The organism is Acinetobacter sp. ACNIH2 (assembly GCF_002934965.1).
GTDB lineage: Bacteria > Pseudomonadota > Gammaproteobacteria > Pseudomonadales > Moraxellaceae > Acinetobacter > Acinetobacter tandoii.
Map to the genome: position 1 here is coordinate 1,610,402 of NZ_CP026412.1, position 115,343 is coordinate 1,725,744.

Annotated in this window: 95 protein-coding genes, 4 tRNA genes, 2 pseudogenes and 1 other annotated feature (2 of these 102 running past the window's edge); of the genes and pseudogenes, 60 read left to right on the forward strand and 41 right to left on the reverse strand. The window is 40.7% G+C overall.

Features of this window, described 5'->3' with window-relative positions; genetic code table 11:
• A protein-coding gene (locus C3F34_RS07525) for a hypothetical protein (protein ID WP_104441340.1) crosses the window boundary here: on the forward strand, positions 1-50 show its 3' end. 286 nt of this gene lie to the left of the window's left edge; 50 of the gene's 336 nt are visible here — the last part of the coding sequence; the start codon falls outside the window, past its left edge; the stop codon is at positions 48-50.
• A gap of 151 nt (positions 51-201) precedes the next feature.
• Here C3F34_RS07525 and sfnG read toward each other — a convergent pair whose 3' ends face one another.
• Positions 202-1,299 (reverse strand): dimethylsulfone monooxygenase SfnG, encoded by a 1,098-nt coding sequence (gene sfnG / locus C3F34_RS07530; protein ID WP_104441341.1) that lies wholly within the window; start codon positions 1,297-1,299, stop codon positions 202-204.
• Between the two features lie 26 nt (positions 1,300-1,325).
• The gene (gene msuE, locus C3F34_RS07535; protein ID WP_016168814.1) at positions 1,326-2,060 is read right to left on the reverse strand and encodes an FMN reductase; all 735 of its coding nucleotides are present in this window, start codon (positions 2,058-2,060) and stop codon (positions 1,326-1,328) included.
• A 369-nt stretch (positions 2,061-2,429) separates the two neighbouring features.
• On the opposite strand from msuE, the gene C3F34_RS07540 reads away from it, so the two are divergent.
• Entirely contained in the window at positions 2,430-3,080 is a 651-nt protein-coding gene (locus tag C3F34_RS07540) for a response regulator (RefSeq protein ID WP_016168813.1), read from the forward strand.
• A gap of 64 nt (positions 3,081-3,144) precedes the next feature.
• Here the strand turns inward: C3F34_RS07540 and C3F34_RS07545 are convergent, their stop codons facing one another.
• Together C3F34_RS07545 and C3F34_RS07550 are read right to left on the reverse strand one after the other, a co-directional pair.
• Positions 3,145-3,912, reverse strand: a complete 768-nt coding sequence (locus tag C3F34_RS07545; RefSeq protein ID WP_104441342.1) for a hypothetical protein — start codon at positions 3,910-3,912, stop codon at positions 3,145-3,147.
• A 436-nt stretch (positions 3,913-4,348) separates the two neighbouring features.
• A complete protein-coding gene (locus C3F34_RS07550) occupies positions 4,349-7,840 on the reverse strand; it encodes a PAS domain-containing hybrid sensor histidine kinase/response regulator (protein WP_104441343.1) in 3,492 nt (1,163 codons plus the stop codon).
• A 184-nt stretch (positions 7,841-8,024) separates the two neighbouring features.
• Here C3F34_RS07550 and C3F34_RS07555 point away from each other — a divergent pair, with 184 nt between their 5' ends.
• The 4 genes from C3F34_RS07555 (at position 8,025) to C3F34_RS07570 (ending at position 13,098) form a co-directional block, all read left to right on the forward strand.
• On the forward strand, positions 8,025-8,357 hold the full coding sequence (locus tag C3F34_RS07555) for a DUF485 domain-containing protein (RefSeq protein WP_104441344.1): 333 nt from the start codon (positions 8,025-8,027) through the stop codon (positions 8,355-8,357).
• Entirely contained in the window at positions 8,357-10,072 is a 1,716-nt protein-coding gene (locus C3F34_RS07560; RefSeq protein ID WP_104441345.1) for a cation acetate symporter, read from the forward strand. The genes C3F34_RS07555 and C3F34_RS07560 overlap by 1 nt, the downstream gene beginning before the upstream one ends.
• Positions 10,073-10,272: 200 nt before the next feature.
• Positions 10,273-10,956: an ion channel gene (locus tag C3F34_RS07565; protein ID WP_104441346.1), complete on the forward strand. Its 684-nt coding sequence runs from the start codon at positions 10,273-10,275 to the stop codon at positions 10,954-10,956.
• Between the two features lie 168 nt (positions 10,957-11,124).
• Positions 11,125-13,098 carry a BCCT family transporter gene (locus C3F34_RS07570; RefSeq protein WP_104441347.1) on the forward strand — a complete coding sequence of 658 codons (1,974 nt, stop codon included), beginning with the start codon at positions 11,125-11,127 and terminating at the stop codon, positions 13,096-13,098.
• A 51-nt stretch (positions 13,099-13,149) separates the two neighbouring features.
• Here the strand turns inward: C3F34_RS07570 and omp33-36 are convergent, their stop codons facing one another.
• Positions 13,150-14,028 carry a porin Omp33-36 gene (gene omp33-36 / locus C3F34_RS07575; RefSeq protein WP_044738904.1) on the reverse strand — a complete coding sequence of 293 codons (879 nt, stop codon included), beginning with the start codon at positions 14,026-14,028 and terminating at the stop codon, positions 13,150-13,152.
• Positions 14,029-15,089: 1,061 nt separating this feature from the next.
• On the opposite strand from omp33-36, the gene C3F34_RS07585 reads away from it, so the two are divergent.
• The 4 genes from C3F34_RS07585 (at position 15,090) to C3F34_RS07600 (ending at position 19,024) form a co-directional block, all read left to right on the forward strand.
• Entirely contained in the window at positions 15,090-15,929 is an 840-nt protein-coding gene (locus C3F34_RS07585; protein ID WP_104442312.1) for a carbapenem-hydrolyzing class D beta-lactamase OXA-1036, read from the forward strand.
• A 202-nt stretch (positions 15,930-16,131) separates the two neighbouring features.
• Positions 16,132-17,088 (forward strand): hypothetical protein, encoded by a 957-nt coding sequence (locus tag C3F34_RS07590; RefSeq protein ID WP_104441349.1) that lies wholly within the window; start codon positions 16,132-16,134, stop codon positions 17,086-17,088.
• Positions 17,089-17,126: 38 nt separating this feature from the next.
• A protein-coding gene (locus C3F34_RS07595) for an IS4 family transposase (RefSeq protein ID WP_104442269.1) occupies positions 17,127-18,217 on the forward strand; the annotation gives its coding sequence in 2 pieces (ribosomal slippage) (positions 17,127-17,667 and positions 17,667-18,217; 1,092 coding nt in all).
• Between the two features lie 3 nt (positions 18,218-18,220).
• Positions 18,221-19,024 carry a GGDEF domain-containing protein gene (locus C3F34_RS07600; RefSeq protein ID WP_158654339.1) on the forward strand — a complete coding sequence of 268 codons (804 nt, stop codon included), beginning with the start codon at positions 18,221-18,223 and terminating at the stop codon, positions 19,022-19,024.
• 34 nt (positions 19,025-19,058) lie between these two features.
• Here the strand turns inward: C3F34_RS07600 and C3F34_RS07605 are convergent, their stop codons facing one another.
• Both C3F34_RS07605 and C3F34_RS07610 read right to left on the reverse strand, forming a co-directional pair.
• Complete coding sequence (locus C3F34_RS07605; protein WP_158654340.1) at positions 19,059-19,853, reverse strand: toxin-antitoxin system YwqK family antitoxin; 795 nt, start codon at positions 19,851-19,853, stop codon at positions 19,059-19,061.
• Positions 19,854-20,201: 348 nt separating this feature from the next.
• Positions 20,202-20,657 (reverse strand): HNH endonuclease signature motif containing protein, encoded by a 456-nt coding sequence (locus tag C3F34_RS07610; protein WP_228155345.1) that lies wholly within the window; start codon positions 20,655-20,657, stop codon positions 20,202-20,204.
• A 56-nt stretch (positions 20,658-20,713) separates the two neighbouring features.
• On the opposite strand from C3F34_RS07610, the gene C3F34_RS07615 reads away from it, so the two are divergent.
• A protein-coding gene (locus C3F34_RS07615) for an IS4 family transposase (protein WP_104442269.1) occupies positions 20,714-21,804 on the forward strand; the annotation gives its coding sequence in 2 pieces (ribosomal slippage) (positions 20,714-21,254 and positions 21,254-21,804; 1,092 coding nt in all).
• Positions 21,805-22,134: 330 nt separating this feature from the next.
• Here C3F34_RS07615 and C3F34_RS07625 read toward each other — a convergent pair.
• The 3 genes from C3F34_RS07625 to uvrA all read right to left on the reverse strand — a co-directional run bounded on the left by C3F34_RS07625 (position 22,135) and on the right by uvrA (position 26,703).
• Positions 22,135-22,797: an IS1595 family transposase gene (locus tag C3F34_RS07625; protein ID WP_104440784.1), complete on the reverse strand. Its 663-nt coding sequence runs from the start codon at positions 22,795-22,797 to the stop codon at positions 22,135-22,137.
• Positions 22,798-22,828: 31 nt separating this feature from the next.
• Positions 22,829-23,707, reverse strand: a complete 879-nt coding sequence (locus tag C3F34_RS07630; RefSeq protein ID WP_228155346.1) for a DUF262 domain-containing protein — start codon at positions 23,705-23,707, stop codon at positions 22,829-22,831.
• A gap of 164 nt (positions 23,708-23,871) precedes the next feature.
• A complete protein-coding gene (uvrA, locus tag C3F34_RS07635; RefSeq protein WP_016168800.1) occupies positions 23,872-26,703 on the reverse strand; it encodes an excinuclease ABC subunit UvrA in 2,832 nt (943 codons plus the stop codon).
• Between the two features lie 244 nt (positions 26,704-26,947).
• Between uvrA and C3F34_RS07640 the strand changes: the two genes are divergently transcribed.
• From C3F34_RS07640 to C3F34_RS07655, 4 genes are all read left to right on the forward strand, one after another.
• Positions 26,948-27,550 carry a TetR/AcrR family transcriptional regulator gene (locus C3F34_RS07640; RefSeq protein ID WP_104441352.1) on the forward strand — a complete coding sequence of 201 codons (603 nt, stop codon included), beginning with the start codon at positions 26,948-26,950 and terminating at the stop codon, positions 27,548-27,550.
• A gap of 3 nt (positions 27,551-27,553) precedes the next feature.
• The gene (locus tag C3F34_RS07645; RefSeq protein ID WP_104441353.1) at positions 27,554-28,531 is read left to right on the forward strand and encodes a zinc-binding dehydrogenase; all 978 of its coding nucleotides are present in this window, start codon (positions 27,554-27,556) and stop codon (positions 28,529-28,531) included.
• Positions 28,532-28,600: 69 nt separating this feature from the next.
• The gene (locus C3F34_RS07650; protein ID WP_104441354.1) at positions 28,601-28,954 is read left to right on the forward strand and encodes a DUF1304 domain-containing protein; all 354 of its coding nucleotides are present in this window, start codon (positions 28,601-28,603) and stop codon (positions 28,952-28,954) included.
• A 380-nt stretch (positions 28,955-29,334) separates the two neighbouring features.
• A complete protein-coding gene (locus C3F34_RS07655; RefSeq protein ID WP_104441355.1) occupies positions 29,335-29,676 on the forward strand; it encodes a GlpM family protein in 342 nt (113 codons plus the stop codon).
• A gap of 42 nt (positions 29,677-29,718) precedes the next feature.
• On the opposite strand, the gene C3F34_RS07660 is transcribed toward C3F34_RS07655, so the two are convergent.
• From C3F34_RS07660 to tenA, 3 genes are all read right to left on the reverse strand, one after another.
• The gene (locus tag C3F34_RS07660) at positions 29,719-30,525 is read right to left on the reverse strand and encodes an SDR family NAD(P)-dependent oxidoreductase (RefSeq protein WP_104441356.1); all 807 of its coding nucleotides are present in this window, start codon (positions 30,523-30,525) and stop codon (positions 29,719-29,721) included.
• 93 nt (positions 30,526-30,618) lie between these two features.
• Positions 30,619-30,990: a MerR family transcriptional regulator gene (locus C3F34_RS07665; protein WP_104441357.1), complete on the reverse strand. Its 372-nt coding sequence runs from the start codon at positions 30,988-30,990 to the stop codon at positions 30,619-30,621.
• Positions 30,991-31,061: 71 nt separating this feature from the next.
• Positions 31,062-31,736, reverse strand: a complete 675-nt coding sequence (gene tenA / locus C3F34_RS07670; RefSeq protein WP_104441358.1) for a thiaminase II — start codon at positions 31,734-31,736, stop codon at positions 31,062-31,064.
• Positions 31,737-31,947: 211 nt separating this feature from the next.
• Here tenA and C3F34_RS07675 point away from each other — a divergent pair, with 211 nt between their 5' ends.
• The 4 genes from C3F34_RS07675 (at position 31,948) to C3F34_RS07690 (ending at position 37,165) form a co-directional block, all read left to right on the forward strand.
• Complete coding sequence (locus C3F34_RS07675) at positions 31,948-33,033, forward strand: DUF475 domain-containing protein (RefSeq protein WP_016168791.1); 1,086 nt, start codon at positions 31,948-31,950, stop codon at positions 33,031-33,033.
• A 150-nt stretch (positions 33,034-33,183) separates the two neighbouring features.
• Entirely contained in the window at positions 33,184-34,548 is a 1,365-nt protein-coding gene (locus C3F34_RS07680) for an MFS transporter (protein WP_104441359.1), read from the forward strand.
• Between the two features lie 51 nt (positions 34,549-34,599).
• On the forward strand, positions 34,600-35,199 hold the full coding sequence (gene ssb, locus C3F34_RS07685) for a single-stranded DNA-binding protein (RefSeq protein WP_104441360.1): 600 nt from the start codon (positions 34,600-34,602) through the stop codon (positions 35,197-35,199).
• Between the two features lie 526 nt (positions 35,200-35,725).
• Positions 35,726-37,165: an amino acid permease gene (locus C3F34_RS07690; protein ID WP_044738917.1), complete on the forward strand. Its 1,440-nt coding sequence runs from the start codon at positions 35,726-35,728 to the stop codon at positions 37,163-37,165.
• 72 nt (positions 37,166-37,237) lie between these two features.
• Here the strand turns inward: C3F34_RS07690 and C3F34_RS07695 are convergent, their stop codons facing one another.
• Positions 37,238-38,737, reverse strand: coding sequence for a PLP-dependent aminotransferase family protein (locus C3F34_RS07695; RefSeq protein ID WP_213064798.1), 1,500 nt, complete (start codon positions 38,735-38,737; stop codon positions 37,238-37,240).
• A 156-nt stretch (positions 38,738-38,893) separates the two neighbouring features.
• On the opposite strand from C3F34_RS07695, the gene gabT reads away from it, so the two are divergent.
• The 3 genes from gabT to ahpC all read left to right on the forward strand — a co-directional run bounded on the left by gabT (position 38,894) and on the right by ahpC (position 42,428).
• Positions 38,894-40,192 (forward strand): 4-aminobutyrate--2-oxoglutarate transaminase, encoded by a 1,299-nt coding sequence (gene gabT / locus C3F34_RS07700; protein WP_016168786.1) that lies wholly within the window; start codon positions 38,894-38,896, stop codon positions 40,190-40,192.
• Positions 40,189-41,646 (forward strand): NAD-dependent succinate-semialdehyde dehydrogenase, encoded by a 1,458-nt coding sequence (locus C3F34_RS07705; RefSeq protein ID WP_044738919.1) that lies wholly within the window; start codon positions 40,189-40,191, stop codon positions 41,644-41,646. The genes gabT and C3F34_RS07705 overlap by 4 nt, the downstream gene beginning before the upstream one ends.
• A 218-nt stretch (positions 41,647-41,864) precedes the next feature.
• The gene (gene ahpC / locus C3F34_RS07710; protein WP_044738920.1) at positions 41,865-42,428 is read left to right on the forward strand and encodes an alkyl hydroperoxide reductase subunit C; all 564 of its coding nucleotides are present in this window, start codon (positions 41,865-41,867) and stop codon (positions 42,426-42,428) included.
• Positions 42,429-42,519: 91 nt separating this feature from the next.
• Here ahpC and C3F34_RS07715 read toward each other — a convergent pair whose 3' ends face one another.
• The gene (locus C3F34_RS07715; protein ID WP_044738921.1) at positions 42,520-43,476 is read right to left on the reverse strand and encodes a LysR substrate-binding domain-containing protein; all 957 of its coding nucleotides are present in this window, start codon (positions 43,474-43,476) and stop codon (positions 42,520-42,522) included.
• Between the two features lie 74 nt (positions 43,477-43,550).
• Entirely contained in the window at positions 43,551-44,177 is a 627-nt protein-coding gene (gene ycaC, locus C3F34_RS07720) for an isochorismate family cysteine hydrolase YcaC (RefSeq protein ID WP_044738922.1), read from the reverse strand.
• A gap of 307 nt (positions 44,178-44,484) precedes the next feature.
• Between ycaC and C3F34_RS07725 the strand changes: the two genes are divergently transcribed.
• From C3F34_RS07725 to C3F34_RS07735, 3 genes are all read left to right on the forward strand, one after another.
• Positions 44,485-45,369 carry a pirin family protein gene (locus tag C3F34_RS07725; RefSeq protein WP_044738923.1) on the forward strand — a complete coding sequence of 295 codons (885 nt, stop codon included), beginning with the start codon at positions 44,485-44,487 and terminating at the stop codon, positions 45,367-45,369.
• 433 nt (positions 45,370-45,802) lie between these two features.
• A complete protein-coding gene (locus C3F34_RS07730) occupies positions 45,803-47,101 on the forward strand; it encodes an FAD-dependent oxidoreductase (protein WP_016168781.1) in 1,299 nt (432 codons plus the stop codon).
• A 4-nt stretch (positions 47,102-47,105) separates the two neighbouring features.
• On the forward strand, positions 47,106-47,945 hold the full coding sequence (locus tag C3F34_RS07735; protein ID WP_044738924.1) for an SAM-dependent methyltransferase: 840 nt from the start codon (positions 47,106-47,108) through the stop codon (positions 47,943-47,945).
• 56 nt (positions 47,946-48,001) lie between these two features.
• Here the strand turns inward: C3F34_RS07735 and C3F34_RS07740 are convergent.
• The 3 genes from C3F34_RS07740 to C3F34_RS07750 form a co-directional block, all read right to left on the reverse strand.
• A tRNA-Thr gene (locus C3F34_RS07740) sits at positions 48,002-48,077 on the reverse strand.
• A gap of 126 nt (positions 48,078-48,203) precedes the next feature.
• Positions 48,204-48,530, reverse strand: a complete 327-nt coding sequence (locus C3F34_RS07745) for a gamma-glutamylcyclotransferase family protein (RefSeq protein ID WP_044739134.1) — start codon at positions 48,528-48,530, stop codon at positions 48,204-48,206.
• Between the two features lie 33 nt (positions 48,531-48,563).
• Positions 48,564-49,808, reverse strand: a complete 1,245-nt coding sequence (locus C3F34_RS07750; protein ID WP_044739133.1) for an MFS transporter — start codon at positions 49,806-49,808, stop codon at positions 48,564-48,566.
• A 121-nt stretch (positions 49,809-49,929) separates the two neighbouring features.
• Between C3F34_RS07750 and C3F34_RS07755 the strand changes: the two genes are divergently transcribed.
• Both C3F34_RS07755 and C3F34_RS07760 read left to right on the forward strand, forming a co-directional pair.
• Complete coding sequence (locus C3F34_RS07755; RefSeq protein ID WP_044739138.1) at positions 49,930-50,850, forward strand: LysR family transcriptional regulator; 921 nt, start codon at positions 49,930-49,932, stop codon at positions 50,848-50,850.
• Positions 50,851-51,010: 160 nt separating this feature from the next.
• Positions 51,011-51,475: a surface-adhesin E family protein gene (locus C3F34_RS07760; RefSeq protein WP_016168776.1), complete on the forward strand. Its 465-nt coding sequence runs from the start codon at positions 51,011-51,013 to the stop codon at positions 51,473-51,475.
• Between the two features lie 23 nt (positions 51,476-51,498).
• On the opposite strand, the gene C3F34_RS07765 is transcribed toward C3F34_RS07760, so the two are convergent.
• The gene (locus C3F34_RS07765) at positions 51,499-52,380 is read right to left on the reverse strand and encodes a LysR family transcriptional regulator (protein WP_104441361.1); all 882 of its coding nucleotides are present in this window, start codon (positions 52,378-52,380) and stop codon (positions 51,499-51,501) included.
• A gap of 168 nt (positions 52,381-52,548) precedes the next feature.
• Between C3F34_RS07765 and C3F34_RS07770 the strand changes: the two genes are divergently transcribed.
• The 6 genes from C3F34_RS07770 (at position 52,549) to C3F34_RS07795 (ending at position 59,928) form a co-directional block, all read left to right on the forward strand.
• Positions 52,549-54,066, forward strand: a complete 1,518-nt coding sequence (locus C3F34_RS07770) for a CoA-acylating methylmalonate-semialdehyde dehydrogenase (protein ID WP_044739131.1) — start codon at positions 52,549-52,551, stop codon at positions 54,064-54,066.
• An 11-nt stretch (positions 54,067-54,077) separates the two neighbouring features.
• Positions 54,078-54,968 (forward strand): 3-hydroxyisobutyrate dehydrogenase, encoded by an 891-nt coding sequence (gene mmsB / locus C3F34_RS07775; RefSeq protein WP_044739130.1) that lies wholly within the window; start codon positions 54,078-54,080, stop codon positions 54,966-54,968.
• A gap of 85 nt (positions 54,969-55,053) precedes the next feature.
• Positions 55,054-56,715, forward strand: a complete 1,662-nt coding sequence (locus C3F34_RS07780) for an AMP-binding protein (RefSeq protein ID WP_044739129.1) — start codon at positions 55,054-55,056, stop codon at positions 56,713-56,715.
• 93 nt (positions 56,716-56,808) lie between these two features.
• Positions 56,809-57,960: an acyl-CoA dehydrogenase family protein gene (locus C3F34_RS07785; protein WP_104442315.1), complete on the forward strand. Its 1,152-nt coding sequence runs from the start codon at positions 56,809-56,811 to the stop codon at positions 57,958-57,960.
• A 90-nt stretch (positions 57,961-58,050) separates the two neighbouring features.
• The gene (locus tag C3F34_RS07790; protein WP_016168770.1) at positions 58,051-58,854 is read left to right on the forward strand and encodes an enoyl-CoA hydratase; all 804 of its coding nucleotides are present in this window, start codon (positions 58,051-58,053) and stop codon (positions 58,852-58,854) included.
• A gap of 9 nt (positions 58,855-58,863) precedes the next feature.
• Positions 58,864-59,928, forward strand: coding sequence for an enoyl-CoA hydratase/isomerase family protein (locus C3F34_RS07795; RefSeq protein WP_171284995.1), 1,065 nt, complete (start codon positions 58,864-58,866; stop codon positions 59,926-59,928).
• 112 nt (positions 59,929-60,040) lie between these two features.
• Here C3F34_RS07795 and C3F34_RS07800 read toward each other — a convergent pair.
• Positions 60,041-61,115: pseudogene (locus tag C3F34_RS07800) on the reverse strand (IS3 family transposase).
• 317 nt (positions 61,116-61,432) lie between these two features.
• Here C3F34_RS07800 and C3F34_RS07805 point away from each other — a divergent pair.
• The 4 genes and pseudogenes from C3F34_RS07805 (at position 61,433) to C3F34_RS07820 (ending at position 65,581) form a co-directional block, all read left to right on the forward strand.
• A complete protein-coding gene (locus C3F34_RS07805) occupies positions 61,433-61,894 on the forward strand; it encodes a class I SAM-dependent methyltransferase (RefSeq protein WP_104441363.1) in 462 nt (153 codons plus the stop codon).
• Positions 61,882-62,334, forward strand: a pseudogene (locus tag C3F34_RS07810) (HNH endonuclease); the annotation flags it as partial. The gene C3F34_RS07805 and the pseudogene C3F34_RS07810, both read left to right, overlap by 13 nt.
• Positions 62,335-62,429: 95 nt before the next feature.
• A complete protein-coding gene (locus C3F34_RS07815) occupies positions 62,430-65,267 on the forward strand; it encodes an SNF2-related protein (protein ID WP_104441364.1) in 2,838 nt (945 codons plus the stop codon).
• A gap of 41 nt (positions 65,268-65,308) precedes the next feature.
• On the forward strand, positions 65,309-65,581 hold the full coding sequence (locus tag C3F34_RS07820) for a hypothetical protein (protein ID WP_104441365.1): 273 nt from the start codon (positions 65,309-65,311) through the stop codon (positions 65,579-65,581).
• A 58-nt stretch (positions 65,582-65,639) separates the two neighbouring features.
• On the opposite strand, the gene C3F34_RS07825 is transcribed toward C3F34_RS07820, so the two are convergent.
• From C3F34_RS07825 to C3F34_RS07835, 3 genes are all read right to left on the reverse strand, one after another.
• Positions 65,640-66,647, reverse strand: coding sequence for an AAA family ATPase (locus C3F34_RS07825; protein WP_228155347.1), 1,008 nt, complete (start codon positions 66,645-66,647; stop codon positions 65,640-65,642).
• 3 nt (positions 66,648-66,650) lie between these two features.
• Positions 66,651-67,741, reverse strand: a protein-coding gene (locus tag C3F34_RS07830; RefSeq protein ID WP_104442269.1) for an IS4 family transposase whose coding sequence is annotated in 2 segments (ribosomal slippage) — positions 66,651-67,201 and positions 67,201-67,741 — 1,092 coding nt in all. Because the reading frame shifts where the segments join, the coding sequence is not laid out codon by codon here.
• A gap of 38 nt (positions 67,742-67,779) precedes the next feature.
• Complete coding sequence (locus C3F34_RS07835; protein WP_228155348.1) at positions 67,780-68,958, reverse strand: nuclease-related domain-containing protein; 1,179 nt, start codon at positions 68,956-68,958, stop codon at positions 67,780-67,782.
• Positions 68,959-69,149: 191 nt separating this feature from the next.
• Here C3F34_RS07835 and C3F34_RS07840 point away from each other — a divergent pair, with 191 nt between their 5' ends.
• The 5 genes from C3F34_RS07840 to C3F34_RS07860 all read left to right on the forward strand — a co-directional run bounded on the left by C3F34_RS07840 (position 69,150) and on the right by C3F34_RS07860 (position 79,013).
• Positions 69,150-72,314, forward strand: a complete 3,165-nt coding sequence (locus tag C3F34_RS07840; RefSeq protein ID WP_104441366.1) for a site-specific DNA-methyltransferase — start codon at positions 69,150-69,152, stop codon at positions 72,312-72,314.
• A 6-nt stretch (positions 72,315-72,320) separates the two neighbouring features.
• Positions 72,321-75,344, forward strand: a complete 3,024-nt coding sequence (locus C3F34_RS07845) for a DEAD/DEAH box helicase family protein (protein ID WP_228155350.1) — start codon at positions 72,321-72,323, stop codon at positions 75,342-75,344.
• A 47-nt stretch (positions 75,345-75,391) separates the two neighbouring features.
• Positions 75,392-76,611 (forward strand): IS3 family transposase gene (locus C3F34_RS07850; RefSeq protein ID WP_104441367.1). Its coding sequence is split into 2 segments (ribosomal slippage): positions 75,392-75,668 and positions 75,668-76,611, totalling 1,221 coding nucleotides; the frame shifts between segments, so codons are not numbered across the junction.
• Positions 75,667-75,783: a sequence feature (AL1L pseudoknot), on the forward strand. Its footprint overlaps the gene before it by 117 nt.
• Positions 76,612-76,656: 45 nt before the next feature.
• Positions 76,657-76,860 carry a hypothetical protein gene (locus tag C3F34_RS20560; protein ID WP_228155351.1) on the forward strand — a complete coding sequence of 68 codons (204 nt, stop codon included), beginning with the start codon at positions 76,657-76,659 and terminating at the stop codon, positions 76,858-76,860.
• 263 nt (positions 76,861-77,123) lie between these two features.
• The gene (locus C3F34_RS07860) at positions 77,124-79,013 is read left to right on the forward strand and encodes a DUF262 domain-containing protein (protein ID WP_104441368.1); all 1,890 of its coding nucleotides are present in this window, start codon (positions 77,124-77,126) and stop codon (positions 79,011-79,013) included.
• A gap of 737 nt (positions 79,014-79,750) precedes the next feature.
• On the opposite strand, the gene C3F34_RS07870 is transcribed toward C3F34_RS07860, so the two are convergent.
• Positions 79,751-80,947, reverse strand: coding sequence for a tyrosine-type recombinase/integrase (locus tag C3F34_RS07870; protein ID WP_104442316.1), 1,197 nt, complete (start codon positions 80,945-80,947; stop codon positions 79,751-79,753).
• A 180-nt stretch (positions 80,948-81,127) separates the two neighbouring features.
• Positions 81,128-81,218 (reverse strand) — tRNA-Ser (locus C3F34_RS07875).
• 121 nt (positions 81,219-81,339) lie between these two features.
• Here C3F34_RS07875 and C3F34_RS07880 point away from each other — a divergent pair.
• On the forward strand, positions 81,340-83,217 hold the full coding sequence (locus C3F34_RS07880) for a potassium transporter Kup (RefSeq protein ID WP_104441370.1): 1,878 nt from the start codon (positions 81,340-81,342) through the stop codon (positions 83,215-83,217).
• A gap of 94 nt (positions 83,218-83,311) precedes the next feature.
• Here C3F34_RS07880 and C3F34_RS07885 read toward each other — a convergent pair whose 3' ends face one another.
• The gene (locus C3F34_RS07885) at positions 83,312-83,773 is read right to left on the reverse strand and encodes a hypothetical protein (RefSeq protein WP_052662061.1); all 462 of its coding nucleotides are present in this window, start codon (positions 83,771-83,773) and stop codon (positions 83,312-83,314) included.
• Positions 83,774-84,023: 250 nt separating this feature from the next.
• On the opposite strand from C3F34_RS07885, the gene C3F34_RS07890 reads away from it, so the two are divergent.
• Together C3F34_RS07890 and C3F34_RS07895 are read left to right on the forward strand one after the other, a co-directional pair.
• The gene (locus C3F34_RS07890) at positions 84,024-85,100 is read left to right on the forward strand and encodes a DNA/RNA non-specific endonuclease (RefSeq protein WP_044739135.1); all 1,077 of its coding nucleotides are present in this window, start codon (positions 84,024-84,026) and stop codon (positions 85,098-85,100) included.
• Positions 85,101-85,141: 41 nt separating this feature from the next.
• Complete coding sequence (locus tag C3F34_RS07895) at positions 85,142-85,387, forward strand: hypothetical protein (protein WP_044739124.1); 246 nt, start codon at positions 85,142-85,144, stop codon at positions 85,385-85,387.
• Between the two features lie 52 nt (positions 85,388-85,439).
• On the opposite strand, the gene aqpZ is transcribed toward C3F34_RS07895, so the two are convergent.
• Both aqpZ and C3F34_RS07905 read right to left on the reverse strand, forming a co-directional pair.
• The gene (aqpZ, locus tag C3F34_RS07900; protein WP_044739123.1) at positions 85,440-86,135 is read right to left on the reverse strand and encodes an aquaporin Z; all 696 of its coding nucleotides are present in this window, start codon (positions 86,133-86,135) and stop codon (positions 85,440-85,442) included.
• Between the two features lie 126 nt (positions 86,136-86,261).
• Complete coding sequence (locus C3F34_RS07905; protein ID WP_044739122.1) at positions 86,262-87,269, reverse strand: AraC family transcriptional regulator; 1,008 nt, start codon at positions 87,267-87,269, stop codon at positions 86,262-86,264.
• Between the two features lie 104 nt (positions 87,270-87,373).
• Here C3F34_RS07905 and C3F34_RS07910 point away from each other — a divergent pair, with 104 nt between their 5' ends.
• The gene (locus C3F34_RS07910; RefSeq protein WP_044739121.1) at positions 87,374-88,048 is read left to right on the forward strand and encodes a sterol desaturase family protein; all 675 of its coding nucleotides are present in this window, start codon (positions 87,374-87,376) and stop codon (positions 88,046-88,048) included.
• Between the two features lie 153 nt (positions 88,049-88,201).
• Here C3F34_RS07910 and hisF read toward each other — a convergent pair whose 3' ends face one another.
• Entirely contained in the window at positions 88,202-88,960 is a 759-nt protein-coding gene (gene hisF / locus C3F34_RS07915; protein WP_016168753.1) for an imidazole glycerol phosphate synthase subunit HisF, read from the reverse strand.
• Between the two features lie 113 nt (positions 88,961-89,073).
• Between hisF and C3F34_RS07920 the strand changes: the two genes are divergently transcribed.
• Genes C3F34_RS07920 through C3F34_RS07930 form a run of 3 tightly spaced genes read left to right on the forward strand, consistent with a single transcriptional unit; the run spans position 89,074 to position 91,071 of the window.
• Positions 89,074-90,024, forward strand: coding sequence for a homoserine kinase (locus C3F34_RS07920; protein WP_044739120.1), 951 nt, complete (start codon positions 89,074-89,076; stop codon positions 90,022-90,024).
• Between the two features lie 14 nt (positions 90,025-90,038).
• Entirely contained in the window at positions 90,039-90,653 is a 615-nt protein-coding gene (locus tag C3F34_RS07925; protein ID WP_044739119.1) for a DUF1294 domain-containing protein, read from the forward strand.
• Between the two features lie 31 nt (positions 90,654-90,684).
• Positions 90,685-91,071 carry a DUF4870 family protein gene (locus C3F34_RS07930; protein WP_044739118.1) on the forward strand — a complete coding sequence of 129 codons (387 nt, stop codon included), beginning with the start codon at positions 90,685-90,687 and terminating at the stop codon, positions 91,069-91,071.
• Between the two features lie 402 nt (positions 91,072-91,473).
• On the opposite strand, the gene C3F34_RS07935 is transcribed toward C3F34_RS07930, so the two are convergent.
• Positions 91,474-91,833 carry a helix-turn-helix domain-containing protein gene (locus C3F34_RS07935; protein WP_044739117.1) on the reverse strand — a complete coding sequence of 120 codons (360 nt, stop codon included), beginning with the start codon at positions 91,831-91,833 and terminating at the stop codon, positions 91,474-91,476.
• A 97-nt stretch (positions 91,834-91,930) separates the two neighbouring features.
• On the opposite strand from C3F34_RS07935, the gene C3F34_RS07940 reads away from it, so the two are divergent.
• Both C3F34_RS07940 and C3F34_RS07945 read left to right on the forward strand, forming a co-directional pair.
• Positions 91,931-93,262, forward strand: a complete 1,332-nt coding sequence (locus C3F34_RS07940) for an APC family permease (protein WP_104441371.1) — start codon at positions 91,931-91,933, stop codon at positions 93,260-93,262.
• A gap of 39 nt (positions 93,263-93,301) precedes the next feature.
• Positions 93,302-94,714, forward strand: coding sequence for an NAD(P)/FAD-dependent oxidoreductase (locus C3F34_RS07945; RefSeq protein WP_044739115.1), 1,413 nt, complete (start codon positions 93,302-93,304; stop codon positions 94,712-94,714).
• Between the two features lie 60 nt (positions 94,715-94,774).
• Here C3F34_RS07945 and C3F34_RS07950 read toward each other — a convergent pair whose 3' ends face one another.
• On the reverse strand, positions 94,775-95,674 hold the full coding sequence (locus C3F34_RS07950) for a DMT family transporter (RefSeq protein ID WP_104441372.1): 900 nt from the start codon (positions 95,672-95,674) through the stop codon (positions 94,775-94,777).
• Between the two features lie 97 nt (positions 95,675-95,771).
• Here C3F34_RS07950 and C3F34_RS07955 point away from each other — a divergent pair, with 97 nt between their 5' ends.
• Complete coding sequence (locus tag C3F34_RS07955; RefSeq protein WP_104441373.1) at positions 95,772-96,320, forward strand: helix-turn-helix domain-containing protein; 549 nt, start codon at positions 95,772-95,774, stop codon at positions 96,318-96,320.
• Positions 96,321-96,392: 72 nt separating this feature from the next.
• Here C3F34_RS07955 and hisA read toward each other — a convergent pair whose 3' ends face one another.
• The 4 genes from hisA to hisB all read right to left on the reverse strand — a co-directional run bounded on the left by hisA (position 96,393) and on the right by hisB (position 99,156).
• On the reverse strand, positions 96,393-97,124 hold the full coding sequence (gene hisA / locus C3F34_RS07960) for a 1-(5-phosphoribosyl)-5-[(5-phosphoribosylamino)methylideneamino]imidazole-4-carboxamide isomerase (RefSeq protein WP_016168744.1): 732 nt from the start codon (positions 97,122-97,124) through the stop codon (positions 96,393-96,395).
• 85 nt (positions 97,125-97,209) lie between these two features.
• Positions 97,210-97,842 (reverse strand): 3'-5' exonuclease, encoded by a 633-nt coding sequence (locus tag C3F34_RS07965; RefSeq protein ID WP_016168743.1) that lies wholly within the window; start codon positions 97,840-97,842, stop codon positions 97,210-97,212.
• 103 nt (positions 97,843-97,945) lie between these two features.
• Complete coding sequence (hisH, locus tag C3F34_RS07970) at positions 97,946-98,563, reverse strand: imidazole glycerol phosphate synthase subunit HisH (protein WP_016168742.1); 618 nt, start codon at positions 98,561-98,563, stop codon at positions 97,946-97,948.
• Entirely contained in the window at positions 98,563-99,156 is a 594-nt protein-coding gene (gene hisB, locus C3F34_RS07975) for an imidazoleglycerol-phosphate dehydratase HisB (protein WP_016168741.1), read from the reverse strand. Before hisB ends, hisH begins: the two co-directional genes overlap by 1 nt.
• A gap of 96 nt (positions 99,157-99,252) precedes the next feature.
• Between hisB and C3F34_RS07980 the strand changes: the two genes are divergently transcribed.
• The 5 genes from C3F34_RS07980 (at position 99,253) to C3F34_RS08000 (ending at position 101,611) form a co-directional block, all read left to right on the forward strand.
• Positions 99,253-99,636 carry a GNAT family N-acetyltransferase gene (locus C3F34_RS07980; RefSeq protein ID WP_016168740.1) on the forward strand — a complete coding sequence of 128 codons (384 nt, stop codon included), beginning with the start codon at positions 99,253-99,255 and terminating at the stop codon, positions 99,634-99,636.
• Positions 99,637-99,856: 220 nt separating this feature from the next.
• Positions 99,857-99,932, forward strand: a tRNA-Phe gene (locus C3F34_RS07985).
• A gap of 138 nt (positions 99,933-100,070) precedes the next feature.
• Positions 100,071-100,146, forward strand: a tRNA-Phe gene (locus tag C3F34_RS07990).
• 111 nt (positions 100,147-100,257) lie between these two features.
• A complete protein-coding gene (locus C3F34_RS07995; RefSeq protein ID WP_104441374.1) occupies positions 100,258-101,010 on the forward strand; it encodes a class I SAM-dependent methyltransferase in 753 nt (250 codons plus the stop codon).
• Positions 101,011-101,095: 85 nt separating this feature from the next.
• Positions 101,096-101,611 (forward strand): hypothetical protein, encoded by a 516-nt coding sequence (locus C3F34_RS08000; RefSeq protein WP_104441375.1) that lies wholly within the window; start codon positions 101,096-101,098, stop codon positions 101,609-101,611.
• 73 nt (positions 101,612-101,684) lie between these two features.
• On the opposite strand, the gene C3F34_RS08005 is transcribed toward C3F34_RS08000, so the two are convergent.
• The 3 genes from C3F34_RS08005 to ompR all read right to left on the reverse strand — a co-directional run bounded on the left by C3F34_RS08005 (position 101,685) and on the right by ompR (position 106,130).
• Entirely contained in the window at positions 101,685-103,202 is a 1,518-nt protein-coding gene (locus tag C3F34_RS08005) for an acetyl-CoA hydrolase/transferase family protein (RefSeq protein WP_104441376.1), read from the reverse strand.
• 432 nt (positions 103,203-103,634) lie between these two features.
• Positions 103,635-105,095 carry an ATP-binding protein gene (locus C3F34_RS08010; RefSeq protein WP_044737341.1) on the reverse strand — a complete coding sequence of 487 codons (1,461 nt, stop codon included), beginning with the start codon at positions 105,093-105,095 and terminating at the stop codon, positions 103,635-103,637.
• A 270-nt stretch (positions 105,096-105,365) separates the two neighbouring features.
• A complete protein-coding gene (ompR, locus tag C3F34_RS08015; protein ID WP_016168735.1) occupies positions 105,366-106,130 on the reverse strand; it encodes a two-component system response regulator OmpR in 765 nt (254 codons plus the stop codon).
• Positions 106,131-106,467: 337 nt separating this feature from the next.
• On the opposite strand from ompR, the gene C3F34_RS08020 reads away from it, so the two are divergent.
• Together C3F34_RS08020 and C3F34_RS08025 are read left to right on the forward strand one after the other, a co-directional pair.
• A complete protein-coding gene (locus C3F34_RS08020; protein WP_104441377.1) occupies positions 106,468-108,834 on the forward strand; it encodes a Tex family protein in 2,367 nt (788 codons plus the stop codon).
• Between the two features lie 280 nt (positions 108,835-109,114).
• Positions 109,115-111,304, forward strand: a complete 2,190-nt coding sequence (locus tag C3F34_RS08025; protein ID WP_104441378.1) for a SulP family inorganic anion transporter — start codon at positions 109,115-109,117, stop codon at positions 111,302-111,304.
• Between the two features lie 111 nt (positions 111,305-111,415).
• On the opposite strand, the gene C3F34_RS08030 is transcribed toward C3F34_RS08025, so the two are convergent.
• Both C3F34_RS08030 and C3F34_RS08035 read right to left on the reverse strand, forming a co-directional pair.
• Complete coding sequence (locus tag C3F34_RS08030) at positions 111,416-112,303, reverse strand: SDR family NAD(P)-dependent oxidoreductase (protein ID WP_104441379.1); 888 nt, start codon at positions 112,301-112,303, stop codon at positions 111,416-111,418.
• Positions 112,304-112,587: 284 nt separating this feature from the next.
• A complete protein-coding gene (locus tag C3F34_RS08035; RefSeq protein WP_044737337.1) occupies positions 112,588-113,865 on the reverse strand; it encodes an O-acetylhomoserine aminocarboxypropyltransferase/cysteine synthase family protein in 1,278 nt (425 codons plus the stop codon).
• Positions 113,866-114,158: 293 nt separating this feature from the next.
• On the opposite strand from C3F34_RS08035, the gene ettA reads away from it, so the two are divergent.
• On the forward strand, positions 114,159-115,343 hold the 5' portion of the coding sequence (gene ettA, locus C3F34_RS08040) for an energy-dependent translational throttle protein EttA (RefSeq protein ID WP_044737336.1). Its footprint extends 477 nt past the window's final position; the window shows 1,185 of its 1,662 coding nt (coding positions 1-1,185); the start codon lies at positions 114,159-114,161; its stop codon lies beyond the right edge, outside the window.

Sequence of the window (115,343 nt, forward strand, 5' to 3'; positions counted from 1 at the left end):
GTTTGAATCAGGTAACTGCAGAATATATGCAAAGTTCTAGAGTATTCTAAGACCGAGTATTCAAACGGATATCACGGTGATTTAAATCTTATTTTATCCAAAAAAAATCCCCTAAGCCGAGCCTTAGGGGAAATTTGGTGTTGCCATATTATTGTTATTATAGGTACATGAAATCAGTCTGCTTAAATTGTAATGCAACAATTAAGCAGACTTTGCTTGTACACGATGTTGTGCTTCAAGTTCACGGACCAAAGGCAACACCTTTGCGCCGAAGTATTCGACTTCTTCAATAAAATGTAAGAAGCCAGATAAAACCAGATCTACCCCCACTTGTTTTAACTCAATAATTCGCTGGGCAATCTGTTCAGGTGTACCAATCAGATTGGTTTTAAATCCATCGTTATATTGAACTAAGTCTTCAAAAGTCGATTTTGCCCAGTTGCCTTCGCCTTCTATCGTTGCGGCGCCTGCTTCACGTGTGGCGTCACCAAAGGCATTAACGGCTGAAATATTGGCCTTGGCAATAATTTCCTGTAATACCGCTTGAGCCTCTTCTTCTGTATCACGGGCAATAATGAAGGCATTTACCTCAATTTTGACCTGATGACCATTTAGTTTGGCTTTCTCGCGAATATCATCAATTTGTTTTTTCAGTTCTTCGACGGTATTGCCATTAGTGAAATACCAGTCCGAAACGCGGGCAGCCATATCACGTGCGGCACGAGAGCTTCCACCCTGAAAGATTTCAATATGAGGTTGCTGCACAGGCTTTGGTTTTAAAGTGTAGTCATTAAATTGGTAATAACGGCCTTGAAAACTAAAATGATCCTGTGTCCAAATTCCTTTGAGGCTCCGAATGAATTCTTCTGAACGCGCATAACGTTGATCATGTTCGGGCCATTCTTCCCCAATGGCATCGAATTCACCTTTAAACCATCCACTGACCACATTAATCGCAATGCGTCCTTGCGATAAGTGATCAATGGTGGCTAATTGTTTCGCAGCTAAAACAGGTTTCCAGGGACCAGGCAAAATCGCAGCAATAACTTTGAGTTTTTCTGTTTTAGCCAAGAGACCATGGCTAAAACTCACCGACTCATGTTGATTTTCTGCACCATAACCAGCGGTAAAGCGAATTTGAGTCAGTGCATACGCAAAGCCATTTTGCTCAGCCGTTTGCGCCAAACGGACATTGTACTCATAACTCCAGTCAGTACGCTGTTCAATGTCACTAACGACCAAGCCACCACTGACATTGGGCACCCAATAAGCAAAAAGAACGTCATTATGTTGTGTCATGCGGAGACCCTCAAAAGGTTTAATTTTTATGCAACATGGCTTTGTAGCGGTTTTTTTGCATGGAGCCGAGACTCAGCCGCATCTAAACTTGGTACTGCGGCAGAAGGTAAAACTTCGGCCTGTTCAATTTGCGTATTAATGCCCAAAGTTTGATTAGCATGTTGGGATTTTTCTTTGATGACATCGGCACGTTGTCCTTTGGCTGGCGCCCATTCCAAAATTGGTAAGGCACGTGCAACAGCCAGAGTAATACGGTCACGCAACAGTTCACTGTGAATGGTGTATTCTGGAGTGAAATCACGGTCTGTGGCATACACGCCAATTGGAAGCGTTTGTGCTTGGAAAAAGCTAAACAGCGGACGTAGTTGGTGTTCCAATACCAAGGCATGACGGTCACTTCCGCCTGATGCAGCCAGTAATACAGGGACATCCACTAATGCGGTTTGCTCGACAAAGTCAAAGAAATGTTTGAAAAGTCCTGTAAATGAAGCACGATAAACAGGAGTCCCCACAATCAATGCATCGGCTGCTTCTACTGCCGCTAAATCATCTTGGATACGTTGTGGTAACTGATGGCGATAAATAGCGCCCCCTAATAAATGTCCAATTTCGCTGAACTTAATAAAATGTACATTGATTGGTGTGGCTTCACCCAGTTCATTCAGAATTTCTTGAACCAAAGCTTCGGTTTTAGAAGGTGTATTTAAACCACCTGAAACAGCGACAATATTGAGGGGTTTCGGTTGATGAGAAGATGACATAGTAAATAACCTAAAAGCAGTCTTAGAATGTTTACTATTTATCAACAGGAGCAAAGGCGCTGTAAAATAAGGAAAAACAGATTCATTATCTGATTTTAAGATATATCTAAAAAGGGTGAGATTTGTCGCAACAATCCTGATTAATTATTTGAATTTTCAATTTATATTGCAAATGAATAAGGATTTTTAACCTGAGAATTAGATTTATAGTAAATTCAGATTTGTTTTTCGACTTTTTTGAAAAACTTTATACGGGTGATTTCCCTATTTTTTGTAGTTATTTAAAAAATAGTTAATATTTGCATATCCTTAAGGGCACATGTATGGTTAGAATAAGAATTACTGTGCACTAGATCTCTTACGCTGCTTATGAATATTTTAATCGTTGATGATCATCCGTTGTTTCGTCATGCTTTGATTCAAGCCGTTCGCTATAGCTTACCTCAAGCCCAAATTAATGAGACTGCCGCAGTAAATGAATTTTATGAACGTTTAGAAAAAGGTCCTGAACCTGATTTGGTCTTATTAGACTTAAATTTACCTGGTGCTTCAGGTTTTTCTGCATTGGTTCATGTTCGTGCACAATACCCATCGCTGCCAATTATTGTGGTTTCTGCGCATGAGGAAGTGTCAATTATCCAGCGTGCCATTGCGCATGGTGCTATGGGCTATATTCCGAAGTCAGCACATCCGAGTCACATTGGTGAGGCGATTCGCCAAGTCCTAGAAGGTGAAATTTGGTTACCACCAAATTTGCCAACCAATACGAGTTTTGACCCTCGTGCAGCAGATGAAACTGAATTGGCAGAGCGTATTCAATCGCTTACGCCACAACAGTTCCGCGTGTTAATGATGGTTGCGGAAGGTTTGCTCAACAAGCAGATTGCCTATGAACTAGATGTATCAGAAGCTACGATTAAAGCGCACGTGACTGCCATTTTCCGTAAATTAGGCGTGCAGAATCGTACTCAGGCGGTCTTGGCCATTAATGCGCTGAATATTGATGAAAAGAAAATGTAATGCTGTGAAGTACAAAAAATAAAGACCTTTTAGAGGTCTTTATTTTTATCTGTATAAAATGATTTTAAGCTAAAAAGTCTTGTTTGTGCATGGTATTGTCACAATAAAGTGGGTTGAGTGCACATTCCAATTCATCAATTTGTTCTTGGTTAATATAACCTTTCGATTTTAAATATTCCGCGACGCGATCATCGCGTAGACTCAAAAATGCAGCGTCATAGACGCCCAAATCTACAAACAATGCAGCAGTTTCCAAACTGTTGAAGCGGTCGAGATAGATTTGATTGTCATACATTAAAAAGATGTGATCATATGGATCATTTACATCGACCATCAGCCAATTTGCTAATTCCATTGGTGGCGTTTTAATAAACAGTAGATCGGACAGTTCATCGAATTGACTGGTGTCTAATTGGTCTAAATTGGTTTTGACTTTACCTAACCATGCTTTGAATACTAGTACAGCACCTCCGCGAAGTAACATACTCCAAATTTGGTGACGAACAGCAGGATTTAAATTACGTGTCTCGGTCTGAAGTAACTGCAACAGTTTTTCTTCCTGTTGAGTTAGTTTTTCAAAGAGTCCTAGCCCTTGTGGTTTATATTCGGCAGGGGTAAACACATCAAAATTGAGTTCATCAAAAACTTGTAGCGCAAGTGGGACGGCATTTTGATAGAGGGTATTTAGTGCTTCAACATGAGTGGGGGTAATTTTACTTTGTTCAAAAACATGATTCCAATCAATATCGGGCAATAGTGCATTTACACCATAAAGTCGATGAAACTGTTGTGCTTGATGTAAATCATGTGGAACCATTTCAGAAATATTCATTGAGGTCTCCTGAAAGCTTGTGCAATGTGGGCGAGCATTGACAATTGAACTATTGGTCTTGTGAATTTTTTGCTCGAGGGATGTCCTCATTTATGGAATTTCTGCCTTGGAAAATGTATAAGACTAAAGTCGTATATGGTGGGAAATAAGTAATAAATATCAATAAAATGATGAAGTTGAAATTTTGTAACTAAGTGTACAACTGTGCATTAATGTAACCTGAATGAATCTGCCATAGCCAAAAAAATAAAATGCGAGAACGACTCCCTAATTTTTTATAATTTTATAATTTTCATTGAGTTAATTTTATATATGAGAGCAGCATATGAAGTCAGTTAAAAGTTTTTGTCCTTACTTAAGGTCATATTTGGCATTTTAAAGCAAAATGGTGTATCCAGAATGCTCTAAATACACCATCCTGTAAGTATTAAGACGCTTAGTCGCTGGAAATTTTTAGCCCAGATAACCATGATCGTAGAGATGCAGGTTTTAAAGGTTTTCTTAACAAGACAATATTGAGTTCTTTTAAGGTCTGTGGCAACTCTGGATCAGAGTCTGCTGTAATGAGTGCGACAGGTACTTTTTCCTGACGATTTTGTAAAATAAAGTCCAACCCCATTTTATCGTCATTTAAATGTTGGTCGACCAACCAGACTTGAATGTTTTCTTGTTGAATCAGGGCAAAAGCTTGTTCGGGTTCAGTGGCTTTAAACACTTGATAGCCCCATTTGGTCAGTAAGGTACTCATACCTTCCAAAATGGTTTCATCATTATCCAAACATAGAATCTTATAGGCTTTGGTTTTTAATGGCACCGCTTGTATAGGAGTTGCAATGACCTTAGGTGCTGCGACCACAGGCACTTCAATCATGAAGCAAGAACCTTTGCCCAGCTCGGAATAGACATGTACTGGATAATCTAATAATCCCGTCATGCGTTGTACAATAGCCAAACCGAGTCCCAGACCTTGTTCACCCCAAGGGGAGGTATGTCCGCAACGCTCAAACTCTTGAAACAGCTTAATTCGTTGTTCTTCGGCAATGCCTGGCCCTGTGTCCCAAACCCCAATCCGAATATGCTGTGGACGTTCTGAATCGCGCAGTACACCCACAATGACACGTCCTTTGGCGGTATAGCGTAGTGCATTACTGACAAAGTTCTGAATAATACGGCGAATCCATTGCGGGTCAGTATCAATCCAGAACTGAGCATCATGTACATGTAGTTGAATACCGCGTTGTGCTGCAATCGACTTAAACTGTAATTCTAAGTCGCTCAACAAGTCATGTAGTGGGTAGGCTTGACGTTTCGGTTGAATCGTACCGCCTTCTAAGCGGGCAATATCCAATAATGCCGACAACATACTTTCTGCTCCATGCAAAGCTCGGTCCAGTTGTTGTAAGGTTTTACGGTCTTCTTCAGATTGAACACTTTGTTCCAACGCCGTACTGAACAAGCGTGCAGCATGCATTGGCTGTAACAGGTCGTGACTGGCTGCGGCAATAAATCGGCTTTTCGACATATTGGCTTTATCGGCCTGCTCCCGTGCCAACTGTTGTTCTGTCAAAGCATCGGCAAGCTGTTGGGTACGATCTTGCACCCGTGCCTCTAACATCGCTTCATTTTCTCGGAATGCAGTAATGTCGGCGAAGGTCGTCACAAATCCCCCGCCTTCAATCGGATTGCCACGCATTTGAATGACACGACCATCTTTACGAATTCGTTCAAACTCGTGTGCACTGCCGACTTTCATCCAGTGAATACGTTTACGCACATGTTCTTCCACCGACCCTGGTCCACATTCGCCACGCTCTGCGTTATAGCGAATTAAATCGGCAATTGGACAACCGACATAAGCCAGATCTTTAGGATAATCAAATAATTTAAGATATTGATTATTCCATGCCACTAAGCACATGTTTTCATCCACCACACTCACACCTTGGGTCATGTGGTCGATCATGGTCATAATCAGGTTTTGATTAAAACGTTGCCATTGAGAGGCTTGGTCTAAGATGTTCGCCACTTGCCCTAAAGCTAAGCCATTATTGACCATTGCAGTCGTCAATAAGGTACGTGCAGATGCTGCACCAATGGTGCCAGCCAAATACTGTTCCGTAAAGCGCCACCACATGCCATTGGCGCTGCTGTTGGCATTTAAAACGACATTGTTTTGTTGACAGAATTGTTCAAATGCTCGGGTTGCAGGCCCATCTCCAGTAATGCGTTTAGCTAAGGTAATTAAGTCTGCAACTTTTAAGCGTGCGACATCATGATGTAAATAGTTGATTTCAGAAGATGTATTTTGAGCAGGTAGTGGTTTGGTTTCATAATAAAAGAAACTTTCTGCTTGAATTTGTTCTGCAATACTTGGTCTGAAAATACGAGAAATCCATATATATAACAGAATGTTAAGACCCAAAGCCCAAATGACGCCATGGGTTAAGGGCGCAAAAGATTCAAAACCCAGTAGGGCTTCAGGGCGTAACCAGCTTAGACCGAATGGGCCATGGAGTAAGAACTGCATGGTGAAGGTGGTATAATCTTCAGGGAAGCTGCGTAATATGGTGGGCAGCAGTAGGGTGTAAGCCCACATCATAAAACCAACAATTAAGCCTGCATAAACGCCTTGTTTACTCCCACCACGCCAATACAAACCTCCAATTAAGGCTGGGGCAAATTGTGCTACCGCACTAAAAGCCAATAAACCAAATACAGAGAGCTGATCAATATCGTTGAAGAAATGAAAGAATAAAAAGCCCAACAGCATGACCGCTAAGATACAGACCCGACGGGTAAATTTCAGCACCAAAGGCATGCGTTTATCATGTCGAGAAAGAAAATTGAAGCGCCATAGAGCTGGCATGATCAGGTCATTACTGAGCATGATAGACAAGGCAACTGAAGATACTAACAACATGCCTGTTGAGGCAGAAAATCCACCCAAAAATGCCAAGATAGTGAGCCAATCCTGCTGATAACTAATTGGCAGTGAGAGTACTGCAACATCGGGAATTGCTAAATACTCAGGTGCAGCATGTAATGCCCAACTGGCAATCGGAATAATTGCCAGTGTGGTGAGAATAAGATAAATGGCAAACCAGCGACGCGCGCCACGAATATGTTTTTCATCCCGTAGTTCGACCACAGCAACATGGAATTGGCGGGGTAAACAGATGATGGCTAAGGCGGCTAATAGCGTTTGAATCCAGAAGGTTTCGGGTACGCCAAAGAGTTGGACATCTTTGAAGGTTTTGCCGACATCATGTGAAATTTGCCCAAGGTTTTCAGGTTCAGCAAAAACGAAGAAAATGGCCACGCACAGCAAGGCGAATAATTTGACGAAAGATTCAAACGCTACAGCCAGCATTAATCCACCATGCTGCTCGGTATTGGCGATTTGTCGCGTTCCGAAAATCATGGCCAAAATAGCCAGAATGCCCGTCAGAAAAAGCACACTATTGGTGGTGCTTTCCAGCCCTGTGTTTTGCTGCAAAATAACGGTTGCACTCAAAGCAATCGCACGGAGTTGCAGCGCGAGATAAGGAATAATAGCAATTACTGCTAAAATGGTGACCAGTGAAGCCAAAGGTCCACTTTTACCATAGCGTGCTGCCATAAAGTCAGCAATTGAAGAAATCGCATGGTGTTGACGCACACGACCAAGTCTACGCCAAATGTCATAACCCAGCGCAACAAACAGTAAAGGGCCTAAATAAATTGGCAGGAAGATAATGCCTTCACGAACTGCGGCACCTGTTGCACCGTAAAATGTCCATGAAGAACAATACACTCCTAAAGTTAAGCTAAACAACAGCATCCGGCCACGTGTGCTTAGACGAGTTGCATGTTTCTCCCCATAGAAAGCGCAAATAAAAAGTAATACGATATAAAGTGCGAGAACACCAATAATAAGCCAACTGTTCATAGTGCTGAATTGTCCCGAGTTACGGGCTTATCATAGCCTATTCAAGTTCGTGTCAGTTTGATTTGCTTAAAATTTAACGACCAAAGTCTAAATTACAAGAACCCTACAACATTGTTAAGTTTGTATACGAAATAATTCAAATTAAAAATGCGTCTATGGCTGGACGCTTCACAGGAGCAAGATTATGGATGAGGTTCAGGTAAACCAAATTCTGCAAAATCCCAAATTTAAGGAAATGGTCAGTCGCAAAAGTAAACTCAGCTGGACACTGACGGTCATTATGTTGGTTGTGTACGTTGGTTTTATGCTGTTGGTCGGCTATAACAAAGAGTTTTTAATGACTTCCTTTAGTGGTGGTGTTACCACGATTGGTATGCCATTGGGTCTAAGCATTATTGTATTATCTTTTGTTTTATGTGGTGTGTATTCGTATATCGCGAATAACAAACTTGATGCATTAAATGAAGAAGCAATGCGTGAAGTCGAAGCAATTGCGCATGAGAAAGGACAGCACTAATGAAATGGAATTCATTGAAAGCACTTACAGTTGCTGCAACAACCCTAATGGCTTCAGGTGTCGCACTAGCAAGTCCAGACTTAGGTGCAGCAGAACAGCAAGCAACTAACTGGCATGCCATCATCATGTTTGCCATTTTTGTCGGCTTTACCTTGTTTATTACCAAATGGGCGGCAAAACAAACCACCAACACTGCAGACTTCTATACAGCAGGTGGCGGAATTTCAGGTTTCCAAAATGGTTTAGCGATTGCGGGTGACTATATGTCCGCGGCGTCATTCTTGGGTATTTCTGCAATGGTTTTCAGCTCAGGTTTTGACGGCTTGCTGTATTCATTGGGTTTCATGGTGGGTTGGCCAGTTGTATTGTTCTTGGTGGCTGAACGTCTACGTAATTTAGGTAAGTTCAACTTATCTGACGTGGTGTCATTCCGTTTGGCGGAAAAACCAGTACGTACACTTGCAGCAATCAGTTCATTAGTTGTGGTTGCATTCTATCTGATCGCTCAGATGGTGGGTGCAGGTCAGTTGATCAAACTTTTATTTGGTTTGAACTACAACATTGCTGTAGTGATTGTTGGTCTTCTGATGATGGCTTACGTAATCTTCGGTGGAATGTTGGCAACGACTTGGGTACAGATTATTAAAGCGGTAATGCTTTTATCTGGCGCTTCATTTATGGCATTCATGGTCATGAAAGGCGTAGGTTTTAGCTTCGCTGAAATGTTCTCTCAATCGATTGATGTTTTTGCAAAAGTACATGAAATTACTGTAGCTGAAGCAGGTAACATCATGGGCCCTGGTAAACTTGCAGCGAATCCAATTGATGCGATTTCTTTAGGTCTTGCATTGATGTTCGGTACAGCAGGTCTTCCACACATCTTAATGCGTTTCTTTACCGTTAAAGATGCAAAAGAAGCACGTAAATCAGTAGTTGTGGCAACAGGTTTCATTGGTTATTTCTATCTTTTAACTTTCATCATCGGCTTTGGTGCGATCCTTTATGTATCGAACAACCCACAGTTCCTTGATGTTGCGAAAATGGCAATGACTGGCAAGCTTGAGCTTGTTGGTGGTAACAACATGGCTGCGGTTCACTTGTCTGATGCATTGGGCGGTGACTTGTTCATGGGCTTCATTTCAGCAGTAGCATTTGCAACGATTCTTGCAGTAGTTGCAGGTTTGACATTGTCTGGTGCTTCAGCAATTTCTCATGACTTGTATGCAAACGTATTCAAGAAAGGTCAAACGACTCCTGAATCTGAACTTCGCATGTCTAAAATTGCAACTTTAGGTTTAGCTATTTTTGCCATGATTTTGGGTATTTTGTTCGAAAAACAAAACGTTGCCTTCATGGTTGGTTTAGCATTCTCTGTAGCTGCATGTGCGAACTTCCCAGTGCTTGTATTATCAATGTTCTGGAAAGGCTTAACGACACGTGGTGCAGTAATTGGCGGTTTGGTGGGTCTAATCACTGCGGTGGTACTCATTGTCTTAGCGAAAGCAGTTTGGGTAGATACTTTGGGTATTTCTGATACGCCAATCAACCCATTCAATGGTCCTGCAATCTTTGCTATGCCATTGGCGTTCTTCTGCTGCTGGTTGTTCTCTGTGACAGATAATTCTGCACGTGCCCAAGCAGAACGTAAAGCATTTGACGCACAGTATGTACGTTCGATGACAGGTGTTGGTATTTCAGGCGCATCTGATCACTAATTCTGAATCAAACAATAAAAAAGCCCCGTCAGGGGTTTTTTTATTGTGTACTAAAAGTTGTCAAATAATGAATACCGAATACCTGCTAGACCTAGCCCACTAAATACGCTAAAACAGAATAAGCAAAATAAAAGATTTCTCAAAAATAAGTACAAACAAATGTTTGAAGTGTCCCCATCAATTGAATAAGGCAGGCAGGTATGCAAGTGATGATCGACTTCTGGAAAGGATTTCGTTTATTGCCATCGGCATGGTTATTGTTGGTTCAATTCTGTATGTTGTGGCTGTCGATCATGGGATACCGTGGGTTGTCATATCGGGCATTTATGTGGTGTCTGGGGGTATTGGCTTTACTGATTATTGCCAAAGTGATTCGACAAACGCCCGTTTATACTTTTCTGGGCTTAAGTTTTGTTGGAGGGGCTTTTATTTTTTCCCTTCTGATTTTATTGGGCTTTGACACCATCACGATACAGGTGATTGCACACAGTTTTGAGAGTTTGGCTTATTTTCTGGCAGCCTATGGTTTGGTACGCTATATGTTTGCAGACCGTTATTTAACCAAAGATGAAATGTTTGCAGCAGGTGCTGTGTTTACCCTAATGGCTTGGGGATTTGCATTTTTATATAACATTTGTCAACTTCTGATTCCCCATAGTTTCCAAAGTCCAATTTCGGGTCTGCAATCTTGGTTGAACCTGTTATTTTTAAGTTTTAGTTTACAGTCGGCGACAGGACTGTCTGATATTATGCCCATGACGCCCGCCGCACGTATTTTAGCGATGTTGCAAATGTTTTGTGGTGTCATGTATTTAGCCTTAATTGTCTCCAGACTGATTGCACTACAATATATTCGGCATGACCCACGACATAATAATGAATAATGCAACGCGATAAATCGTTACAGGAATTGAACTGCCTCAACAGACAGAATTTATTATCATTATCAAGAATCGTTAAAATTTAACATATTCATTTCTTAATAAGATCCGCGAAATTAACCGAATTGGTTTTATCTTTTTTACATCTATAAAAATCTTCTGGGGGAAATTATGCCTTCCATCAAGACGTCTCCGTTTGCCAATGTCAAACGGAATGTATTTTTAAGTACTGTTGCGATTATCGTGCTATTTCTGGCACTCATTTTATTCGATCCAAGCGGTTTTGAACGCTTAACCAAGCATTTAAATCAATGGATTATTGATTCTTTTAGCTGGTTTTATGTTTTAGCCGTTGCTTTTTTTCTTATTTTATTGATTTTCATTGCCATATCGGACATGGGTAAAATTAAACTGGGGCCTGAGCATAGCAGCCCCGAATACAGTAAAGGCTCTTGGTTTGCCATGCTGTTTACCGCTGGTATGGGGATTGGGCTGATGTTTTTTGGCGTGGCTGAACCCGTCATGCATTATGTCAGCCCACCGACTGGAGAAGGGGAAACGTTAGCCTCGGCACAGCAAGCGATGCGGATTACTTTTTTCCATTGGGGTTTACATGCATGGGCTATTTATGCACTGGTGGGATTATCACTGGCTTACTTTTCCTTTCGACATAATTTGCCGCTAAAAGTCCGTTCAGCATTGTATCCATTGGTTGGCAAAAAAATATATGGTCCTGTAGGGGACGCGGTTGATACTTTTGCCACTTTGGGCACGATTTTCGGGGTAGCCACCACACTCGGTTTTGGGGTCACGCAAATTAACTCTGGCTTGAATTACTTATTCGGTATTCAGCAAAGTGTGGCTATTCAAGTGGGGCTGATTGTCTTTGTCAGCTTTTTAGCATCCTTATCGGTCGGTTTTGGGCTAGATAAAGGGATTAAGCGACTGTCTGAGTTGAATTTGATTCTCGCTTTAGTTTTGCTTTTATTCGTTTTTTTCGCCAGTTCCTCAATTTATATCCTACAAACCACGATTCAAAATGCTGGGCAATATGTATCTAACCTGTTTAGCATGACGTTTAATTTATATGCCTATCAACCCAATGGCTGGATTGGCGGGTGGACCATTATGTACTGGGCATGGTGGATTTCATGGTCGCCATTTGTCGGAATGTTTATTGCCCGGGTCTCTCGTGGACGCAGTATCCGAGAGTTCATTGTTGGTGTGTTGTTTATTCCGACAGGTTTTACTCTAATCTGGATGGGTTTTATGGGGAATGCGGCGCTGTTCAGTATTCTTCATGATGGGCAAACCTCCTTAATTGCAGCAGTACAGCGTGATTCATCTGTAGCATTGTTTGAGTTTTTGACCCATCTTCCTTTTGTCCAAATTTCGAGTCTGATTGCCACGGTATTGGTAGTACTGTTCTTTGTCACTTCCGCTGACTCGGGCTCTCTCGTGATTGATTATTTAACTGCAGAAAGTGAGAACTCACCTTTATGGCAGCGATTATTTTGGACAGTTTTAATTGCATTGCTTTCGATTATTCTCTTGATGGCGGGTGGCCTAGCGGCATTGCAATCGGCCACAATTATGAGTGCTTTGCCGTTTACCTTGATTATGCTATTGATGAGTTGGGGCTTAATCAAAGCGCTCAATTTAGATTTGACCAAAATGCAAGCACTGCAAGAAGCACGGATTACCCCACGAGCCATTCAAAATCCACGCAGTTGGCAGCAGCGTTTGGGGTTGATTATGCATTATCCACATACCCAACAAGAAGTTGAACAGTTTATACAACAAGATGTGCAACATGCTTTTCTACAAGTACAAAAGGAATTTCAGCGCCGTCAACTTGAAGTGACCATTCGACCCGTCGAACAGGGATTTCAACTGCGTGTTGATCATCACAACGAAATCAATTTTATTTATCAGGTGGTTTCACGTGAAACTCAACCGCCGAGTTTTATGGCAGATACACGAGAGCAAGATCAGCCGTTTTATCAAGCCGAAGTTTTCTTGCGGGAAGGTGGTCAAAATTATGATGTGATGGACTGGACCTTGGAAGATTTACTGCAAGATATTATTGATCAGTATGAACGTCATTTACATTTCTTGAGTTTGGTGCGTAGCCCGAATGCATAAGCATAAAAAAGGACGCATGTAGCGTCCTTTTTTGATTCCGTGTCTAATCAATTAGAAACGGAATTTAGCATTTAAGCCAACAGTTTGCGTATCAAGATCAACATCTTTTGCATTCGCATTAACATAGCTTGCACCTACAGCAACTGCTGGAGTGATGAAGTAGTTTACGTTTGCGCCCCAAGCAGAGTCAGGTGTGTTGTCAAAGCTTGATTTTACATAAGAAGCACCAACGCTAAGTTTTGGTGTTACATATAAATCAGTTTTGAATTGGTAAGCTGTGTCATCACCATAAACGATGCCAGACTCGAAACCTACAGCCATGTTTGTGCCGTCAATGTTACCTACATATTTAGTACGTGCAGTGATTGCATCTTGGTCATCACCAATAGTTGCAGTTTCACCTACAGCACTAACTACACCTTTGCTCATTACATTAAATGCATCTAAAGCAAATTGGTCAGCAACGCTGGTATAACCTACAGCAACCAAGAAATTCGGAGCAGCTAAAGCACCAAGTTCTAATGCATAACGGTCGCCTTGATCGTCAGAAGCATTGTTGTTTTTGCTGTCTAGAATTGTATGGCTGTAAGACGCGCTTGCATATACAGGTACAAATTTAGTTGGTACATAAGCTTCAGCTTTAGCGCCATAGTTGTGAGCAGTAACATCAAAACCGTTCGAACCTAATTCAGCATAGTTATATGCCAAAGAAACATTAGACGCTTGGTTTAAGAAAGCTGCTTCAGCTAAAGGACCTTTAGAAGAATCTACATCTTTAAAGTAGTAAGTACCTTGCACACCGCCAGTAAAGTCTTTGTCGTTTGCTGCAGATGCATCGATGTACTCAGACTGACCTTGTACTTCGAATTGGTATGCTTGAGCACCGGTCATGGCTAATAATAAAGCAGTGGCTAAACCGAGTTTTTTCATGAGTGTTACCAGTTTGTTAGAATGGATTAAACAAGTGGCATTGTATTGTAACAATTTATTTAGTCAATTAAGTGTATGTTACAGAGTGCAGTGGATTTTAATCTAAAAAGAAAATGTATAGAAATTAGACAAATGGAAAAAAATGTGTCAACCTTTAAAAAAAGACAAGGATAACAATTGAATAAGTGCATTCTTTCCTAAATTTTCGGTACAATAACAGTGTGGAATTAGATGGCTCTTTGATTGTAAAAAAGAATAATTTGTTAATATGTGATTGCCAAAAACAATGATAAATTTCATTAAATTGAAGCAAAATTTTGTAATTCATTTCAAATATTCGCTCAAAATTTAATTAAATATTACTATAAATGTAACAATTGGACTTTTTATAAGCTATTTTCTTTTATTAGTGTGACATGGTTCTCTTTATCTGTATTAAATGTGTTTTTATATAAAACAAAGGAATTTAATCGGCTTTACTTCTGAACAAAAGAGAGACATAATAATTGAGTAATCAGATCATGTTTCATAGAAATAGTGTGATACCTGCCTGATTCTCCACAAAAAGTTTTTAGTTTATCGCCCAACTTTCCCCAAGGTTGGGCTTTTTTTTCTTTTAAAAACATGATTTGTAATTTGAAAATATCAACATTCAGAGAAGGATTAAGGTATTGCATGAGCCATAGATTGAGTGATTACAAGTCAGTCAAATGATCTAATTACATTTTAACTAGGGTAATGAGTGTGAATATGATAGTTCAAGCCAGTATTTTGAATTATTTTCGCACCAAAATGATGCAGTTATTCTTTTGATTTGCGTGAATTTAATGTTGAGATTTAATTGCATAAGCAAAAAAAATCCCAGTTTAAATAAATAAACTGGGATTTTTTTGCCAAAAAACAGGGAAATTTAAAAATATCTGCTGAGGATGAAATTAAAAACGCCCTAATGTTGTGCATTATGCACCATAATGGATCAAAAGTAAACAAATTCAATGGAATTTATTCCGTTTGGTCAAAATCTGGCTATGATAGGTTTAAAAGTGATAGGACAAGTCAGGATGTGGATGCTAAAAGCGATATCTTGTTCAGTTTTAAGCTGGATGCTGTTAAGTGCATGCAGTCAGCAACCTCTTAAGGACCAAATGCAGCAGCCATTGATGATGCAACAACCACGGTTAGCTGAGTTGAATCATATGTTTCAAGCAGTGGGCAGTGCGGTAGTTTTTGTTACTTATGATGGGGAAAAATTGCAGCGTTTTGGCAATGATTTGCAAAGAGCTGAAACTGCCTATATACCTGCTTCAACTTTTAAAATGTTAAATGCTTTAATTGGTTTACAGCAGCGTAAAACCACGACCACTGAAGTATTTTTATGGGATGGAAAAGCACGCGCAATGAAAAGTTGGGAACGGGATATGACTTTGGCTGAGGCGATGCAAGTCTCAGCAGTTCCCATCTATCAAACCTTGGCTCGACGCATTGGTCTGCCGTTGATGCAAAAAGAGCTTCATCGAGTTGGTTATGGAAATGCTCAGATTGGTACACAGGTTGATCGCTTTTGGTTAGATGGACCCTTAAAAATTACACCGCAACAAGAAGCTGAATTTGCTTACAGACTTGCGACCCAGACCTTACCTTTTGATGCACATGTGCAACAAGAGGTGAAACAAATGCTTTATGTGGAGCGTCGTGGTGTTGCTAAGTTGTATGCTAAGTCAGGATGGGGAGCCGATGTAAAACCTCAGGTGGGTTGGTATGTGGGATGGGTGGAACAGCCCAATGGCAAAATTTTGGCCTTTGCTTTAAATATGCAGATACAGAATGAGCAGCAATTGGCAATGCGTAAACAGCTCACCCTAGATGCTTTAGATAAACTTAGTATCTTTCCTTATTTATAAAAATAAAAGACATACAATAGACGAGGTAATGAGATGAAAGCAGCCTAAGTTTGTTTACGAGTGCTTAATTGTTTATGTTAAATTTAAATACCTCAACACGAAGTCAAACTAACAAATTAAAATATCATTTTCAGAGTTGCATCTTTTATAAAGGTTGTGGTTTAACTATAAAGACGCAACGTAGAGAAATTTAATCATATTCATGGCAAGATTACGTGCAGAAAATATAAGTCAGCGATTATTGGGTGCAATGTTGGTCATTGTACTTTCGTTACTGTTTATTTCCGTACCCCTTATTTTTAAAAGCCACCAAAATTACCAGCATGCACAGCTTTCCTTAACAGAGATTCAGAGTCTCCGTGCAGTTGCCGAATTATCCAATAAAATTTCACGTGAACGTGCACCCAGCAACAAAGTCATGTCGAGTACCCCTGAAGAGTATGCACAAAACCGACAAGAATTAGTTGAATATCGTCGAGGTGTGGATCAGCATATTCAGAGTACTATTTTACGTCTGAAAGAAACGGGATTTAGTACTGAAGCGATTGAAATTGTGACGCAATTACAACCACAGTTACAACAAGGGCGTGAGGCGGTAGATTCGTATGCGGCTTTGCCCCGTTCACAACGCAATATGGAACAATTGGATGCCGCCATTTTACAGATGTTCTCGGCATGGGATGCAAGTCATAATGTATTGAAAAATATGGTAATTCACTCACAAAACCTTGATGAGCATACCTCGAATTATTATACCCTGATTTTAATTTTAGCGGATTTACGTGATCAAGCGGGGCGTGTGGCTTCGAATGTGATTGCCCCAGTAACGTTTAAACAGAAAATGCCAGATACCAATTTGGCACGTTCTTTACAAACCCAGCATCAGGCACATTATTTATGGGATTTGGTGAATACCGTCTTGCCTGAACAAGATAAAACTGCTGAATTCATGCAATTACATGACAAAGTCAGAACGGACTTTCTTGAACAGGGGATTAGTACGGTACAACATTTGATACAAGACAGCCTTTCGAGTCGACCTTATGGACTGTCGGGGACCGAGTTAACCAAGAAAATCGTCGATAAATTCAGTTCTGTTGTGAATTTGCAAACCTATATTTTAGATCTTTGTACACGACAAAAAAAGACAACTCATTGAAATAATGGCATAATACTTGTTTTCTGACGACGAATATGATGACACATTTCAATGAGTTACATCTCATCTTAAACAAATATCTAAAGTGGAACAAGTCACGTGTAAAATGTTTTACACTGATTATGCTGGCATTAATTGTAAAACAGACATGTAATCTTTCTTCTGCATCTAAAGCCTTACCCATCACGTGCTTACCACAATCATTTTATCGACGTATACAACGCTTCTTTGCAGATCAGTATTTCGATTATCGTCAAATTTCTCAGTTAATTTTCAATATATTTTCATTCGATAAAGTCCAATTAACTTTGGATAGAACCAACTGGAAATGGGGAAAACGAGATATCAATATCTTGATGTTAGCCATCGTCTATCGTGGAATAGCGATACCTATTGTTTGGACATTGCTCAATAAACGTGGAAATTCAGATACAAAAGAGCGTATTGCTTTGATTCAACGCTTTATCTCCATTTTTGGTAAAGATCGTATTGTGAATGTGTTCGCAGACAGAGAATTTATCGGTGAGAAATGGTTTACATGGTTAATTGAAAATGACATTAACTTCTGTATACGTGTTAAAAAAACTTTATTGTGACCAATCACTTAGCCAAGAATCATAAAATTAGTGATTTATTTCGTCATCTTCAAGTTGGTCAAACAGAATGTCGTAAACGACGTATTTGGGTTGGTCGAGTGAAACTGTATATTAGTGCGCTACGATTAGAAGATGGAGAACTTTTACTTGTTGTTTCTCCTATGTTTAATGCTTCTGCTATTGGTGATTATGCATTACGCTGGGAAATCGAAACCTTATTTAGTTGTCTCAAAGGACGTGGATTCAATCTTGAAAATACTCGTTTAACAGACCCTAGACGAGTCAAGAAATTGATAGCAGTGCTAGCGATCGGTTTCTGTTGGTGCTATTTAACAGGTGAATGGCAACATGATCGAAAAAAAGCGATAAAACTAAAGAAGCATGGACGACTTTCAGTAAGTTTATTTCGCTACGGTTTGGACTATGTTCAGATGGCTATTCTACGTTTGATTGGTTTTGGAAAAAAAGAAGAATTTAAGAAAGTGCTAGCAATTTTAAGAAAGAAAAAGCCTGATAGGACAAGGGCCCTATGAAATTTGTCGTGTACAGAGATTTTAGATTATAGTTTGCAAGTGGCAGAACGAGAGAAATTACAGGCGCAACGTCAATTTTTTCTGACCCTTTTTGTGACCACTGTTTCCTTGTTTGCTGCCTTATTCACCATGATCTACGCGCGCCGTAGGGTTTTTGAACCGTTAATTCAAGCGCGAGAAACGATTTTAAATTTGTCCCAAGGCTCAAAGCTTGAGACAGCTGAAACATTACAGCATGGTTCAGGGGTAGACTCACTGTTTACCGCAATACGTAAATTAGAAAGTATGTTGCAACAACGAGATGCTTTAGAGTTTCAATTAAAAAATATTGCCAATTCTGATGCTTTAACTGGCGTAGCGAATCGTTTGGCTTTAGAGAGTTATATTCGGCACTTAGAAAATCAGCCCAAAAAACTCGAAAAGTTGGGTTTGATAGTGATTGACATTGATGATTTTAAACAAGTGAATGATCAGTATGGGCATATGATTGGCGACAAAGTGATTCAGATGGTGGCCAATATTTTAAAAGCCCATGTGCGTAGTACGGATTTAATTGTGCGTTATGGTGGCGATGAATTTTTGGTCTTGCTTGAGCAAATGAACGATGTTGAAGCGCTGAGCATTGCCGATCAGATTCGTCGTGATGTAGATAAGACAAATATGCAGGTGGGTCTAGCCCCCGATTTACATGTCTCTGTCAGTGCGGGCTATGCCATTGGCGGTGCCAGTTGGTTAGAGTTATTTCATAAAGCCGATCAGTCTTTATTTAAAGCGAAGGCGAAAGGGAAAAATGCGGTACAAGGTTAGACTTATCACCGCATCATTAAGTGTTTATTTAGAATTATTCTTCATCTTGATAGCTGCTAAGACAACTATTGCGAGCACGAGGTTTGCCAGCTTCGTTCCAACATTGGGCTTGGATAATACTGCCTGCATCATAGGTTAAAACAGCTTCAGGTGTGCCATCTTCATACCAAATTTCATAACGGTTTTGTCTGAGACCATTACGGTATTCTCCGCGACGTTCCAATTTGCCGTTGTGAAACCATTGTTTGAGTTCGCCACGCATCACGCCATTTTCAAAACGGACATAGGTCCACGGTTTACCATCGGCATACCAACGCTGTTTCATGCCATCTTGCATGTCATCTTTGTATTTCATGGACAGTGCTAATTGTCCATTCGGGTGCCAAATGCGATATTCACCATCTGGAATGCCGTAGTTCATCGTTGACTCTTGTTCTTTTAAGCCGTTGGCATGCCAAAAAATGAGTTTGCCATGATAACTGCCATCTTCATATTCAATGTGGCTGCGTATTTTGCCATTCGGATAATAACTTTCGAATGTCCCTGACCCTTGCACCTGATCTGGAAAATGCACCAGATGTTCGCATTCGCTGGCTTTGTTCGAAGGCTTTTGTGTAGTGATAAATCCAGAGGTTAAGGGGCTTTGGTCGGAGTAGAAATATTGCACTAGCCATGATTTTGAAGAACCGCCTGCTTGAATACTGGGTGTGCATTTGGGATGGTCTTGCCATGGATCATCACTGCCATCCGATTCTGAAGTGAAAACAACCATATTTTCATTGATATAGCCATCGGCGAAGGTGTGTAGGGACACAAGTCCCAAAGACATGCTGAGAAGAAATGCTTTCATGATTTTGATAATGTAATTGAGTTATTGAAAAGTCATAGGGCTTCTGTTTTGATAAAAGCCGAGTCGGATTTTACGTGATTTGAATTTAAATTGAGAAATAGAATTTAGATTTTGGTGTTAAGTGATTTGAATATCCGTTTGATTCTTTACCACGTCCTCATATTCAAGTAGCAGTTTTGATTTTAGTTGTGTAGGAGTTGCCTCACTTTTGACTGGACAAAAGTGACAAAACCCATGTGTTTGACTGATGCTCAGTCCCTTGAGCACAGTCAAACGGGCGACATCGACATCCATGTCGCCTGTTTTATAACAGGACTTTATAAAATATTAATTCTTTATGGATTGATTACAATAAGGGTGACTTAATTGCCCATTGTTATAGCCAGCTGTACCACCATCTTCGACACGAATAATATGATCGTAAGAAATAGATTTAGGAGCATCTAAATAACCATTACATATTGGACATTTAAGTGCAGTCTTTAATGCTGAATAAATAAAGATTTGACTTTTTTGATCATCGGTAAACTTGGTAGATGAACTTTGATACTCGCCAACTAAGATTTTTCCTTGAAAGCCTGCAAAATTGATAAAATCTTGTTCAGTTACATCTTTATTTAATAACAGTTTTTTTATTGCTTCGGATAAAATTTCTTTATAAGTATTATTACGTTTATTACTTAAAGAGCGTTGGAGAATGCCCGCAATAAGATCTTTGTGTTCGATTAAGAGACGTTCAAGTTGTTCCCTTATTTTAATAAAGTTTTGCTTTGTACACGACAAAAAAAGACAACTCATTGAAATAATGGCATAATACTTGTTTTCTGACGACGAATATGATGACACATTTCAATGAGTTACATCTCATCTTAAACAAATATCTAAAGTGGAACAAGTCACGTGTAAAATGTTTTACACTGATTATGCTGGCATTAATTGTAAAACAGACATGTAATCTTTCTTCTGCATCTAAAGCCTTACCCATCACGTGCTTACCACAATCATTTTATCGACGTATACAACGCTTCTTTGCAGATCAGTATTTCGATTATCGTCAAATTTCTCAGTTAATTTTCAATATATTTTCATTCGATAAAGTCCAATTAACTTTGGATAGAACCAACTGGAAATGGGGAAAACGAGATATCAATATCTTGATGTTAGCCATCGTCTATCGTGGAATAGCGATACCTATTGTTTGGACATTGCTCAATAAACGTGGAAATTCAGATACAAAAGAGCGTATTGCTTTGATTCAACGCTTTATCTCCATTTTTGGTAAAGATCGTATTGTGAATGTGTTCGCAGACAGAGAATTTATCGGTGAGAAATGGTTTACATGGTTAATTGAAAATGACATTAACTTCTGTATACGTGTTAAAAAAACTTTATTGTGACCAATCACTTAGCCAAGAATCATAAAATTAGTGATTTATTTCGTCATCTTCAAGTTGGTCAAACAGAATGTCGTAAACGACGTATTTGGGTTGGTCGAGTGAAACTGTATATTAGTGCGCTACGATTAGAAGATGGAGAACTTTTACTTGTTGTTTCTCCTATGTTTAATGCTTCTGCTATTGGTGATTATGCATTACGCTGGGAAATCGAAACCTTATTTAGTTGTCTCAAAGGACGTGGATTCAATCTTGAAAATACTCGTTTAACAGACCCTAGACGAGTCAAGAAATTGATAGCAGTGCTAGCGATCGGTTTCTGTTGGTGCTATTTAACAGGTGAATGGCAACATGATCGAAAAAAAGCGATAAAACTAAAGAAGCATGGACGACTTTCAGTAAGTTTATTTCGCTACGGTTTGGACTATGTTCAGATGGCTATTCTACGTTTGATTGGTTTTGGAAAAAAAGAAGAATTTAAGAAAGTGCTAGCAATTTTAAGAAAGAAAAAGCCTGATAGGACAAGGGCCCTATGAAATTTGTCGTGTACAGAGAAAGTTTTGAAAAAAGGTTTGGTCGTTATTAGAGAGTTTCTCGTTAATTAATGAAAATGTGCCTAAGAACATTGAACTTGAATGTCTTCCACTAGGACCATAGAAGTAGACAGCAGGATGTAGTCCTAAGCTACCGTTATCATTACCAGTAATCCGTGATGCTAATTTTAATAGTTTATTTAGACAGGTAAGAGTCAGAGATCCAGTATCATCGTTTTCATCATCTTCAAGTTTTTTGATACTAGCTTGCTTGGATGAAGCCATTGCAAGTAATTCTATTAAGGCTCTAGACTAGCAGATTTATACTTAATTTTATCTAATGATGTTCCACAACTCAGTTGCTAACTCATTAGGTTCTCTCATCCAACGCCATTCAGACTCCTTCAGATGGTAGTCAAAATAATCTTTTGAGATACCATTGAACTTGGATAATCTTCGTTTACAGAAACTCCAAAATGATTCTATTCCATTTATGTGACATTGTCCTCTAGCAAACTCATTTGCTCCGTGATTTACCCTGAAATGCTTTGAATAACCAACATCAACTAGACCATTATAGCCTCGCCATCCATCACTATAAATGACACTTTCTAGTGCCACCTTACCTAAGATAACCTTTTGTAAAGTCTTCATTTTACAGTCAGGAACGATTTCAGTATAAACACGCCCATCCCGTTCAAATATTCCAAATACGGGTTGTTTTAAAGTGCCACGACCACGTTTTAACTTCCCATGAAAACCACGTTGTCGTTTAGCGCCAAAATAGCTTTCATCCACTTCAATAGAACCTACAAATTTAGTTCTTAAATCTGTTTGATGATCATAAATAGCTTCCCTAAAAAGCATGTACCAATAGTTGATCGTATTACGATTTAAATTGAGTAATAATGCAGTTTTAGAAGCGGGTATATCAATGCAAAAGCATTGAATGATTTTTTTAATCTTGTAGTGGCTTAATTTACTGTTTTTAATCATGATTACAGACCAACATAACTAGTCTGCTAGTCTAGAGCCCTATTAATATTTGAAGAGCATTTCTTACACCTTTAGATCCACTTAAGGGTAAGTCTAATGTTTTGATTGGTTGTGAGGCTTCTGGACTAAATAAAGTTGCATGTAATGATGCTGCTACGGATTCAATTTTTGATTGTATTTCATAGTCGAAGTTTGACCAGTATTTGTGACCTTGCCCAGCACGAATAATTGCTCGAGCTGAAATAGGAATTGGCTTGAATCTATTTCTTAGTAATTTCTCCTCTAGCTCATCAAGAGGAGTGCCTTTCATGTTGATATTAAAAAAAGATGTTTCGGCTTTTTTTACATCACCAGTAACCCATTGTACTGATAACCCTCTAGCTGTAAGAGTATTCAATCTTTTCTTTTTTTGAGGATCTAGTTGTGAGTGATCATCTAATTTTGAAAGAGATTGGTAACTTGCCCAGCTCCCTATTTTATCATTAATCATTTTGCGTACTTTCGTAGCAGCCTTCCTCTGCTCTAAAGATATATTGTCAGAGCCAAAATATTTAAATGATAAATGACCATCACCATAATCATCTTCAACCCAAGAGCGCAATGCACTTAATCTATGTCCACCATCAATTACGAACATATAAGAATTTGATTTCCATAAGATGACTGAAGGAATTAAATCACCATCTAAATAGCATTCTAATAATGATACTAATTGTTCGGGAGACCAATGATTTGTTTCACGTTGAAAATCAGGCTTCCTTAATAAACTAATAATAGGTTTACCAGTTTCTAACTCTCGTGCAGGAATACTATGGAAATTTTCAAAAGAAGTATTATCAGGACTTTCCTCTGCAAAGTCTTCACGCTTAATCATCGCATCTAAATTTACTAGATTAGATTTACTAGCCATTTATTTAATCCTAAGAGTTTATTATTTAGTAAGTATGTTGTGGTTTTATAAGATTAATTAACTCTCTTGATCTTGAATAATATTTAGTAGAAGAAAAAGAGAGTAATCCTCTTTTCCCAAAGCAGGGAATTCCCCTCTTTAAAAAGAGGGGCTAGGGGAGATTCTTATTTCAACAACGGTTTTAAAAACCTTGCTGTATGTGAAATTTTATTTTTCACCACTTCTTCGGGTGTACCTTCGGCAATAATCTGACCACCACCTGCACCACCCTCAGGGCCTAAGTCAATAATCCAGTCTGCGGTTTTAATCACATCCAAATTATGCTCAATCACCACAATGGTGTTCCCTTTGTTACGTAGCTCATGCAGGATGTCGAGCAACTTGGCGATGTCATGGAAATGCAGACCTGTAGTCGGTTCATCCAGTACATACAAGGTTTTACCTGTATCGCGTTTTGCCAACTCACGTGCCAGTTTTACCCGTTGAGCTTCACCGCCAGACAGCGTAGTTGCTGACTGTCCCAAACGGATATAACCCAAACCCACTTGGTTCAAGGTTTCCAAACGACGGTGAATCACAGGAATAGCATCGAAGAAATGCATGGCATCTTCAACCGTCATGTCCAATACATCGGAAATGTTTTTGCCTTTGTAGCCGACTTCCAAAGTTTCACGGTTATAGCGTTTACCGTGACAGTTATCACAGGGCACATACATATCTGGCAAGAAGTGCATGGCGACTTTAATCATACCGTCGCCTTCGCAGGCTTCACAGCGTCCGCCTTTCACGTTAAAGGAGAAACGACCTGCCGCATAACCGCGTGCTTTGGCTTCTGGCGTTTGGGCAAACAACTCACGAATTGGGGTAAATAAACCTGTATAGGTGGCAGGGTTGGAACGTGGGGTTCGTCCAATCGGGCTTTGGTCAATATCTACGACTTTATCGAGGAATTGTAAGCCATCAATTGAGTCGAACTTCTCCGCAGTGAGGGTGGTTGCACCATTGAGTTGAGTCGCAGCCAATGGCAATAAGGTACGGTTAATCAGAGTCGATTTCCCTGAACCCGACACACCTGTAACACAGGTCATCACACCCAGTGGAATGGTGAGGTCAACATCTTTTAGGTTGTGTCCAGCAGCACCCATGAGCTTAATTTGTTCGTCAGGACGTGGAGGTTGCGTACGCTGTTTAGGCACAGCAATTTTGAGTTTTCCAGACAGATATTGTCCTGTGAGTGAATCTTCATGACGTGCCAATTCATCTGCCGTACCTTCGGCAATAATCGCACCACCATGCACGCCCGCACCAGGGCCAATATCAATAATATGATCGGCTGCACGAATCGCATCTTCATCATGTTCGACCACCAATACGGTATTGCCGAGGTCACGCAAGCGCACTAAAGTTTCCAGTAGACGGTCATTGTCACGTTGATGAAGACCAATCGATGGCTCATCCAACACGTACATTACTCCCATCAAGCCTGCACCAATTTGCGAAGCTAGACGAATACGCTGTGCTTCACCGCCTGACAGGGTTTCAGCCGAACGCGACAGGCTCAGATAGTTCAATCCGACAGAAACGAGGAAGTGTAGACGCTCACGAATTTCTTTAAAAATCTTGTCGGCAATTTCGCCTTTAGCACCTGTTAAATTTAGGGTTTGATAATAGGCTTCCGCATCACCAATCGACATTTTGGTGATCTCAGCAATAGTTTTATCTTTGACACGCACATTGCGGGAAATTTCGTTTAAACGTGAACCACCACAGGCATCGCAGGCTGCATTGGATAAGTACTGTGCCAAATCATCGCGCACATAGTTACTCTCGGTTTCACGGTAACGACGCTCAAGGTGCGGTAAAATCCCTTCAAACGGTTGTACCCGATTGTGCTTGCGTCCACGCTCATCGATATAACTCAAATCGACCTTTTCTTTGCCTGTACCGTATAAAAACTTTTTCTGGGTGTCTTTATCCAGCTCGTTCCACGGGGTATCGAGTGACAATTCAAAATGATCCGCAACTTTTTGAATCATGCTGTAGTAATACGGGCGTTGTCTGTCCCAACCACGAATGGCACCCTGACTAATCGATAGCTCGGAATTTGGAATGAGTTTGTCTGCACTGAAATGGCTACGCGTACCTAAACCATCACAGACAGGGCAGGCACCAAAGGGATTGTTAAAGGAAAATAAGCGCGGTTCCAGTTCTGCTACAGCACGGTCACATTCAGGGCAAGAGTGCTTGGCTGAAAAGACGCGGTCAGGGTGTTCGCCTTTCATCCATGATAGTACTGCAATATCACCACCTAAACGTAAGGCAGTTTCAAAACTTTCTGCAATACGGTTGCCGAGGTCATCACGGACTTTAAAACGGTCGACCACCACTTCAATGGTGTGCTTTTTCTTTTTGTCCAGTTCAGGTGGTGAATCAATATCGATGATTTCACCATCTACACGCGCACGAACAAAACCTTGGCTTTGCAGTTGTTCAAACAGATTGCTGTATTCACCTTTACGCTCACGCACCACAGGTGCAAGTAGCATCAGGGCTGTGCCTTCTTCAAGGGCTTTGACTGCATCGACCATTTCTGAAATGGTTTGTGCCACCATTGGTAGGTCATGTTCAGGGCAAAAAGGCGTACCGACACGTGCATAGAGTAGACGTAGATAGTCGTAAATTTCAGTAATGGTGCCTACTGTCGAGCGCGGGTTGTGGCTGGTAGACTTCTGCTCAATGGCAATCGCAGGGCTTAAACCTTCAATCGAATCGACCTCAGGTTTTTCCATTTGCGATAAAAACTGACGCGCATAGGCAGATAGTGATTCTACATAGCGACGCTGACCTTCGGCATATAAGGTATCGAAAGCGAGAGAAGATTTACCTGAACCTGAGAGTCCCGTAATCACCACAAACTTGTCGCGGGGAATATCGAGGCTCACATTTTTTAAATTGTGGGTACGTGCACCTCGAATACGGATATGACTTTGGCTCATGAAAATATCTCAATTATTGTGCAAATAGAAACTTATATGATAGCGCTTTAAAATTGTTCAAGTCAGTGATCTGAATTTTTAAACGACAAATCATGACGGATGAATTATCTCTGAACAATGCAGCAGAGTATAGCTCGCTATTATTAACATTCATTTGTCGCAGTGACTATTTCTCGAAAGTAAAGCAATGTAAGTTACATAAATTAACTAGACGACTGGTCTAATAGTGGAATATAGTCAGCTCATGAAACGATCAAGTAAAAGTGAAGCCACCCGCCAACATATTCTCGACACCAGTTTCCCACTGGTATTACAGAAAGGCTTTGTCGGAGTTGGGCTACAAGAAATCTTAAAAGCCTGTGACGTGCCAAAAGGCTCGTTCTACCATTATTTTGCATCGAAAGAGGCTTTTGGCTGTGCACTGTTAGAGCAGTACATCACGGACTATAAAAATCAGGTAGAGCAGTTGTGGCAACTGACTGATGGTAGTGCCTATGCGCGATTGATAGCGTTATGGCAGGCATGGATTGAAGACCCGATTCATGGCGGTTGGGCGGAAAACTGTCTAATTGTGAAATTGGCGGCAGAAGTTTCTGACTTGTCCGAAGATATGCGTCAAATCCTGAATTTTGGTGTAGATAAATTAACCGAACGCGTTGCGACTTTGCTTGAGGAAGGGCAGCAGGAAGGTTCCATTCCTGTACATATCCAACCTTTTAAAATGGCACAAGTGATGTATCAACTGTGGTTGGGTGCAGCCTTGTTGGCCAAATTGGCACAAGACAAAGCCCCTTTGCATTTGGCGCTTGAAACCACACACAACCTCTTACAACCCATCAAGGATTAATCCATGCGTAGTATTATTCATCGTCGTTTTGACGAACCAGTTGATGTATTAGAACAAGCAGACATGCCACAACCTGAGCCAAAAGCAGGGCAAGTCCGTTTAAAAGTGATTTTATCCCCCATTCATAACCATGATGTATTGACGGTACGTGGTAGCTATGGCTATAAGCCTGAATTACCTGCTATTGGTGGTAGTGAAGCGGTTGGAGTAATCGATGCATTCGGTGAAGGCGTAACAGGCTTTGAATTGGGACAGCGTGTTTCGGTAGCGGGCATTCATGGTAGTTGGGCAGAATATTGTCTAGCACCAGCAGCAGCCCTCATCCCTTTACCTGATAGCATTCCCGATGAATTGGCAGCACAACTTATTGCCATGCCTCTTAGTTCTTTAATGTTATTGGATTATGCCAACTTAGAGTCAGGTCAGTGGATGATTCAAAATACTGCCAATGGTGCAGTAGGTAAAACCATAGCGATGGTGGCACAAGCACGTGGCATTCATGTGATTAACTTGGTGCGTCGTCAAGAAGCTGTTGCCGAAATGACTGCTTTAGGCATTCAAAATGTGGTGGCAACCGATCAAACCGATTGGAAAGCCCAAGTCAAAGCTATTCAAGGTGATCAGCCATTGATGGTTGGGGTCGATTCGATTGGAGGTAAAGCCAGCGGTGAGTTGTTGAGCTTATTGGGTGAAAATTCCTTATTGGTTTCCTTCGGTAGCATGACGGGTGAAACCATGCAGATTGAGTCGGGCGATTTAATCTTTAAACAAGCCACAATCAAAGGATTTTGGGCGAGTGTAGTGAATCAGCACATGCCTGCGGAACGTAAAAAAGCTTTGGTGGCTGAATTATTAACGCTCGCGGCACAGCAGAAACTGACTCTGCCTGTCGAAGGAATTTATACTTTTGATCAGGTGTCGCAAGCAGCGGAAAAAGCAACTCAAGCAGCACGCCAAGGTAAAGTGTTATTTAAACCTTAATTTTGAAGGTTGAAGTGGGCCGAAAGGCTCACTTTTGCCATCGCAAATAAAACAACAAGGAAAATAAAAATGCTCGGACAAATTTTAGTGGGACTCATTGCAGTTTTGCATGTGTATATTTTAGTGCTAGAAATGTTTTTATGGGATAAGCCCTATAGCTTAAAAGCCTTTGGCAATACCCCTGAAAAAGCCCAATTGACCAAGGTTATGGCACAAAATCAGGGCTTGTATAATGGCTTCTTGGCAGCAGGTTTATTCTGGTCGTTGTGCGCACCTGAAAGCTATGCTTTAGCTTTGGCCAATTTCTTTTTAGGCTGTGTATTGGTGGCAGGGATTTATGGTGGTTTGACCGCCAGTAAAAAGATTATTTATATTCAGGCGGTGCCTGCGCTATTGGCGTTATTGGTAGTCAATTTACTTTAAAAAATAAAACTCTAGCGAGGTGTTAGCACCCTGTGCATAACACCTTTGCTTGGGATGATTTAGCAAGCTCAGGCAAGTGGACGTTCAAAAATAGACTCAACCGATTCGACAGCATATTGCCTAGGAAGATCCTGATGTTGGCGGGCATAAACATTTATATCTTTTTCTAAAATTTGCAGAACGTCATTGTAGTGTTGAGCAAAATTTTACGCCAACAGAGCATCGTCCCGTCTATCTGGAAGCAGATAGATGAAGCGGAATTGGCTCGAAATCCAAATTTTATCCTAGATATTTCCACTAAATTCACATGCAAAGCTGCCTTTTAGAGCGCAGAATACGGGAGTGGGCTAGATAGTGAAAGTATTGGATAGAACCGAAGTATGTGGGTATTATTTTTAAAATGTATGTTGGGCGCAGCAGTCGTGTTGCTGATTTCAATTTTATCCAAAAGTAAGGCTTTTTATATTGCAGGTTTGGTTCCGCTGTTTCCCACTTTTGCCTTAATTGCACACGTCATTGTGTATCAGCAAAAAGGGGCGGAAGCCTTACAAAAAACTGCCCTGTTTGGCTTATGGTCTCTGATTCCTTATGCCATTTATTTAGCTGCCGTTTATGTGTTGGCGACGCGCATGTCGATGTGGTCATGTTTGGGCGTAGCGACACTGAGTTGGGTCGTGGCTGCGGCAGGTTTAATTTATGTGTGGCAAATATTTCAGCACTGAAAAGATTAAGTAAAGTGTCTTAATCTTTTCAAGCAGGGGCACTTATGATGCTTTCAGAACGCGGTCTTTGAGAATACGTTCAGCTATATGAAGCATTTTCTTACGAGATAGAATACGGGGCAATTGAGCGGTGAGATAGTTACTACACCCGACAATAATAGATGTTTTGTTTTGATCTAGGGCGACTAATGTGGCTGAAACGACGTCATCAACTGAAGAGCTTTTCATGCCGCGAGTATCGGCATTTGCCACTTCTGTAAAATTGGTTTCGGTATTGCCGGGACAAACTGCCAACAATTTAACCCCTGAAGATGCATATTCTCCTGCAAGTGCTTCAGTAAAATTAAGCACGTAAGATTTGCTTGCTCCATAGACCGCAATATAAGGTAAAGGTTGGAAAGCTGCTGTCGATGCGATATTGATCATGATGCCTTTTTTGCTCGCCAGCATCTGTGGCAAAAATAAGTAACATAAGGACGTTACACTATTCATGTTGAGCATGATCATTTCGTTGTAGGTTGCGGCAGATTGATCTAGAAATTGACTCCATTTTCCAAATCCAGCGTTGTTAATTAAAATGTCGACCGACAATTTTCGTGCTTGCACCTCATCAAACAGCTTTTGTGCTGCATGGGGTTGAGCCAAATCTAGACCAATGACTTCAACCTGAATGTTATATTTTTTTTCAAGCTCATTGGCTAACTCATTCAGTTTTTGCTCAGAGCGCGCGGTTAAAATTAAGTGGATGCCTAAAGACCCAAGCTTTTGCGCATAGGCTTTGCCGATTCCTGAAGATGCGCCTGTAATTAATGCTGTTGAATTTTTAAATATAGAAAGATGAGAACTCATTTTATAAATCCATAATAAAAGGAGTTATGACCATAAACCTTTCCCCTAGGGGCAGAGTCAAGCTTTAATTTGCAGATTTGTTGATTGACGCTGCTATACAGCATTGTTGTCGGTCATATAGGTTTGGGTAATTTCATCCTCCAATTGCTTTAAGTTTTCTTGTAAACGGTTTAAGGCCTGTTGGTGTTCTAAAATTTGCTGATGCTTGTTGGCGATTAAAGCCTTCGCCACTTCTACAGGAAATCGGTTCTGTTGATATTTTAAAACAGAAAGGTCGTAAAGCTCGGCAAGACTAAATCCAACCGCTTGGGCAAGACGAATCATTTTGACTGATTGGACATCAATCGCTGCATAAATACGATAATTTCCTTTTCTTTTTGCGACGGGCAATAAACCGAGTTTTTCATAATGCCGAATAGCTTTCGGGGTGGTGCCTGTTAACGCAGCCAATTCTCCAATATACATATTTTTCCCCATCACTTAAAAAGATGATCATGAGCCAACAGCCCTCATGATCAGTTTAATAGATACTTCAATTATAGATGGTCTAAACCCAACCATTGTCTTTGATCATAAGCACTGTCCCAGAATAACCATTCGAGTTTGGCGCCCATGCGATACGCCGCGTGCATTTTTTCTAAGGTGTCGGCATCGCAACGTGCGGCGACTTTATTTACAGTGGCAATGACATTGCGCACAGCGGTATGAAATTCTTCGCCTGCATAGGTATCAATCCAAGCTTGGTACGGATTATTCGGCACAGAATGCTGCACAATGTCTTGACCGACTTCGGCATAAATCCAGAAGCACGGCAACAATGCCGCTAGCACGACAGGATAACTTTCTGACCACGCCGTCGCACTTAAAAATGACGTGTAATGATGACAAGCCAAGGTCAGTGGTGTAGTTTCAAACTGTTGTTTAGAGACATCGAATTCTTGCATAAAGCTGTCATGCAAACTGCGCTCAACCACAATCGCAATTTTGGCGGCATCCGAAAATTGCATGACATCATCGGCTTCATACGCTTTTGCTGCACATACCGCTAAAGCACGGCCATATGCCAATAAATAATGCGCATCTTGAATGACATAATGAGAAAAGGCTTCACGGCTGAGCGTACCTTGTGCGAGTTCTTGGTTGAAAGGAAGCGCTAAAGTTTTTTGGTAGAGGTCGAGATTACGCTGCCACAATTGTTCAGAAAAAAGCATGCGGGTTTCCTGGTCTAGCTTTACAAATTATGGCGACTAGACTAACGCAAGCATGCTCAATAGACGACTCATTTTTTACAGGGCAAAGTTCTTCTCAGAAAAAATCGCAGAACAATTTTGGTTTGGCGTGTAAAAGCGTCATAATATCGCGCATGAATTTTTATGCTGTAGTCATGCTATAGCGCTCTTATTATCCAAAGGTCACTTCGTTATGATGAAACATTTTGGTTTCTCTATCTTATTTACGATTGTGTGTCTTGCCATTTCTGCTTATTGGGGCTTTACGCATGGTCCTGAAGCAGGCTTGAAGACCATGTTTACTGCGCTGACCATTACTGCAATTTTGGCGGTAATGGAAGTTTCATTGTCATTTGATAATGCGGTCGTGAATGCTTCGGTCCTCCGCGGATGGGATCATTTTTGGAAAATGATCTTCTTAACCGTGGGTATCATTATTGCAGTATTTGGTATGCGTCTGGTGTTCCCAATTGTAATTGTGGCTGTGACTGCCGATATGGGCATGCTCGAAGTGGTGAACATGGCATTGAATGAGCCACAACAATATTCAGAAAAACTGATGGCCCATCATGCTGAAATTGCTGCTTTTGGTGGTGCATTCTTGTTATTGGTGTTTTTGAATTTCTTCTTTGATGAAGGTAAAGACACGCACTGGTTCAAATGGTTAGAGCATCGTTTAGCCAACTTAGCCAATGTTCCTGCAATGTCTGTCTTTATTTCACTGATCGCATTGTTGATTATGGCAGCCAATGTTTCAGATGCTGAACGTTTGTTGGTGACGATGGCCGGTATTTGGGGCATCGTGGTGTATATCGGTGTGCAAGTGTTGAGTCATTTGTTAGGTGGTGAGCCTGAAATTGATGAAGAGGGCAATGCCGTAGCACATGATGCCAGTGGTGCATCTACAGGCGTGATCAAAGCAGGTTTAGGTGGCTTTATTTATCTTGAAGTCCTCGATGCCTCATTCAGTTTTGATGGTGTAATTGGTGCATTTGCGATTACTTCGGATGTGGTCATCATTATGCTGGGTCTGGCAATTGGTGCGATGTTCGTGCGTTCAATGACGATTTATCTGGTTGAAAAAGGCACCCTCGACGCCTACATTTTCCTTGAACATGGTGCGCATTATGCGATTGGTGCTTTGGCATTCATTATGTTGGCCAGTGGGACAGGTGTTCATGTTCCAGAAGTGGTCACAGGTTTAATTGGTGTCGCCTTTATTGTTTGGGCAGTCATCGCCTCGATTCAATATAGCAAGCGCCAAGGACAGCAAGGCTAAATCGTTCATGGGAACGAAATGTCCACATAGTAGAATTCAGGGTGCATTGAATTGCGCCCTTTTTTCTTGAGATAATTCCAGAATCACCACGCATTCATGTCTGAATGTTGTAGCATAACTTCCAAATTCAACGCATTTAAGTCTATTGATATGATGAATTCCTTAGAACGCCGTTCGACCTTTGCTTTAAGCAGTATTTTTGCATTGCGCATGTTGGGCCTGTTCATGATTATTCCAGTCTTTTCCGTGGCTGGTCAGTCGTATCAATATGCGACACCTGCGCTGATTGGTTTGGCTGTGGGCGTATATGGGCTCAGTCAAGCCATTTTACAAATTCCGTTTAGCTTAATTGCCGACCGTTTTAGCCGAAAGCCTTTGGTAGTATTGGGTTTATTGTTGTTCTCAATTGGTGGTGCAGTCGCAGCGATGTCTGACACCATTTATGGCGTGATTATTGGTCGTGCCATTGCGGGTGCGGGTGCGGTTTCTGCAGTGGTGATGGCTTTGCTGGCTGATGTCACCCGTGAAGAGCAGCGTACCAAAGCCATGGCGGCTATGGGTATGAGTATTGGTTTGTCTTTTGTGGTGGCATTTAGTTTGGGTCCTTGGCTGACCAGTCTGGTGGGTATTTCGGGCTTGTTCTGGGTTACAACCATTATGGGCTTGGCGGCCATTGCCATGTTGTTGCTGGTACCGAAAGTAACCCGACATCACAAAAACTTTCAGCAAGGCTATTTGGCACAGTTAAAGCAAGTGCTGAAAATGTCAGATCTGAATCGTCTGCATGTGTCTGTATTTACCCTGCATTTATTGCTCACGGCAATGTTTATTTATGTGCCATCCCAATTAATTGAATTTGCAAAAATTCCATTAGCCAAGCATGGTTTAATTTATCTGCCTTTGCTGGTGATTAGCCTGTTTTTTGCTTTCCCCAGTATTATTGTGGCGGAAAAATATCGAAAAATGCGTAGTATTTTCCTGACTGCAATTGCAGGCATCATTTTAGGTTTAATTACCCTCATTTTTGGCTATGAATCTAAATATATCTTATTGATCGGACTGGGTTTATTCTTCATTGCCTTTAATGTCATGGAAGCTTTATTGCCATCGTGGCTGTCTAAAGCTGCACCGATTCAGTCCAAAGCCACTGCGATGGGCGTAAATGCCAGCAGTCAGTTTTTAGGGGCATTTTTTGGCGGTACATTGGGTGGTCAATTATTAATGCTGAATAACACCGCATTCGGTTGGAGTATCCTCACCGCAATTGCTATAATTTGGCTACTCATCAGTTTTGGATTGGCTCAACCACGTTATCTTTCATCGTTGGTATTGCGCTTACCCGAGAATAAACAAACAGATGAGTGGACTTCTCAACTTTTAGCGATTCGTGGTATTGAAGAAGTTGTGGTGATGTCGGACCAACAAGTGGCGTATGTGAAAGTAGATAAGCAGCGGATTGATGAAGCTGCGCGACAACATTTAACGCACTTGTTGGGGAAAGAGGTAGCCATTTAAGCATAACTCTTATAAAGTAAATAATAGAAATAGATAGGAAGTAAACATCAGATGCGCGGTGTAAATAAAGTTATTTTAGTGGGCACATTAGGCCGAGATCCAGAGACGAAAACTTTTCCAAATGGGGGCTCGCTTACTCAGTTTTCAATCGCAACCAGCGATTCTTGGACTGACAAAAGCACAGGTGAACGTAAAGAACAAACTGAATGGCACCGAATTGTCTTGCACAATCGTTTAGGTGAAATTGCTCAGCAATATTTGCGTAAAGGTTCGAAGGTTTATATTGAAGGTTCATTGCGTACGCGCCAATGGACAGATCAAAATGGTCAAGAACGTTACACCACAGAGATTCGTGGTGAACAAATGCAAATGCTTGATTCGAACCGTCAGCAAGGTGAAGGTGTGCCAAGCGATAACGCTGGGTTTAACCAACCGCGTTTTAACAATAACCAGAACAGTGGTTATGGCAATAACACGGGTTATAACAACAATAATAATAACCAAGGTTATGGCAACGCAGGCGGTTTTAACAATAATCAGGGCGGCGGTAACCAAGGTGGTTATGGCAACAATAATCCAGGTGGTTTTGCACCTAAGGCAGCTCCTTCTGCACCAGCACCTGCAGATTTGGATGATGATTTACCGTTCTAGATCATAGATCTAAGGCAAATATTTTAATCCAATTGCCTACAAAACAGATAAAACCTTCTTGGCTTTGCTAGGAAGGTTTTTTTATTGAGTCTGACTACACAGTGTCAAGTCAGACCAAAGTTATAGAGAAGGGCGAACCGATCCCTTTTAACATATTGTTTATTCTAACTTGCATTTATTTTAACTGTATCTTAATGATAACAAATTGATATATATCTATTTTTATATTAAATATGCGTTGTATTCAACGGTTTAAAATATTGAAAAATAACATAAACGCACAAAATTGGTGCATAAAAGCAACAATTGGCTCTTTCCTTCATAAGAAAAATGGCTCTCGTTTCTTGAGCGCCAAAACGACAAATTAAGCCTATATAGAAGTATGCATACGGAAACGTCGGATTTGCCCACTCAATTCTTTCTCCTTAGGCGATTGGGCAGATTCACCAGAAAATTAGGAATATTGATGACCTAGAGTAAACTGACTTTGGGACAGCTATATTTCTATCATGTTAAGGAAAATTGTATGGCTGGACATCAAACGTCAGGAGCCAACGGCTCTCAAGGCTTACATAACGGGCTTAAATCTCGCCATTTGACCATGATCTCAATTGCAGGTGTCATTGGTGGTTCTTTATTTGTCGGTTCAGGCAGTATTATTTATAACACTGGACCTGTGGTCTTTCTCACTTATGCTTTAGGCGGTTTATTGGTTTGGTTCATCATGCGTATGCTTGGTGAAATGGCTGTTTTAAACCCTGATAGTGGTTCTTTTTCTACTTATGCTGACCGTGCCATTGGTCGTTGGGCGGGTTTCTCAATTGGTTGGCTGTATTGGTGTACGCTCGCCATGCTCATGGGCTGGGAAGCCTATGTTGCGGGCAAAATTTTAAATAATTGGTTTCCCTTTATCCCGATCTGGGCCTATATGACAGTCGTCATTGTTGCTTTGGTCGCGGTCAACTTACAAAACGTAAAAAACTATGGTGAATTTGAATTCTGGTTTGCGCTCATCAAAGTGATTGCGATTGTAATCTTTCTTGTGCTCGGTAGTTTAGCGATTATGCACTTATGGCCTTGGGGCAATCCTGCTGCATCAGGCATCAGTAATTTAACCGCACAAGGCTTTATGCCCAATGGAGCATCCTCGGTCATTACGGCTTTACTGGGGGTAATGTTTGCCTATATTGGCGCTGAAATTGTCACCGTTGCAGCCGCAGAATCAGCGGACCCTTCTAAGGAAATTCGGAAGGCTTCTAACTCAGTCGTTTGGCGTATTATTTTATTCTATGTGGGGTCAATGTTTGTAGCCGTGTGCTTGATTCCGCATAACAATGAACTTTTGAAAGATTCAACTTGGGGTACCTATAGCGTGACCTTGACGGCACTTGGAATTCCTGGCGCACGTCATATTGTCAACTTTGTCGTACTGACTTCGGTTTGTAGCTGTTTTAACTCGGCACTGTACACCTGTTCACGTATGTTGTTCTCTTTAGGCAAACGTGGTGATGCTCCGAAGAGTTTTGGTACGGTGAACCGTCATGGTAGCCCAGCAGTAGGCGTGATAGTCTCTTGTTTCTTCTCTGTGATTGCGGTGATTTTAACGGCAACCAAGAGTATGGATGTTTATGATGTATTCATGCTCACTACAGGTGCAGCAACGCTATACGTGTATTTGGCAATTGCTTATTCGCAACTCCGTATGCGTAAAAAACTTGAAGCAGAAGGGGTACAAATTGATTTTAAAATGTGGATGTTCCCTTATGTCACCTATGGTGTGATCATCGCTATTATTGGGGCAATTCTGACCATGTTGATTGAAGGCACTTATTTTAAAGAAGTGATTTATACGACGGTCTTGTTCGGTACGATTGTGTTCTTTGGATTACTTTCGGAAAAATTGGGTTGGGGAAAAGAGCGTAGGGCTTCTCATTTAGCACATCACAATACAGAAAAACTGGTTTAAGCTACGTTAAGCTGAATTGAAAAAAAGAGTCTCCAATTGGAGACTCTTTTTTTTTTGATGCTATTCAGATAATCAATTTACGGTGGGTACACCAGCTTCACGTAGACATTGTAATAGCACACCAAAAGACATCACCATATCGCGCTCATTCACACATGCAAAGCCCATCAGCAGTCCACGCTGTGCACGTGCGTGCGAGTGCATATAATATTGAGACAAGGGACGAACTTTAATACCACGTTCTAAAGCTTTAGACGCAATCGCAACATCATCGCACTGTTCAGGCAGTTTCATAACCAGATGCAGACCTGAATCATGGCTATATTCGTGGACAAATTCGGGTCCTAAATAGCGATGAATCAAATCGACCAGATAAGCACGACGCTTACCATACAGTAGGCGCATACGTCGAATATGTGCTTCATAATGCCCTTCACGAATAAACACCGCTAAGGCTTTCTGTTCGAGTAAATGTCCACCACGATAAAGTTCTGCGGCCAAAATCCGTAATGGTGAAAAGAGCGAACGTGGCACCACCAAGTAGCCAATACGTAGTGCAGGGTAAATGGTTTTACTGAATGTTCCCATGTAAATGACGGGAGCATCGGATTCCAAACCTTGCAGTGATGGATAGGGTTGACCCGAGAAGCGGAATTCACTGTCATAGTCATCTTCCACGATCCAGCTATTATTTTGCTTGGCAATACTCAAGAGCTGCTTGCGTCGTTCTAGGCTTAGATGTGATCCCAATGGATATTGATGTGACGGCGTCACAAAAATCAGTTTGGGTGGTTTTTCTGGATTTTGCTCTGGAATAATACCGTCAGCATCGACAGGCATGGGGTGAATGTCTAGGCCATTAATACGCAAAGTGTTGCGCATTCCCCAATAGGCAGGATCTTCAATCCAGACCTGATCGCCAATATCACACAGGGCTCGAGAAACCAGATCTATGGCTTGATGAATCCCTTCGGTAATAATAATTTGGTCGGTGTCGCATTGAACTGAACGGGCGACACGCAAATAATCGGCCAGCGCACTACGTAGTTCTAGGCAGCCGCCAGCATTGCTGTAAATTAATTGTTCAATATTGGGTTCACGGTTTAAACGTGCTTGAATCCGACTAAAAATATGATGTGGAAATTCAGTCACATCAGGTGCACCCGGTACAAAAGCACCCCATTGATGTGGAGATGCCGCGGCATGTCCCATCACTTGTGTACCACGTTGTGATAAAGATGCATTTTTTTTGGCTTTGGCAATTCCTTCAATTTTCTTGCCATGAATGGTATTTAAAAATACTTCGGGTAAGTGCTCCGCAACCCAAGTACCGTGACCCGTACGTGCTTCCAAATAGCCTTCGGCTTGCAGTTGCTCATAAGCAGACAGCACGGTATTGCGCGATACCTTGACTTCATTGGCCAAATCACGAGATGCAGGTAAGCGCGTTTTGGGCTGAATCACACCTTCGGTAATCGCACCTCTCAAGCAACGGAATAGGCGTTGATGTAGCTTACCCTCCGTATCTTGCTGGAGACGTTGTAATAAATGATCACCTAACAAACTGCGCAATTGGCTCTCTCCTACAGTTAAAAAGTGGCTCTGGTCAGTTGACCCAAGAAGCGCGAAATTACAGTCATAGGCAGTCATTGTAAAGCATCCTGAAATTAGGCGAACGGATGCATAGACCAAAGCTGTAATTGACAATGAAAAAATGAGGAAAAAATAATGGATGCTAATCATTCTGCACTCAATGCGCGTAAACAGCAAGCAACCCCACGCGGCGTAGGCGTGATGTGTCAGTGGTATGCGGAAAAAGCAGAAAATGCCACAATTTGGGATAAAGATGGCAACGAATACATCGACTTTGCGGGTGGTATTGCAGTATTGAATACAGGTCACCGTCATCCAAAAGTGATTGCGGCTGTGACTGAACAGTTAACCAAGTTCACCCATACCGCTTACCAAGTAACACCATACGAAAGCTATGTATCTTTGGCTGAGCGTATCAATGAACGCGCACCAATTGCGGGTCAAGCAAAAACTGCATTTTTCACGACAGGTGCAGAAGCAGTTGAAAATGCGGTAAAAATCGCACGTTCTTACACAGGTCGTCACGGCATTATTACCTTTGGTAACGGTTTCCACGGTCGTTCATTCATGACGATGGCAATGACAGGTAAAACTGCACCATACAAACGCGATTTTGGTGTAATGCCTGGTGGCGTATTCCATGCGCGTTACCCAGTGGCATCGAAAGGTATTTCTGTTGATGCAGCCATTGAAAGCGTTGAAAATATTTTCAGTGAAGATGTATCTGCACATGATGTAGCAGCCATTGTGCTTGAACCAGTACAAGGTGAAGGCGGTTTTAACGTTGTTCCTGCTGAATTCTTAAAACGTTTACGTGCCATTTGCGACCAACACGGTATTTTGTTGATTGCAGACGAAGTACAAACTGGTTTTGCGCGTACTGGTAAATTGTTCGCAATGGATCATTACGAAACTAAAGCTGACCTGATCACTATGGCGAAAAGCCTTGGCGGTGGTTTCCCAATTTCAGGTGTTGTGGGTCGTATCGACGTGATGGATGCACCAAACCCAGGCGGTTTAGGTGGTACTTATGCAGGTAACCCAATTGCAGTTGCAGCAGCACATGCAGTGATTGATGCGATTGAAGAAGAAAAGCTTTGCGACCGTGCCAATGTTTTAGGTGCAGAATTAGTTGCGGTATTGAAACAAATTCAATCAGAAACGACCATTGTGAATGATGTTCGTGCATTAGGTTCAATGGTTGCTGTTGAAGTTGAAAATGCGGATATCGCAAAAGCTGTACAAACTTTTGCAATGCAGAAAGGTTTGTTGTTGTTAACTTGTGGTAAAAATGGCAACGTGATTCGTTTCTTATATCCACTGACCATTCCAACAGAACAATTCCGTCAAGCTTTAGACATTCTAAAACAAGGTTTTGATTCTTTAGCATTGCCAGCAACTGTTGGGGCGCAAACTGCGGAGCAATCAGCATGATTCAACAAGGATTGCAATATTTATTGGCACATCCTGATATTGCCCTTGAAGCACCTGCTTCAAGCGGCTTTATTGAAGTTCAAGATGCAGCGACTGGCGAAAGTCTGGCATGGGTAAAAACCTATGACCAAGCGGGCGTTGAAGCAGCCATTAGTCGTTCTGAACAAGCACAAGCACTTTGGAAAAAGCAAACCGCTTTACATCGTGCCGACATCTTGTGGGCATGGTATGAATTGATGCTCGAGCATAAGGAAAACTTGGCGCAGTTGTTAACGGCTGAACAAGGTAAACCTTTGCTTGAAGCACGTGGTGAAATTGCCTATGCAGCCTCGTTTATTCGTTGGTTTGCAGAGCAAGCCCGTCGTATTGATGGTGCGGTTCTTCCTCCAACTCAAGCGCATCAGCGTTTGGTGGTGATCAAGCAAGCGATTGGTGTGACTGCGGCCATTACGCCGTGGAACTTCCCAGCAGCCATGATTACGCGTAAAGCAGCACCTGCACTTGCAGCGGGTTGTTCAATGTTGGTGAAACCAGCAGAACAGACCCCGTTATCTGCCTATGCATTAGAAGTATTGGCCTTGCAAGCAGGCTTGCCACAAGATCTTCTGTTGAACATTGTGGGTGATGCTGCTGAAGTGGGTCAAACATTGTGTAACAGCGATGTGGTACGCAAACTGAGCTTCACAGGTTCGACGCCAGTGGGCCGTATTTTGATGCAGCAATGTGCACCAACCATCAAAAAACTCTCTTTAGAGTTGGGTGGTAATGCGCCTGTGATCGTATTTGATGATGCGAATCTTGATCAAGCTGTGCAAGGCATCATGATGAGCAAATTCCGTAACAGCGGTCAGACTTGTGTGTGTGCCAACCGTATCTATGTGCAAGCAGGCATTTATGATGCACTTTGTGAGCGCTTAGTGGCTGAAGTTGCAAAATTAAAAGTGGGTGATGGTCGTGTCGAAGGCTCGACGCAAGGTCCATTGATTGATGCGAAAGCCGTAGCTAAAGTGCAATCACATATTGATGATGCGAAAACGAAAGGTGCGAAAGTACTGATCGGTGGTCAATTACATGCTTTGGGTAAAACTTTCTTTGAACCAACCGTTCTGCGTGATGTAACGCAAGACATGCGTGTTGCGAAAGAAGAAACCTTTGGCCCATTGGCACCGTTATTCCGCTTTGAAACTGAAGCAGAAGCGATTGCACTGGCAAATGACACTGAGTTTGGCTTAGCCAGCTATATCTTTACCCAAAGTGCTGCACGTCAATGGCGTGTGGGCGAAGCGTTAGAATATGGCATGGTGGGTGTAAACACGGGCGCGATTTCGAATGAAGTTGCTCCGTTTGGTGGTGTGAAACAGTCAGGCTTAGGTCGTGAAGGTTCAGAGTGGGGCATCGATGAGTACTTAGAAATGAAGTACATGTGTATCGATGTGACCGATCCTTCAGCATAATCTTTGCTGTTGATAGAAAATGCTGGTGATGGCTTTGGTGGTCACCAGCATTTTTATTTGTATCGGATAAAATCATTAAAAAGGAAAATAGCATCTAAATTTTAAATCTATAAAACCGATTAAAATTATAAAAAACTACGGTTTTACCTATATGGGAAAATTTCTTATTCTTGGTTTCAAGTTAAACAAATACAGTCACTGATACCGAGGAACCGCACATGAGTTTAATCAATACTGAAATCAAACCCTTCAACGCAACAGCTTATAAAAATGGTGAATTTGTTCAAGTGTCTGAACAGAATTTTTATGGCAAATGGTCGGTTGTGTTTTTCTATCCTGCCGATTTTACTTTTGTCTGTCCAACTGAATTAGGCGATTTAGCCGATCATTATGCTGAATTCCAAAACATGGGTGTGGAGATTTATTCCGTTTCGACTGATACCCATTTCACGCATAAAGCATGGCATGACAGCTCAGAAGAAATTAAGAAAATTCAGTACAGCATGATTGGTGATCCGACTTGGGTCTTGGCGAAAAACTTTGAAGTGCTGATTGAAGCAGAAGGCTTGGCTGATCGTGGCACATTTGTGATTGACCCTGAAGGGAAAATCCAAATTATTGAAATTAATGCGGGGGGTGTGGGGCGTGATGCGCAGGAGTTATTGCGTAAAGTTAAAGCAGCCCAGTATGTGCATGCACACCCTGGTGAAGTTTGCCCAGCAAAATGGAAAGAAGGTGATGCGACTTTGGCACCATCGATTGACCTGATTGGTAAAATCTAAGTCAAAGCACTTTGAATTTAAAAAATCCAGAACTTTGGTTCTGGATTTTTTTTGAATTCAAAGATAATTCAATTCAAATTGAACTTGCTGTTTAAGGTCTACTAAATGGCACAGGGTGATTCATTGGGGATAGATAGCCTGGTTGCTCCTGTGCCAATGCGCGTAAACCTGTCATGAGCACCTGAATTAATTTCTCTACAACTAGACGTTGTCCTTTACGAGAAGCATAAACTAATTGCACCGTACCAATGTTGGAACACCACTCAGGTAAAATATGAATCAGTTTTCCTGAAGCGATATCGTATTCAACAGTTAAATAAGGTAGATCTGCAATCCCTAAACCATCCAGTGCAGCAAAATAAACCCCCGCCAAGTCATTACATTTCAGGCGTGGCTGTAAGGGTATTTCAATGCTTTCATTACGACCCCGATGATGTAAATGCCAAGCATACTGATTTTTTTGTGTCCCTAGTACAACGCTGGGATAATCACCAAGTTCGGTAATCAGCTGAATGTGATGACCTTGTAATAAAGAGGGGCTAGCGACCAAGCAATGCGTGGTTTGCATCACATCACGTACGACAATGTTGGCATCTTCATTGACCGAAAAGTTGGTCCGTAGCGCAAGATCAATATCATCATGTAAGACATCAACTCGACGACTGGTTAATTCGAGTTCCACCTCAACTCGTGGGTAATCTTTTAGAAATTGGGTGAGAATATGACGGACTTGGTATTGCAACATCACGGAGGGACAACTGATTTTGACTAAACCTTGAGGTTCATTTTTCTGTTGAAGCAGGACATTTTCAGCACATTGGACTTGTGCAATTACTTTGCAGCATTCTTCATAAAATGCTTGTCCCAACGCGGTCACTTTAAAATGTCGGGTCGAACGTTGAATCAGTGTAATGTTAAATTGGTGCTCTAAATCAAGAATCCGTCGACTGAGCTTAGACTTGGTCATTTGACTGGCTTCGCTGGCTGCACTGAATCCACCATGCTTGACCACTAAATAAAAATAATAGTAGTCATCAAATGAACGCATTTGCCACCTCTGTTCGTGATGTTTTCAAGTACGTTACAGCATGAATGCGATGCTGTAACGTACTTTATTCTGGTTTATTTTTGCCCTGTATTTTGATTATAGCTATTTATAAGGTTGCGATAATCAGGAATATGGTTGGAGAAGAGAGTCCCCAAGCCTTCAATATCATTTCGCCAGTCACGATGCAGTTCACACGCCATGCCAAACCATGTCATGAGTTGTGCACCTGCTTGTGACATACGCTCCCATGCGGCATCACGGGTCAAGGCATTAAACGTGCCTGAAGCATCGGTAATGACAAACACTTCAAAATCCTCTTCCAGTGCAGATAGCGCTGGAAAAGCCACACAGACTTCGGTCACGACACCTGCAATAATCAGTTGCTTTTTACCTGTGGCTTTAATGGCTTTGACAAAGTCTTCATTGTCCCATGCATTAATTTGTCCTGGGCGGGCAATATATGGTGCATCGGGGAACATTTCTTTTAATTCTGGTACCAGAGGGCCGTTTGGACCATTTTCAAAACTGGTGGTCAGAATGGTAGGCAAATTAAAATATTTAGCAGCATCGGCCAAAGCCAGTACATTGTTTTTGAATTTATCGGGATCGATGTCACGTACCAAGGACAACAGTCCAGTTTGATGATCGACCAGCAAAACGGCAGCATTATTTTTATCTAAGCGAGTATAAGGTTTACCCATTTTCTTATTCCTTTAGTGGATGAATAGAAAACTCAGCCATGCTCATAATTATGTTTAGCGCATGGTTGCGTTGTTGTTATATTAAGCAGAGTTGTAATTAAGCTTAAAGGATGATCTTGGGAAAGATTGTCTTATTTTTGAGATAGTTTTGTTGTTGCACTCGATGCGAAAATAAAAACATATAAATTCAATACTCTGGAGAGATTGTTGTAAAAATAGGATGGTGTATCGCATAAGCTCACTATGTCCTGCACTTTAAAATGCTTAACATGACTGCATGTTAGATCCTAGAGATAGGAGTTTTGAAATGAAAAAAATTACAGGTGTGTACCGTAACCAAAATATGCATTGGGTCGGTGATGGTTTTCCAGTGAGAAACCTGTTTTCTTATGACCGTTTAGGACAAGCGATTAGCCCGTTTTTGTTATTAGATTATGCTGCGCCGTATCCATTTACACCTACCAAAGAGCAGCATGGTGTGGGTTCACATCCGCACCGTGGCTTTGAAACCGTGACCATTGCCTATCAAGGTGCAGTCACACATAAAGATTCTAGTGGCGGTGGTGGTACGATCCAAACGGGCGATGTACAGTGGATGACTGCGGGTTCAGGCTTGGTGCATGAGGAATTTCACTCGACTGAATTTGCGGAGCAAGGCGGTTTGTTTGAAATGGTTCAGTTGTGGGTGAATTTACCCGCAGCCGATAAAATGACAGCCCCGCAATATCAGGCCATTCAAGCTCAAGAGATTCCTGTGATTCATTTTGAAGATGAAGCTGGGCATTTACGTGTGATTGCGGGTACGTATGCAGAGCAACAAGGTGCAGCATCGACCTTTAGTCCAGTCAATGTTTGGGATGGCATGCTGAAAGCAGGTCACCGCCAAGATGTATTTGTGCCAGTCGATCACAACACCTTAGTGGTGGTGTTACAAGGTGAAATGCTGCTGAACAGTCATCAAAAAGTGTTGGATAACTCGATCGTGTTATTTGCACATGATGCTGAATCACACATTCAATTGGAAGCGCTTACTGATGCGAAATTCTTAATTTTGACAGGAAAACCTTTGAATGAACCAATTCAGGGTTATGGTCCGTTTGTGATGAACACCAAACAGGAAATTATTCAGGCCTTTGAAGATTTCAATCAAGGCAAGTTTGGTGAGATTCCAGTTCAGGAACATCATCACTAAGCGATTCAGCCAATCCGAAGGCAGTAACGGTTAGAAAAAAGAAGAAGCCCCGAAGTCATTCGGGGCTTTTTGCGCTTTAAGCTTTGTTGTGTATGGCACAGATGTTATCTAGATTTGCACAGTGCCATATTTTAGTTAGTGTGATACAGTTGTCATTTTTGTGTGGTGTATGATACCGACTTTTTTATTATTTGTAAAATTAGATATGAAAATGGAGTTCATCTAATTGATTAATTTTAAACAAAAAATGAATAATCTATTTTTTTAGAAAAGACTTCGTTTAAAAAGTAATCACGAATAAGTCGTAAAGCAGGCAAGCTAAAATTAAATTGTTAGCGAATTTTAAAAGCATGGATTCTGGCATTTTTTAATAGTCTGTTTTGTCGCCCTGTAGTACATAATTTCCTTAATGTGTAACTGACGGATAATAACTTTGGATATTGCAGTTATTGGTAGTGGCATGGCTGGACTGGCTACTGCGAGAATTCTTAAAGATGCTGGACATAACATTACAATTTTTGAAGCCTTACCAGGCCGTGGAATGGACAGTCACAGCACCGAATTTGAAGGTGGGTTGATTGATGCACCTTTGCGTGTCATGAATCCACATTTATGGAAAAATACCTTAAGTTTAGCGACGTATTTAGGTATTCAAACTTACCCAGTACGAACCTATATGGCATGTAGCTGGTTATTTGAAGATAAAACTGAAACATGGCTCACCACCACCCGTACCCGTATTGGTAATTTTCCAATTATCAATAACCGTAAAGGCATCAAACAATATGGTTGGCGCTTGGTTAAAGGCATGTTGCAGTTAAAAACCGCGATTTCTCAATTTTTTAAATCTGAGAATCAAGAGATTACTTTGGCAGAATTCATTAATCAGAATGATATTGAAGAAGTCTTCTGGCATGGTGCGGTGATGCCAGTGTTATATACCATTTGTACTTGTAATCCAAAAACCATTGGTGATTGGCCCGCAAAACCGTTGTTGACCTTCTTGCGTCAACTCACGGATGGGGATGCTTTATTGCGTATGCAGGGGGGTACACCAGCCTTGGTCGATAAGCTGATTCAAGGCATTGAGATCCGTAGTGGCTCTGCCATCACCCATGTGAAACAGCAAGGCGATAAAGTACAGGTTGAAAATTCGGCAGGTGAAACCTACCAGTTTGACCGTGCAGTGATTGCAACACCAACCAACAAAATTGACACTTTCCTTGATCAAGCACAATTTAAAGACGACATTGATTTATTAAAGCAATTTAAATTTGAACAAGGTCAATTGGTCATTCATACCGACACCTCTGTTATGCCACCGAAGCGTAAAGACTGGGCGGTGTTGAGTTATATGATGGATCGTAAGTTTACCCGTCAGCAATTCACGGTTTGGTTAAACGCAGTTGAGCCAAGCCTCGTGGGTAAAAATCCTGTGTTCCAAACTTGGCGTCCTGTGACTGAAATTGATCCGAAAAAGATCATTTCTAGTGTAACGTTAACCCGTGCGGTGGTGAACTCGGAAACCGTGGCATTGAATAAACAGTTGCAAGAACGTCATAAGCAACCTGATCGCAAAGTATTCTATTGTGGTTCTTGGTCGTGTGATGGTTTGCCAATCTTGGAATCGGCGGTGACCTCTGCTATGAATATTGCTGAGATTTTTGGTGCACCATTGCCGTTCGTTGGCTTAAAGCCTAAAGTAGAGGTTGCTCCGCAACTCGGCTACTAAGTTCATGAAATGGCTCCAACAGCTTCGCACAGAGGTTTCCCAACATAAATATGCCATCAATGCAAAATTATTAGGGGACAGCAGCGAACTGGCTTGGAGCAATCTGGGATATTGGTCTGAAACGAATCAGACCTATCCCGAAGCTTGCCGTGCCCTTGCCGATCATTTGGCCCACAGTGTGCAATTAACCGCATCCGATCATGTACTGGATTTGGGCTGTGGACAGGGGGCGAGCCTGTTGCATTGGCAACAACAGTATCAGATACAACATATTGAAGCGGTTGAATTACAACCTAAATATATACAAAAAATTCAAACAGCCATTCCTCAGCTAAAGGCTATTCATGGCCAGTCTTTTTTAAATTTAAAATACATTTCCTTTCAGCAAGCTTTTGATGTGGTGCTGTGTATCGATGCAGCTTATCACAGTAGTTTGAATTCATTTTTAAATTCAGTTGCACCCGTTTTAAATTCAAAAGGGCGTTTGGGATTTCATTATCTAATTTTAAGCCCGAAGTTTTTGAATTTAAATGTCGCGGAAAAAATACAGTTGGCCTTGTTGCTTAAAGCTGCCGATGTGAATTTAAAAAACTTGTCTGATGAAGTTGCTGTACAGCAACAGTTGGTACAAGCAGGTTTTGAACAGATTCAAATTGAAGATTTTTCTGAAGCTGTATTGGGTGGTTTTTCCCAATATATTCAGCAGCAGACCACAGCACCGCAGACTGAAGCGCAATATACAGCTTTTGATGTAATGAAGATTCAGTTGACAGCAAAACTGTGTCAGAAATTATGGACGCAAGGTGTAGTGCAATATGTGCAAGTGACAGCACAAAAGAAATAAAAAATGTAGGTCTAAAAACAACAAAAGCCCACTAGTAAATAGTGAGCTTAAGTGAATGGTGCCGGCACACGGATTCGAACTGTGGACCTACTGATTACAAGTCAGTTGCTCTACCAACTGAGCTATGCCGGCATCTTGTGCTGTGCATTTTACATTAAGTTGTTTTGAATGCAAGCCAAAAAATGAACGATTGAATACTCAGCATTATGAATTGAATCTAAGTTTTGATTCATCATCTATTTTTGGATCAAAAGAAAGCTATTTTAGGCTGTAAATCCAAGTGTTAATACATTCACCTGTCTCGATTAAGGTGGCTTGTACTGGGCTACGGACATAACCTTCGCCTTCAAATTCATCGAGCATTGTCCAATGTTGGGCTAAATTTTCCGAGAAAAACACAAAGCCTTGTACAGCAGAAGCATTTTCATTGAGTACAATGCCTGGAAAGCCTAAGTCTGCGCCCCAACCTTTGGCATGTAATTCGCCATGTACATAGGCTGTTGCCCATGTCCCACCCATATTTTCTAAAATATGCGCATTAGGGCGGTTTGGTCCAAGGGTGCCATAAACAAATAAGCTCAACATGATAAAAATATGTTCCTCGATTGATTTGAAAAGTTAAGTCTGGTGTAGAGGGGAAACTTTAATGAGGCTGAGTCCAATACCTGCAAACACCAAGAGCATTGCCAAGAGAACAACGCCTAACCATCCTGCATGTAACCAGAACCATCCTCCTACCGAACCGATAATGCTGGAACCAAGGTAGTAAAACAGTAAATATAATGAAGTCGCATGTCCTTTGCTGTCTTGGGCTGTAGCACCGACCAAACCACTACATAAGGCGTGGGCAATAAAGAAACCTGTAGTAATCAATGCCACACCGATAATGATCATCCAAAGGTTCTGCGCTAAGGTACAGGCAATGCCCAATCCCATAATAACAAAGCCGAGAATTACCATACTTTGTCGGCCATAGCACTGTGCCAGGCGAGCGGCCAATGATGAAGACACCATACCTAAACTATAAGAGAGAAAAATTAAGCTGATTTGAGTTTGACTCAGAAAATATGGCGCTGCATCGAGACGGAAAGTAATGTAGTTAAATAGGGTTACAAAGATACTGGTCAACACAAAGCCCAACGCATAGAGACGCAGTAATGAGCGATTGCGTAAATGTGACCACCACGCTTGCACATGGAAATTTAAATTTAGCCCTTTTTTTACAACAAAATGGCGAGAAGGGGGCAGTAAATATAAGAAACCACAGGCACAGAATAAACACAATAGACCCAATAAGCCTAAGGCTGTTTGCCAGTTGACCCATTCAATCAGCATCCCCATGCCAACCCGTCCCATCATGCCGCCAAAAGCCGTTCCCGCAATATACAGCCCCATAGTTTGTGCCAAGGCTTTGGGGTCCATTTCTTCTGCAATCCATGCCATGGTGACGGCAGGAACCCCACCTAAGACAAACCCTTCCAGTGCACGTGTAGCGAGAAAGGTATGCCAGTGGGGAATAAACATCGCCAAGATATTCAGTCCAGCCGCACAAGCCATGGACATGAAAATGACATTACCCCGACCTAAAGCTTGTGAAAAAGCACTGGAGAGTACAATCGAAATGGCTAAGAAAGCAGTGGTCAGCGACAATGCGAGTGCACTATTGGCAGGGCTCACGGCAAAGGTCTGGGTAAACGCAGGCAGTAAAGGTTGTACACAATAAATCAGAGAGAAACTGGCAAATCCCACCAAGAACAGGGCCAGTCCTGCACGGTAATAAGTGCTCGTACCCGATTCAATCCATGATTTGGATAATGGGGAAATCGGCTCAAGTTCTGGACTTGAAGATGCGGGGCTAAGCATTTGAACTTCCAACAGCCAAACGGTTTGGCTAACATGATGATTTACAGAATAAGCCTAGCAGCGAGAAGGTCATCCTTCTAATATATTTAAGTCTATAGCAATATATGTTTTATATATGAATATTGAGCTGCGCCATATTCGCTACTTCTTAACCGTGGCAGAAGAAAAAAACTTTACCCGTGCGGCACAACGCTTGTGTATGAGTCAGCCGCCCTTGAGTATGCAAATTCGTGATTTGGAAGAGAGTATTGGCGCAGAGCTGTTTTTACGAACTTCGCAGGGAGTGGTGCTGACCGAAGTTGGACAAGCTTTTCTCACTGCGGTGGAACCGTTACAACATCAATTGGATGATGCGATTCAGTTGGCACGCCATGTTGCTAATGGTGAAGTGGGACAGTTGCGTTTGGGCTTTACAGGTACTTCAATGCTGAACCCTCTAATTCCAGAAAGCATTCGTCGTTATCAGCAGCAGTATCCCCAAGTTGGGTTAAAACTAGAAGAAGCCAATTCCCTCAAATTAATTGACTATGTACTGGAAGACCGACTAGATATTGCCATTATTCGGCCACCGCGACAAATTCATAGCAGTTTAGCCATGCAACAGTTGTTGAATGAAGCATTAATAGCCGCGGTTTCTGTACGTCGTGATTTAGCGCAGGGTGAACAACCGTTACAGGTGACCTGCTTACGTGAACATGAAATGATTTTGTCCCCGCGCAGCGTCAGTGCAGGCTTATATGATGCGGTGACTGATGCCTGTCAGCAAGCAGGCTTTGAACCCAAAATGGGTCAGAGTGCACCACAGATTGTCTCGATTTTATCTTTGGTGGCGGCTAATTTGGGGGTATCGATGGTGCCAGAATCTTCGCAGCAATTACAAATTCAGGGCGTGGTGTATCGGCCTTTTGCCGAGCCTGTACCTACAGTTGGGCTGGCTGTAATTTATAAGCAGCATTTAGCCACCCAACTGGCGATTAATTTCGCCAGCATTTTACAAATGGTTTGCCATCAGGGTGCTAAATATTCCTCAGAGTCGATTTAGAGTGCCAACCAGTCATAGTAATATCACTGAATCTGTGCTGAAAATGCTGAAATAAAATTTATATTAATTTAATTATTTCAGTATCTTAGTTTGATTTTATCATGTGATTTAAGCGGTGGAGTTGCTATAATCCCTTGCGCCTATCTGGGGGGATAGTATTGTGTTAAATCGTGTGCTGATCAGTTTTGTCAGTTTATTTTGGAGTGTGTTTGCATGTGCCGAGTGGACCTACGTCAATGCAAATTATGATCACTCGCAATATATTTATGTCGATTTTAATCGGGTGAGAGTACTTGATGCAAAAAGCAATGAAGTTGAATACTGGGTCAAGTATTTAATTAAAAATGACAAAGAAAAAGATGGCTTGGAACTGGGTGATTATTCCTTGGCCTTGTACCGTGTGGGCTGTGAGAGTGAACAATATAGCATTCGCTCCTCGGCTAATTTCAAGAAAAATGGTTCCTTAATGAGTAGCCAGAATTATGCTGCCAGTCAGGCTCGCCCGATTATTCCCAATACTGCACTCGATTATACTGCTGCAATGGTCTGCCGTGTTTTGCCACAAAGTCAGAAAGTCGATCGTCTGGAACAGCTCACCCGACGTATTGCAATGGGAGAATACTGATCAAGCAATCAACTTCGTCAGCTTTAATCCATAAGAATGCATTGATTAAGGTCTGCCTGTTTACGTAGATAATCCCAGACCAATTTAATCCGTGGCTCGTGTTGTAAATCGACAAAAGTCAGCATCCAAAAGGTATGGGTGAAGCGCACCTGCTCGGCCAGCACTTGTTCTAAATTGGGCTGATTATGGGCCAGAAATTGCGGCAAGATGGCCAAGCCTGCACCTGCATTGACCGCAATTTGCTGAGCTAAAATACTACTACTGCGAAAATTGGCGGTCAGTGGAATCGGCAGGCGTTCCAAACAATACAGTTCTGAGCTATAAATCAGATCCTCAATATAATTCACAAAACGATGGGTTGCTAAATCTTCCATGCGCTGTATAGGCGGATATTGTGCCAGATAGCTTTTGCTGCCGTAAATTTTTAAACAATAATCGGTCAGTCGGGTAATGATATAAGGACCCGATTTCGGACGATCAATCGAAATCACGATATCCGCTTCACGATGTGACAGCTTCATCATCTTGGGAACAGGAATCAGGTCGATCGTGAGCAGCGGAAATTGCTGCGACAGTTCTGCCAATAACTGGGTCAAAAACGCTGTGCCAAAACCTTCGGGTGCACCAATTCGCACGCGACCTTCAAGTGGCTGTTGCGGTTTTTGAATTTGCAAAAAAGCCTGTTCCATTTGCTCTACGCGCGGCACCAGTGCCATACCATCGACAGTAAGTTCATATCCTGTGGCTTCACGTTTAAATAAGGGTGTACCTAACGTGACTTCTAAAGACTGTATCCGTCGAGCCACAGTACTGTGTTCAACCCCAATAATCCGTGCTGCATTGGTCAATGTTTTGGCACGTGCCAAGACCAAAAAAAATTGCAGATGATCCCAATCTACTTTCATTTTTATTTTCCACATCCTGTGCAAAATTGCACAACCATCGTGCACCAATCTGCATTGGTGGTCAAAGTTTTCTTTGCTAGTCTGATTTGAAAATCACAAATTGAACATACGGTTTAAGTCGTAGGGTTCAGCAGCAACACAATAAAAATGAATGCCTATGGAGAGGTTATGAATACGGTTTCTAAGATCCAATTATCAACAGCTAAATTATTGATTAACGGTGAGTTTGTCGAGTCTAAAACCCAGCAATGGCAAGACATTGTTAATCCAGCAACTCAAGAAGTCATTGGTTTAGTCCCTTTTGCAACACCTGAAGAAGTACAGTCTGCAATTGCTTCGGCAAAAGCGGCATTTGCCAGTTGGCGAGAAACCCCGATTCAAGCCCGAATGCGCATTATGTTGAAATTGCAGGAACTCATTCGTGCCAATGCCAAGAAAATTGCACAGGTACTCACTGCTGAACAGGGCAAAACCTTGGCGGATGCGGAAGGTGATATTCAGCGTGGTTTGGAAGTGGTGGAACATGCGTGTTCAATTGGCACGTTGCAAATGGGCGAATATACCGAAGGGGTGGCACGTGGCGTAGATACTTATACCTTGCAACAACCTTTAGGTGTCTGTGCGGGGATTACCCCGTTTAACTTTCCTGCGATGATTCCTTTGTGGATGTTTCCCATGGCAATCGTCTGCGGTAATACCTTTGTTTTGAAGCCATCTGAACAAGATCCGCTCTCCACCATGATGTTGGTCGAGTTGGCAATCGAAGCAGGTATTCCCGCAGGCGTACTGAATGTGGTGCATGGCGGCAAAGAGGTGGTCGATGCGCTGTGTACCCATCAAGACATCAAAGCCATTTCCTTTGTGGGTTCGACTGCTGTCGGCACGCATGTCTATAACTTGGCGGGTCAACATAGCAAGCGCGTGCAATCGATGATGGGTGCGAAAAACCATGTGGTCGTGATGCCCGATGCGAATAAAGAACAAACCTTAAATGCCATGGTCGGTGCAGCCTTTGGTGCGGCAGGGCAACGTTGCATGGCGCTTTCAGTTGCAGTCATGGTCGGTGACAGTAAACACTGGATCAATGAATTGGTGGCAAAAGCCAAAACCTTGAGTGTGAATGCGGGACATGAGCCAAATACGGACATTGGTCCTGTGATTTCACCGCGTGCTAAAGCCCGTGTGATTGATTTAATTAACAGTGGTGTAGAACAAGGTGCTGAATTGTTATTGGATGGTCGTGATATTCAAGTCAAAGGCTATGAAAATGGCAACTTTGTTGGGGCAACGGTGTTTAGCAATGTCACCACGGATATGCGTATTTATAAAGAAGAAATCTTTGGGCCAGTACTCACGATTCTCTGTGTGGAGACTTTGGATGAGGCGATTGAACTGGTCAATGCCAATCCATTTGGTAATGGTGTGGGCTTATTTACCCAAAGTGGGGCAGTAGCACGGACTTTCCAAAACCGTATTGATATTGGTCAAGTGGGCATTAATATCCCAATTCCAGTCCCTGTGCCATTCTTTAGCTTTACAGGTTCACGTGGCTCAAAGCTCGGTGACTTAGGCCCTTATGGTAAACAGGCGGTACAGTTCTATACGCAAACCAAAACCATTACCAGTCGTTGGTTTGAAGACAGTCAAGAAGCAGGGGAAGTCAATACCACCATCAGTTTACGCTAAGGAGTAGCGAGATGAAAATAGCTTTCATTGGTTTAGGGAATATGGGCGGTTCGATGGCACAGAACCTGCTCAAAGCAGGGCAAACGGTGTTAGGTTATGACCTAAGTGAAAAAGCTTTGCAGCAGTTTTCCGAAAGTGGCGGAATCGTCTGTGACAGCCCCCAAGCTGCGGCTGAGCAGGCAGATGTGGTCATCAGTATGTTGCCCGCAGCTAAGCATGTACGTGACGTGTATTTGGGTGAGACGGGAATTCTGGCGGTAATGCGTGCAGGTAGTCTCTGTATTGACTCTAGTACCATCGACCCGCAAACCATTAAAGATGTTGCTGCTGAGGGTTTGAAGCATCAGGTTCAAGTCTGCGATGCGCCTGTGTCTGGTGGCACCATTGGTGCCAAAGCGGGGACCTTGACCTTTATGGTTGGTGCTGATGACGTGACCTATGAGCGCGTGCAGCCGATTTTAAGCTTTATGGGCAAAAATACGGTGCACTGTGGTGCGGTGGGTGCAGGGCAAATTGCTAAAATTTGCAATAACATGATTCTCGGTATTTCTATGGCGGCCGTGGCAGAAGGCATGGCTTTGGGCAGTCGATTGGGCATTGATACCCATGCGCTGGCAGGCGTGATCAATAGTTCAAGTGGTCGTTGCTGGAGTTCGGAAATCTGTAATCCTTGGCCCGATATTAGCCCGAATGCACCCGCAGGACGAGGTTATACCGACGGTTTTGCCTCACAACTCATGCTTAAAGATTTAGGTTTGGCCATTGAAGCGGCAGGCCAAGTCAAGCAACCTGTATTACTCGGTGGTTTGGCACAGCAGCTCTATCAACAATTGTGTTTGCAAGGCAATGCGCATTTAGATTTTTCTAGCATTATCCAGCAGTATTTACCCCGAGAAAATTGATTTAAAAGAAATGAAAGGGTGCAATGAATGCACCCTATAAAAAAACCCTTGTCGTGAATAACAAAAATGTGACTGAGGTGAAAGGATGGCTTCAAATTATCAACAAGCGCAGCAAAATTTTGATTTGCAACAGGCTGCGCAACGGTTTCTATCAGGTTCAATCGATGCACTGAATGCATGTTATGAATGTTGCGATCGACATGCTTTGCCGGGGCGGATTGCCTTGTTTTGGCAGGGTAAAGATGGTCGTAAAGAGCAATATACCTTTCGAGAGTTACAACAACGTGCCAGCCAATTTGCCAACTTTTTAAAGTCGCAAGGGGTGTCTAAAGGTGACCGTGTATCGGGCTTATTGCCACGTACCCCAGAGCTGATTATTACCATTTTAGCGGCATGGCGGATTGGTGCGGTCTATCAACCTTTATTTACTGCGTTTGGCCCGAAAGCGATTGAGCACCGCTTACAGTTGGCACAAAGTAAACTGGTGGTGACCGATGTGGGCAATCGTGAAAAATTGCACGACGTAGAGGGTTGCCCTGCAATTGTAACGGTCACGGGAGCCAAAGGCACAGGGCTGTATCAAGGGGATTATAGCTTTTGGGCAGAAGTTAATCGTCAGTCTGATCAGTGCGAATTGGAGATGATGAACATCCAAGATCCATTCTTGTTGATGTTTACATCAGGCACGACAGGCCCTGCTAAACCCTTACAAGTGCCACTCAAAGCGCTGATTGCATTTGGTGGCTATATGCAAGATGCAATTGGTTTAAGAGCTGAAGATTCGTTTTGGAATATTGCTGATCCGGGGTGGGCCTATGGATTGTATTACGGCATCACTGGTCCGCTCTTATTGGGTCATCCGACCATTTTTTATGAAGGCGCATTTACTGCCGACAGTCTATGTCAGATTGTAAATGACTATGGCGTGAATAACTTGGCAGGTGCACCCACAGCCTACCGTATGATGATGGCGGCTGATCCGAAGCAAATGGCGAAATTACATGGCAAATTCCGTGTGGTCAGCAGTGCAGGTGAGCCATTGAATCCTGAAGTGTTTCGCTGGTTCAAACAAGTATTAGATGCACCAATCTATGACCATTATGGCCAGACTGAAGTTGGGATGGTGGTGTGTAATCATCATGCATTGGAACATGAGGTTCGAGCAGGCTCGGCAGGTTTTGCCAGTCCCGGCTATCGTGTTGTGGCACTAGATGAACAGGGCAATGAACTGGGTGCAGATACCCCAGGAATTTTAGCGGTAGACATAAGTCAGTCTCCGATGATGTGGTTTGGTGGTTATCAAGAAAGTCGTAAATCGCCATTTATTGGACATTATTATTTAACGGGTGATACCGCTGAAATACATGCCGATGGCAGCATGAGTTTTGTCGGACGCAGTGATGATGTGATTACCACATCGGGCTATCGTGTGGGGCCATTTGATGTGGAAAGTGCCTTGTTGGAACATGATGCAGTGATTGAAGCCGCCGTGATTGGTGTACCTGACCCTGAGCGCACAGAAGTGATTAAAGCTTTTGTGATTTTATCAGGTGAAAGTGCAGCCAGCGCTGAGCTTGAAAATGAACTGAGCCAATTTGTGAAGAAGCGCTTATCTGCTCATGCTTATCCGCGTTTGATTGAGTTTGTGACTGAACTTCCAAAAACCCCAAGTGGAAAAATTCAGCGTTTTTTACTGCGCAATCAGGAAATTGCCAAGCAACAAACAACGGCGACTGCTGCAAGCTAAGATATTGTAAGGAAAGAAATTATGCAATTCACTGAAGGACAAGCTCACATGCAGGATATGGTAAAAAGTTTTGATCACGACCAGATAAAACCGATGGCCAGTGAGTGGGATCGACAAGGTATATTTTTTGAAGAACAACTCTTGATTCAGGACATGGCAAAAAGTTTTGCCCAAGAACAAATTAAACCCTATGCCAGTGAGTGGGATCGACAGGGTACTTTCCCAGCCCAAGCCTTACAGCAAATGGGGCAACTGGGTTTTATGGGGATGTTGGTGCCTGAAGAATGGGGTGGTTCGGCAACAGGCAACTTGGCCTATGTACTGGCGTTGGAAGAAATTGCCGCTGCGGATGGTGCAACATCGGCGATTATGAGTGTGCATAATTCGGTGGGTTGTGTGCCGATTTTGAAATTTGGTACCGAAGAGCAAAAGCAGCAATTTCTGGTGCCTTTAGCCAAAGGGGAAATGATCGGGGCTTTTGCACTGACTGAACCACACACTGGTTCCGATGCCGCAGCCATTAAAACCCGCGCTGTGAAAGATGGTGACCATTACATTATCAATGGTGCCAAGCAATTTATTACTTCAGGGCATAACGCAGGTGTGATTATTGTGTTTGCCGTGACCGATCCTAGCGCAGGGAAAAAAGGCATGAGTGCTTTTTTAGTCCCGCGTAATACACCTGGCTACGAAGTCATTCGGGTCGAAGAAAAATTGGGTTTACATGCCTCTGACACTTGCCAAATTGCTTTGACTGATGTGCGCGTGCACAAAAGTATGTTGTTGGGTAAAGAAGGCGAAGGTTTAAAAATTGCCTTGTCTAATTTGGAGGGCGGACGCATTGGCATTGCTGCTCAAGCCGTTGGATTGGCACGAGCCGCTTTGGAAGAAGCCACCCGTTATGCTAAAGAGCGTGTAGCTTTTGGGAAGCCAATTTTTGAGCAGCAAGCAGTGTCGTTCCGATTGGCCAGTATGGCAACAGAAATTGCCGCAGCACGTCAGTTGGTACATCAGGCGGCGCGTTTAAAAGAAGCGGGTCAACCATGTTTAACCGAAGCGTCGATGGCGAAGTTGTTTGCCTCTGAAATGACCGAGCGGGTCTGTTCAAATGCCTTACAAATCTTTGGTGGTTATGGCTATTTGAAAGATTTTCCGATTGAGCGGATTTATCGTGATGCTCGGATTTGTCAGATTTACGAGGGTACCAGTGATATTCAACGCTTGGTGATTGCCCGTAGTTTATAAACCCAATATCGAAACTGACCCTTGCACATGTGAGTGATCACGAGATGTGAAAGAGATATGTGTATTGGTCTATAGAAGAAGGATCGCAACATGCAGTGGGAAAAAACATTCATTGAAGACTTACAGTGGGACACGATTTTAGTTGAAAAGCGCAAGGGTGTCGGGGTCATTACCTTGAATCGTCCTCAAGCGTTGAATGCTTTGAACAGTCAACTGATTGCCGAAATTAACCAAGCCTTAGACCAGTTTGAACGCGATGCTGAAATTGGCTGTATGGTGTTGGCAGGTTCTGAAAAAGCCTTTGCCGCGGGGGCTGATATTAAAGAAATGGCCGAGCTGAATTTTCCGAATATCTATTTTGATGATTTTTTCCATTTGGCAGATCGGATTGCGCAGCGTCGTAAACCTTTGATTGCTGCGGTGAGTGGCTATGCACTGGGGGGCGGCTGCGAGTTAGCTTTGATGTGCGATTTTATCTATTGTGCGGATAATGCCAAGTTTGGTTTGCCTGAAGTAACTCTGGGGGTGATTCCAGGTATTGGCGGAACGCAGCGTTTAACTTTGGCCTTGGGTAAAGCCAAAGCCATGGAAATGTGTTTAACCGCACGGCAAATGGGCGCGCTTGAGGCAGAACAAAGTGGTTTAGTGGCGCGTGTGCTACCGAAAGAGGAATTATTAGCCTATACCTTAGAGGCTGCGGAGAAAATAGCACAGCGATCTCTGACTGCCACCATGATGATTAAAGAAAGCATTAATCGCGCCTTTGAAGTGAGCTTAAGTGAAGGATTACGCTTTGAACGTCGTACTTTCCATTCCATTTTTGCAACTGTAGACCAAAAAGAAGGCATGAAAGCCTTTGTGGAAAAGCGACCAGCCCAATTTAAAAATCAATAAATAAGGAGTCTGCGCATGGAAAATAATTTACAGATTAGCATCCAAGGGCATTTAGGCGTGATTACGCTAGATCGAGCGAGTCATCTGAATGCACTGTCCTTAAGCATGATTCATGGCATTAGTCAGCAGTTAGAACAATGGCGCGAGGACGATCAGGTTCAAGCCGTCTTGATTAACTCCAATAGCCCGAAAGCCTTTTGTGCAGGCGGAGATATTCGTTTCCTCTATGACAGCTATCAAAATGGAACCGCCAATTATCAGCGCTATTTTGCCGATGAATATCACATGCTAAAAAGCCTGCGCCAATATGCGAAACCTGTCGTGGTGTTTTTAGATGGCTATGTCTTGGGTGGTGGTTTTGGTTTGGCACAAGCTTGCCAGATTATTGTTAGTAGTGAGAAATCTCGTTTTGCCATGCCAGAAACTGCAATTGGCTTTTTCCCCGATGTGGGTGCAACCCATTTCCTGTCTCGTTTAGACGATATCGGCGTGTATATGGCGGTGACGGGTGAACAAATCAGTAGTAGCGATGCCTTGCATTTAGATTTAATTGATTATTTGGTGCCGAGTGATCACTTGGCGCAGTTGCAAACTGAGTTGGCACAGGCACCACAGTTGAATCAACAGTTAATTGAGCAGATGATTGTGCGTTATTTAAAAGAACCTGTGCCCAGTGAATTAAAACAATATGAAGATGCCATTCGGCAGCATTTTTCACATACTGAATTGGCTCAAATTGAAGACAGCCTAGCCAATACATTAGAAAGTGACTATATAGATTGGGCTGAAAAAATTTTAGCAAACTTGCAGCAACGCTCTTTGTTGGCCAAGCAAATCAGTCTAAAGCTACAGCATGTTGGGCGGGGGCTATCTTTAGAGCAATGTATGCAGTTAGAACGGGATTTACAAGATATCTGGTTTGAGCAGGGCGACATGATTGAAGGTGTACGGGCTTTGCTGATTGATAAGGACAAGCAACCGAAATGGCAAACTGAAAACCCTAAACTGATGCAGATGTTTGAAGAGCTTTTACCACCTTCACGCCAGCAAAAGCAGATGAGTGCATCAGTATAAGCCCCTATTTTTCTACGTGCTAATGATGAAATCCTCCTTTGTTGGGGGATTTTTTATTGGGTGGGTATAGCATGGTAATCCTCCCATAAATAACCGAAGTTAAAAGTAGAGGTTAAGCAGCCATTAGAGGTGGCCTTCCTTTGTTAGCTTGGTGTGGTCTTTCATGATTGTAATGCCACAGCCAATCAGTTGCGTAATCCTGAACTTCTTCTAACGTATCAAACAAATGCTTGCTCAGCCAACTATAACGTATAGTCCGATTATATCGTTCAATATACGCATTCTGCTGTGGCTTACCCGGTTGAATATATTCAATACGAATACCGTGCTCAGTAGCCCAGCGCACAAATTCGTGACTGATAAACTCGGGGCCATTATCACATCGGATCACTAACGGTTTTTCTCTCCACTCCAGCAATTGATTCAACGTACGAATGACCCTAATTGTGGGCAATGAGAACCCTGCTTCAATGGCTAGGCCTTCGCGGCGGTAATCATCAATCACATTCAATAATCGAAACTTGCGACCATCGGAAAGTTGATCATGCATAAAATCCAGTGACCAAACCTGATTTGCACGTATTGGCTCTTTCAGTGGTTCAGGCACATGTCGTTTTAGTCTTCTTCTCGGTTTAATACGCAGATTCAGTGCCAACTCACAGTAAATGCGATAAACCCGCTTGTGATTCCAGCAGTGACTCTCAACATGCCGTAAATACGAGAAGCATAGACCAAAGCCCAATCGGTATTTTCCTCAGTGAGTTCAATGAGCCGTTCTGCAATGAGCACATTGTCATCACTGAGTCTAGCCTGATAACGGTAGCAGGTTTCACTTATGCCAAATGCAGTGCAAGCTAAACGGATACTAACAGCATGTTGGGCCACTGCCTGTTGAGCCATCTGACGTCGACAAGATGGCTTTACCACTTTTTTGACATCGCTTCCTGAATAATTTCTGCTTTTAATCGCTCTTCAGCATACATTTTTTTCAGTCTGGTATTTTCTGTTTCCAACTCTTTCAGCCGTGCCATCAAAGATGTATCCATGCCGCCATATTTAGCACGCCATTTATAGAAGGTTGCATTACTCATACCATGTTCACGACAAAGGGCCGCAACAGGTGTACCAGACTCCGCTTGCTTCAAGATGGACATGATCTGGCTGTCAGTAAATTTAGATGTTTTCATGCAGAATCTCCTGCTTGTATCTTAAGAGAAAATTCTACTTTTAAGTCCTATTATTTTTAGGGGGGATTACCGACATTGCCTAATTATAGAATAAAAAGGTGAGTCTTTATGCCGAGAAAGTTCATCCATGGCAGAGTTGAGGTATTTATTATCGAGTTCATTATTACATAAGGGGCAACAAGCCATCTTTTTTAGCCTTTAACTATTTGTCTTATTTTAATTTTTAATTAAATTGGTTGCAAGCTTAGTGTGTAGCTACCATTCTATGCTTATATTACTCACTTAAAGTGAATACCAAGTCTGTTTATTAGAAGATTATGAATAAAAAAATATATTACTACAATCAAAATGCTGACCAGTTCTTTGATACTACTTATCAAGTGGACATGACCGGTTTGTACCAATCATTTTTAAGATACCTACCTGAACATGCTTCTATTCTCGACCTGGGGTGTGGCTCGGGTCGAGATACGCTGGCTTTTAAAAATTTGGGTCATCAGGTTGAGGCCATTGATTATTCAGAAGCGTTGGTTGCAAAAGCACGTCAGCTTACAGGACTACCAGTGCAGTTGGATAGTTTTTATGAATTGTCTGTACAGGAAAAATATGAGGGTATTTGGGCATGTGCCTCTTTGTTGCATTGTGAGAGGGAGAAGTTATCAGATGTATTGGACAGGATTTTAACGGCACTAAAGCCAAATGGTGTGTGCTATATATCTTTTAAATATGGCAATCAAGATCGTGAAAAAGATGGGCGTAGCTTTACCTTGTTGTCTTAGATGGTCTGCCTGATTTGGATGAATTTCTGTTTGCTCCCAACCGTAGCCAACTGGGGCAAGTTGCAAGCTTTCTGATTGATTTGCAAAAATGCCAGTGTTTCTACTGTGGGAAAAGCCTTAAAAATAATAAATACGTAGTAGATCACTTTATCCCCTGGTCACTTTACCCAGCAGATACTGGGCATAATTTTGTGCTGGCAGATGACAAATGTAATTCACTAAAAAGTAACTATTTGGCTTCGGAAGAGTTTTTGAATCAATGGTTAGAACGTAATCATTTACATGATCGACTGATCGGTCAAGAGATTTCTCAACTAGGTTTTTTAACCGATATGCAGCGTTCGCATCGGGTAGCAGATTGGGCCTATCAACAAGCGATTGAGAATGAATATTTGGTTTGGTTGGGTGGGAACGCAAAAAAAATCTTGAGCTGTTTATAAGCTATTTTATGGTAAAAATAACATTTAGCTATTGAAGAAAACCTGTAAACATTTATATTCAAAATCAGATACTAGTTTTTAACAATATTTAAATAATGACTTATACCAACCACCAAATAAAATATTTTGCATGGGAAATAACAAAAAAACGTTCAGCATCAGATGTTGATCGCTTATCTCAGTCATTGTTTGATGCTCAAGTCGATGTAAATCCTCACCAAATTGAAGCAGCACTTTTTGCTTTAAATAATCCTTTGAGTAAAGGCGTTATTTTAGCTGATGAAGTCGGCTTAGGAAAAACAATCGAAGCAGCTTTAGTGCTTTGTCAATATTGGGCAGAAAGACGTAGAAATTTGTTAATTATTTGTCCTGCATCTTTACGAAAACAATGGGCGCAAGAATTACAAGATAAGTTTAATTTACCTACCCAAGTTTTAGACTTAAAAACTTGGAACATGGCACGTAAAGATGGCATTTATGATCCATTTAAAAATGGAAAAATTTCAATTATTTCTTATCCTTTTGCAAATCGAATGGAACATGCTTTAGCACAAATTCCATGGGATCTGGTTGTGATTGATGAGGCGCATAAGTTACGTAATGCACATCGTTCAACTAATAAAATTGGAAATAGTTTAAAACGTTCTTTAATGGGTAAGAAAAAACTATTACTTACAGCAACGCCATTACAAAATACGTTGATGGAATTGTACGGACTCAGCACAATTATTGATGAACATTTGTTCGGCGATGAGAAAGCATTCCGGAGTCGATATGTGGTTGATGGCGATATTCAATCACTGAAAAAAAGAATCCAGCAATTTATGCAAAGGACATTGCGGAAAGATGTTTTGGAATATGTACCTTATACCAATCGCCATGCTCTAACTGTTCCTTTTAAGCCTACTGATGATGAGCAAAGCTTATATGATTCAATCAGTGAGTACTTACAAAGAGATGTAAGTTATGCATTCCCTCAGCAACAAAAGCATTTAATTTCAATTGTTTTAAGAAAGCTTTTAGCTTCATCAACTCCTGCTGTAATCGCAACATTAGAGGCAATTCAAGCACGTCTTCAAAAATTGTTGGAACAACAGACTTTAGATGACGATTGGTTAAGTAATTTTATTCTTGATGAGGATATGGATGAAGAGTTATTGGATGACATGGATGATGAAATAGGTCATGAAGAAATAGATACCAAATTAATTAAATCTGAAATTGCAGAAATTGAACGTTATATACAGCAAGCTTATAAAATTAAAGATGACAGTAAAACTTTTGCTTTACTTTCAGCTATTGAGCAAGGTTTTGCTCGAATGTTTGAAATGGGGGCTAAACGAAAAGCTGTTATTTTTACTGAGTCTAAACGCACGCAGGAGTATTTAATCACATTTCTAGAAGCTCGTGGTTATAACGGGAAAGTTATAGGATTTAATGGCAGTAATACATCTGCAATAAATACAGGTATTTACCAAAAATGGTTAGGTAAATATATGGGAAGTCATCATGTTACAGGTTCTCCTGCAATTGATCGGCGCACGGCTTTAATCGATTTTTTTAAAAATGATGCAGAAATATTGATTGCAACTGAAGCAGCAGCTGAAGGTGTAAATTTACAGTTTTGTTCATTGGTTATTAACTATGATTTGCCTTGGAATCCACAACGTGTAGAGCAACGAATTGGGCGGTGCCATCGTTATGGACAAGAGTTTGATGTTGTTGTTGTAAATTTTTTAAATGAAAGAAATGAAGCAGATCAACGAGTTCTAGAGTTGCTTAAGGATAAGTTTCAATTGTTTGATGGTGTATTTGGTGCATCGAATGATATCTTAGGAACGGTTGAAAGTGGTATTAATTTTGAAAAGCGGATTTCTGAGATTTATGATCAGTGTCGCAGTCCAGAAGAGATAGAACAAAGCTTTAAGCAATTAAGAGATGAACTTGAAGAACAAATAAATGAAAAAATGAAACGGACTCAAGCATTATTACTTGAGCATTTTGATGCAGATATTCATGATTTGTTAAAGATTCAAAAAGAGCGAGCTGAATTTCAGCTAGATAAAATTAGTCGGTTATTTTGGCAATCAACAAAGTATATTCTTGAAAGATTTGCTAAATTTCACGACCACAATCTAAGTTTTGATTTAACTAAATCTCCAGTTTTGAATGCACCTTCAGGGAAGTATCAACTTATACGTAAAGGTGAGCGGATTCCTGAAAATACCTTTATTTATCGTTTAACTCACCCGTTGGGTGAATTTGTACTAGATAATGCTAAAGGACTGTCGACACCTAAACAACTGATCAAATTTGATTATAGTCGGTATGGTCAAAAGGTAACTTTACTGGAAGAGTTAAAAGGGCAAAAGGGCTGGCTATCTATTACGGTATTAAGCTTAGATTCCTTTCAGGAAGAACAACATCTTGTGATTACTGCAATGACAGATGCTGGCAAAGTTTTAGATAACGACCTATGTGAGCGATTACTTCAAGTCAATGCCACAGTTACTTGTGATATATCAGATAAGGTCCCTGACATATTTCAAGCCAATATAGATAAACAATACCAAGTTGCTTTAAATCATGCTTTAGAACTCAATGATGATTTTTTTAAAAAAGAGCGAGATAAGTTGGAACAGTGGGCAGAAGATAGCTTACTGTCGGTAGAAAAAATGCTTGAAGATATAAAGTTAAAAATATCTAGTCTTAAACGAGAGTCTCGAAAAGCACTTGATATTGAAACTGAAAAACGACTACAGGAAGAAATACAAAAAGCTGAAAAAGAAAAACGACGGATGAGACAACAAGTTTTTGATGTTGAAGATGAAATAGCGGATAAGCGTGATGCAATGATTGACGCACTAGAACAAAGGTTGCATCGTTCCAGCAAAGCTGAAAACTTATTTATAGTTCAATGGAAAGTTGTTTAAAATAAAAATGGATTATTAAAACTTTTGAGATTGAGAGTAAAATGGGTATCTTAGATAAATTAAATAACTTCGCAACTAAGTGTGCTGAAGGTGCTTCTAAACTTGAAGAAAAAACAGCAAAGCTGGCTGAAAATGCTAAAAACTATGCTGAGGAAGAAAAAGTTAAGGATTTTTATAAAATTAAAGCTGAATTAATTGAGATAAATAAAAAGCAGAAAGAAGTAGGTATTGAAGAAACAACAATTTTTGATTTCTTTAAAGACCGTCCTGAATATGCAGATTTATTAGAGTTGGAACGAAATAAACAGAATTAAATTTTTAATTCAACTAAGAGCGAATAGAATTTATTGAATTCTATTCGCTCTATGAGTTTTAAGAAAGTTGCTTCTCAAAGAAATTTTTATATACGTTGCTCGTATCTAAATCAATAATATATAAGTTGTTTGCTGCTCTTGTCAGTCCAGCATAAACAATTTCTGGACTATCATTAGGTTGAATGATCAGAAAAGTGGTATCAGCTTCAAAACCTTTAAAGCTATGAGTCGTTGCAATCTTCATTAAACCTGAATTGGCATTAAAATGTCTTTTTTTGAGTTTGCGAAACTCATCTAGTGCTTTTAATTTCTGTTTTGCTGCATTTTTCATATAGCTCGTTAATTTTTGGATTTCAGAGCGAATATGGTTAATATCAGATGGATGACAAGACTGTAGTTTTTCTTCTAATTGAGTTTTCTTTTTTAGAAAAGTTTCAACTTTTCCATCAAATTTTTTTTGAATCATTTCATATTCAGTAGGTGTCTCAAAAGTACTATCTGTTCTCTGAAACTTAAAATTATTTTGTAAATTTCTTAAAAATTCAATTTTTGAAGAAAGGATAGCAATATCGTTTGGACTAAGACTTAACATTTTTAATGTCTGAAAGATAAAGTCATAGATTGCTTGAATACTATTTGCCTGAGGGATTTGTAAATACTTTTTATCTGAAAATGAAAAAGCTAGGTTTTCAATAATGTCATGCTCTAACTGGTCTGGATATTCCTTTAGAAAAGTATCTTTATATGCATTACAGAGATCAGCAAAATCCTTATCATCTTGTCTATGTGAGATTTTTAAATTTTTCCAATGACCAAATCCACGTGTAACAGGATAGTCCTGCTTGTTAATTAGTCTATTATAAATATTTTGATTTTGATCACCGAATAATACCATTTCGCCATCTTCTGCTAAGAAGTTGGAAATTATGATTTCTAACCACTCTACTTCAAAATCTTGAACTTCATCAATAAAAATAGTTTGGTACTTTATTGGCTTTTCATTAGCTTCTTTAAACAGATCTGTTTTAAATACTATTTCAAAGAAATTTTCCTCTGTACACGACAAATTTCATAGGGCCCTTGTCCTATCAGGCTTTTTCTTTCTTAAAATTGCTAGCACTTTCTTAAATTCTTCTTTTTTTCCAAAACCAATCAAACGTAGAATAGCCATCTGAACATAGTCCAAACCGTAGCGAAATAAACTTACTGAAAGTCGTCCATGCTTCTTTAGTTTTATCGCTTTTTTTCGATCATGTTGCCATTCACCTGTTAAATAGCACCAACAGAAACCGATCGCTAGCACTGCTATCAATTTCTTGACTCGTCTAGGGTCTGTTAAACGAGTATTTTCAAGATTGAATCCACGTCCTTTGAGACAACTAAATAAGGTTTCGATTTCCCAGCGTAATGCATAATCACCAATAGCAGAAGCATTAAACATAGGAGAAACAACAAGTAAAAGTTCTCCATCTTCTAATCGTAGCGCACTAATATACAGTTTCACTCGACCAACCCAAATACGTCGTTTACGACATTCTGTTTGACCAACTTGAAGATGACGAAATAAATCACTAATTTTATGATTCTTGGCTAAGTGATTGGTCACAATAAAGTTTTTTTAACACGTATACAGAAGTTAATGTCATTTTCAATTAACCATGTAAACCATTTCTCACCGATAAATTCTCTGTCTGCGAACACATTCACAATACGATCTTTACCAAAAATGGAGATAAAGCGTTGAATCAAAGCAATACGCTCTTTTGTATCTGAATTTCCACGTTTATTGAGCAATGTCCAAACAATAGGTATCGCTATTCCACGATAGACGATGGCTAACATCAAGATATTGATATCTCGTTTTCCCCATTTCCAGTTGGTTCTATCCAAAGTTAATTGGACTTTATCGAATGAAAATATATTGAAAATTAACTGAGAAATTTGACGATAATCGAAATACTGATCTGCAAAGAAGCGTTGTATACGTCGATAAAATGATTGTGGTAAGCACGTGATGGGTAAGGCTTTAGATGCAGAAGAAAGATTACATGTCTGTTTTACAATTAATGCCAGCATAATCAGTGTAAAACATTTTACACGTGACTTGTTCCACTTTAGATATTTGTTTAAGATGAGATGTAACTCATTGAAATGTGTCATCATATTCGTCGTCAGAAAACAAGTATTATGCCATTATTTCAATGAGTTGTCTTTTTTTGTCGTGTACAAAGGAAATTTTCTAAAACTAATTTTTCATCTCGGGCACTTTTTTCAATTTCATATAAGTCTTTGCTTGATATACCAATAATTTCAGCATTTGATTGTTCTTGAAAGTCTAAGTCAAGAATTTCATTATTTTCAAAGTTTTCCAGATCCTCATCTTGATCACTTGATGTTGGAAAAGGGATGCCTAAATTGTTTAGTTGGGATTTAAAAAAATAATGATAGTTGCTTATTTCAATTGATTTATTATCAAACTCTAGCTCATTAAAGCGGAATGCTTTTTTAATTTTATCGCGTATTAGGTTCCGAAGAGCTAAGTTATATGTTAACACAAGCACAGTACTATTGTGTCGCTTAAATGCGCGAGCAGTTTTTTCGGCTAGTAATGTTGTTTTTCCACTACCAGCAACACCTCTAATTTTCATTTTTGTATTTGGAATACTATCAAGTAACTTATTTTGATATTTATCAAAAGTGTAGTAATGACCTTGTTCTTCAAAATGCTTTGGTGGAATTAAAATTCTCGTAAAATCATCGTAAATATGATCTTGAAATATTGGATTTTTTTTAAGGCTATTTATTTTTTTAATTAAACTAAAGATATTGTCTTGAGCAAACGTATTAAATCTGTCCCGTTCTAGTTGGTATTTTTTTGAACTGTATTTTTGCTCATTTGCTGAATTTATAAGTTGTTTTACTTCATTGATAGGACGGTCGTATAGTGCAGATAATCTATCTTTTGTTGTAGTATGTAAATATACAAAGCATTGAATTGTTTTATAAAAGTTAGAATTTAATATATTTGCAAAACCTAATGAGGGTATATGGAGTTCAAATAAATGTGACTTATATTTGAATGCTTGTTGCATTGGTGCGCTTGTTCTTATTTTTGGATTGTGAGTTGTGCGCCAATGATTATTTTTATCAATAAAATAATTTGACATATCCCAGTCTTTGACTTCAATAATAATTGCACCATGCCCTTTTTTTAAAATCAAGAAGTCGGGACGATCTCCATCAAGATAAGGATTGAAATAAACATCGAATGTGTCATCTAATTCTTGTGCCAGTTTATTTAAAAGAAATGATTCACCTTCAGTTGGTTTGACCGTGAGTTGATCAATAATTTCTAAACTTGGGAAAAAGTTAGCCATTCGAATATTTATTTGGTGTAAATTGTTAATATATAACATTTATTTATATTTTTATCAATTGTTGAACTAGTTTAAAAACGTGGTCGTGCATCTAAAAATACTATAAAATACTACCCAATTTTGCTTTTGCAATTTTAATTCGTTTCACCAGAACCTATTTATCATAAGGTTTTGAAAAATAGGAAATATTCATGAGTACCCAGTTTTCTGCACTTGTTTCTAAACTCAAAGAAATTTTTCAGATCAATCGACCTGATTTGGATTTTGGTGTTTACCGTATATTAAATGCACGTAGTGATGAAATTGCTGAATTTCTGGATAAGCGTTTAAAAACTAAAGTAGAGCAATACCTTGGCGAAGCAAAGTCGAGTTTTGATGAAAATGCAATAAAAGAATTAGAAGCTGAGCTCAAAGCGGAATTTGGCAAACGTGCGTTTAACGATCAAGGACAACTCATTGATGCTGAAGCAATTGAAAGTGCCTTAGGACAAAAATATATTGCGTTAACTCAAGTTGATGCCGATGAAATGACAGATCAATCGCAAGTGTATAGCCATTTGCTGACTTTTTTTAGTCGTTATTATGATAATGGTGACTTCATTAGCCAACGTCGTTATAAGGGTGACACCTATGCTATTCCTTATTCTGGTGAGGAAGTGATGTTGCATTGGGCAAACAAAGACCAGTACTACACTAAGTCTGGTGAGATGTTTAGCAACTATCGTTTTAAACTGAATGATGAGCGTTCAGTTTTATTTCGTTTGGTGAGTGCAGATACAGCACGAGAAAATCGTAAAGACAATGATAAAGACCGTCGTTTTATTATTGTGACAGAACCAAAGACTTTCACTCGTATAGATGAAGAAGGTGAAGAGTTTGAAGAAACTATTGTTCCATTCTCTATTCAAAATAATGAACTAACCATTCTTTTTGAATATGCGACTTTACCTAAAGGCTCAAAGCAAGAAGCACTAAATACGGAATCGTATAACAAAATTGTGAGTGCAGAAGTTTTAAGTGCTGACTGGCTAAATGATTTAGTACAACTTGCACCAACAGAAAAAGAACCAAAGCGTACAGTGTTGCAAAAGCATTTGAGTACTTATACGCAGAAGAACACAGCAGATTATTTTATTCATAAAGACTTGGGTAAATTCTTGCGTCATGAACTTGATTTTTATATTAAAAATGAAGTGATGCATTTAGATGATGTGGTGAGTACCGATCAGTTTATTCAGATTGAACGTCAGCTCAGTATTATCAAGTGTTTACGCCAAATTGGTTTAGAAATCATTAGCTTCTTGGCTTCGCTTGAAGATTTTCAGAAAAAGTTGTGGTTAAAGAAAAAATTTGTCGTTAGTGCTGAATATTGCATCACTTTAGACCGAGTAGATGAGTCTTTATATACTGAAATTGCAGACAATACAGCACAGTGGCAACAATGGGAAGATCTAGGCTTTAAAGGAACAGATGCAGGTTGGGGAACTCTTGATTACTTAAAAAAACATCAAGCCTTGATGGTGGATACATCTTTGTTTAGCATTAATTTTAAAGCAAAGCTTTTGCAAAAAATTGATGATTTGGATGATCAAACAGATGGTTTGATTATCCATAGTGATAATTTTCAGGCTTTAAATTTATTAAAGTCGAAGTATTATGAGAAGGTGAAATCTATTTATGTAGATCCTCCTTATAATACCTCAGCATCTGAAATTTTATATAAGAATGGTTTTAAAAATTCTTCATGGTTGAGTCTGTTGGAAAATAGAATTTCATTAGGTAAAATTTTATTAAAAAATGATGGAATTCAATGTACAACAATAGATGATGTTGAGCAAAAAGTCTTATCAATATTACTGGAAAATATTTTTTTAAAGGATAATGCAGGGACTTTGAGTATTAGAATAAAACCTTCTGGTAGACCAATTCCCAATGGTTTTGCTTTAGCTCACGAATATGCAATTTTTTCTAGAAAAAATGAAAACACAGCTATACAGCGATTAGGCCATTCTGATGAGCAGATAAATCGTTATAAAGATATTGACGAAAAAGGACGCTTTTTTTGGGAATTTTTTAGAAAAGCTGGTTCTAACTCACATAGAGTAAATCGTCCTACTATGTACTATCCTTTTTTTGTTAATACAGTTACTAATGCCGTTAGAGTTCCTAAAGTTGAATATATTGATGATCAATTAGGATATAAAATTCTTGATAAACTCCATGCTGATGAGACAATTGTTTGGCCACTAAAGGATGATGGAACCGATGGGTGTTGGTATTTTGGTTATGAAAGAGCAAAGCTTTTAGAGAATGAATTTAAGGCAGTATTTTCTGATATTGGGTATAAAATTTATTATAGAAGAAGACCGAATGATGGAATTCAACCTACAACTATTTGGTCTGATGCTAAGTATTCTGCTACAGAACATGGTACAGCTTTAATTAAAAAATTATTTAATAAGCAAGACTTTTTTTCATATCCTAAATCTATTTTTGCAGTTGAGGATTGCTTAAAAGTTAGTGGTGTAGAAAAAGATAATTCTTGTACAGTTGCTGATTATTTCGCAGGTTCAGGAACAACGGCTCATGCTGTCATTAATATTAATCGCCAAGATAAAGGTTTCCGTAAATATATTCTTGTAGAGCAAGGAGAGTATTTTGATACAGTTTTGAAACCAAGAATTCAAAAAATTGTATATTCCGAAGAATGGAGCGATGGTAAACCTATAGATCCTAATTCTGGTATCAGCCATTGCTTGAAGGTAGTTAAACTTGAAAGTTATGAAGATACTTTAAATAACTTGGAGTTGGTTCGTAAAGGTGCGCAGCAAACTCTTTTAGCAGAACAACAGGTTTCAACGAAACCTGAAGATCAACAAGCCTATAGTGATTATCTCATGCACTATATGCTTGAGTTAGAAGGCAAAGACTCCTTGCTCAAAGTTAAAGACTTCCTAAAGCCATTTAACTATCAAATGAATATCACGACTGATAGTGCTGGTGCTTTTGAACGTAAAAATATTGACTTAGTTGAAACCTTTAACTATCTCATTGGTTTGAATGTCCAATATGCAGATTACCAGTTAGATAAAGGCTATGTGCAAATTACAGGTAAATTACGTACAGGTGAGTACACCACAGTTTTATGGCGTGACTGTGAAAAGATTGGCTATTCAGAACTCGATCAATTACTTGCAAAACTCAAAATTAATCCAAACGATGGTGAGTACCAATTGATTTATATCAATGGTGACCACAACGTAGCAAGCAAATACACTACTAAAGAAGGTGAAGAAAAACAGCTTAAAGTCCGTTCAATTGAACAAACCTTCCTAAAAAATATGTTTGAGGAGTAATGCACTGTGGCAAAAGCTCCTAAAGCAAAAACTAAAGCAGTTAAAGTCAATTTCCATGAGCAATTGATTTTAAGTAAATGGTTGTGGTCAAAGTTTAATCCAAATCGTTTGGAAGGCATGAAACAACAGCTGGATTATCCTCAGTTTGAGGGAATCGAGCATGAAGGTGATAATGCAGGTCAAACTAAATTCTTTGGTGTGATCAGCAATACCTTGTTTAACAAACAGGTTGTTGATATCGATGTTCTACGTCGTTATGACTTAAACATTGTGAAACATTGGCAAAAAATCACTGAAAAACGTAATGAAATAGAAGGTCATGTTTTAAATCTCAAATATTTCCAATACCTTTCATTGCTATTTACAGAACTGTATTTAGATCAATATTTTAATCATCAAGCAGACATACTAAATGAGCTGAATATTGAACTTGAACAATATAATGATGATCAGAAAACTGATGCAGATAAATTTCAGCAGTATTTACCTGAAGATCTCAATAAAATCGGTTATTGGAATGCGACAGGTAGTGGTAAAACACTGCTTATGCATGTCAATATTTTGCAATATTTGGACTATTTCCAACATCAAAATGGTGATAGTACTTTTCCAGACCAAATCATTTTACTTACACCGAATGAAGGCTTGAGTGAACAGCATTTACAAGAGCTGACGGATTCTGGTTTTCAAGCAACTTTATTTGATAAGCAAAAAAGTCGTAATAGCTTGTATCGAGATGAAATTCAAATCATCGATATGAATAAGCTGAGTGATAGTGATGGTGATAAAACTGTTGCGACGATGAGCTTGGAAGGTAAAAACCTTGTACTGATTGATGAAGGACACCGTGGTACAAGTAGTAGTGCTGGTGCTTGGATGGAACGACGTGATATTCTTACCAAAGATGGCTTTAGCTTTGAATATTCGGCTACCTTTGGTCAAGCTGTGAGTAAGGCAGACAACGTCTATAAACGCTTTGAAGATGCAAAAAAACAGAAAGCAAAAATGCTGTATGGTGTGGCGATTAATAAGCTAACCGAAGAACAGAAAAAAAATATTCAGCTTGATGATTTAGAACAGCAAAAATACCGTCGGGAAGCACTTCGAGAAGTGTATGCTAAAAGTATTTTGTTTGATTATTCGTATAAATACTTCTATGCAGATGGCTATGGTAAAGAAGTCAATATTCTTAACATGAAAGAATATCATGAAGATGATGAGCGTAATCTTTATCTTACAGCTTGCTTACTTTCATTTTATCAACAACAGTACCTGTTTAAAAAGAATCAGGTAAAACTAGCGAAGTTTAATATTGAAAAACCACTGTGGGTCTTTGTTGGTAACAAAGTTAATGATGATGACTCTGACATTTTAGCCATTGTTAAATTCTTGGCAGACTTTTTGGATTCATCACGTAAACCTAAGGTAATCGGTTGGTTGAATGATTTGATCACCAATACATCTCGTTTGGTCGATACAAATGGCATCAATATTTTTGCTAATCGATTTGTACCATTACATGGTCAAGATGCAACTGAGCTTTACCAAGATATTTTAAAAAGCTTCTTTAACTCCACAACCAATCAACGATTGAATGTGGTACGTGTCACGGCAAACAAAGGTGAACTACGTTTACAGGTTGGTGAAAATACACCTTTTGCGGTGATTAATGTCGGTGATGAAAAGGGCTTATATGATAACTGTGAAGAATCAAGCCAGACACATTATCTAAATGCACGTACCGATGATTTTGCTGAGTCATTATTTCCTACATTAAATAATGATGATAGTGAAACACATCTTCTGATTGGTTCTCGTAAATTTACTGAAGGCTGGAGTAGTTGGCGCGTATCGACCATGGGCTTATTGAACATGGGTACAGGAGAAGGTGCGCAGATTATTCAGCTCTTTGGTCGTGGTGTACGTTTAAAAGGTGAGAATTTTTCTTTAAAAAGAACACCAAGAGAGATTTATAGTAAGGCTGAATATAAAGGTCTGCATTTAGATTTAATGCAAACGATTAATGTTTTTGGTTTACGTGCTGACTATATGGAGAAATTCCGTGATTATTTGAATGATGAAGGCATTATCCTGAATCAGGATTTGGTCACATTGGATTTTCCAACCAATAAAATTAAAACACCTCGCTTAAAAACTCTTACTTTAAAAGATGGTTATAAAGATAATCAGGCTAATGGGTTTAAGGCTCAGTCAAAACTTTCAATGTTTAAAATTCCAAAACACTATGAAGGTAAAATTAAAAAACCTTTTGTTGTCTTGGACTTGTATCCACGTTTGCAAGCCTTTCATACAGATAAATCTAAGCGTCAAACGGATGTAAAAGATAAGCGTCAAGAACATGAGATTTCACCAAAAATCATGTGTATGTTTGATTTTGATGAAATTTACTTGCAACTTCAGCAATATAAGTTCCAGCGTGGATATAGCAATTTACAGTTGGATGTTGATGAGTTACAGGAGTTTTGCCTAAGAGATATCAAGTTCTCTATGGAAGATTGGTACAAGCTTTTGGTTGATTCGTCAGAATTAACCAATGACGTGAGTGGAATCAAAAAACAGCAAGCGATACTAATTGAGCTGTTACAGTCCTATATGGATAAGTTCTATCATGCAATTAAAAATGCCTATGAAGGGCAGTTCTATGAAGTGACAGAATTTAGTCTCGATGATAAAGAGTTACCTGTACAAATCTGTGAGCAATATACACTTACAGCAAAAGAAGGCAAAAATAACGAAGCACAAGAAGTATTTGACCGATTAGAAACTTTGAAAGAATTGGTCAGTAAAGGCGATGTTGAAAAGTTAGTGCCTTGGAAAGAAGATGGGAGCTTTAGGGCAATTACATTTGATCGTCATCTTTTCTACCCTTTACTGGATAAAAAGGATGAAAGTCTTCCATTTACATGGTCGCCAATGTTGTTTGACTATACAAGTCATACGCAAAGTAGTGAAGTAAAGTTTGTCGTAGATTTACAGGCTTATATCAATACATCAGATGCCAATGAATGAACCGTACCGGGTTTGTCGGAGAGTCAATATTCTGAGAGACTATCCCGATGACAAAATTAAAATATACCCCTGAAATCAGAGAAAGATCGGTTCAATTATTGATTGAATCTGAAAAAGATTATCCTTCTACTTGGGCAGCAATCACAGCAATTGCGCCTAAAATTGGCTGTACTCCTGAAACACTTCGTGCCTGGCATCAAAAGCATTTAGATCAGCAAAATCCCGCCAAAGTACAACAGGTATCTGACCAAGAAAAAATGAAGCAAATGGAACGTGAAATTAAAGAATTAAAACGTGCCAATGAAATTCTACGTAAAGCAGCCGCTTTTTTCGCCCAGGCGGAGCTCGACCGCCCACACAAATAATGGTGGATTTTATCCATAACAATAAAGATCGATATGGTGTTGAAGCGATTTGTAGAATTTTACCGATTGCAGCTTCGACCTATTATCGGGCTTTAGATCTCGCTGACAATCCAGAACATCGAGCGAAACGAGATCTACATGATGAGCATCATGCTGAACAAATTAAACGAATTTGGAAGGAAAGTTCAGGTCGATATGGTGTGCGTAAGGTCTGGCAACAATTGAAACGTGAAGGTTATGTTATCGCACGTTGTACAGTTGCTCGATTGATGCAGAAGCTAGATATACAAGGTGTTTGGCGTGGTAAGAACAAACAAACCACCCGTAGCCGAGATGACCAAAAACGGGCAGATGATTTAGTGAAACGTAATTTTAGAGCTGATCAGCCTAATCACTTGTGGGTTGCTGACTTTACCTATATTCAAACTCATTCAGGCTGGGTCTATACCGCCTTTATTATTGATGTGTTCTCACGAGCAATTGTTGGCTGGAAAGTATCTACACGAATGAATACAGATATGGTGCTCGATGCATTAGAGCAAGCATTGCATGATCGAGGCATGCCAAAGAATGTGATTCATCATTCCGATAGAGGTGTGCAATATCTTTCCATTCGCTATACCAATCGTTTAGAAGCAGCAAATTTACGAGCATCAGTCGGTACGACTGGTGATTCATACGATAATGCTTTGGCTGAAACAGTGAATGGCTTATACAAAACAGAGGTGATTGAATATTTAAAAGCAGATTGGCAAGGTTTAGCGGATGTACAACTTGCGACATTAAACTGGGTAGATTGGTTTAATAAAAAGCGTGTACACAGTGCACTAGGTTATGTGCCACCTTTTGATTTTGAATCAATGTACTATGATAAGATTAACCCGTTAGGTCAGGTGGCCTAACTTAAATAAAAAAGTCTCCGACAAACCCAGTACGGTTCAGAACTCTTGAAGGATCATGAGCTTTATTTATTGCGTAATGCTGATAATAAGTACCGTGGATTAGGTTTTGCTTTGGCTGGGAATTTTTACCCTGACTTTTTATTGTGGCTAGTGAACAAACAAACAGGAAAGCAATATTTAACTTTAGTAGACCCTAAAGGCATTCGAAACATGAATCATGATGATGCTAAGGTTGAGTTCTATAAATAGATTAAAAATATTGAGTCTAAACTTGAGCATTCTGGCTTAACATTAAATAGTTTTATTTTGTCTATTACACCAATGAAAGACATTTTGAATAATTCACTTTCTGAAGATGAATTTGCTGAGAAGAATGTTTTATTTATGGTGGGTAATGGCACAGCATATCTTGAGAAAATGTTCAAAAAAATACTTCAATTATAGATTGAAGTATTATTAATTCTTAAAAATTTTAGAAAATTAATTCAATATATTGCTTCTAAGGGGAAGTTATGTCTGGACAATATGAAAAACCGTTGACGATAAAAGAAGCTGTAAATGCTATTCAATCAAATGACTTCTTATTACCTGCAATTCAGAGAAAATTTGTTTGGACAAGTAATCAAATTTGTCAGCTATTTGATTCAATCCTAAGAGGGTATCCTATAAATTCATTCATGATGTGGGAAATTACTGATTCTGAAATCAAAAAAAACTATAAATTTTATCAATTTTTGACAAAGTATTGTCAACGGTTTAATGAGGAAAATCCTTATATTGATATTAATGCAAGTAGTAAAAACTTCAAAGCAATTATTGATGGTCAACAACGACTAACATCATTATATATTGGTTTATGTAGTACCTATGCTTATAAGCAGCCTAGAGTGTGGTGGCCAACAGCTTATGATGAAAGTGTTCTGCCATCACGCAAATTATATTTAGATTTATCTCAACCTTTGGATGATGATGAGTCAATGATGCACTACAACTTTAAATTCTTAACAGATGTTCAGTTTGAACAATTAAATAACTCAGATGTTAAAAGTTGGTTATGTTTACATGATGTGCTAAATATGCCAAATGTAGATCTGGCTGATGCTATTCTGAAAGTAGTTTTCCCTGAACTTAATCGTCGAAACTTGGCCACAAATGGATTTGCTTCAGAAACACTTTTGAAGTTATATATGGCTGTTCATAAAGAACAATTAATTCATTATTTTAATGAAAAAAGTCAGGAAGTTGATCATGTACTAGATGTATTTATCCGCACAAATAGTGGTGGTACAAAGTTAGCTTTTTCAGATTTGTTAATGTCTATTGCAGTTGCTAACTGGGAGGGTGACTTTAGGAAAGAAATTGAGAATCTAACGAATTGGATTTATCAATCACAAGATTTGGGTTTTTATATTGAGAGAGATTGGATCTTAAAAACAGCATTAATGTTAATAGATGAAGATGTTCGTTTTAAAGTGAAAAATTTTACTGCTGATCGAGTACAACAAATTCAAATTCAGTGGGAGCAAATTAAAGACTGTATAAAAGAGACATTTAAGTTAGTAAGAAAATTTGGAGTAAATGCCCAGTCACTTACATCTAAAAATGCCGTAATACCAATTTGCTATTATTTGTATAAAAAAAATGATGAGTCTAATAAACCTTTATATTTAACAATTAATGACTTGGCTAAGCATAATGAAGAACGAGATAAGATAAGTCAGTGGTTCTATATGGTATTGTTAAAAGGTGTATTTGGTGGTCAAGCAGATTCGATTATTTCAAGTATGAGACGAATTATAAAAAATAATTTGTCAGAGTTTTTATTTCCATTGGAGCAAATTATTAAAGTCTACGAGGCTACGAATAAGGATTTAAGATTTGATGATGCATATATTGAAAATATGTTGAATATTCAATATGGAGAAGCTCGCTGCAGAACAGTGTTACATCTTTTATTTCCAGAGTTAAAAGCAACAGAAATTTTCCATATTGATCATTTACATCCTCAAAAAATGTTTACTAAGAAAAATATTGCAAAGTTAGAAAACCTTACTGATGAGCAAAAAGCATTTTATGTTAATGCCAGTCATTGGAATTCTATTGCTAATTTACACTTATTAAATGACTCTTTAAATCTTTCCAAAAGAGATAAGTTTTTGGATGACTGGATAAAAAACAATAATAGTGGTTTTACAAGCAAAGACTTACTTGTAGATGATTCAGTTTCATTAAATTTTAATTTTTTTGAAGATTTTTATCATGCAAGAAGAAAAGCTTTAAAGCAGCGGTTTATTGAAAGAGTTTACATTCAAAGTGATAATCAAAAATTTAATTCAAGAGACTTAGAGATTGGCGAATTTGATGATTTAGAAATAGATGATGATAACTTATTAATCGCTTAACCCATTAATTTAAAATTAAGCCTTGTATTAACAAGGCTTAATACCCATGACTAATAAAGTTTTGCTAACTTTTCATACTCTTTCGACTCTTCCAACATTGGCATCATTGGAAGGTTTTTATATCTAAAAAGTGTTGGCTTTTCATGAAATAAGTCAAAAAAGAACGAGACAGATTCTTTATACATTTCTTGTTTTAGTTTAGAAAAGTCCGATCTATAGAATTTACCTGAACCAAGTATAGGTGTATAGAAAATTTTAATATAGTTGATGTGAAGACCAGGTAAATGTTGGCTAATGAAATGATTAATCATGTCCTCAAAATTAATTTCATCGAAATTAATTTTGATGTCTTCATCATAGTCATCTCTCACATTAGTAATAATGAGCCATGTCTCTAGGCCATAGGGATGATAGATATAAATATCAGATGAGATATCTTCGCCATCTTCATTTTCATAACCCGCAGGCAGTGGAGTATAAAAACCATCAAAGGCATTAGTTATAAGTTGAGCCTGTGATTTTTCTGAGTCATCAGCTAGGCTATGTATCGCATCAACTGTATTTTCATGTAGCTTAAATGCTTTATTTACAATGCCACGGCGCTCATTACTTTCTTGATTAATTTCAGCTCTTGTCTTGACTATGAATAATGTCCATACATTTTATTATTAAAAATAATGTAGGGTATCCTACAAATTTAAGTAAGTTAATCAAGAAAATATTATTAAATTTATAGCCTAAGCTTGCTTGTATTTAGGAAAAGGCACGATTTTGTTTCTCAAACTATCAATAAAGTCTGACCATTCCTGCATCATCTTAGTTCTATATTCTAAATGTTGTGCATGGTTGTAGGCCTGAGAGACGGCATTTCCGACAGTATGCGCTAACTGTATTTCAATTGCATCATGCATATAGCCTTGCTCATGTAGTGTCGTAGATGCAAGTCCACGGAAGCCATGACCAGTCATTCTTCCCATATATCCCATGGTACGAATCGCACTTAACAGAGCATTGTTGCTTAAAGGCTTAGCTGTACTGTGGTTATAAAAAACAAATTGCTTATTACCAGTAATGGGCTGTAACCCTTTGAGTAATTCAATAGCCTGCTTAGATAAAGGAACAATATGTGGTAACGCCATTTTCATCTTATAGGCTGGAATGCGCCATAGTTTATTTTCGAAATCAATTTCATCCCATTCCATATTGATCAGTTCAGCAGTTCTCACGAAAGTTAAGCTCATAAACTGTAAAGCTGTTTTAACGAGGATATTGCCGTGATAACGGTCCATACGTTCTAAGAAAGGTGGAAACTCGGAAATATCTAAACGGGCCATATGCTTTACTTTCCGTGGCTTGAGAGCTTCTTGAAGGTGAGGGGTCGGATCATTCTCAATTAACCCTTTACGAATCGCATAACGGAAAATACGTCCAGCTAAAGGAATAGAGCGTTTAGCCATCTCTTGAGCACCGCGTGCTTCAATTTGCTTAGCACAAGCAAGGACATCTTTCCCTTTGATTTGATCAATAGGCATATTACCTAACGCAGGAAAAAGATCTTTTTCAAATACAGATAAGTCGCGTAAGTAAGTCCCTTCTTTAATGACAGCCTTACGATCCTCCATCCATTCCATAGCAAGTGCTTTGAAAAGAATACTTTCATCAGCTTGTTGTTTCTTTTGCTTTTTCTCTTCATTGGGATTGATCCCATCTTTAAGCTTTAATCGTGCTTCATCTCTAGCACGGCGAGCCTGTGCAAGCGTAGTTTCAGGGTATGTACCAATACTGAAGATATTCTCTTTTCCATTCAAACGAAACTTCATTCGCCAATGCATTCCTCCAGAAGGAGTGACCTCTAGATACATGCCTTTTTCATCAGAGTATTTAGTTTTCTTTTCTAAAGGTTTTATTTTTCTAACTTGAGCATCTGTAAGCATGGCAATAATTTCGCAGAATTGGGGGTATAATTTTAGGGGTAAAATATTATACCCCCAGTTATACCCCCAACAACATCAAGCTTGCAATAGATCAAGTAGATTGTATGAGACGTAAAAAAAGCTTAAACCCTTTAGATTTAAGCTTTTTTAGACCTTATGAGATTCCATAAGAATTGAATTTGGCGGTGAAAGAGGGATTCGAACCCTCGAAACGCTATAAACGTTTACACACTTTCCAGGCGTGCTCCTTCAGCCACTCGGACACTTCACCATGGCGGAGGATAATATCGAAAAACATAGCCATCGACAAGGTGAAACAATTGAATTCGAGCAAAAGTTTTAGCTCAATGATATGATTTGCAAAAATAGTGTCGATAATTGAAGACAAGCTTATGCAAAGTTCTGCAAAAAAAGCCGCATTGCCTGCGATTACCTTGGCAGCATTAGGGGTTGTGTTTGGGGATATTGGAACCAGCCCACTCTACGCATTAAAAGAATCTTTCCATGCCGCGCATGGATTAGGGATTAATCCTGAGAATGTTTTGGGTATTTTGTCGATTATCTTTTGGACAATGACATTGGTCATTACCATCAAATATGTCGCAATTGTCATGCGTGCAGACAACAATGGGGAGGGGGGCATTATGGCGTTGCTTGCCCTAAACCTGCGTAATACCAATTTTAGTGATCGCAAAAAATTATTGTTAATCGCAATTGGCTTTATTGGGGCCTCCTTGTTTTTTGGTGATGGGATTATTACCCCTGCCATTTCAGTGTTGTCAGCAGTAGAGGGTTTGTCCATCGCGACGGATGCACTTGATCCTTATATTGTGCCCATTGCGATTAGTATCGTGACCGCTTTGTTTGTGATGCAAAAATATGGCACAGCTTTTGTCGGTAAGTTTTTTGGCCCTTTGACCTTATTATGGTTTTTTGCCCTTGGACTATTAGGTATCTCTAGTATTATTCAAACCCCTTTGGTTTTGGGGATGCTGAGTCCACACTGGGCTATTCACTTTATTGTATCTAATCCACTTATGGCATTCTTTATCATGGGTGCGGTCGTGTTAACCGTAACGGGTGGTGAAGCTTTATATGCCGATATGGGGCATTTTGGTCCTGTTCCAATCCGTTTGGCATGGTTTGTTGTGGTTTTACCTTGTTTATTGCTTAACTATGCAGGGCAAGGCGCATTATTATTACGTGACCCAAATGCCATTGAAAATCCATTCTATTTATTGGTACCAGAATGGGCGTTGTACCCAATGATTTTCTTGGCAACTATGGCTGCTGTTATTGCATCTCAAGCGGTCATTTCAGGGGTGTTTTCCTTGGCACGCCAAGCCATTCAATTGGGCTATTTGCCACGTTTAAGCATTAAGCATACCTCAGATTCGGAACAAGGGCAGATTTACGTACCTTTACTGAACTGGATTTTGCTTGCAGCGATTATTGTTTTAGTTCTAATTTTCCAAACCAGTTCGCGTTTATCCCATGCTTATGGTTTGGCCGTGACTATGACCATGCTTTGCGATACCTTATTGATTGCAGTTTTCATACGTTACACATGGAAATGGAGTAAGCCAAAACTAACATTACTGATTACACCATTTCTATTGCTGGATTTGGTCTTGGTGAGTGCGACCTCGCTAAAAGTTCTGTCAGGTGGTTGGGTGCCATTATTGATTGGCGGAATTGCATTTATGTTGTTAATGACATGGAAAGATGGGCGTGAACTTACTTTTTCCAAGCTACAACAAGATACGCTTCCGCTCGATTTATTTGTGCAAAGTATTGGTGAACAGGCAAACTGGGTCGAAGGGGAAGCTGTCTTCCTGACAGGGACGCCAACAGTTGTGCCACATGCCATGTTACACAACATGAAGCACAATAAGGTTTTACATCAAAAGAACATCATTCTGACGGTAAAAATTCAGGATGTACCTTATGTTACAGATCAAGATCGATTCCACGTGGAAACCATGAATCAGCATTTTTATCGCGTTGAATTGTTCTACGGCTTTAAAGATGAAATGAATATTCCAATGGCGTTGGAAGCAGTCTATCAAGCGATAGGACTCGAATATAACTTAATGCAAATCAGCTTCTTTGTTTCGCGTGAACGTATTATTAGTACTGTCGGAGATGGCTTGGCGCCGTGGCGTGAAAAGTTGTTTATTTCGATGCAGCGCAATACCAGTCCTGTCAGTGACTTTTACCAAATTCCACCGAATCGTGTAGTGGAATTGGGAAGCCAAATTGAAATCTGATGATTTCATTCTTTCATTAGTCTAAGTGCTAAAAAACCAAGGCATAGTCCTTGGTTTTTTTATGCGGATTGAAATGTTTTTAGAATGATATTCCTTATTGTGAAACTTCAGATGGAGCTTCAGTAGGCATCTGTTCTGAAGGGGCTGGCATAGGCTGTGCTTCAAGATTTTGCTCAGATTGTGGCAGATGATTATTTGTGACGTCTGTATCTGGACTATTGATTGGATGGCTCGCGGAAGAGCTTAATTGTGGTGCTGGGGGAATGGCTTGATTAGGTGTTGCTGCGGATGCATCCTCGATACTATTCGGAGTTGTACTCATATTGGATGCTGTAGGATTATTTTCAGTATTGAGCAAACGTACTTGTCCAGATTGTATTAAGTCTTGAATGGATCCTGGTTGTCCATTAATCGTGGTGCTAATTTTGGCTTGTGACAAACTTTCTAGCGTTTCACCAGCTTGTACTGCGGGTTCTGCAAATGCGTTGACGCTACTGAAACCGAGTAATAATCCAGAAGCTAAAACTATTGCTGAAATTAAATTATGTGAAGACATCATGACTCCATGATTTATTGTGACTGTTCGTTGTGCCATTACCTTGGCATATACAAAATCGGGCTGACAATTGAATCTACCCAATTGCATCGATAAGCTACTTAAACACCTGATGAAATCAGACAATTTGTTACAACCTTCACTTGCTTGTCACGATTTTGTTGAATTGTTAAACGATCAGTCACATCTAGATATACTTCTACAGAAGGGCTTTGTTAAGCTCCTGCAAAATCAGTCGTTTGATAAAGTAATGGCCAGTAAAAAACGTAGTTCAAAGCAATCCTTTCCTTGGTTTTTTAATCAGCACAGTTCAAAAGTGGTGTTGGGAGTGGTTGCCGCAGGGAGTTTTGCCATTGCCTTTGGACAAGAGCGAATTAGCCAGTTTTTGTCTTTACCGAGTGCATCAAACTCGGCCTGTTTAGATCAGTTTTATCGGGATGTTCCCCCTTATTTAAATAAGGAAAGCCTCCAAAAGCAGAGCTATGCTTTGTGTTTTAATGGCTTTAACGTCATGTATTCTGGGGTGTCTAAAACGCCACTCTGGGTGGCAGAAGCTTTAACACCAGCGCGCTTAAGCCAGAAAATTCCACGTGAAGACAGTTTCCATGAAGAAGAGCGGATTCCAGCACAATATCGTGCCACTTTGTCGGATTATCGCGGTTCAGGCTATGACCGTGGGCATATGGCTCCGAATGCCGATATGCCGAATAAAACCTCACAGTTTGACAGTTTTTCTCTGGCCAATATGGTGCCGCAAGCACCTAAAAATAATCAGGAAGTGTGGCGTAAACTGGAAGAAGCGACACGTGCCATTGTGACTAAACACCAGACTGAGGTGTATGTGGTGTCAGGTCCAACTTTTACCAGTAAAAAATTAAAAGTGATTGGACAAGGGGTTATCGTGCCAACTGCCGTGTATAAGGCGGTGTATATTCCAAAAACGGGTGCAATCGGGGTGTATTATGCGCCGAACAATAATTCACAAGAAGTGAAAATTGTCAGCGTATGTTATTTGGAAGAACAAATTGGTGTGAATGTATTCCCCCAATTGACTGAAGATCAAAAGCGAAATACCTATCAGTTGCCACTGACTGCAAATGCAGTCAAAGCCAAACAAGAAATTGCCTATTCGCATTGGGATGCAGAGAGTCAGTGTGCGGAAGATGTATCCGCAGAACAGATCAAAACTGCACAACAAAGCTTTAGTTCAGGTAGCAGTAAATCTACTGCAAGTTCGAAGCCAAGTTTAGATGCAGAGACACAGGATGCCATTGTGAAACAGTTGATTGAAGCGTTATTGCAGTATATGTTGCAATTGGTGAAGTAGAAAAATACCCGTCCATTTGAAGTATTGGCTTCGAGGTGATTATGTTTAAACCTTTTGAAAATGACACCGAATCACATGCAATTCATGATTTAACCTTAGAAAATCAATGCGATCGAGTCAATATTTATGGCAATTTGCAAATAGGCAAAGATCAGGCAGGTTTAGCCGCAGCAAAAGCTTTGCAAGCGTATTTAAATGCGATTGTGGCAAAGTTGGAAGCAGAAGCGGAGTTGCCAGAACAAATCATTGATGCTGCGACTCAGGAAGTTGAAAATCCATTTTTATAAATACTCAAACTTGAATAAAGCCAGTCGCTCTTAAGATCGACTGGCTTTATTTTTAGGATGTGGTTTTAGTTTGTGCAACAAATTTATAAATTAAACTGCCGATGACTGCACCTAGAATTGGAGCAAGCCAGAATAACCACAGTTGTCGCAATGCTTCAGTTTCTGCGAACAGTGCGGCCCCTGTGCTGCGAGCGGGATTCACCGAGGTATTGGTGACAGGGATACTGATTAAATGAATGAGGGTGAGAGCTAAACCAATGGCAATTGGAGCAAAACCTACAGGTGCACGTTTATCAGTAGCTCCCATAATAACAATCAGGAAAAATGCCGTCAGTACTACTTCAATAAGTAGTGCTGAAAGTAGGCCATACTTTCCAGGGGAAAGTTCTGCATAACCATTACTGGCGAAAGCACCTGTACCTGTAAAACCAGCTTGTCCTTGTGCAATCAGGAACAGGACAAAAGCCGCTAGAATCGCACCAATGACTTGAGCTGCAATATAGGGCAAAAGGTCTTTACCATCGAAGCGTTGTCCAACCCATAAGCCAACACTGACGGCGGGGTTGAAATGTCCGCCAGAGATATGCCCAAAAGTATAGGCACCCGTTAAGACAGTTAAACCAAAGGCGAGGGCAACCCCCGCAAAACCAATGCCAAGTTCAGGAAATGCCGCGGCAAAGATTGCACTACCACAGCCACCAAACACCAACCAAAATGTGCCGAGAAATTCGGCTAGATATTTATTCATCTTCATCTCCAGTGTTATTCGTTATGATGAATTTTTGTTCTAAAGCACGACAGTCTATCTTTAACGAAAAATATAAAATGACTCAATGTGAAGATGATTAAAAAATGTGCTTATTTTTATAAATGCTTATATTGCTTGAAGATATAGTTTACGGAACTGCTGCGGTGTTTGCCCTGTCCAGAGTTTAAACGCACGTTGAAAAGCACTTTGTTCGGAATAACTCAAAAGTAGGGCAATCTCTTGTAAGCTGAGATGGGGGTCCTGTAAGTATTGCTCTGCGAGCATTTGGCGGACTTGTTGAGTACGTTGTTGATAATTACTGCCTTGAGCCTGTAAATAACGTTGCAGTTGTCGCACAGAAACGTTGAGCTGTTGGGCAATTAGCTCGATTTGGTATTGGTTTTTCTGTAAACCCGTCAAGATGGCTTGCTGGAGACGTTGATCTAACTGGGTTGAATGTGGCAACTGCTTTAACAGGGCTTGTGCTTGCTGCATTAATAACTGCTGTAAGGTGTGGTCGCCTCGTTGCAAGGGTTTATTTAATTCGGCAACTGGGAGCAAGACCTGCGTGACAGGTTGAGAAAAGCGCACTTTACAATGAAAAAACTGTTCATAGCATCGGCTATTTTTCGGAGCAGCATGACGGAAATGTACTTCATGAAGTTGAATAGGCTGCGTAGTCATATTCTGATTTAAGAACTGCACCATCAAGGCAATCGCAATTTCGTCGGTGAGTTGCGTGGTCAGATGCTGTGGTAATTCACCCCAGCGAATAGCAAGGTAATCAGTAGATAGATCAATTTGCAGTGGGCTACCATCATAAATCAGACGATGAAAGTCATGATAACGGTTGAGTGCTTCGCCCAAAGTGTCACAGGCGAGGGCGAGATAAGCCAGAATGCCCAAATGTTTTGTTTGTACATAGGTGGAGATTTCTAAACCGAGGGCGGGGCGAGGCACTTGTTGCTGTAATTCATTTAATAACTCATGCCAAATACGATAGTCAAAGCGTTCGAGGTTTTGTACTTTCAGCAATTGCGGCTGAATGACAAGACCTTGAGCTTGACTATAAGCATACAGTAGGTGTCCCAGTCCACCATAGACGGAGCCTGTATAATCATTCAAGGTAAGCATCATCTGTTTTTTGTTGTCGTGATTTGTCAATATTAAGGGTGTGGATGGTCAATATTTATCACATTCAGTTTTCTATATTCAAGTTATGAATGGAGAAATAAATTATGTGGAAAGGATTTTTAGCAGGATTGGTCGTTGCAAATGGTTTTGAATGGGTGGCGCATAAATATGTGTTACATGGTACTCATCGTGCAGGTCAGCCTCGTTATAGCCCAGTGCCTTTAAGTATGAAATCGCATTGGGAGCATCATCGAGAGGTGCGTAAACAGCAATTTTATGATGATAGCTATGTGGAAGGTTTGCCACATTGGCGTACCAAAAATGAAGTGATGTCATTAGTGGTTGCTGCAGGGGTGAGCAGTGCCTTGTTTTATCCTATTTCAAAAGGGATGGCAGCCGCTGCGGTATATAGTGCCTGTAATTATTTTTATATCCATCGTCGAGCGCATCTGGAACCTGAATGGGCCATGAAGAAAATACCGTGGCATTATGATCATCATATGAATGCCAATCAGGATGCTAACTGGTGTGTGACTAAGCCATGGTTTGATTATTTGTTGGGCACACGAGTGATTTCGGCTGCGAATTTGCAAGAGCAGAATCCATTAGGTATTGCCTTGCCACAAGTGCTTGCGAAGCGATTGAATCAAGTGGCACAACGTTATTTCCCTGCCAAATGGGTGGAGAAAAACAATAGGGCAACGGGGTTAGAGTTAAAAACTGAAGTAAATGAAGCTGTACAGCAGCAAGATTCAGATTCTGTCGCAATCGCTCAATGATCTTGGCAGCAATCATCATGCTTAATGATATTTAAAATTGTTTTATTGGCTGCTTGATTTGTTAGGCGCCATTAAGAAGCGTTTTTATGCAGGATCGGTATATAAAAAAGAGCACTCTAGGCGCTCTTTTAGATCATTAAATACCTGCTCTGCTTACAGGCGCATTTCAATGCCTTGTGCTGCCAAATATTGCTTCGCTTCAGGAATAGTATGCTGTCCAAAGTGGAAAATGGATGCTGCCAGTACGGCATCGGCACCACCTTTTAAAATTCCATCTGCCAAATGTTGCAATGTTCCTACACCACCAGAAGCAATGGTTGGAATGGTCACGCGGTCATTAATGGCACGCATCAGCCCAAGGTCATAGCCTGCTTTGGTCCCATCGGCATCCATCGAGGTAATCAGTAATTCACCTGCACCGTAGTCCGCCATTTTCACCGCCCATTCAATCGCATCAATCCCAGTTTCTTTACGACCGCCGTGGGTGAAAATTTCCCATTTGTTTTCTGCAGTTTTTTTCGCATCAATGGCAACTACAATACATTGTGCGCCAAAGCGTTGAGATGCTTCTTGGACAAACTCAGGGTTATAAATGGCTGCGGAGTTAATGCTGACTTTATCTGCGCCCGCATTTAATAATAAGCGAATATCTTCGACTTTACGGACACCACCACCGACTGTAAGCGGAACAAACACGCTTTCTGCCATACGTTCTACTGTACGGTAAGTGGTGTCGCGTCCATGATGTGTAGCAGTAATATCAAGGAAGGTAATTTCATCGGCACCTTGTTCGTTATAGCGACGGGCAACTTCAACAGGGTCACCTGCATCACGAATATCAAGGAACTGTACACCTTTCACCACACGACCGTTGTCGACGTCGAGACAAGGAATAATACGTTTAGCTAGCATAATTTTTTCCAATAATTACAGCCGATTATGAAACTCACCTACACAAGCGCTACACCTTGGTAGATTGAAACGGTATTCTATCAAACTTATGTAAGATTTTTCGCAGGTTTTCTATGTCGGTTTATACCACTTTGACTTTAAAGGAAGTTCAGGACTTCGCAGCCCCTTATGGATTAGAGGTGATTGACCTGATTCCCATTCAAGGAGGTATCCAAAATACAAACTATTTTCTGGTCTGTGAAGACCAAAGCCAATATGTATTAACCGTATTTGAAGAGATGGATGAACATGGTGCGGGTGAAATTGTGCCTGTATTGGAACATTTAGGACAACAAGGTCTAGCTGTGCCTGTGCCGTTAAAACATGCAGGACAAGCCATTCACTTTATTAAACAAAAGCCTGCCCAAATTGCACCGCGTTTAATGGGTAAACATCCGATGCCAGCCTCTGTGGCACAGGTGGAAGCGATTGCGGTAGCACAAGCGAAAATGCATGTGGCCTTGCAGGATTTTCCACTTGAACGTGCCCAATACCGTAACCATCAATACTGGCGTCAGGTGTCGCGTGAAATTAAACCGACGCTGAATGCTGCGGATACCGCATTACTGAATGAATTGCTCGGTTTGTATGATGCCATGACTGCAGTTTATCCAGACCGACCAAAAGGTTTTATTCATTCGGACCTGTTCCGTGACAACACTTTATTTGAAGGGGAGCAACTCAAAGGCATTCTCGATTTTTACGAATTGAACAAAGATGAGTTGTTGTTTGACATCGCCATTACCCTAAATGATTTCTGTACTGAATATCCAGATGTGCATTTAGATGAAGAAAAAGCTTTGGCCTTCCTTACTGCCTATCAAACGGTGCGTCCTCTCACAGAAGATGAGAAAGCCTGTTTGGAGCTTTATTTGGCGATGGCAGCAGGACGTTTTTGGATGATGCGATTACAAGTAGCTCAGAAAAATGCGGCTGAAGGGCGTACAGGTGATGACATTTTGCAGAAAAATCCTTTAGAAATGCGTAATATGCTGATTGAACGCTTAAAATTTGTAAATGGTTAAACAAGGAAGATCACATGCGAGATCAGGGACGCTTGGTAGAATGGTTTGATGATAAAGGCTACGGCTTTATTCAACCCAATGATACCAATAAAGAGCGGGTGTTCTTACATATTAAGGACTTCGCACGACCTGGTCCGCGTCCAATTGTTGGCTGTGCTCTGGAATATATTGTCTTATTGGATGGTCAGGGGCGCTTTCGGGCACAACAGGTCACTTATTTAAAAGCTTCACAAACAGGTCTGAAGCCCAAAGCTAAGCCGACTCCGCCACAAAAGCATTCCATTATGCAACTGGCATGTATGGCTTATTTTGTGGTTTTGACCGTTTTGGTGATTGCTGGGCTGCTCAGTGGTTTAGTGTTGTTATTGATTTGCTTGATGAATGCGGCAAGTTATTGGTTCTATGCACAAGATAAAGAAGCTGCACAACTGGGTGGGCGTCGTGTGCCCGAACAAACACTGCATGTTTTGGCCTTCTTGGGTGGATGGCCAGCGGCATGGTTAGCCCAACAAAAGTTGCGACATAAAACACAAAAACAACCTTTCAGGAAGGTGTATTTCTGTACCATAGCCTTAAATCTATTACTTATTTTATGGCTGATCTCTCCTTTAAATAGCTTGCCAATTTAGAAGGAGAGTTTTCTAACAATAAGGGAAAAAAATGAATAAACCCATTGATCAAGATCCTAATCGTAGCTTAACGCTGGTTCTATACGTCCTTTATATCATTGCGATTTTTACTGGTGGTTTATTGGCACTCATCGCCTTGATTATTAATTATGTCAAACTCAATGATGTTCGTGGCTCTATCTTCGAAAGCCACTTTCTCTGGCAAATCCGAAGTTTCTGGTGGTATTTGTTCTGGAATGTGATTGCATTTGTGCCATTTTTTTTCTTGTTCTTTACTGGGAATAGCCCAGATTTGTTTGCGGGTGTTGCTTTGGGCAGTACCATCTTTTGTATTAGCGTGATTGCACTCTCATGGATTTGGATTGTCTATCGAGCCATTCGAGGCATTATCACTTTAAATGATAATCAGCCTATTTAAAACTTCTGGCAAATGATGAGTCGAGAGTTTTAGATTTGGCTTGAAGTAAAATGAAATCTCAAATGAAAAAGAGTGGCGTTTGCCACTCTTTTTTTTGCCCGATTCTGAGACCCAGTGCACCACTGCTTGGCAGTATTGTGCCCCAAGCTGGACTTTTTTGGCATGAAAATGTGACATGATCGTTTTAAAGTTTTGAAATTGTTATTAAATAATTTACTTTTTTAATAATTATAATTTACATTTTTATATTAAATAATTTACTTTTTTAATAATTAAAGTTTACATTTTTTTATTTTAAAGTTTATATTTTTAATAATTATAATTTACGTTTTTAATAAATTAACTTTACATATATGTACAATTATTTAATTAAATAAGTAAACTTAATTTATTTAAAAATGATTAAGAATAAAACCGACCACGACGTCGGCGTAAGCCCAAAACATGAATCGCACGGACCAAAACCGCATACGAAACTGCATAACCAAACTCTTGTTCAAAAAGCGGAACTAGATCACTAATATTTTGAAATTTTGTTTTTTTAACAAATACTTGGAAGCTATTCCAGTCCTTGATATGATTTGGAGCACCACGCTTTTCACTCGGCTTGGGTACAAGATCTCCTGTCTCTTCTTCAAGCTTGATCCAAGCATCTAGGGTGACGCGGGAAATGTTAAATTGTTTGCATACCGCTACTTTGTAGTCGGTTATCTTGTAGGCTTGAATTGCAGCTTTACGTAGTTCAACAGAGTATCTAGGCATTAACTTGTCTCATTTTAAAATAAGATTTTTTATATTATATGGCATAGTTGTTGCAAAAAAATAATTAAGTTAAATAAAATATGTAAATGGAGTTTAAATGAAAAGAACAGAGGTTTCTTTAAGATCGTTGTCCTTGTGGCAAGTCATTATTATTGGTGTAGCGTACATGACCCCTATGGTGGTATTCGATACCTTTGGTATCGTCTCGGGGGTGACTGAAGGTCGAGTACCACTCGCCTACATATTGGCGCTATTTGCGATGCTCTTAACGGCGTTTAGTTACGCACGTTTCAGTCGAATTAGTGAAGATTCGGGTTCAGCTTATAATTACACTGCTCAGTCCTGCGGAGCAAAAGCAGGTTTCTTTGTGGGTTGGTGTTCATTGCTGGATTATATTTTGCTGCCTTTGGTGAATGCTTTATTGGCAGGCATTTATTTAGAAGCTGTGATTCCAAGTGTACCGTATTGGGTTTGGGTTGCTTTGTTCACTGGCATCGTGACGCTGATTAACTGCTTCCGCATTAATTTCTTGGCAAATTTAAGTCTGCTTTTTGTATTTATGCCGCTATTGCTCATGGTGGTGTTTATTTATTTGGTTATTCAGGGCGTGGGTTCAGAACAAGGTTATGCCCATGTATTGACCTTGGCTCCTTTATTTAATGGAGATACCACGGTTCTACCTTTGATTGCAGGTGCATCTATTCTGTGTTTTTCATTTTTGGGTTTCGACGCCGTGACTACACTGGCACATGAAACCAAAGATCCGAAAAAGAATATTCCACGTGCGGTGTTGCTCACCACATTGGTGGGAGGTGCCATCTTCTTCACAGCTTCATGGTTTATTCAATTGTATTTCCCAAGCAATGTTCGCTTTAACAAGCCAGATGAAGCCTTGCCTGAAATCGTACTGTATGTCGGTGGAACTTTATTCCAAGCAGTCTTTTTATGTGCTCAAATTATGAACACATTTGCTTCAGGTTTGGCGACCCATGCCAGTGCTTCACGCTTAATTCATATCATGGCGAAGGACGGTATTTTCCCTAAAGCAACATTTGGGCAGTTACATGCAAAATTAGGTACACCGTTGTATGCCGTATTGACCATTGGATTGATTTCACTGGCGGCTATTTTCCTAGAGTTGGCGACAGTGGTGAGCATGATTAGTTTTGGCGCTTTAATTGCCTTTACCGCAGTGAATTTCTCGGTCTTTGCAAAATTCTATTTGCGCGACAAACAAACACAAGGGTTGAAGAACAAATTTTTCAACCTGATTCTGCCGCTTTTATCGGTGACGGTCATGATTGGGCTTTGGTTGAATTTAGAGCGTAATGCCTTGATGTTTGGATGTTCTTGGTTGGCTGTCGGTATTGCATTATTTATCTATAAAAGACTGAAAAGACAAAACATTGTGATTGAAAATGCCTATTAGGCCTGACATGAAAATAAAGTAAATGAGAGTGTGAATGACATGAAGATAAATAAACCAATATTTGAAAATGACGTGGAGTATAAGGCTAGTCATGCTTTACACAGTGGTAAAGAATGGAATTGGCTTAATCCGAAGCGGGGCGAGTTTAGTCATCCTGCAAATTACTATGAAAGTTCATTAAAAACATGGCATGAATTTGAGACTTTAAATGCCGATCTGGTCTGTGATGTACTGGTAATTGGTGGAGGATTATTGGGGACATCGACGGCTTTGCATTTGGCAGAGCAAGGTGTAGACACTGTACTGGTCGAAAAAAACCGTATCGGCAGTGCTGCATCTGGACGTAATGGGGGACAACTGACTCCCGGTTTGGCACGTTGGGAAGCTGAAACCATGGTGGAACACTTTAGTTTTGAAGATGCTAAAAAGTTATGGCATTTCACGTCCACCGAAGCCATGTCCTTAATTGATGGCATCAGTGAAAAATATGAGTTGGAATTGCAACGCAAACGCGGTCACATTACGGCTGCGGTACACCCTGGGCATTTAGATGCTTTGTGCGCAGGAATGCAAGCACGTGAGTATTTGCAAGAAACAAATACGTCGCTCTTAAATCAGGATGAATTGCGTGAACATGTCGCTTCTGAACATTATTTTGGCGGTTTGTTGGATCACCTCGGGGGACACATTCATCCCTTAGCCTTGACCCGTGGTTTGGCATATGGTTTTTGTCAAAATGGTGGCAAAATTTATGAGCAAACTGAAGTGCAATCTATACAAGAACGTGCTGATGGTATTTATGTCACTACGGCCAATGGAGTCATTAAAGCACGTAAAAGTGTGGTGATGGCGGTACATCATGCATCGTTTAAATTGCTAGAAGAACAAAAACAAACCACTATTCCGTTTTATACCTATGTGTGTACTACAGCGCCATTAGAGCTTGATTTAAAAGCATTGCTCCCGACTGATCTCCCTGTCTATGACACACAGTTTCAGATTGACTATTATCGTGGTGTATCAAAAAACCGCTTATTGTTTGGGGGAGAAGGTACAGGCTCATGTTGGGATGCAGCACAAACACATGATTATTTGTTAGGGCGTATTCAACATGTATTTCCGCAGCTTAAGCAGGTCGAGCTTGATTTTGTTTGGAGCGGAACCACTGATTTAACCGTGAATGGGGCTACTGACAGTCGTAAATTTGGCAATCAATATCCGATTTACGCAGTACATGGTTGGAGTGGACATGGCGTGGCGCAAACCGTACGCATTGGGAAAGCCATTGCTGATGATTTCTTGGGGCTGTCAGATGATTTTGAAATGCTGACCAAAATTCAACACATGAATATTCCAATGGGTCGTGCATTGGCACCGATTGTCATTCCGATTGCCAAGAGCATGTATGGCATCGGCGCCATGATGAATCCAGGAAAAATGGTGTCATTCTAAATAAATCGCGTGATGATGAAGTCGATTGAATGTAGCAATCGACTTCATTCTTTTAAGTCATTAGAGTTGTTCAATTTCTGTTTTGGATTTCAAGCGTTTGGGTTTCCATTCACTGATGAGGATACCAAAAACCACCAACACACCACCCAACAAAGCCAATGGTGCCAAGCGTTCACCTGCAAGGCGTCCAAAAAGTGCTGCCCAAACGGGTTCGCCTGCATAAATAATGGCCGCTTGTGAAGGGGCTACCGAACGTTGTGCCCAATTCATGACGTACTGAATCAAGGCACTGGCGAGACCCAAACCCATCGCAATACTGAGCAAAGGCCATGAAAAGCTTGGAATGGTATGTTCACCGACCAATGGCATTGAGGCAAAGGCCAGTACAGAAGCCACCGCCAGTTGAATAACTGTCACCCGACCTAAATTTACTTTTGGGGCAAAATAACCAATCAGAATAATTTCCAGCGCGATCCCAATTGCACCAAGTAAAGTCACCACTTGACCAAAATTCAAAGCAATTGCATGGAAACTATTACCCGTCAGTAAAACCAAGCCTATAAACGCACAAAGCGCGCCAATCCAGATCATAAAATGTGGGGCTTTACGGAAAATTAACCACAACAATACAGGGACTAAGGGCACATACAATGCGGTTAAAAATGCCGACTCACTGCTACTAATGGTTTGTAAACCCACAGTTTGCGTACCATAACCGATAGTGAGCATACAGCCGATCATACAACCTGCGAATAGGTCTTGCGCGGTAATCTGTTTGAGTTGCCTAAAAGATAACAAACCAATAATGGTTGCTGCACAGGCAAAACGGCAACCCACAAAAAACATTGGTGAACTAAAATTAAGGGCATATTTCACGGTCAAAAATGTACCGCCCCAAATAAAAGTAATAAGTATCAGGGCAATCACAGGAGCATTGGAGCCAAAACGTGCATTGAGCATAGCGATCATTGGAGTTGTGTGCAGTATATTGCACATAGCTTGTCATGCTTTTATTTTTTGTGCAATATATTGCTCAAATTTTTCTTGAAATGCCATTATGAAGCATCCTGCGGTTTTACAATATGTGAGTCAAAATGTTCGCCATTACCGTAATCTAAAAGGCTTAAGTCAACAGCAATTGGCAGATTTGGCAGGTTTAAGTCGGCGCATGGTGGCAGGGGTGGAAACTGGGCAAGACAATATTAGTCTGGCGAAACTGAGTTTAATTGCCGATGTACTTGAGGTAGATTTTGCCCAGATGATTGCTGCGCCTGAACAACACGGCCAAGCGGTTGTGAATGCGTTGGCATGGCAAGGAACACAAGCCCAAAGTGAAGCAATACTTTTGGCTTCTGTATCTGCCAGCAAAAAGGTAGAGCTCTGGACGTGGACTTTGGCACCCAATGAACAATATTGTGCCGAACCCGACCCAGAAGGCTATCGTGAGATGTTGTATGTGATTGAAGGGGAGCTCACCTTAGATTTGGCAGGTGAAGTGCAAGTACTCCATGCAGGCGAATCGATCGTGTATGCCAGTACGATTGAATACCGTTACATTAATCAGGCCGAAGTTCCGCTCAAATTTATTCGTAATGCGATTTACTAAAGCGAGCATATGGGCTGAATCTAATTTTCAGCGAAAAAAGAGGTCATTTGACCTCTTTTTTATTGCTTAGACTTAAAGCGATTGCTGATCCAATAACAGTTGTGCTTCACGTAAGTTCAATGAACCTTCGTAAATAGCACGACCTGTAATTGCACCTAAAATACCAGGTTGACCTTTTAAGTGACGGACATCATCTAAATTCGTCACACCACCAGAGGCAATCACAGGCAAGCCTGAGTATTGTGCCAAATGAACGGTTTGTTCCACGTTTACACCTTGCATCATGCCATCACGGGCAATATCGGTATACACAATGCTCGATACGCCAGCATCTGCAAAACGTTTTGCGAGATCAGTGGCTTTCACATCTGTCACATTAGCCCAACCATCGGTTGCGACCATACCGTTCATGGCATCAATCCCGACAATGATATGACCAGCAAATTTCTTACATGCTTCTTCGACAAACTCAGGCTCTTTCACCGCTTTGGTGCCAATAATCACAAATGACACGCCTGCATCAAGGTAATGCTCAATGGTTTCCAGTGAACGAATACCGCCACCAATTTGAATTGGCAGCTCAGGTTGTGCTTTGGCAATCGCCTCAACCACAGGTTTATGAATCGGGGTACCCGCAAAAGCACCGTTTAAATCGACCAAATGCAAGCGACGTGCGCCTTCATTAACCCAATGCTGTGCAGTTGCTACAGGGTCATCAGAAAATACGGTATCGTCTTCCATACGGCCTTGTTTTAAACGGACACATTTGCCATCTTTCAGGTCAATTGCAGGGATGATCAGCATGCTTTCGCTCCTTACCCGATCTTTTAGAATTTATTCGCCGCAATCTTAGCAAAGTATTGGCAAATATCTAAGCAAGATGTTGCTTTTATTTCGTTCTATGTTGTGCAGCAGGCAAAGTTATACCTAAACGTTGTAATTCTTGATAAATCAGCACAGGGGCATAGGCATCGGCAGCCGCATATTGGATTTGTGCCGCGCTTAAAGGAAATTTACTCCAGTTTGAGGTGCTGACACTTTTACTTTTTGGAAAATTGACCTGAAACAGCAAGGCCATCGCATTTTTAACACCTACGGGAGTCGTGATGCCAAATGCAGTAAAAGCTTTGGCAAGATCAAGCACTTGATTGAAATGAATACCTTTTTTACGAAACAGATGGGCATCATTTTTTAAACCAAAGCCAACTTTAAGTTGTTCAGGATTTTCAAAAATTGGAGTTAAAAAGTCCAAAATAGCAGGGCTAATTTGAAAAACATAGGCCTGATCGGCTGTTGCCAATTGAATGACATGAGGCCCTGTCGCAACTTCACCTTTACGAAAAGTGGGTTTAGATTCGGAATCAAAGCCAAACAACGGGGCAGAAAATAGTTCATCTTGCAGAGCATGACACTGTTCGAGCTTGGAAATTAGTTGAATCTGATCGGGTAGCAAATTTTGAAAAACAGGTAATTGCTGAATTTGTTCTTTACTGGGTAGGGGAGAAAGTGAATGCAAGGTCATAGGCGATAGCCATGTAATTCGGCAAGGAGCTAGACACTATCATCTGGTAAAAATAAAGCCTAGGTCAACTAGGCTTTAAGTGTGGATGCTGAACAGGGTAGTTTTAAATATCCCATTCCACAAAATTTTTCAGCAATTGTAGTCCAGCCGTATGGCTTTTTTCTGGATGGAACTGTGTCGCGAACAGGTTTTCTTGATGAATAGCAGTGCAGAACTGAATGCCATAATCACAGGTTGCCGCGACAATATTGCTGTCTTTCGGTTCGACATAGAAACTATGTACGAAGTAGAAACGTGCATCTTGTTCAATATTATTCCACATTGGGTGGCTTGGATCGGCCTGATGCACTTGATTCCAGCCCATGTGAGGTACTTTTAAGCCATCCATGTCTGGAAAGCGTTTGACGGCACCTTCAAAAATGCCGAGTGCATCCGTACCACCATTTTCTTCAGAATGCTGCATCAGTGCCTGCATACCTACGCAAATGGCCAAAACAGGTTTGTTAAATGCGGCTTGACGTACCACTTCATCAATCCCTGCTTCATGCATGCCTTGCATACAGTCTCGCATCGCACCGACACCTGGGAACACAATTTTGTCTGCTTGAGCAATCAGTTTCGGGTCATTGGTGACATCCACCGTAGCACCGACATATTCCAGTGCTTTTGCAGCTGAGTGCAAATTGCCCATGCCATAATCAAGAAGTGCAATACGGGTCATTACAAACTTCCTTTGGTTGACGCAATGGTATTGGCAGCACGAGGATCAACCTCACATGCCATACGCAATGCACGAGCAAATGCTTTGAACACACTTTCAATTTGGTGGTGGCTATTTTTACCCTTAAGGTTGTCAATGTGCACTGTCATGAGGGCATGATTGACGAAACCTTGGAAGAATTCAGAAAATAAATCCACATCAAAACGACCAATCATAGCGCGAGTAAATGGAATATCCATAAATAAACCCGGACGACCAGAAAGATCGACCACCGCACGGCTTAAAGATTCATCAAGTGGCGCATAAAAATGTCCATAACGACGCAAGCCTTTTTTATCACCTAATGCTTGGGCAAAGGCCTGACCTAGCGTAATACCGCAGTCTTCCACCGTGTGGTGATCATCAATTTCTAAGTCGCCATCACAATGGATATCAATATCAAATAGTCCATGCCGCTTGATTTGATCAATCATATGGTCTAAAAAAGGAACTCCAGTGTTTAAAGTGCCTTGACCAGTACCATCGAGATTTAAGCGTACTCGAATTTTGGTTTCGTTGGTATTTCTTACCACTTCACTGATACGTTCTGTCATAGACACGTTCCTCAAAAACGTCAAAAATGATTGATGTAAAATGTTTTTCGCCGTGACGAAATCACCGCATATTAGATTGCTCAGGAGGGTTTATCAATGCCTATTACCGTACATGCTTATACTTCACTAGAAAATGAAGAAATGCGCAGCCAGCTTGAGCGACTGTATGACACCAGCCCAGAATTTGGTGATGGGCAAGATGCGATAGAACAACTTGAACAAAACTTAGCTCAGTATACCCTAGTTTACACCGCAGAATTTAATACTAAAGTGATAGGTGCGATTTGGTGTACAGGGCAGGGTGAAAGTAAGACGCTGGAGTATATTGTGGTGCATCCTGCGAATCGTGGTCGTGGCGTTGCAGAACGGTTGGTCGCAGAAGTTTGCCGTATGGAAGAGGCCAAAGGGGTGAAAATATTTGAACCTGGTTGTGGTGCGATCCATCGCTGTTTAGCCCATTTAAATAAATTACCTAGCTAAACAGAATTAATCATGAAGCAGTAATCCGATTGCATCTGTATAGATTGAATAAAAGGGCAGCATTGATGCTGCCCTTTTATATGTAAGCCTGAATGGTGTATGAGAATGGGGGGAGTTTATGGCGATAACTCAAAATTTGTTGAAAAACCCATCATTTGATACAAAATTTGTAAAAATGTGCTTGACGCTTGTGGCTTAAACCGCTTTAATACGCCCCATCGGCGTGATAGCTCAGTAGGTAGAGCAACGGATTGAAAATCCGTGTGTCCCCAGTTCGATCCTGGGTCTCGCCACCATATATTTTAAAACCGTATATGTGTTTTCAATCCCTGATCCCATCAGGGATTTTTTTTGGCTGAAAAATATCCGATTGATCAAAAAGTTATGGATTAGGATTGACTAATCAGCTGAGATGAGGCTTAATACACGGCATCGGCGTGATAGCTCAGTAGGTAGAGCAACGGATTGAAAATCCGTGTGTCCCCAGTTCGATCCTGGGTCTCGCCACCATATTCAAAAAACCCTTAAACAATGTTTAAGGGTTTTTTTATGCACAAAAAAAGTTGTGCTCTGTACAATCATGACTAAATTTAAAATAAAAATGGCGGGGAGCGAGGGGAAATGGCCAAGGATTTATTTTCTGCAAACAGTGAATTGTATCAACAAGCACGTCCTCAATATTCGACAGAAATTCTTGATGCCATTTTGACTTATGTGCCCGAACGAGCATTGGCTTGGGATTGTGGGGCCGGTTCGGGCCAATTTACCCAGTTAGTTGCACCTCATTTTGCGCAAGTGCTCGCGACAGACTTGAGCGAGCAGCAACTCCAACAGGCCCCTGTATTTGCGAATGTACGTTATTTACAAGCCACAGCGGAACACAGCCCTTGTGCGTCTGCGTCAGTGGATTTGGTTTGTGTGGCGCAAGCCATTCACTGGTTCGATTTTACGACCTTCTATGCTGAGGTAAAGCGTGTATTGAAACCAGAGGGTGTACTTGCCGTGATTGGCTATGGTCTGATTCAATTGCAGGATGCTGAATTGCAGCATGCCTTACAGCAGCTCTATTTCAAAACGTTACAAGGTTATTGGGATCCAGAGCGGCGTTATATTGATGAGCATTATCAAACCATTCCTTTCCCTTTTCAGGAGTTGGCTGTTCCTGCTTTAGCCTTACGCTATACATGGAGCAGTATGCAACTGTTACAGTATTTAGCGACATGGTCAGGCGTACAGCACTATCAGCAACGACACCAGCAAGATCCATTGCTGAATATACGTCAGTGTTTGGTAGCAAAGAGAAATCCTACAGTGAAGCTGAGTTTTCCTGTCTTGTTACGGGTAGGGCGTCAATTTGCGAGTGAAGTTGCCTAAAAGGCTGTTTTACGTTGAAACAACTGTTTAATCATTTGCCGAGTTTTAAAATAAAAAGGGTAGAAATCTAAATGGACATTTTGCCATGTATTTCTCTCCCAAAATATTCAATGCACTGGCTTTGGGTGTATTGTTGATGAGTCATGGCTATGCCGCCAATGCCCCATCTGATCTCTCCGCACTGACAGAGCAAGATTTACGTCTTCAAACTGGGGATATTCAAACCAAGCCCGATGACGTGAGACAACAAATCTTTGACCATTATTTGATAAAACTTGAGACTACTCCGCAGCAGTGGACATTGATCGACACGGCACGTGTTTCACAAGAAATTTTACCCCCTGAACGTATTCCAACTTTTGATTTGCCTTTACCGATTTTGTTACAAGTCTATTCAATTGCGGATGGCTTACAGTCGGATGACCCGAGACTGGGGCTATATCGAATGATTGATCCCGTAGTGAATCCGAATAGTCCTGTTCAGTATTTACAACAAGCACCCCAAATTCAGTTGAATTTGGGCGTGGTTTCAATTGGGACAATTGAGCAGCAGATGAACGTCGATGGGTTAATGAAGATGTTTTTATTGACGCCACATTAGGTTGTTATGGTTTAAATTCTAAACTTAGCCAAGAAAAAACGCCCCATCGGGGCGTTTTTTATGGTCATTCGAATTAAGCAGATTTTGCTTGTACTTGAGGAGCAAGCATATGGCCTGTCTCTTCGAAGTTAGAGTGCCAAGAAAGCGCTTCACGAAGTAAGTGAGGAGTATGGCCACCTTTTGCACATGAACGATCAAAGTAGTCGTTTAATGCATCGCGGTAAAGTGGGTGTGCACAGTTGTCGATAATCGCACGAGCACGCTCACGTGGTGCTAAACCACGAAGATCTGCCAGACCTTGTTCAGTTACAAGGATGTCTACGTCGTGCTCTGCATGGTCAACGTGTGATGCAAATGGAACAACAGAAGAAATGTCGCCACCTTTTGCAATTGATTTGGTCACGAAGATTGCCAAGTGTGCATTACGTGCGAAGTCACCTGAACCACCGATACCATTCATCATTTTTGTACCACAAACATGTGTTGAGTTCACGTTACCGTAAATATCAAACTCAAGTGCAGTGTTGATACCGATAATACCTAAACGACGTACAAGTTCAGGATGGTTCGAAATTTCTTGTGGACGAAGTACCAGCTTGTCTTTATAGGCTTCAAGGTTGTTGAACACTTTCTCGCCGTATTTTGCAGAAAGTGTAATCGAAGAACCTGACGCAAAAATCATTTTACCTGCATCAATCAATTCGAAAGTACAGTCTTGAAGAACTTCCGAATACATGATCAGGTCTTCGAAGTTTGAATCTTTCAAACCAGTCAATACTGCGTTTGCGATTGAACCGATACCTGCTTGAAGCGGACCTAAGTTTTTCGGTAAACGTTCTTCAGCCACTTCTTTTTCAAAGAATGCGATTAAGTGGTTTGCGATTGCTTGAGTTTCATCATCTGGAGCAGTCACAGTTGATGGAGAATCATGTAATTCGCTGTTGAATACGATACCGACAATTTTAGATGGATCGATGTTGATCGCAGTTGTACCAATACGCTCGTCCACTTGAGTTAATGGAATTGGTTGGCGTGTTGGGCGATATGTTGGAATATAGATGTCGTGTAAGCCTTCAAATGCTGGGCTTAAGTTGGTGTTGATTTCAACAATTACTTTCTCAGCAAAAATTGCAAAGCTTGCAGAGTTACCTACAGATGTTGTTGGAATGATGCCGCCATCTTCAGTAATCGCTACGGCTTCAATCACCGCAACATCAGGCTTTTTCAACTGAAGGTTACGCATTTGTTCAACAGTTTCAGACAAGTGTTGGTCAATGAACATCACTTCGCCATTGTTGATGGCTTTACGTAAAGTGTTGTCGACTTGGAATGGAAGGCGACGAGCTAGAACACCCGCTTCAGTCAATTGTTTGTCAAGGTCATTCCCTAGACTCGCACCCGTAATTAACGTGATTTTTAATGGGTTCGTGTGAGCACGTTTTACTAAAGCCAATGGAACAGCTTTTGCTTCGCCAGCACGGGTAAAGCCACTCATACCGACAGTCATACCGTCCTGAATGAATTCCGCAGCTTGTTCTGCGCTGATGACTTTGTCGTGTAGTGAAGCTAAACGAATGCGATCTAATGACATGGTTTACTCTCGTTGGAATTTTGAAACTGATAGGGATTGTACCCATCAGAAAACGCATTTTGCATACCTGTTAGGCTAAGGTCTAATTTTTTAGAAAAATGCGGGTATAAAAAATTTTGATAATTTTTAATCAATTGATTTTATGAGGGATATTTCTTAACTGTTCGGTTGTTTTTAATACTGACTGTACGGTTATTGATCAAAATTAGTGCAAAATTTGTTACAAATGGCATGTTTTGAAGATCACAACATCACGATACAGAAAAATTTTGATTAAAAAGTAGAGTAAATCATTTTAAATAAGCTGGAAATTTCACTCAATCGCTGTTGAAGGAATGATCAGGAGAGGATGGGTAAAAACATTAATTACAGAAAGGTGAAAGTCCATAATTTAGAAATACGGCTTTCACCATTCCAGGATAAGCAAAGAAATTAGAAGTGTTCGCTAATACTTTGTTTTAATTTTTCTATGGGATTAGCGGTGCTTAGTTCTTCAGGTTCGTCTTTGGGCAAAGGCAGTAAAATAATGGCTTCAAGCCCACCTTGCTCACGATTATGAATGAGGAGTTTACCCTGATGAATGTCCACAATGCGCTTCACAATTGCCAGTCCTAAGCCACTGCCTTGCACTGTTCGAGCAGCATTGCCTCGCACAAATGGTTGCATCAGGTCTTCAATTTGATCTTCTGGAATCCCTTCACCATGATCGGCCACACTAATTAAAATATGTTCGCCTTCCACCCGTGCGGATAACTCAACTGGCTCTGCGCCATAACGTTTGGAGTTATTAATTAAATTACCAATTAAGCGTTTCAGGGACAGACTACGTGCTTGAATTAATGGCAGCTCTTGAGGGCTAAAGCGAACATCAAGAGGTTTAAATTGAATGACCAATTCCTGCAATAAATTATTGATATCCGTAGCTTGTAGGACTTCATCTGAGCCATCGCGCATAAAGGAAATGAATTGATTTAAAATGGCATCCATATCTTCTACATCATAAATCAGACCTTCTTTCAGGAAGTCATCATCTGGCATCATTTCTGCGCTGAGGCGAATACGTGTGAGGGGCGTGCGTAAGTCATGTGAAATACCTGCCAGCATAATACGACGATCTCGCTCTGTCTGATCTAGTGTATAAATCATATGGTTAAATGCCTGATTTACCTCACGAATTTCTTGCGGACCATGATTGGTTTCTAAGTACGGTGCAGTACCTGTTTTACTGTAGCTGTTTGCCGCATTTTGCAAACGACGCAATGGGCGGTTCAACTGACGCACCAGCGTTAAAATAATTACAGCAGATATGAGTGGAACCCCAAACAGCCAGCCGAAAATGAGTTCTGGACTGTAGTTAGCGTAGGTTTTTAAGGGTTCACGTACCCAGTGTCCATTCATTTCGGGGGTTTGCACCCAAATTCTGGGACTTGGTTTAAACTGAAAATATACAGTGACGTCTTTGATATTTAATTCTTTGGCAAGCTGATGCTCAATGCGGTTGGTAAAGAAGTCGGCAATCAGTTTATCTTTGACGTTTGGATATTCATTAGGATCGGTGACATATTCAACCCCAACGCGTTGTTTGAGCCATTGGTCAATGTCGAGTTGAACATCATCGTGATAAATCTTTAAGCGAGGGTTGTTGATCATTTCTAATTCAACGGCAAGAAATCTCGCGTGCTGTTGAATTTCAGGTAAATACAGGGTTTTCCAGAAGAACCATAACGACATAAATAAGCTAAAGAACACCACAAACAACACCAGTACCGTGGTGCGCATGGCAGCAGAACGAGGCTTAATTTTATCGAAAAAACGTTCCGAAGAAGTGCGTTTCTTTTCAGAATAGGCGACAAAATCGGTAAATTCTTGCGGGTCGATCGGATCTAGTTTCACGGTAATTCCCCATAATTTAAGAACAGGGTTAAGTTTGTGCAGGGTCTTACTGTGATTAATTGAAATTCCAGTTTTAACCTTCAGTTCGACCTACTTTTGTTTTGGCAAAAGTAGGCAAAACCATTTCCATTTGCAAAACTCGACAGATACAAACATTGATCTGAATTCTCGCAGAAACATTTTTATTTAAAATCTCCTGCCTCGAACAGTTGCGAATGGTTATGTCACGAAATTCTTAAACATGATTTAAGATATTTCTTTGAGTTTTAATTACTCAGCACCATCTGGAACAAAAACATAACCTACACCCCAAACCGTTTGAATATAACGGGCACGGGCAGGGTTTTCTTCAATCAGGCGACGTAAGCGAGAAACTTGTACGTCAATTGAACGCTCCATAGCCCCCCATTCACGTCCACGCGCTAAATTCATTAATTTGTCACGAGTGAGTGGTTCGCGCGGATGTTGTACGAGGGCTTTCAGTACTGCAAACTCACCCGTAGTCAGTGTAACCACTTGACCTTCACGCGTTAAAGTCCGGGTTGAAAGGTCTAATGACCAAGGCCCGAAGCTGACTACTTCCATTTGCTGACTTGGTGCACCAGGCACTTCGCGAACTTGACGACGCAACACTGCACGAATACGCGCGAGTAATTCATTTGGATTAAATGGCTTTGGTAAGTAATCATCGGCACCCGCTTCAAGACCCGCAATACGGTCTGAATCGCTACCACGTGCGGTCAGCATAATAATAGGCGTATCAATATTTGAATGACGCAAACGACGACAAATACTTAAACCATCTTCCACAGGAAGCATAAAATCGAGCACGATAAGTGAAAACAGTTCACGTTGAAGTAAGCGATCCATTTGGGTGGCATCGTGCGCTGTTTTCACCACGAAACCTTTATCTTCCAAGAATCGCTGTAATAGCGTACGTAAACGCACATCATCATCTACGACGAGAATGCGTTCAACGCGGTCAGTGTCTGCATGTACAACATCGCCATGTTCCGCAGGTACAACTAAACTCATGATGTGTGCTCCTTATTCTTTATTGTCATCGTATACGGGGTCAAGAGATCACAAGGAGTATACGATTCATTTATATCGATTTGCTATGTTCTAAAGCAACAAATATTGCAGATAAAATCAAGGCATAGATACCAAATATATACATCTAAAATAACGGATTAATGACTGATTTACTGTAGTTCTTTGCTTAATTATGAAAAAAAAGTGTGCGATTGATGAAAAAATCGAAAATTGGCAAATTCGACCAGAATGAAATTTAATAAAACAATTGTGGATTTTATGGTCTTGGTCTTTATAATCATGGCTTTTAGAACTTATCCTTGTGGGATCAAACACGATGACTGACTTAGTTCAGCAGTTGGCAACAGAGCTTGCCGTACGTTCAAATCAAGTCGAAGCTGCGATTAAACTAATCGATGAGGGCGCAAGCGTTCCATTTATCGCACGTTACCGTAAAGAAGTGACGCAAGGTCTAGACGACACTCAGTTACGTCAGCTCGATACACGTTTAGCTTATTTAAGAGACTTATACGAGCGTCGCGACAAAGTCATTGAATCATTGAAAGAACAAAATAAATTGTCAGATGATTTATTGGCACGCGTGAATGCTGCTGAAACCAAAAATGCTTTAGAAGAAATTTACGCGCCTTATCGTCCAAAGCGCACCAGTAAATCATTTAAAGCGAAAGAAGCGGGCTTGGGTCCAATTGCAGAAAAAATCTTTCAAGAAGCAGTTGAGCCAAGTGAAGCATTGGCGGGATTTAGTCATGAAGAATACCCAGATGTGGAAAGCCAGCTTGATGCAATCCAGCACATTTTGATAGATGACTGGGCACAAAATATTGCGTTAACCACCGAGTTAAAAAGTACTTTTGCCAAAACAGCCGTATTAAAAAGCTTAGTCGCAAGTGAAGAGAAAAAAGAAGTCGGTAAAAAATTCCGTGATTACTTCGACTTCTCTGAAAACTTGAATAAAGTTCCTTCACATCGTTTATTGGCGATGTTACGTGGCCGTCAAGAAAATGTCTTGGGCTTAAAGGTTGATGGTGACGATAACGCACCATTGGCACGTATTGAAGTTGAATACAACTTAGATCAAGTTCAGCCACAAGCACGTCAAGACTTTTTAAAGCAAACTGCAAAACTGTTCTGGTTAGGTAAAGTACGTCCAAGCATCGAACATTCATTATTGACAGAAAAGCGTTTGAATGCCGAAGCTGAAGCGATGCAAGTGTTTGCAGAAAACCTACGCCACTTATTGCTTTCAGCACCAGCAGGCAGCCGTTGTACGCTAGGTGTCGACCCTGGTATTCGTACAGGCGTGAAATTGGCTGTAGTCAATGAATCAGGTGATGTGGTTGCACATAGCACCATTTATCCATTTGCACCGAAAGAAGATAAAGCAGGTTCAATTGCTGAATTAGCGCGTTTGTGCCAAGAGTTCAATGTTGACTTGATCGCGATTGGTAATGGTACAGCCAGCCGTGAAACAGAAGCTGTCGTTGCTGAAATGATGGCACAACACCCTGAACTTAAGGTTACCCGTGTGACCGTGAGTGAAGCTGGTGCATCGGTTTATTCAGCATCTGAATTGGCTTCGGCTGAATTGCCAGAGTTGGATGTGTCGATTCGTGGTGCGGTTTCAATTGCGCGTCGCTTACAAGACCCATTGGCTGAATTAGTCAAAATTGATCCAAAATCAATTGGTGTTGGTCAATATCAACATGATGTGAACCAAACTGGTTTAGCTAAAACCCTAGATGCTGTGGTTGAAGACTGTGTGAACGCAGTGGGTGTAGATGTAAACACTGCTTCTGCTGCAATTTTGGGTTATATCGCAGGTTTGAATAAAGCGATTGCACAACAAATCGTGGAATTCCGTAAAGAAAATGGTCGTTTCGACAACCGTCAAGACCTGAAAAAAGTGCCTCGTTTAGGCGATCGTACTTTTGAACAAGCGGCAGGTTTCTTACGTATTCAAAATGGTAGCGAACCACTAGATGCTTCTGCGGTGCATCCTGAGAGTTATGGTTTAGTCGAAAAAATGGTGACTGCCAAAGCGACTACCGTAAAAGACTTAATTGGCAACAGCGAAATTATTCGTCAAATTAAGGCAGAAGATTTTGCTGATGAACAATTTGGTTTACCAACGATTCAAGACGTTTTAAGCGAATTGGAAAAACCAGGTCGTGATCCGCGTCCAGAATTCCGTACTGCTAAATTCCGTGAAGACATTACAGAAGTTGCGCAACTCACTGAAGGCATGCAGCTTGAAGGTGTCGTGACCAATGTGACGAACTTCGGTGCTTTCGTTGATGTGGGTGTACATCAGGATGGTTTGGTACACATTTCTGAATTGGCGAATGAGTTTGTTTCTGATCCACACAAAGTTGTGAAACCTGGTCAAATTGTTCAGGTGCGTGTACTACAAGTTGATGCAGAGCGTAACCGTGTGAACTTGTCAATGCGTCCAGAAGGTTCTGAAGCTCCAGCTAAAGCACCGCGTCAACCACGTCGTGAGCAAAATCAAGAACAGCGCGCTGAACGTAAGCCACAGGGTAAACGCCCACAGCAAGCGCGTCCACAAGGTGACCGTCCACAGCGTCAAGGTGGTCAAAAACCGCAAGCCAATAAACCACAAGAGAACAAGATTGGTGGTTTGGGTGCATTGTTATTACAAGCAGGGATTAAAGGCTCGAAATAAGCCTGAGTTCAACTAAGAAAAACCTCCCAATCGGGAGGTTTTTTTATGCTTAAAATATATCGAGATATATTTTGAACTGATATGTAGTGGCATTTTTAATTTCAAGATGAGCCGAATCTGAAGATCAACAAAAATAATATTAAAAGCTGTTAAACCTTCACAACAGCACAGCAGAACTTCACTTTTCACCCAGCAGATTGTCCGACAAGATTGAGAGCGTCTGGATATTAATATACAGACGTAAACTTTTTGCTATTTAATCATTATAAACGGTTTAACTATGTTGACTTTAGAAAGAAAAAACCGATTCCATATCAGGGATGCTTTGTCGGGTTTAGTGGTGTTTTTGGTGGCATTACCGCTGTGTTTAGGTATTGCTCTTGCATCAGGTGCTCCCATTATTTCAGGGATTATCTCAGGAATTATTGGTGGTATAGTTGTTGGGCTTTTGAGTGGCTCACACATTAGCGTTGCAGGTCCAGCAGCGGGGCTAACGGCAGTGATTCTAGTGCAATTGGATCAATTAGGCGGCAATTATGCCGCTTTTTTATTGTGTATTATTTTTGCAGGTCTACTGCAAATTGGTTTTGGTTTACTCAGGCTTGGTTTCTTTGCCAACTTTATTCCCAATAATGTCATTTTGGGGTTATTGGCGGCTATTGGAATTATTCTGATTCTCAGCCAATTGCCCTATCTATTGGGTTTCTCCAATTTCTCATGGCAACAGCTCTGGGGAGGTCAAATTCACACTGTGTTTACCACAGTCGATGCTGGTGCGGCACTGATTGGCTTATTCAGCTTATTGCTGATCTTGATGTGGGATTGCAGCCCACTGAAAAAATACAATATTCCTTCCGCATTGATGGCTGTCGTTTTGGCCGCAGGAATCAATTATCTGTTAGTCGCTACTCAATCTCCTTGGGCAGTGAGTACGTCAAATTTAATCCAATTACCCAACATTTGGCAGGCACCTGAGCAGGTATTGATGGGACCTGACTGGCGTTATTTAACTGAACCCTTAATTTATACAGGAGCACTGACTTTAGCCGTGGTCGCTTCTTTGGAAACTTTGCTCAATCTGGAGGCGGCGGACAAGTTAGACCCATATAAACGCTCGTCACCTCCAAATCGTGAATTGTGGGCACAAGGCATTGGCAATGTGGTTTCGGGCGCTGTTGGGGGGATGCCATTGACTTCGGTGATTGTCCGTAGTTCGGTCAATGCCAATTCAGGCGCGCGGAGTAAGTACTCCAGTGTGATTCATGGGCTATTGCTGTTGTTGGCCGTGCTATGTTTTGTGCCGTTGATGAATATGATTCCCTTATCGGCATTGGCTGCCATTTTATTAGTGACGGGCTTTAAACTCACGCATCCAAAGTTGTTCCAACAGCTATATCAAAAGGGTTGGAAGCAGTTTGTGCCATTTATTATTACCCTGATAGCGATTTTACTGACTGATTTGTTGATGGGGATTCTGGTCGGGTTATTCTGTAGTGCGGCTTTTATTCTGTACGGGAACTTTTATAAAGGTGTCAGAATTTATAAAGAGCATCATTTGCATGGTGTCGTGACTCGTATTGAACTACCGTCTCAAGTCACTTTTTTGAATCGTTCAGCCCTCATTTCAGCGCTGGAGCATATTCATGCAGGTGAACAGTTAATTATTGATGCCACACAGTCGGAATCGATTGATGCGGATATCTATCAGGTCATTCAGGATTATCAAGCTGAAACAGCACTGAAACGTCAAGTTGATGTGAAATTGATTGGCTTTAAACAACATTATCAAGAACTGGATGATGCGGCTCTCGATATTGATATCAGCACTGCCGAATTACAGCGTCAATTGAGTCCAGCACAAGTAATTGATTTACTTAAAGCAGGGAATGAACGTTTCGTTCAAAATGACCGCTTGCAACGGGATATCTACCGTCAGCTCCGTGTCACGGCTGATCAAGGTCAGCACCCGATTGCAGCAGTATTGGGCTGTATGGATTCGCGTGCGCCAACAGAAATGTTGTTTGATGTCGGGATTGGAGATCTGTTTAGTTTACGGATTGCAGGGAATATTGCGGGGCAAAAGGTGTTAGGTTCGCTCGAGTTCGCCTGTCAGGCCAAAGGCTCTAAAGTGATTGTGGTACTAGGGCATACCGACTGTGGTGCAGTCAGCAGTGCTTGCCAATTACGCTTACAGCAGAAACAAATTGCAGAGGTGAAAGAGATGCCGCACATTCAATATGTGTTGGGGCCTTTAATGCAATCGGTTAACAGTGTGTATCAGATTATGCAGCCACGTGAGCTGAATAAAGCTTTCTTGGATCAAGTTACGGCACTGAATGTGTTGTACAACATGCAATATATTCAGCAACACAGTAGCGTGTTGGCGGAGATGTTAGAGCAAGGACAAATTGCAATTGTCGGTGCAATTTATGATGTGCAAACGGGTCGGGTCAATTTTCTGGAAACCTAAAGGCGTATTAAGCGTTTAAGGGAGATGAATTACAGAATGTATGCAGTTTGAAATCTAAATACAGCCATAAAAAAGCCTGTCATTGGACAGGCTTTTTTATATCTTTGGAACTTACCAATGTTCTCCTGGGAACAGGCGAGCATACGCTTTTTGTACCCAATTGAGGCGTTCCTGTTTTCCAATCGATGCAGAAGAGCTTGGGAACAAGTTATAGCCAATCGACATAAACATATTGTTAATATCTGGGGCAATGGCATAGGTAATCGATGCTAAACGACCAAGATTTGTCGCAATTTTCTTCGGACGCTTCACAATCGCATAAGCAATTAGGTCAGCCGCTTGTTCAGGAGACAGCGTAGGCACATATTTATAAATTTTGGTTGGTGCAATCATCGGTGTGCGAACCAATGGCATATAAATTGAAGTAATAGCAATTTTATGTGCATGTGCTTCTGCAGACAGACAGCGACTAAATGCATCTAGAGCTGCTTTAGAGGCGACATACGCCGAGAAACGAGTTGCATTGGCTAATACACCAATCGAGCTGATATTAATGATTTGACCGCCTTTACGATCCATCATATGAGGAAGTAAGTTCAGCACCAAACGGACAGCACCAAAATAATTCAATTGCATGGTACGTTCAAAATCATGAAAGCGATCAAGTGATTCGTGGACGGCACGACGAATAGAACGGCCTGCATTATTAATTAAAATATCAATATGTTCCACAGATGCTAAGATTTCTTTAGAGACAGCATCAATGGCTTCCATGTCATTCAGGTCACATGGGAATACTGACGCCTTGCCACCTTTGGCTTCAATTTCGGCCTTGACTTCATCTAAAGTTTCTTTGGTACGTGAGACGAGGAGGACATGTGCCCCTGCATCGGCAAGACGATGTGCTGTAGTTAAGCCAATGCCGCTAGATGCGCCTGTAATGAGGACGGTTTTACCGTGGATACGGTCCTGAAAGAGTTTCTCTAATTTTGCTTTCACGCTGTGTTTCCCTGATTAGAATTTAGTTCACTTAAATCCTAAATTGTCTTTATTTTATTGGAGAACTTAGTTCACATTATTCCATGAGTTGACTAAAACTCACACGCATAATGATAACCAATATAATGAAAAAAGCTATAAATAAGTCTTTGAATTTACAAATAAAATTAGAGTAATTGCTCTATTTTAAATCTATCTTTTCTTAATTATTAACACGATTTTATTTAAATTCCAAGAGATAATGTTGAAAAATCAAGACCTCTGTTGAGGTCTTGATCGGTTATTTAGACTTTTGCCAAAGCTTGCTCTAGATCGGCAAGTAGATCATCAATATGCTCAATCCCAACAGATAAACGAACCATATCGAGACTGACACCTGCTGCTTTCAGCTCATCTTCATTGAGTTGACGATGTGTGGTCGTTGCAGGATGGCAGGCTAAGCTTTTTGCATCACCAATATTGACTAAGCGTGTGAAGAGTTGTAGTGCATCAATAAAACGCGTCCCACCTTCACGGCCATCTTGTACCCCAAAGGATAAAATCGCAGAGGGCTGACCTTTGACATATTTTTGCGCCAAGCCGTGTTGAGGATGATCTTTCAAGCCTGCATAGTTGACCCATTTCACTTTTGGATGATTCTGCAAATATTCTGCCACTTTCTGAGCATTGTACGTATGACGTTCCATACGCAGGTTCAGCGTTTCTAAGCCTTGTAGAATCAAAAACACACTGAGTGGACTGATGGCGGCACCTGTATTGCGTAGTGGTACCACACGTGCACGAGCGATATAAGCGGCTTCACCTAAAGCTTCGACATAGTTCACGCCGTGATAACTTGGGTCTGGCGTATTCAGCACTTTAAAGCGTTCAGGATATTTACCCCAAGGGAACTTGCCACTGTCGACAATTGCACCGCCAATCGAGTTGCCATGCCCGCCAATATATTTGGTGAGTGAATGAATCACAATATCCGCACCATATTCAAATGGTTTCAGCAGTGCAGGAGTCGCAACGGTATTATCGACAACAACAGGCACACCATATTCATGCGCGATTTTGGCAATGGCTTCTAGATCAATAATATTTCCGAGTGGATTACCAATCGATTCAACAAAGACCAGTTTGGTTTTTTCATCAATTAAACCGTGTAAAGCTTCTGGGTTTTGATAATCAAAGAAACGGACTTCAATACCTTGTTTCGGCAAGGTATGCGCAAACAGGTTATAAGTACCACCATAGAGGGTAGAAACTGAGGCGATATTGTCCCCCGCTTCGGTAATGGTTTGTATCGCATAGGTAATGGCAGCCATACCAGAAGCTAACGCCAATGCACCAATACCACCTTCGAGTGCGGCCAAACGCTGTTCCAGCACTGCCGTGGTTGGATTCATAATTCGGGTGTAAATATTGCCTTGGACTTTAAGGTCAAATAAATCTGCACCATGTTGTGTATTATCAAAGGCATAAGAAGTCGTTTGATAAATCGGTACGGCCACAGCTTTAGTAGTGGCTTCAGGGCTATAACCTGCATGAATGGCTAAAGTTTCGTCTTTATAGGTCATGAACTTCATCTATGTGAGTTAAATTTTGCACAGTCTATCATTAATGAATATGATGGAAAGCGTGAAAATAATGAATATTTATCTAAAAAATTCATAAAGATGAGCTTTAAGTCACTGTTTATCTATAGAAGAGTGGGATAAAGGCAGTGTTTAAAAAATCAGCGTGATCAAAGTTGTAACATTGCATTGAAGATCGGTTTGATGCCTTATTTTTTCAACGTATTCATCGTATAATGCCCGCAAATATTTTTCGCTTCTGGCGATTTTTTGGTTTTTCTATTGAGGAGTCCTACGTGGCCCAATATATTTATACGATGAACCGAGTGTCTAAAATGGTTCCGCCTAAGCGCGAAATCTTAAAAGACATCTCTTTGTCATTTTTCCCAGGTGCAAAAATTGGTGTACTTGGTTTAAACGGTGCAGGTAAATCGACCTTGCTTCGTATTATGGCGGGCGTAGACAAAGATTTCTCTGGTGAAGCGCGTGCTCAACCGGGTATCAAAATCGGTTATTTAGAGCAAGAACCACCGCTCGATCCAAATAAAGATGTACGTGGCAACGTTGAAGATGGTTTACGTGAACCATTGGATGCCTTGGCGCGCTTGGATGAAGTATTTGCTGAATATGCAGCTGAAGATGCAGACTTCGATAAGCTTGCAAAAGAGCAAGAAAAATTAGAAGCCATTATCCATTCATGGGATGCGCACAACCTCAGCAACCAAATGGATCAAGCAGCAGCAGCCTTGAACCTTCCAGCTTGGGATGCAGATGTAACGTTGCTTTCAGGTGGTGAACGTCGCCGTGTTGCACTTTGCCGTTTATTATTGTCTAAACCAGACATGTTGCTTCTCGACGAACCGACGAACCACTTGGATGCAGAGTCTGTATCTTGGTTAGAACGTTTCTTGAAAGACTTTCCAGGTACGATTGTGGCGATTACGCATGACCGTTACTTCTTGGATAACGTTGCTGAATGGATTCTTGAACTTGACCGTGGTATGGGTATTCCATATCAAGGCAACTATTCTGCTTGGTTAGAGCAAAAGAATGCCCGTTTAGAGCAAGAACAGAAACAAGAAGAATCTTTTGCGAAAGCATTGAAAAAAGAACTTGAATGGGTTCGTTCAAATGCCAAAGGCCAGCAAAAGAAAAACAAAGCGCGTATGGAACGTTTTGAAGAACTTAACTCGCGTGAGTTCCAACAACGTAACGAAACTTCAGAAATCTATATTCCACCTGGTCCACGCCTAGGCAATAAAGTGGTTGAAGTAGAAGGCATCAGCAAATCATTTGATGGTCGTTTGTTGTATAAAGATTTAACCTTCACGGTTCCACCAGCGGCAATTGTCGGTATTGTGGGGCCAAACGGTGCAGGTAAAACCACACTATTCCGTATGATGACGGGCGAACAGCAGCCTGATACGGGTACTGTGACTCTAGGTGAATCGGTTAAAGTCGCTTATGTGGGTCAGATCCGT

What these genes read in the sequence shown, in the direction of transcription:
- sfnG (WP_104441341.1), bottom strand. Translation starts at nt 1,299, where the DNA reads ATGACACAACATAATGACGTTCTTTTTGCTTATTGGGTGCCCAATGTC.
- msuE (WP_016168814.1), bottom strand. Translation starts at nt 2,060, where the DNA reads ATGTCATCTTCTCATCAACCGAAACCCCTCAATATTGTCGCTGTTTCA.
- C3F34_RS07540 (WP_016168813.1), top strand. Translation starts at nt 2,430, where the DNA reads ATGAATATTTTAATCGTTGATGATCATCCGTTGTTTCGTCATGCTTTG.
- C3F34_RS07545 (WP_104441342.1), bottom strand. Translation starts at nt 3,912, where the DNA reads ATGAATATTTCTGAAATGGTTCCACATGATTTACATCAAGCACAACAG.
- C3F34_RS07550 (WP_104441343.1), bottom strand. Translation starts at nt 7,840, where the DNA reads ATGAACAGTTGGCTTATTATTGGTGTTCTCGCACTTTATATCGTATTA.
- C3F34_RS07555 (WP_104441344.1), top strand. Translation starts at nt 8,025, where the DNA reads ATGGATGAGGTTCAGGTAAACCAAATTCTGCAAAATCCCAAATTTAAG.
- C3F34_RS07560 (WP_104441345.1), top strand. Translation starts at nt 8,357, where the DNA reads ATGAAATGGAATTCATTGAAAGCACTTACAGTTGCTGCAACAACCCTA.
- C3F34_RS07565 (WP_104441346.1), top strand. Translation starts at nt 10,273, where the DNA reads ATGCAAGTGATGATCGACTTCTGGAAAGGATTTCGTTTATTGCCATCG.
- C3F34_RS07570 (WP_104441347.1), top strand. Translation starts at nt 11,125, where the DNA reads ATGCCTTCCATCAAGACGTCTCCGTTTGCCAATGTCAAACGGAATGTA.
- omp33-36 (WP_044738904.1), bottom strand. Translation starts at nt 14,028, where the DNA reads ATGAAAAAACTCGGTTTAGCCACTGCTTTATTATTAGCCATGACCGGT.
- C3F34_RS07585 (WP_104442312.1), top strand. Translation starts at nt 15,090, where the DNA reads ATGTGGATGCTAAAAGCGATATCTTGTTCAGTTTTAAGCTGGATGCTG.
- C3F34_RS07590 (WP_104441349.1), top strand. Translation starts at nt 16,132, where the DNA reads ATGGCAAGATTACGTGCAGAAAATATAAGTCAGCGATTATTGGGTGCA.
- C3F34_RS07605 (WP_158654340.1), bottom strand. Translation starts at nt 19,853, where the DNA reads ATGTCTTTGGGACTTGTGTCCCTACACACCTTCGCCGATGGCTATATC.
- C3F34_RS07625 (WP_104440784.1), bottom strand. Translation starts at nt 22,797, where the DNA reads ATGATTAAAAACAGTAAATTAAGCCACTACAAGATTAAAAAAATCATT.
- C3F34_RS07630 (WP_228155346.1), bottom strand. Translation starts at nt 23,707, where the DNA reads ATGGCTAGTAAATCTAATCTAGTAAATTTAGATGCGATGATTAAGCGT.
- uvrA (WP_016168800.1), bottom strand. Translation starts at nt 26,703, where the DNA reads ATGAGCCAAAGTCATATCCGTATTCGAGGTGCACGTACCCACAATTTA.
- C3F34_RS07640 (WP_104441352.1), top strand. Translation starts at nt 26,948, where the DNA reads ATGAAACGATCAAGTAAAAGTGAAGCCACCCGCCAACATATTCTCGAC.
- C3F34_RS07645 (WP_104441353.1), top strand. Translation starts at nt 27,554, where the DNA reads ATGCGTAGTATTATTCATCGTCGTTTTGACGAACCAGTTGATGTATTA.
- C3F34_RS07650 (WP_104441354.1), top strand. Translation starts at nt 28,601, where the DNA reads ATGCTCGGACAAATTTTAGTGGGACTCATTGCAGTTTTGCATGTGTAT.
- C3F34_RS07655 (WP_104441355.1), top strand. Translation starts at nt 29,335, where the DNA reads ATGTGGGTATTATTTTTAAAATGTATGTTGGGCGCAGCAGTCGTGTTG.
- C3F34_RS07660 (WP_104441356.1), bottom strand. Translation starts at nt 30,525, where the DNA reads ATGAGTTCTCATCTTTCTATATTTAAAAATTCAACAGCATTAATTACA.
- C3F34_RS07665 (WP_104441357.1), bottom strand. Translation starts at nt 30,990, where the DNA reads ATGTATATTGGAGAATTGGCTGCGTTAACAGGCACCACCCCGAAAGCT.
- tenA (WP_104441358.1), bottom strand. Translation starts at nt 31,736, where the DNA reads ATGCTTTTTTCTGAACAATTGTGGCAGCGTAATCTCGACCTCTACCAA.
- C3F34_RS07675 (WP_016168791.1), top strand. Translation starts at nt 31,948, where the DNA reads ATGATGAAACATTTTGGTTTCTCTATCTTATTTACGATTGTGTGTCTT.
- C3F34_RS07680 (WP_104441359.1), top strand. Translation starts at nt 33,184, where the DNA reads ATGATGAATTCCTTAGAACGCCGTTCGACCTTTGCTTTAAGCAGTATT.
- ssb (WP_104441360.1), top strand. Translation starts at nt 34,600, where the DNA reads ATGCGCGGTGTAAATAAAGTTATTTTAGTGGGCACATTAGGCCGAGAT.
- C3F34_RS07690 (WP_044738917.1), top strand. Translation starts at nt 35,726, where the DNA reads ATGGCTGGACATCAAACGTCAGGAGCCAACGGCTCTCAAGGCTTACAT.
- gabT (WP_016168786.1), top strand. Translation starts at nt 38,894, where the DNA reads ATGGATGCTAATCATTCTGCACTCAATGCGCGTAAACAGCAAGCAACC.
- C3F34_RS07705 (WP_044738919.1), top strand. Translation starts at nt 40,189, where the DNA reads ATGATTCAACAAGGATTGCAATATTTATTGGCACATCCTGATATTGCC.
- ahpC (WP_044738920.1), top strand. Translation starts at nt 41,865, where the DNA reads ATGAGTTTAATCAATACTGAAATCAAACCCTTCAACGCAACAGCTTAT.
- C3F34_RS07715 (WP_044738921.1), bottom strand. Translation starts at nt 43,476, where the DNA reads ATGCGTTCATTTGATGACTACTATTATTTTTATTTAGTGGTCAAGCAT.
- ycaC (WP_044738922.1), bottom strand. Translation starts at nt 44,177, where the DNA reads ATGGGTAAACCTTATACTCGCTTAGATAAAAATAATGCTGCCGTTTTG.
- C3F34_RS07725 (WP_044738923.1), top strand. Translation starts at nt 44,485, where the DNA reads ATGAAAAAAATTACAGGTGTGTACCGTAACCAAAATATGCATTGGGTC.
- C3F34_RS07735 (WP_044738924.1), top strand. Translation starts at nt 47,106, where the DNA reads ATGAAATGGCTCCAACAGCTTCGCACAGAGGTTTCCCAACATAAATAT.
- C3F34_RS07745 (WP_044739134.1), bottom strand. Translation starts at nt 48,530, where the DNA reads ATGTTGAGCTTATTTGTTTATGGCACCCTTGGACCAAACCGCCCTAAT.
- C3F34_RS07750 (WP_044739133.1), bottom strand. Translation starts at nt 49,808, where the DNA reads ATGCTTAGCCCCGCATCTTCAAGTCCAGAACTTGAGCCGATTTCCCCA.
- C3F34_RS07765 (WP_104441361.1), bottom strand. Translation starts at nt 52,380, where the DNA reads ATGAAAGTAGATTGGGATCATCTGCAATTTTTTTTGGTCTTGGCACGT.
- C3F34_RS07770 (WP_044739131.1), top strand. Translation starts at nt 52,549, where the DNA reads ATGAATACGGTTTCTAAGATCCAATTATCAACAGCTAAATTATTGATT.
- mmsB (WP_044739130.1), top strand. Translation starts at nt 54,078, where the DNA reads ATGAAAATAGCTTTCATTGGTTTAGGGAATATGGGCGGTTCGATGGCA.
- C3F34_RS07780 (WP_044739129.1), top strand. Translation starts at nt 55,054, where the DNA reads ATGGCTTCAAATTATCAACAAGCGCAGCAAAATTTTGATTTGCAACAG.
- C3F34_RS07785 (WP_104442315.1), top strand. Translation starts at nt 56,809, where the DNA reads ATGGCCAGTGAGTGGGATCGACAAGGTATATTTTTTGAAGAACAACTC.
- C3F34_RS07790 (WP_016168770.1), top strand. Translation starts at nt 58,051, where the DNA reads ATGCAGTGGGAAAAAACATTCATTGAAGACTTACAGTGGGACACGATT.
- C3F34_RS07805 (WP_104441363.1), top strand. Translation starts at nt 61,433, where the DNA reads ATGAATAAAAAAATATATTACTACAATCAAAATGCTGACCAGTTCTTT.
- C3F34_RS07815 (WP_104441364.1), top strand. Translation starts at nt 62,430, where the DNA reads ATGACTTATACCAACCACCAAATAAAATATTTTGCATGGGAAATAACA.
- C3F34_RS07820 (WP_104441365.1), top strand. Translation starts at nt 65,309, where the DNA reads ATGGGTATCTTAGATAAATTAAATAACTTCGCAACTAAGTGTGCTGAA.
- C3F34_RS07835 (WP_228155348.1), bottom strand. Translation starts at nt 68,958, where the DNA reads ATGGCTAACTTTTTCCCAAGTTTAGAAATTATTGATCAACTCACGGTC.
- C3F34_RS07840 (WP_104441366.1), top strand. Translation starts at nt 69,150, where the DNA reads ATGAGTACCCAGTTTTCTGCACTTGTTTCTAAACTCAAAGAAATTTTT.
- C3F34_RS07860 (WP_104441368.1), top strand. Translation starts at nt 77,124, where the DNA reads ATGTCTGGACAATATGAAAAACCGTTGACGATAAAAGAAGCTGTAAAT.
- C3F34_RS07870 (WP_104442316.1), bottom strand. Translation starts at nt 80,947, where the DNA reads ATGCTTACAGATGCTCAAGTTAGAAAAATAAAACCTTTAGAAAAGAAA.
- C3F34_RS07880 (WP_104441370.1), top strand. Translation starts at nt 81,340, where the DNA reads ATGCAAAGTTCTGCAAAAAAAGCCGCATTGCCTGCGATTACCTTGGCA.
- C3F34_RS07885 (WP_052662061.1), bottom strand. Translation starts at nt 83,773, where the DNA reads ATGTCTTCACATAATTTAATTTCAGCAATAGTTTTAGCTTCTGGATTA.
- C3F34_RS07890 (WP_044739135.1), top strand. Translation starts at nt 84,024, where the DNA reads ATGGCCAGTAAAAAACGTAGTTCAAAGCAATCCTTTCCTTGGTTTTTT.
- C3F34_RS07895 (WP_044739124.1), top strand. Translation starts at nt 85,142, where the DNA reads ATGTTTAAACCTTTTGAAAATGACACCGAATCACATGCAATTCATGAT.
- aqpZ (WP_044739123.1), bottom strand. Translation starts at nt 86,135, where the DNA reads ATGAATAAATATCTAGCCGAATTTCTCGGCACATTTTGGTTGGTGTTT.
- C3F34_RS07905 (WP_044739122.1), bottom strand. Translation starts at nt 87,269, where the DNA reads ATGCTTACCTTGAATGATTATACAGGCTCCGTCTATGGTGGACTGGGA.
- C3F34_RS07910 (WP_044739121.1), top strand. Translation starts at nt 87,374, where the DNA reads ATGTGGAAAGGATTTTTAGCAGGATTGGTCGTTGCAAATGGTTTTGAA.
- hisF (WP_016168753.1), bottom strand. Translation starts at nt 88,960, where the DNA reads ATGCTAGCTAAACGTATTATTCCTTGTCTCGACGTCGACAACGGTCGT.
- C3F34_RS07920 (WP_044739120.1), top strand. Translation starts at nt 89,074, where the DNA reads ATGTCGGTTTATACCACTTTGACTTTAAAGGAAGTTCAGGACTTCGCA.
- C3F34_RS07925 (WP_044739119.1), top strand. Translation starts at nt 90,039, where the DNA reads ATGCGAGATCAGGGACGCTTGGTAGAATGGTTTGATGATAAAGGCTAC.
- C3F34_RS07930 (WP_044739118.1), top strand. Translation starts at nt 90,685, where the DNA reads ATGAATAAACCCATTGATCAAGATCCTAATCGTAGCTTAACGCTGGTT.
- C3F34_RS07935 (WP_044739117.1), bottom strand. Translation starts at nt 91,833, where the DNA reads ATGCCTAGATACTCTGTTGAACTACGTAAAGCTGCAATTCAAGCCTAC.
- C3F34_RS07940 (WP_104441371.1), top strand. Translation starts at nt 91,931, where the DNA reads ATGAAAAGAACAGAGGTTTCTTTAAGATCGTTGTCCTTGTGGCAAGTC.
- C3F34_RS07945 (WP_044739115.1), top strand. Translation starts at nt 93,302, where the DNA reads ATGAAGATAAATAAACCAATATTTGAAAATGACGTGGAGTATAAGGCT.
- C3F34_RS07950 (WP_104441372.1), bottom strand. Translation starts at nt 95,674, where the DNA reads ATGCTCAATGCACGTTTTGGCTCCAATGCTCCTGTGATTGCCCTGATA.
- C3F34_RS07955 (WP_104441373.1), top strand. Translation starts at nt 95,772, where the DNA reads ATGAAGCATCCTGCGGTTTTACAATATGTGAGTCAAAATGTTCGCCAT.
- hisA (WP_016168744.1), bottom strand. Translation starts at nt 97,124, where the DNA reads ATGCTGATCATCCCTGCAATTGACCTGAAAGATGGCAAATGTGTCCGT.
- C3F34_RS07965 (WP_016168743.1), bottom strand. Translation starts at nt 97,842, where the DNA reads ATGACCTTGCATTCACTTTCTCCCCTACCCAGTAAAGAACAAATTCAG.
- hisH (WP_016168742.1), bottom strand. Translation starts at nt 98,563, where the DNA reads ATGACCCGTATTGCACTTCTTGATTATGGCATGGGCAATTTGCACTCA.
- hisB (WP_016168741.1), bottom strand. Translation starts at nt 99,156, where the DNA reads ATGACAGAACGTATCAGTGAAGTGGTAAGAAATACCAACGAAACCAAA.
- C3F34_RS07980 (WP_016168740.1), top strand. Translation starts at nt 99,253, where the DNA reads ATGCCTATTACCGTACATGCTTATACTTCACTAGAAAATGAAGAAATG.
- C3F34_RS07995 (WP_104441374.1), top strand. Translation starts at nt 100,258, where the DNA reads ATGGCCAAGGATTTATTTTCTGCAAACAGTGAATTGTATCAACAAGCA.
- C3F34_RS08000 (WP_104441375.1), top strand. Translation starts at nt 101,096, where the DNA reads ATGTATTTCTCTCCCAAAATATTCAATGCACTGGCTTTGGGTGTATTG.
- C3F34_RS08005 (WP_104441376.1), bottom strand. Translation starts at nt 103,202, where the DNA reads ATGTCATTAGATCGCATTCGTTTAGCTTCACTACACGACAAAGTCATC.
- ompR (WP_016168735.1), bottom strand. Translation starts at nt 106,130, where the DNA reads ATGAGTTTAGTTGTACCTGCGGAACATGGCGATGTTGTACATGCAGAC.
- C3F34_RS08020 (WP_104441377.1), top strand. Translation starts at nt 106,468, where the DNA reads ATGACTGACTTAGTTCAGCAGTTGGCAACAGAGCTTGCCGTACGTTCA.
- C3F34_RS08025 (WP_104441378.1), top strand. Translation starts at nt 109,115, where the DNA reads ATGTTGACTTTAGAAAGAAAAAACCGATTCCATATCAGGGATGCTTTG.
- C3F34_RS08035 (WP_044737337.1), bottom strand. Translation starts at nt 113,865, where the DNA reads ATGACCTATAAAGACGAAACTTTAGCCATTCATGCAGGTTATAGCCCT.